This window comes from Roseateles depolymerans, assembly GCF_003387155.1.
GTDB classification, from domain to species: Bacteria; Pseudomonadota; Gammaproteobacteria; order Burkholderiales; family Burkholderiaceae_C; genus Roseateles; species Roseateles depolymerans.
Map to the genome: position 1 here is coordinate 995,510 of NZ_QUMT01000003.1, position 113,597 is coordinate 1,109,106.

General features: G+C 68.2%; 103 protein-coding genes and 1 tRNA gene. 55 read left to right on the forward strand and 49 right to left on the reverse strand.

Going from position 1 to position 113,597, the window contains the following annotated elements:
- Window positions 1-188: 188 nt before the first annotated feature.
- Window positions 189-809: an SRPBCC family protein gene (locus DES44_RS18225; protein WP_058933385.1), complete on the reverse strand. Its 621-nt coding sequence runs from the start codon at window positions 807-809 to the stop codon at window positions 189-191.
- Window positions 810-881: 72 nt separating this feature from the next.
- On the opposite strand from DES44_RS18225, the gene DES44_RS18230 reads away from it, so the two are divergent.
- On the forward strand, window positions 882-1,889 hold the full coding sequence (locus DES44_RS18230; RefSeq protein WP_058933384.1) for an XdhC family protein: 1,008 nt from the start codon (window positions 882-884) through the stop codon (window positions 1,887-1,889).
- 354 nt (window positions 1,890-2,243) lie between these two features.
- Here the strand turns inward: DES44_RS18230 and DES44_RS18235 are convergent, their stop codons facing one another.
- Window positions 2,244-2,930: a DUF6515 family protein gene (locus tag DES44_RS18235; RefSeq protein ID WP_147307135.1), complete on the reverse strand. Its 687-nt coding sequence runs from the start codon at window positions 2,928-2,930 to the stop codon at window positions 2,244-2,246.
- A gap of 175 nt (window positions 2,931-3,105) precedes the next feature.
- Here DES44_RS18235 and DES44_RS18240 point away from each other — a divergent pair, with 175 nt between their 5' ends.
- Window positions 3,106-3,753: a glutathione S-transferase family protein gene (locus DES44_RS18240; protein ID WP_058933382.1), complete on the forward strand. Its 648-nt coding sequence runs from the start codon at window positions 3,106-3,108 to the stop codon at window positions 3,751-3,753.
- A gap of 94 nt (window positions 3,754-3,847) precedes the next feature.
- On the opposite strand, the gene DES44_RS18245 is transcribed toward DES44_RS18240, so the two are convergent.
- From DES44_RS18245 to DES44_RS18275, 7 genes are all read right to left on the reverse strand, one after another.
- Window positions 3,848-6,262, reverse strand: coding sequence for a penicillin acylase family protein (locus tag DES44_RS18245; protein WP_083525226.1), 2,415 nt, complete (start codon window positions 6,260-6,262; stop codon window positions 3,848-3,850).
- Window positions 6,259-6,873, reverse strand: a complete 615-nt coding sequence (locus DES44_RS18250; protein ID WP_058933381.1) for a response regulator — start codon at window positions 6,871-6,873, stop codon at window positions 6,259-6,261. The genes DES44_RS18245 and DES44_RS18250 overlap by 4 nt, the downstream gene beginning before the upstream one ends.
- Window positions 6,874-7,066: 193 nt before the next feature.
- Window positions 7,067-8,593, reverse strand: coding sequence for an ABC transporter substrate-binding protein (locus tag DES44_RS18255; protein ID WP_058937119.1), 1,527 nt, complete (start codon window positions 8,591-8,593; stop codon window positions 7,067-7,069).
- 44 nt (window positions 8,594-8,637) lie between these two features.
- Entirely contained in the window at window positions 8,638-9,420 is a 783-nt protein-coding gene (locus tag DES44_RS18260; RefSeq protein WP_058933380.1) for an ABC transporter ATP-binding protein, read from the reverse strand.
- Complete coding sequence (locus tag DES44_RS18265) at window positions 9,417-10,382, reverse strand: ABC transporter ATP-binding protein (RefSeq protein ID WP_058933379.1); 966 nt, start codon at window positions 10,380-10,382, stop codon at window positions 9,417-9,419. The genes DES44_RS18260 and DES44_RS18265 overlap by 4 nt, the downstream gene beginning before the upstream one ends.
- Window positions 10,379-11,188: an ABC transporter permease gene (locus DES44_RS18270; protein ID WP_058933378.1), complete on the reverse strand. Its 810-nt coding sequence runs from the start codon at window positions 11,186-11,188 to the stop codon at window positions 10,379-10,381. Before DES44_RS18270 ends, DES44_RS18265 begins: the two co-directional genes overlap by 4 nt.
- Complete coding sequence (locus tag DES44_RS18275) at window positions 11,185-12,165, reverse strand: ABC transporter permease (protein WP_232309903.1); 981 nt, start codon at window positions 12,163-12,165, stop codon at window positions 11,185-11,187. Before DES44_RS18275 ends, DES44_RS18270 begins: the two co-directional genes overlap by 4 nt.
- A 146-nt stretch (window positions 12,166-12,311) precedes the next feature.
- On the opposite strand from DES44_RS18275, the gene yjjJ reads away from it, so the two are divergent.
- On the forward strand, window positions 12,312-13,703 hold the full coding sequence (yjjJ, locus tag DES44_RS18280; protein ID WP_058933376.1) for a type II toxin-antitoxin system HipA family toxin YjjJ: 1,392 nt from the start codon (window positions 12,312-12,314) through the stop codon (window positions 13,701-13,703).
- Here yjjJ and DES44_RS18285 read toward each other — a convergent pair.
- The 3 genes from DES44_RS18285 to DES44_RS18295 form a co-directional block, all read right to left on the reverse strand.
- Window positions 13,689-15,032: an MATE family efflux transporter gene (locus DES44_RS18285; protein ID WP_058933375.1), complete on the reverse strand. Its 1,344-nt coding sequence runs from the start codon at window positions 15,030-15,032 to the stop codon at window positions 13,689-13,691. The two genes, yjjJ and DES44_RS18285, sit on opposite strands and share 15 nt — an antisense overlap.
- A gap of 245 nt (window positions 15,033-15,277) precedes the next feature.
- Complete coding sequence (locus tag DES44_RS18290; RefSeq protein WP_058933374.1) at window positions 15,278-15,505, reverse strand: hypothetical protein; 228 nt, start codon at window positions 15,503-15,505, stop codon at window positions 15,278-15,280.
- 209 nt (window positions 15,506-15,714) lie between these two features.
- A complete protein-coding gene (locus DES44_RS18295; protein WP_058933373.1) occupies window positions 15,715-16,905 on the reverse strand; it encodes a phospholipase A in 1,191 nt (396 codons plus the stop codon).
- A gap of 140 nt (window positions 16,906-17,045) precedes the next feature.
- Between DES44_RS18295 and DES44_RS18300 the strand changes: the two genes are divergently transcribed.
- The 17 genes from DES44_RS18300 (at window position 17,046) to DES44_RS18380 (ending at window position 40,246) form a co-directional block, all read left to right on the forward strand.
- Window positions 17,046-17,993, forward strand: a complete 948-nt coding sequence (locus tag DES44_RS18300) for a phosphodiester glycosidase family protein (protein WP_083525223.1) — start codon at window positions 17,046-17,048, stop codon at window positions 17,991-17,993.
- A 269-nt stretch (window positions 17,994-18,262) separates the two neighbouring features.
- The gene (locus DES44_RS18305; RefSeq protein ID WP_058933371.1) at window positions 18,263-19,429 is read left to right on the forward strand and encodes a hypothetical protein; all 1,167 of its coding nucleotides are present in this window, start codon (window positions 18,263-18,265) and stop codon (window positions 19,427-19,429) included.
- Between the two features lie 104 nt (window positions 19,430-19,533).
- Complete coding sequence (locus tag DES44_RS18310) at window positions 19,534-20,418, forward strand: N-acetylmuramic acid 6-phosphate etherase (RefSeq protein ID WP_058937118.1); 885 nt, start codon at window positions 19,534-19,536, stop codon at window positions 20,416-20,418.
- A 71-nt stretch (window positions 20,419-20,489) separates the two neighbouring features.
- A complete protein-coding gene (locus DES44_RS18315; protein ID WP_083525222.1) occupies window positions 20,490-21,878 on the forward strand; it encodes an MFS transporter in 1,389 nt (462 codons plus the stop codon).
- A gap of 65 nt (window positions 21,879-21,943) precedes the next feature.
- Window positions 21,944-23,479 carry a glycoside hydrolase family 10-like protein gene (locus tag DES44_RS18320; RefSeq protein WP_058933370.1) on the forward strand — a complete coding sequence of 512 codons (1,536 nt, stop codon included), beginning with the start codon at window positions 21,944-21,946 and terminating at the stop codon, window positions 23,477-23,479.
- A 592-nt stretch (window positions 23,480-24,071) separates the two neighbouring features.
- Window positions 24,072-26,525: a TonB-dependent receptor gene (locus DES44_RS18325; protein WP_058933369.1), complete on the forward strand. Its 2,454-nt coding sequence runs from the start codon at window positions 24,072-24,074 to the stop codon at window positions 26,523-26,525.
- A gap of 182 nt (window positions 26,526-26,707) precedes the next feature.
- Window positions 26,708-27,754, forward strand: a complete 1,047-nt coding sequence (locus DES44_RS18330) for an N-acetylglucosamine kinase (RefSeq protein WP_083525221.1) — start codon at window positions 26,708-26,710, stop codon at window positions 27,752-27,754.
- 3 nt (window positions 27,755-27,757) lie between these two features.
- Entirely contained in the window at window positions 27,758-28,606 is an 849-nt protein-coding gene (locus DES44_RS18335; protein ID WP_058933368.1) for an N-acetylmuramoyl-L-alanine amidase, read from the forward strand.
- Between the two features lie 71 nt (window positions 28,607-28,677).
- Entirely contained in the window at window positions 28,678-29,688 is a 1,011-nt protein-coding gene (locus tag DES44_RS18340) for an ABC transporter permease (protein WP_058933367.1), read from the forward strand.
- On the forward strand, window positions 29,685-30,593 hold the full coding sequence (locus tag DES44_RS18345; protein WP_058933366.1) for an ABC transporter permease subunit: 909 nt from the start codon (window positions 29,685-29,687) through the stop codon (window positions 30,591-30,593). Before DES44_RS18340 ends, DES44_RS18345 begins: the two co-directional genes overlap by 4 nt.
- Complete coding sequence (locus tag DES44_RS18350) at window positions 30,593-31,558, forward strand: ABC transporter ATP-binding protein (protein ID WP_058933365.1); 966 nt, start codon at window positions 30,593-30,595, stop codon at window positions 31,556-31,558. The genes DES44_RS18345 and DES44_RS18350 overlap by 1 nt, the downstream gene beginning before the upstream one ends.
- Window positions 31,555-32,514: a dipeptide ABC transporter ATP-binding protein gene (locus tag DES44_RS18355; RefSeq protein ID WP_058933364.1), complete on the forward strand. Its 960-nt coding sequence runs from the start codon at window positions 31,555-31,557 to the stop codon at window positions 32,512-32,514. Before DES44_RS18350 ends, DES44_RS18355 begins: the two co-directional genes overlap by 4 nt.
- A gap of 423 nt (window positions 32,515-32,937) precedes the next feature.
- A complete protein-coding gene (locus tag DES44_RS18360; protein ID WP_058933363.1) occupies window positions 32,938-34,482 on the forward strand; it encodes an ABC transporter substrate-binding protein in 1,545 nt (514 codons plus the stop codon).
- 6 nt (window positions 34,483-34,488) lie between these two features.
- On the forward strand, window positions 34,489-35,388 hold the full coding sequence (locus DES44_RS18365) for a LysR family transcriptional regulator (protein ID WP_058933362.1): 900 nt from the start codon (window positions 34,489-34,491) through the stop codon (window positions 35,386-35,388).
- 12 nt (window positions 35,389-35,400) lie between these two features.
- A complete protein-coding gene (locus DES44_RS18370; protein ID WP_058933361.1) occupies window positions 35,401-36,021 on the forward strand; it encodes a M15 family metallopeptidase in 621 nt (206 codons plus the stop codon).
- 23 nt (window positions 36,022-36,044) lie between these two features.
- On the forward strand, window positions 36,045-37,196 hold the full coding sequence (locus tag DES44_RS18375) for a S66 peptidase family protein (protein ID WP_198164876.1): 1,152 nt from the start codon (window positions 36,045-36,047) through the stop codon (window positions 37,194-37,196).
- 125 nt (window positions 37,197-37,321) lie between these two features.
- The gene (locus DES44_RS18380) at window positions 37,322-40,246 is read left to right on the forward strand and encodes a DUF3857 domain-containing transglutaminase family protein (RefSeq protein ID WP_058933359.1); all 2,925 of its coding nucleotides are present in this window, start codon (window positions 37,322-37,324) and stop codon (window positions 40,244-40,246) included.
- A gap of 52 nt (window positions 40,247-40,298) precedes the next feature.
- Here DES44_RS18380 and dacB read toward each other — a convergent pair whose 3' ends face one another.
- The gene (gene dacB, locus DES44_RS18385) at window positions 40,299-42,005 is read right to left on the reverse strand and encodes a D-alanyl-D-alanine carboxypeptidase/D-alanyl-D-alanine endopeptidase (RefSeq protein WP_083525220.1); all 1,707 of its coding nucleotides are present in this window, start codon (window positions 42,003-42,005) and stop codon (window positions 40,299-40,301) included.
- A gap of 247 nt (window positions 42,006-42,252) precedes the next feature.
- On the opposite strand from dacB, the gene DES44_RS18390 reads away from it, so the two are divergent.
- Window positions 42,253-45,063, forward strand: a complete 2,811-nt coding sequence (locus DES44_RS18390) for a TonB-dependent receptor (RefSeq protein ID WP_232309902.1) — start codon at window positions 42,253-42,255, stop codon at window positions 45,061-45,063.
- 45 nt (window positions 45,064-45,108) lie between these two features.
- A complete protein-coding gene (locus DES44_RS18395; protein WP_058933355.1) occupies window positions 45,109-46,533 on the forward strand; it encodes an MFS transporter in 1,425 nt (474 codons plus the stop codon).
- A 9-nt stretch (window positions 46,534-46,542) separates the two neighbouring features.
- Here DES44_RS18395 and DES44_RS18400 read toward each other — a convergent pair whose 3' ends face one another.
- The 5 genes from DES44_RS18400 to DES44_RS18420 all read right to left on the reverse strand — a co-directional run bounded on the left by DES44_RS18400 (window position 46,543) and on the right by DES44_RS18420 (window position 52,013).
- On the reverse strand, window positions 46,543-46,773 hold the full coding sequence (locus DES44_RS18400; protein ID WP_083525977.1) for a hypothetical protein: 231 nt from the start codon (window positions 46,771-46,773) through the stop codon (window positions 46,543-46,545).
- A gap of 13 nt (window positions 46,774-46,786) precedes the next feature.
- Entirely contained in the window at window positions 46,787-47,878 is a 1,092-nt protein-coding gene (locus tag DES44_RS18405; protein WP_232309901.1) for a S1 family peptidase, read from the reverse strand.
- 186 nt (window positions 47,879-48,064) lie between these two features.
- Window positions 48,065-50,095: a diguanylate cyclase domain-containing protein gene (locus DES44_RS18410; protein WP_058933353.1), complete on the reverse strand. Its 2,031-nt coding sequence runs from the start codon at window positions 50,093-50,095 to the stop codon at window positions 48,065-48,067.
- 26 nt (window positions 50,096-50,121) lie between these two features.
- The gene (locus tag DES44_RS18415) at window positions 50,122-51,585 is read right to left on the reverse strand and encodes an ATPase domain-containing protein (RefSeq protein ID WP_058933352.1); all 1,464 of its coding nucleotides are present in this window, start codon (window positions 51,583-51,585) and stop codon (window positions 50,122-50,124) included.
- Window positions 51,582-52,013: a hypothetical protein gene (locus tag DES44_RS18420; protein WP_058933351.1), complete on the reverse strand. Its 432-nt coding sequence runs from the start codon at window positions 52,011-52,013 to the stop codon at window positions 51,582-51,584. Before DES44_RS18420 ends, DES44_RS18415 begins: the two co-directional genes overlap by 4 nt.
- Before the next feature lie 122 nt (window positions 52,014-52,135).
- Between DES44_RS18420 and DES44_RS18425 the strand changes: the two genes are divergently transcribed.
- Window positions 52,136-52,864, forward strand: a complete 729-nt coding sequence (locus tag DES44_RS18425) for an alpha-ketoglutarate-dependent dioxygenase AlkB family protein (RefSeq protein WP_233441657.1) — start codon at window positions 52,136-52,138, stop codon at window positions 52,862-52,864.
- Window positions 52,865-53,356: 492 nt separating this feature from the next.
- Here the strand turns inward: DES44_RS18425 and DES44_RS18430 are convergent, their stop codons facing one another.
- From DES44_RS18430 to DES44_RS18440, 3 genes are all read right to left on the reverse strand, one after another.
- On the reverse strand, window positions 53,357-54,259 hold the full coding sequence (locus DES44_RS18430) for a S66 peptidase family protein (RefSeq protein WP_170156696.1): 903 nt from the start codon (window positions 54,257-54,259) through the stop codon (window positions 53,357-53,359).
- An 18-nt stretch (window positions 54,260-54,277) separates the two neighbouring features.
- Entirely contained in the window at window positions 54,278-55,528 is a 1,251-nt protein-coding gene (locus DES44_RS18435) for a D-amino acid dehydrogenase (RefSeq protein ID WP_058933348.1), read from the reverse strand.
- A 106-nt stretch (window positions 55,529-55,634) separates the two neighbouring features.
- On the reverse strand, window positions 55,635-56,825 hold the full coding sequence (locus DES44_RS18440; RefSeq protein ID WP_058937114.1) for an amino acid aminotransferase: 1,191 nt from the start codon (window positions 56,823-56,825) through the stop codon (window positions 55,635-55,637).
- A 186-nt stretch (window positions 56,826-57,011) separates the two neighbouring features.
- On the opposite strand from DES44_RS18440, the gene DES44_RS18445 reads away from it, so the two are divergent.
- On the forward strand, window positions 57,012-57,419 hold the full coding sequence (locus DES44_RS18445) for a PaaI family thioesterase (protein ID WP_058933347.1): 408 nt from the start codon (window positions 57,012-57,014) through the stop codon (window positions 57,417-57,419).
- Between the two features lie 38 nt (window positions 57,420-57,457).
- Here DES44_RS18445 and DES44_RS18450 read toward each other — a convergent pair whose 3' ends face one another.
- Complete coding sequence (locus DES44_RS18450) at window positions 57,458-58,945, reverse strand: glutamate carboxypeptidase (protein ID WP_083525219.1); 1,488 nt, start codon at window positions 58,943-58,945, stop codon at window positions 57,458-57,460.
- A gap of 284 nt (window positions 58,946-59,229) precedes the next feature.
- Between DES44_RS18450 and DES44_RS18455 the strand changes: the two genes are divergently transcribed.
- Window positions 59,230-59,544, forward strand: coding sequence for a putative quinol monooxygenase (locus DES44_RS18455; RefSeq protein ID WP_058937113.1), 315 nt, complete (start codon window positions 59,230-59,232; stop codon window positions 59,542-59,544).
- 433 nt (window positions 59,545-59,977) lie between these two features.
- Here DES44_RS18455 and DES44_RS18460 read toward each other — a convergent pair whose 3' ends face one another.
- Together DES44_RS18460 and DES44_RS18465 are read right to left on the reverse strand one after the other, a co-directional pair.
- Window positions 59,978-60,466: a glutathione peroxidase gene (locus tag DES44_RS18460; protein WP_058933345.1), complete on the reverse strand. Its 489-nt coding sequence runs from the start codon at window positions 60,464-60,466 to the stop codon at window positions 59,978-59,980.
- A gap of 83 nt (window positions 60,467-60,549) precedes the next feature.
- Window positions 60,550-61,461: an EamA family transporter gene (locus DES44_RS18465; RefSeq protein WP_232309899.1), complete on the reverse strand. Its 912-nt coding sequence runs from the start codon at window positions 61,459-61,461 to the stop codon at window positions 60,550-60,552.
- 397 nt (window positions 61,462-61,858) lie between these two features.
- Here DES44_RS18465 and DES44_RS18470 point away from each other — a divergent pair, with 397 nt between their 5' ends.
- Complete coding sequence (locus DES44_RS18470) at window positions 61,859-62,800, forward strand: hypothetical protein (RefSeq protein WP_058933344.1); 942 nt, start codon at window positions 61,859-61,861, stop codon at window positions 62,798-62,800.
- A gap of 72 nt (window positions 62,801-62,872) precedes the next feature.
- Here the strand turns inward: DES44_RS18470 and lplT are convergent, their stop codons facing one another.
- Window positions 62,873-64,150, reverse strand: a complete 1,278-nt coding sequence (gene lplT / locus DES44_RS18475) for a lysophospholipid transporter LplT (protein ID WP_058933343.1) — start codon at window positions 64,148-64,150, stop codon at window positions 62,873-62,875.
- A 239-nt stretch (window positions 64,151-64,389) separates the two neighbouring features.
- On the opposite strand from lplT, the gene alr reads away from it, so the two are divergent.
- From alr to DES44_RS18490, 3 genes are read left to right on the forward strand one after another with little or no spacing between them, the layout of a single operon-like run.
- A complete protein-coding gene (alr, locus tag DES44_RS18480; protein WP_058933342.1) occupies window positions 64,390-65,493 on the forward strand; it encodes an alanine racemase in 1,104 nt (367 codons plus the stop codon).
- Window positions 65,494-65,509: 16 nt separating this feature from the next.
- A complete protein-coding gene (gene arfB / locus DES44_RS18485; RefSeq protein ID WP_058933341.1) occupies window positions 65,510-65,917 on the forward strand; it encodes an alternative ribosome rescue aminoacyl-tRNA hydrolase ArfB in 408 nt (135 codons plus the stop codon).
- Window position 65,918: 1 nt separating this feature from the next.
- Complete coding sequence (locus DES44_RS18490) at window positions 65,919-66,689, forward strand: hypothetical protein (RefSeq protein WP_058933340.1); 771 nt, start codon at window positions 65,919-65,921, stop codon at window positions 66,687-66,689.
- A gap of 94 nt (window positions 66,690-66,783) precedes the next feature.
- On the opposite strand, the gene DES44_RS18495 is transcribed toward DES44_RS18490, so the two are convergent.
- Window positions 66,784-67,665: a DMT family transporter gene (locus tag DES44_RS18495; RefSeq protein WP_058933339.1), complete on the reverse strand. Its 882-nt coding sequence runs from the start codon at window positions 67,663-67,665 to the stop codon at window positions 66,784-66,786.
- Window positions 67,666-67,865: 200 nt separating this feature from the next.
- A complete protein-coding gene (locus DES44_RS18500) occupies window positions 67,866-68,492 on the reverse strand; it encodes a LysE family transporter (protein ID WP_058933338.1) in 627 nt (208 codons plus the stop codon).
- A 160-nt stretch (window positions 68,493-68,652) separates the two neighbouring features.
- On the opposite strand from DES44_RS18500, the gene radA reads away from it, so the two are divergent.
- From radA to DES44_RS18535, 7 genes are all read left to right on the forward strand, one after another.
- Window positions 68,653-70,014 carry a DNA repair protein RadA gene (radA, locus tag DES44_RS18505; protein WP_058937111.1) on the forward strand — a complete coding sequence of 454 codons (1,362 nt, stop codon included), beginning with the start codon at window positions 68,653-68,655 and terminating at the stop codon, window positions 70,012-70,014.
- Window positions 70,015-70,165: 151 nt separating this feature from the next.
- On the forward strand, window positions 70,166-70,591 hold the full coding sequence (locus DES44_RS18510; protein WP_058933337.1) for a hypothetical protein: 426 nt from the start codon (window positions 70,166-70,168) through the stop codon (window positions 70,589-70,591).
- A 31-nt stretch (window positions 70,592-70,622) separates the two neighbouring features.
- On the forward strand, window positions 70,623-71,546 hold the full coding sequence (locus DES44_RS18515) for a branched-chain amino acid transaminase (RefSeq protein WP_058933336.1): 924 nt from the start codon (window positions 70,623-70,625) through the stop codon (window positions 71,544-71,546).
- Between the two features lie 14 nt (window positions 71,547-71,560).
- The gene (locus DES44_RS18520) at window positions 71,561-71,767 is read left to right on the forward strand and encodes a zinc-finger domain-containing protein (RefSeq protein ID WP_058933335.1); all 207 of its coding nucleotides are present in this window, start codon (window positions 71,561-71,563) and stop codon (window positions 71,765-71,767) included.
- A 13-nt stretch (window positions 71,768-71,780) separates the two neighbouring features.
- Window positions 71,781-72,242, forward strand: coding sequence for a YybH family protein (locus DES44_RS18525; protein WP_058933334.1), 462 nt, complete (start codon window positions 71,781-71,783; stop codon window positions 72,240-72,242).
- A gap of 8 nt (window positions 72,243-72,250) precedes the next feature.
- Window positions 72,251-73,324 (forward strand): YheT family hydrolase, encoded by a 1,074-nt coding sequence (locus tag DES44_RS18530; RefSeq protein ID WP_058933333.1) that lies wholly within the window; start codon window positions 72,251-72,253, stop codon window positions 73,322-73,324.
- 25 nt (window positions 73,325-73,349) lie between these two features.
- Entirely contained in the window at window positions 73,350-73,874 is a 525-nt protein-coding gene (locus DES44_RS18535) for a DUF2946 family protein (protein ID WP_058933332.1), read from the forward strand.
- A gap of 147 nt (window positions 73,875-74,021) precedes the next feature.
- Here the strand turns inward: DES44_RS18535 and DES44_RS18540 are convergent, their stop codons facing one another.
- The gene (locus DES44_RS18540; RefSeq protein ID WP_058937110.1) at window positions 74,022-74,582 is read right to left on the reverse strand and encodes a c-type cytochrome; all 561 of its coding nucleotides are present in this window, start codon (window positions 74,580-74,582) and stop codon (window positions 74,022-74,024) included.
- A gap of 351 nt (window positions 74,583-74,933) precedes the next feature.
- Between DES44_RS18540 and DES44_RS18545 the strand changes: the two genes are divergently transcribed.
- From DES44_RS18545 to DES44_RS18560, 4 genes are all read left to right on the forward strand, one after another.
- Window positions 74,934-75,008: transfer RNA gene (locus tag DES44_RS18545), tRNA-Arg, on the forward strand.
- A 510-nt stretch (window positions 75,009-75,518) separates the two neighbouring features.
- Window positions 75,519-76,631 (forward strand): hypothetical protein, encoded by a 1,113-nt coding sequence (locus tag DES44_RS18550; protein ID WP_058933331.1) that lies wholly within the window; start codon window positions 75,519-75,521, stop codon window positions 76,629-76,631.
- A gap of 279 nt (window positions 76,632-76,910) precedes the next feature.
- Window positions 76,911-78,038 carry a hypothetical protein gene (locus DES44_RS18555; protein ID WP_147307137.1) on the forward strand — a complete coding sequence of 376 codons (1,128 nt, stop codon included), beginning with the start codon at window positions 76,911-76,913 and terminating at the stop codon, window positions 78,036-78,038.
- Between the two features lie 83 nt (window positions 78,039-78,121).
- Entirely contained in the window at window positions 78,122-79,153 is a 1,032-nt protein-coding gene (locus DES44_RS18560; protein WP_058933329.1) for an aldo/keto reductase, read from the forward strand.
- Between the two features lie 19 nt (window positions 79,154-79,172).
- Here DES44_RS18560 and DES44_RS18565 read toward each other — a convergent pair whose 3' ends face one another.
- Window positions 79,173-80,141: an AraC family transcriptional regulator gene (locus tag DES44_RS18565; protein ID WP_058933328.1), complete on the reverse strand. Its 969-nt coding sequence runs from the start codon at window positions 80,139-80,141 to the stop codon at window positions 79,173-79,175.
- 99 nt (window positions 80,142-80,240) lie between these two features.
- Between DES44_RS18565 and DES44_RS18570 the strand changes: the two genes are divergently transcribed.
- Window positions 80,241-80,990 (forward strand): SDR family oxidoreductase, encoded by a 750-nt coding sequence (locus DES44_RS18570; RefSeq protein WP_058933327.1) that lies wholly within the window; start codon window positions 80,241-80,243, stop codon window positions 80,988-80,990.
- On the opposite strand, the gene DES44_RS18575 is transcribed toward DES44_RS18570, so the two are convergent.
- From DES44_RS18575 to DES44_RS18590, 4 genes are all read right to left on the reverse strand, one after another.
- The gene (locus DES44_RS18575; protein WP_116001756.1) at window positions 80,926-81,645 is read right to left on the reverse strand and encodes a sulfate/molybdate ABC transporter ATP-binding protein; all 720 of its coding nucleotides are present in this window, start codon (window positions 81,643-81,645) and stop codon (window positions 80,926-80,928) included. The genes DES44_RS18570 and DES44_RS18575 overlap by 65 nt on opposite strands.
- Before the next feature lie 11 nt (window positions 81,646-81,656).
- Window positions 81,657-82,325, reverse strand: a complete 669-nt coding sequence (gene modB, locus DES44_RS18580; protein WP_058933325.1) for a molybdate ABC transporter permease subunit — start codon at window positions 82,323-82,325, stop codon at window positions 81,657-81,659.
- Window positions 82,326-82,337: 12 nt separating this feature from the next.
- Window positions 82,338-83,081 (reverse strand): molybdate ABC transporter substrate-binding protein, encoded by a 744-nt coding sequence (modA, locus tag DES44_RS18585; protein WP_058937109.1) that lies wholly within the window; start codon window positions 83,079-83,081, stop codon window positions 82,338-82,340.
- A 278-nt stretch (window positions 83,082-83,359) separates the two neighbouring features.
- Window positions 83,360-84,277 (reverse strand): MBL fold metallo-hydrolase, encoded by a 918-nt coding sequence (locus DES44_RS18590; protein WP_058933324.1) that lies wholly within the window; start codon window positions 84,275-84,277, stop codon window positions 83,360-83,362.
- A 72-nt stretch (window positions 84,278-84,349) separates the two neighbouring features.
- Between DES44_RS18590 and DES44_RS18595 the strand changes: the two genes are divergently transcribed.
- Genes DES44_RS18595 through DES44_RS18605 form a run of 3 tightly spaced genes read left to right on the forward strand, consistent with a single transcriptional unit; the run spans window position 84,350 to window position 85,604 of the window.
- Entirely contained in the window at window positions 84,350-84,718 is a 369-nt protein-coding gene (locus DES44_RS18595; protein ID WP_083525218.1) for an ArsR/SmtB family transcription factor, read from the forward strand.
- A 3-nt stretch (window positions 84,719-84,721) separates the two neighbouring features.
- Entirely contained in the window at window positions 84,722-85,156 is a 435-nt protein-coding gene (locus DES44_RS18600; RefSeq protein WP_058933323.1) for a YeeE/YedE family protein, read from the forward strand.
- A gap of 22 nt (window positions 85,157-85,178) precedes the next feature.
- A complete protein-coding gene (locus DES44_RS18605) occupies window positions 85,179-85,604 on the forward strand; it encodes a DUF6691 family protein (protein ID WP_058933322.1) in 426 nt (141 codons plus the stop codon).
- Window position 85,605: 1 nt separating this feature from the next.
- Here DES44_RS18605 and DES44_RS18610 read toward each other — a convergent pair whose 3' ends face one another.
- Together DES44_RS18610 and DES44_RS18615 are read right to left on the reverse strand one after the other, a co-directional pair.
- Entirely contained in the window at window positions 85,606-85,962 is a 357-nt protein-coding gene (locus DES44_RS18610; protein WP_232309898.1) for a winged helix-turn-helix domain-containing protein, read from the reverse strand.
- Window positions 85,959-88,163: a sensor domain-containing diguanylate cyclase gene (locus DES44_RS18615; protein WP_083525217.1), complete on the reverse strand. Its 2,205-nt coding sequence runs from the start codon at window positions 88,161-88,163 to the stop codon at window positions 85,959-85,961. The genes DES44_RS18610 and DES44_RS18615 overlap by 4 nt, the downstream gene beginning before the upstream one ends.
- Before the next feature lie 238 nt (window positions 88,164-88,401).
- Here DES44_RS18615 and DES44_RS18620 point away from each other — a divergent pair, with 238 nt between their 5' ends.
- From DES44_RS18620 to DES44_RS18635, 4 genes are read left to right on the forward strand one after another with little or no spacing between them, the layout of a single operon-like run.
- On the forward strand, window positions 88,402-89,799 hold the full coding sequence (locus DES44_RS18620) for a circularly permuted type 2 ATP-grasp protein (protein ID WP_445677798.1): 1,398 nt from the start codon (window positions 88,402-88,404) through the stop codon (window positions 89,797-89,799).
- On the forward strand, window positions 89,793-90,761 hold the full coding sequence (locus DES44_RS18625) for an alpha-E domain-containing protein (protein WP_058933319.1): 969 nt from the start codon (window positions 89,793-89,795) through the stop codon (window positions 90,759-90,761). The genes DES44_RS18620 and DES44_RS18625 overlap by 7 nt, the downstream gene beginning before the upstream one ends.
- Window positions 90,762-90,768: 7 nt before the next feature.
- Window positions 90,769-91,605, forward strand: coding sequence for a transglutaminase family protein (locus DES44_RS18630; protein ID WP_058933318.1), 837 nt, complete (start codon window positions 90,769-90,771; stop codon window positions 91,603-91,605).
- Window positions 91,606-91,657: 52 nt separating this feature from the next.
- Complete coding sequence (locus DES44_RS18635; protein ID WP_058933317.1) at window positions 91,658-92,410, forward strand: proteasome-type protease; 753 nt, start codon at window positions 91,658-91,660, stop codon at window positions 92,408-92,410.
- Between the two features lie 37 nt (window positions 92,411-92,447).
- On the opposite strand, the gene DES44_RS18640 is transcribed toward DES44_RS18635, so the two are convergent.
- The 7 genes from DES44_RS18640 to DES44_RS18670 form a co-directional block, all read right to left on the reverse strand.
- Window positions 92,448-93,230 carry an amino acid ABC transporter ATP-binding protein gene (locus tag DES44_RS18640; protein ID WP_058933316.1) on the reverse strand — a complete coding sequence of 261 codons (783 nt, stop codon included), beginning with the start codon at window positions 93,228-93,230 and terminating at the stop codon, window positions 92,448-92,450.
- The gene (locus DES44_RS18645; protein WP_058933315.1) at window positions 93,214-93,867 is read right to left on the reverse strand and encodes an amino acid ABC transporter permease; all 654 of its coding nucleotides are present in this window, start codon (window positions 93,865-93,867) and stop codon (window positions 93,214-93,216) included. The genes DES44_RS18640 and DES44_RS18645 overlap by 17 nt, the downstream gene beginning before the upstream one ends.
- Window positions 93,860-94,576 carry an amino acid ABC transporter permease gene (locus tag DES44_RS18650; protein WP_083525216.1) on the reverse strand — a complete coding sequence of 239 codons (717 nt, stop codon included), beginning with the start codon at window positions 94,574-94,576 and terminating at the stop codon, window positions 93,860-93,862. The genes DES44_RS18645 and DES44_RS18650 overlap by 8 nt, the downstream gene beginning before the upstream one ends.
- A 15-nt stretch (window positions 94,577-94,591) precedes the next feature.
- Complete coding sequence (locus DES44_RS18655; protein ID WP_116001759.1) at window positions 94,592-95,344, reverse strand: transporter substrate-binding domain-containing protein; 753 nt, start codon at window positions 95,342-95,344, stop codon at window positions 94,592-94,594.
- Window positions 95,345-95,436: 92 nt separating this feature from the next.
- Window positions 95,437-96,300 (reverse strand): GntR family transcriptional regulator, encoded by an 864-nt coding sequence (locus tag DES44_RS18660; protein ID WP_058933313.1) that lies wholly within the window; start codon window positions 96,298-96,300, stop codon window positions 95,437-95,439.
- 144 nt (window positions 96,301-96,444) lie between these two features.
- Entirely contained in the window at window positions 96,445-97,305 is an 861-nt protein-coding gene (gene nadC, locus DES44_RS18665; RefSeq protein ID WP_058933312.1) for a carboxylating nicotinate-nucleotide diphosphorylase, read from the reverse strand.
- 39 nt (window positions 97,306-97,344) lie between these two features.
- The gene (locus DES44_RS18670) at window positions 97,345-98,043 is read right to left on the reverse strand and encodes a fumarylacetoacetate hydrolase family protein (RefSeq protein ID WP_058933311.1); all 699 of its coding nucleotides are present in this window, start codon (window positions 98,041-98,043) and stop codon (window positions 97,345-97,347) included.
- A gap of 101 nt (window positions 98,044-98,144) precedes the next feature.
- On the opposite strand from DES44_RS18670, the gene DES44_RS18675 reads away from it, so the two are divergent.
- The 3 genes from DES44_RS18675 to DES44_RS18685 are packed head-to-tail and all read left to right on the forward strand — an operon-like array spanning window position 98,145 to window position 101,836.
- Window positions 98,145-99,416, forward strand: coding sequence for a septal ring lytic transglycosylase RlpA family protein (locus DES44_RS18675; protein WP_083525215.1), 1,272 nt, complete (start codon window positions 98,145-98,147; stop codon window positions 99,414-99,416).
- Window positions 99,417-99,473: 57 nt separating this feature from the next.
- The gene (locus DES44_RS18680) at window positions 99,474-100,622 is read left to right on the forward strand and encodes a GGDEF domain-containing protein (protein ID WP_058933310.1); all 1,149 of its coding nucleotides are present in this window, start codon (window positions 99,474-99,476) and stop codon (window positions 100,620-100,622) included.
- Entirely contained in the window at window positions 100,619-101,836 is a 1,218-nt protein-coding gene (locus DES44_RS18685; protein ID WP_058933309.1) for a GGDEF domain-containing protein, read from the forward strand. The genes DES44_RS18680 and DES44_RS18685 overlap by 4 nt, the downstream gene beginning before the upstream one ends.
- Here DES44_RS18685 and DES44_RS18690 read toward each other — a convergent pair.
- Window positions 101,807-103,465 carry a tetratricopeptide repeat-containing diguanylate cyclase gene (locus DES44_RS18690; RefSeq protein WP_083525214.1) on the reverse strand — a complete coding sequence of 553 codons (1,659 nt, stop codon included), beginning with the start codon at window positions 103,463-103,465 and terminating at the stop codon, window positions 101,807-101,809. The genes DES44_RS18685 and DES44_RS18690 overlap by 30 nt on opposite strands.
- A 91-nt stretch (window positions 103,466-103,556) precedes the next feature.
- On the reverse strand, window positions 103,557-105,077 hold the full coding sequence (locus DES44_RS18695) for a CoA-acylating methylmalonate-semialdehyde dehydrogenase (RefSeq protein WP_058933308.1): 1,521 nt from the start codon (window positions 105,075-105,077) through the stop codon (window positions 103,557-103,559).
- Between the two features lie 130 nt (window positions 105,078-105,207).
- Here DES44_RS18695 and DES44_RS18700 point away from each other — a divergent pair, with 130 nt between their 5' ends.
- Together DES44_RS18700 and DES44_RS18705 are read left to right on the forward strand one after the other, a co-directional pair.
- On the forward strand, window positions 105,208-106,257 hold the full coding sequence (locus tag DES44_RS18700) for a LysR family transcriptional regulator (protein WP_083525213.1): 1,050 nt from the start codon (window positions 105,208-105,210) through the stop codon (window positions 106,255-106,257).
- 257 nt (window positions 106,258-106,514) lie between these two features.
- Window positions 106,515-107,429, forward strand: coding sequence for a YecA/YgfB family protein (locus DES44_RS18705; protein WP_198164874.1), 915 nt, complete (start codon window positions 106,515-106,517; stop codon window positions 107,427-107,429).
- Between the two features lie 90 nt (window positions 107,430-107,519).
- On the opposite strand, the gene DES44_RS18710 is transcribed toward DES44_RS18705, so the two are convergent.
- The 3 genes from DES44_RS18710 to DES44_RS18720 all read right to left on the reverse strand — a co-directional run bounded on the left by DES44_RS18710 (window position 107,520) and on the right by DES44_RS18720 (window position 110,897).
- Window positions 107,520-108,848, reverse strand: coding sequence for an Hsp70 family protein (locus DES44_RS18710; protein ID WP_058933307.1), 1,329 nt, complete (start codon window positions 108,846-108,848; stop codon window positions 107,520-107,522).
- Between the two features lie 94 nt (window positions 108,849-108,942).
- Window positions 108,943-110,268, reverse strand: coding sequence for a D-amino acid dehydrogenase (locus tag DES44_RS18715; RefSeq protein ID WP_058933306.1), 1,326 nt, complete (start codon window positions 110,266-110,268; stop codon window positions 108,943-108,945).
- Window positions 110,269-110,282: 14 nt separating this feature from the next.
- Window positions 110,283-110,897 carry a LysE/ArgO family amino acid transporter gene (locus tag DES44_RS18720; RefSeq protein WP_058933305.1) on the reverse strand — a complete coding sequence of 205 codons (615 nt, stop codon included), beginning with the start codon at window positions 110,895-110,897 and terminating at the stop codon, window positions 110,283-110,285.
- A 118-nt stretch (window positions 110,898-111,015) separates the two neighbouring features.
- Between DES44_RS18720 and DES44_RS18725 the strand changes: the two genes are divergently transcribed.
- On the forward strand, window positions 111,016-111,948 hold the full coding sequence (locus tag DES44_RS18725) for a LysR family transcriptional regulator ArgP (RefSeq protein WP_058933304.1): 933 nt from the start codon (window positions 111,016-111,018) through the stop codon (window positions 111,946-111,948).
- 190 nt (window positions 111,949-112,138) lie between these two features.
- Here DES44_RS18725 and DES44_RS18730 read toward each other — a convergent pair whose 3' ends face one another.
- Window positions 112,139-112,405, reverse strand: a complete 267-nt coding sequence (locus DES44_RS18730) for a hypothetical protein (RefSeq protein ID WP_147307138.1) — start codon at window positions 112,403-112,405, stop codon at window positions 112,139-112,141.
- Between the two features lie 272 nt (window positions 112,406-112,677).
- On the opposite strand from DES44_RS18730, the gene DES44_RS18735 reads away from it, so the two are divergent.
- Window positions 112,678-112,899, forward strand: a complete 222-nt coding sequence (locus DES44_RS18735; protein WP_058933302.1) for a hypothetical protein — start codon at window positions 112,678-112,680, stop codon at window positions 112,897-112,899.
- A gap of 100 nt (window positions 112,900-112,999) precedes the next feature.
- On the opposite strand, the gene DES44_RS18740 is transcribed toward DES44_RS18735, so the two are convergent.
- Window positions 113,000-113,422, reverse strand: a complete 423-nt coding sequence (locus tag DES44_RS18740) for a universal stress protein (protein ID WP_058933301.1) — start codon at window positions 113,420-113,422, stop codon at window positions 113,000-113,002.
- Between the last annotated feature and the right edge of the window lie 175 nt (window positions 113,423-113,597).

The following is a 113,597-nucleotide window of genomic DNA, read 5'->3' on the forward strand; positions in this document are numbered from 1 at the left end:
CGACGCAACAGCGGCAAAGCGCAGACCGGGACCGGGACCGGGAACGGGAACGGCAACGGGGTTGCGGCTGCGGCTGCGGCTGCGGCTAGGGCTAGGGCTAGGGCTGAGGATGGGAACGGGACGCCCAGGGTGACTGCCGAGCCGGGTTGATCACATTGCGAGCCTCACCGGCTGCGGTCCGGCGGCGGTCACCGGGCGGGAGGGTCTTGCCGCCGCTCACGCGTTGGCCGGGGCGTTGGCTGGGATTTCGGCCGGGGTTTGGGCACGGGATACAGCGTGCCGTTGAACATGCCCGCGAACCAGCCCAAATACCAGTCGAGCAGACGCTGTGGCCACGGCTTGCGCACTGGGGGCACGGGGACCGGAAGGTGGCTGGCATGACGCTGGCGCACCACGCGCTCCAGCACCTGCAGCTGGCGCTTGAGCGCCGTGATGCTGCGCAGCTTGAGCCCGCCCGGTTGCTGCTCGGTCTGGAGCACTACCGACCAGTGCAGGAGCGTGCGCTCAGCGCCCAGCAATTCCAGGCGGCACTGCACTTGCCCTTGTACCGCGCCGGTGGTGGCGCCACGTCCATCGAAGTTGAAGCGAAGGCGGCTGGGGCGTTCCGCATCGAGCAGTTGCACGTGGCCCTCGAAGCCGGGCAGCGTCAGGCGATAGCCGGCGGGATCGGGGTGGGCGGTCAATGACGCGCCGCTGCCGTGGGCCTCGGTCAGGGCCTGGGCCAGCAGCGGCAGATCGTGCAGCGACGCCCAGGCGGTGGCACGGGGCACCGGCACGGTCAGGTCGTCGTGGAGGGTCAGGGTGGGCATGGGTCCATTGTCCTCCGGGTCGGTCCTGAAGGGTTTCAAGCGGCCTGCCGCGTAATTGGATATGTTCCGGATATGGACAACATGGATTTGCAGGTGCTGCGCCAGGTGCAGCAATGGCTGGACGCGGATCAGCGAGTGGTGCTGGGCACCATCACGCGCACATGGGGCTCGGCCCCGCGGCCGGTCGGGGCGGTGGTGGCGGTGCGACAGGACGGGACGATTGCCGGCTCGGTGTCGGGCGGCTGCATTGAGGACGACCTGATCGCGCGCATCCGCGAGGGCGCGCTGCGTCTGGAGCGGCCGGAGCTGGTGCGGTATGGCGTCGGCGCTGAGGCTGCGCAGCGTTTTGGTCTGCCCTGCGGCGGCACCTTGGAGCTGATGCTGGAGCCGCTGGGGCCGCAATCGGCACTGCATGTGCTGCTGGAGCGGCTGGGCCGGGGCGAGCGGGTGGTGCGCCGGCTGGATCTGAAGACTGGGGCGGTCCAGCTGTCGGAGCCGGGCGAGCATGGCAGCGAGGCGGCGGACCGACTGGTTTTGACGGACGACGCCTTGATCACGCACCATGGACCGCAATGGCGGCTGCTGATCATTGGGGCTGGCCAGCTCAGCGACTATCTGGCGCGCATGGCCTTGGCGCTGGACTATCAGGTGAAGGTCTGTGACCCGCGGGATGACTATCCGTGGACGCTGGCGGGTGTGCCGCTGACGCGAGACATGCCGGACGACGTGGTGACGGCGCTCAAGCCGGATGGCCACACGGCGGTCGTGGCGCTGACCCATGACCCGAAGCTGGACGATCTGGCGCTGATGGAAGCCTTGCGCAGCCCGGCCTTTTACGTCGGCGCCATTGGCTCCCGGGTCAACCAGGCCAAGCGCCGCGCCCGCCTCAAAGAGCACTTCGACCTGGACGACGCAGCGCTGGCGCGCCTGCACGGCCCGGTGGGCCTGCACATTGGCGCCCGCACGCCTCCGGAAATCGCGCTCTCCATCCTGGCCCACATGACCGCCGAGCGCTACGGCGTGCAGGTCTCCGCCACGCCGAGCGCCCCCGCCGGCATCGATGCCGGCTGCGCCCTCTAAGGACCGCGCGCAGCTTCAGTCCAGCGGGGCTGCATGTTCGCTTCGCTCGACGACCACCTCCGCCACATTGAGCCCCCTCCACCGGAGCCGCCTCTTTGCACGAAGTCGCTGGACCGCGCGCAGCGTCAGTCCAGCGGGGCTGCAACTTCGCTTCACCCAACGACCGCCCCGCCCACGTTGAGCATCCTCCACCGGAGCCGCCTCTTCGCACGAAGTCGCTGGACCGCGCGCAGCGTCGGTCCAGCGGGGCTGCAAGTTCGCTGAAGGGGGCCGGCGCCGGGCCGCCCCAAGGCGGCCCCTCAGCCCCCTCGGGGGGCGGTCTGGTTCAGCCCTAAGCTGAACCAGCGGGGGCAGTCACTTCATACTGTAGCCCCGCCCATCCATGCAGGCTTCGACGGCACGATTGAAGATATTGGCGTCATTCATCGCCGCGGGCTGCGTCGTCGCCCATCGGTTGCATTCCTGCCGGTCTGCTTCCGTCTGCGCCGCGCTCTGCCCGTTACGCGGATAGATGATGGGGTCGGGCTTGGGCGGCGGCGTCATCGCCACCTGCGTCTGCGGCACCACTTCCGCCCCGGGCGGGGGCGCCACCACCACATACCCGGCCGGCGCCGCGCTGTAATAGATGCCATTGGCGTAGTAATACGGCAGGCCGCCAATGCGCAGCGTCACATACGCCGACGGCAGCACCGGCACCACCAGCCCCACCGGCGGCACGATCACCCGGTAACGCGGCCCCCAGGGCTCGTACCAGACGCCGCCCCCGTACCAGTAGCGGCCGCCCACGTAGGTCGACCCTGGCGGCAGCCCATGCGCCACGTACCCGGGTGCCGGGTAGTAGTGGTCATGGTGATAGCGGGAATCGAAATTCAGCCCGATGCTCACACTGGTGCGGGGTCCGCTCCAGTGACCGGGCCCGTGCCAGCGGTCCTGGGCAGCGGCCAGGCCGGAGACCAGGGCGAGGGTGACGGGAATCAACCAGCGATAACCCCGGTGAGAGCGCCACTGGGAGCGCCGATGAGAGTGACGGTGAGGGCTCATGATTGCAATGCCGTGAGCGGCCCAACAAGTTCAAGTGCTTATTCAACGCCAGGCCGGGGGGCCGCGTCTACGGGGGCCCGTATCCGCGCGGTAAAGATCCATTGCTCCGCAGGACGGCCCCTGTCCGATGCGATGATCCCCCCATCGCCGTTGTGGTGCTCCGCACCCCCGCCCCATGATCGAACTGCACTACTTTCCCAGCAATGCCAGCATGGCGCCCCACATCCTGCTGCAGGAACTGGGCGTGGATTTCCAGCTGCGACTGGTGGACCGCAACCGCAACGAACACAAGTCGCCGGACTTCCTGAAGCTCAATCCGAACGGCCTGCTGCCGGTGCTGTGCGACGACGACCTGGTGCTGCACGAAACCGCCGCCATCCTGCTGCATCTGGCGGACACGCATCCGGAGGCGGGTCTGGTGCCGGCGGTGGGCACGCGGGAGCGCGCGCTCACCTACAAGTGGCTGATGTGGCTGACCAACACCCTGCAGCCGTCCCTGATCGCCTATTACTACCCCGAGCGCTGGGTGGCGGAAGGCAATACGGCCGGCAGCGCCGAGGTGAAGGCGCAGGCCGAAGCCCGCATTGGCGGCCAACTGGATCTGCTGGTCGCGGAATTTGAACGCCACGGCGGCCCCTGGCTGCTGGGAGATCGCTACTCCCTGCTGGACCCGCTGGCCTTCATGCTGTGCCGGTGGACCCGGGGCTTTGCGCATCCGGCGCGCGCCCGTCCGGTTCTGGGCGCCTATCTGGACCGAGTGGCCGAGCGGCCGGCGGTGATCCGGGCACTGGAGACCGAGGCGCTGCCCAAGCCGTGGTACTGAGGTCAAGGCTGAGGCACTGACCGGCCTGGCCGAGCCGCCGGAACTTCACGGGCCGCATGGCCGCATGGCCGCATGGCCGCATGGCCTCAGGGCCTCAGGGCCTGAGCACCAGCCGCCCTTCGGTATGCGCGGCGACATCCTCCGGCGCCGTCCACTCCCGCCGGTACTGCCCGCGTGCGAGCAACTCGGCCTGGTCCGAGTAGTGCGAATCCGGCCACACGCCACTCTGGCCGACCGGATTCACCCCCAGCGTCTCCTGCGGCCGTGCGAAATCGATCAGCCGCCGCGTCGACGGCCCATACACCACCGACCACGGCGCATCCCCGCCCCGCTGCGCGAAGTTGTTGGGCACCTCATGGCCGCCGGGCACCTGCAAGGGTCCGACGTTGAAGAGCAGATCCAGCGGCTTCTGCCGACCCAGCGGATGCTCATGCGTCAGGGTGTGCACCGTGCCCCAGCGCCAGGATTCGGTCTCCGGGCCCATCGTCTGGCGCAGATGCGCCAGCGCCGCTTTCCAGGCCTGGCGCACGATGTCCGCCTGGGTTTCGCGCTGCGGCGTGGCCCGGTTGTCCCACCACGGTGACGAGGCGTCCTGCACCAGTCGCGGCAGCGCATGGTCCAGCGCCCGGGTGCGGCGCAGGTTCTCGAACTGCGCGTCGCCCAGCTCGTCCTTCATCGTCGCCTTGAGCAGCTCCTGGACCAGTTGCACGAACAGCACCGGCGCCAGACCGTCGGTCCGATAGGCGCCGTTCCAGCGGGCCAGCGCCTCCACCAGCGGCTGCTCCTCGCCGGACGCCGCCGCACGCAGCAGCGGGATCAGCGGTCGAAGCACCTTCTGGCCATAGTCCGTCTGGACGTCCAGCTGCAAGGCCTGGCTGTTGGCCAGGTCCCAGCGCTTGCCCTGGCTCAGCAGGCCGTCCAGTCGGCGGCCGCGCTCTTCCAGGTTGTAGTACCCCGGCACCGGCCGCACGGCATCCGGCTGGAAATTCGCCGACACGATGTAGCCCCGCGCCGGATTTTCCTCATGCGGGTTGTCCTCGAACGGATGGAAGCCGAGCTTGTCGGCCTCGGTCGTGCCACCGTCCAGGATGAAGGTCGGGTTCACGCCGTCCGGGCGGATCGGCAACTTCGCGGCCGCCCACCAGCCGATGTCCCCGGTCGCATTGGCCCACACGACGTTCAGGCCCGGGGCATGGATCAAGGACGCGGCTGAACGTGCCTTCTCCAGCGTGTCGGCCCGGTTGAGCCGGTAGAAGCCCTCCATCACCGGGTTCTCGGTCTCCAGGAAGGCCCACCACATGGCGATGGGACGGCTGCCCTTGTCGCCGGGAATCGCGTCGTTGACGATGGGGCCGTGCGGCGAGCGGCGCAGCGTGATCACCTGGTCGGGCTGGCCCTTGACCTTCAGCACCTCCTGCCGCGACGTCATCGCCACCCAGCGGCCGCCGGCCCAGACCTCGTTCGCATTGGCCGGGTTGACCTTCTCCGCCACGAAATCCACGTCGTCGTTCTGGAACATGGTGAGCGTCCAGCCGAAGCGCGCGTTGTGGCCCAGCAGCGCCATCGGCGTGAGCGCCAGATGGTGGCCGTACAGCTCGTACTGCGGGGTCTTGAGATGCGCCTCCCACCAGACCGCGGGCGCGGAATAGGCAATGTGCGGATCGCCGGCCAGCAGCGGCTTGCCGCTGGCAGTGCGGCTGCCCGACACCACCCAGGCATTGCTGCCTTCGAATTGCGGCACGCCGGCCAACTGGGCGGCCTGGTCGCTCAGGGCGGCCAGGCGGGTCATGGTGGCGGTCCAGTCCGGCGGCGGGGTTCGGCGGGCCACGGTCGGCTCGGCCGGCAAGGCCCCACCGGGTTTCCAGTCCAGCTCGAAGATGCGCAGGTAGTCCGGTCCGAGCTGGTCGCGGATGGTCGTCAGGGCCGGTTCCGTGCGGAAGGCTGCCGCGAAACTGTAGGCCAGGTAACCGGCCACGCTCAGCGTGTCGGCGATGGTGTAGGGGCGCTTGGGAATGCCCAGCACCTCGAATTCCAGCGGTGCGGGCCGGGTGGCCTGGTAGTGGTTGATGCCGTCCAGGTAGGCCTGCAGGGTCCGCATGGCGCCGGGCTGCGCCAGCGCGGCGGCGGTGACCTGGGCGGCCATGCGGTCGGCCCGCTCACGAATGCCGAGCGTGCGGAACAGCCGGTCGGTCTCGACCAGCTTGGGGCCCAGCACCTCGGCCAGCTCGCCGCGGGAGAGGCGGCGCAGCATCTCCATCTGGAACAGCCGGTCCTGCGCATGCAGGTAGCCCAGGGCCCGGTAGAGATCGTCCTCGTTGCCGGCCTCGATGTGGGGCACGCCCCAGTTGTCGTACTGGACCTGGACCGTCGCCTTGAGGCCGGGCAGTTGCAGTTCTCCGTCCCGGACCGGCTGCTTGCGCTGCAGGTGCCAGGTGGCACCGGCCGCCACCAGCGCGGACAGCACCGTCACCGACACCGCGCCGCGGCGCAGCCAGGTCCCAACGGTCATGCCTGGACCCGCCGCATGGTGGACAGCGTGTCCACGCGCTTGAGCAGTTCGCGGTCGTTCCAGGGTTTGTGGAACATGCCGTACAGGCCCTGGATCTGATGCAGACGCGCATGCAGCTCCTCATGGCCGGTGATGGCGATGATGGGCAGGTCTTCGGTCTCCATGGAGCCCTGGACCGACTTGATCAGTTCGAAGCCATCCATGTTGGGCATTTCCAGGTCGGTCAGCAGCACGCCGAAGCGGGTCTTGCTCATCAGCTCCAGCGCTTCGGTGCCGTCCTTGGCCGTCTGGGCTTCATAGCCGGCATCGGTGAACAGCTTGAGCAGCTTGGCGCGCACCACGGCGGAATCGTCCACCAGCAGCAGCGGCAGGCGGTCGGCCGGATCGGTCGAGACCGGCACGGCGGCGGGACGCACCGGCGCCGCCGCACGCGGGGCCGCGGCAGGCGTGCGCATGCCGTCCGGGTGCGGGCGCACCGGCGGCGGGGGCACCCCCAGGTCGCGATGGTCACCGCGGCGGACGGTGATGATCCAGATCAGCACGGCCAGCGGCACCGCAATCAGCAAGGGCAACAGGAACGGCTGCAAATATTCGGGCAATTCAAACGGCATGCGGCTCTCCACTCCGAACCCGGCAGGCTAGCATCCGCCAGGGACGCCACTGTAGGGGAAAAGCCCGCTTGGCCGATGGTCGGCATGTGACAGCCGATAAGCAGAGCACAGCACCCTCATTCAAGGGGCTTGCCCTGTGGTGAGGCCGCATCGGACTGCATCCATCTGCAACGCGCAGTTCGCAGTGTGAAAGTCACCAGCTCAACCGGGACAGGTCGTTGGCGAACAGCGGGGACCGTTTCCACACCCCCTTGAGCGGCGCCTTGGCCACGGTGATCCACTGCGGCTGGTAGAGGAACCCGGCCACCGCGTCCTGGGCCACCAGGCGCTGGGCGTCGGCAAACAGGCGCAGCCGCTCGGCGGGGTCGGCCGCGGATTGCATCCGCTGGTAGAGGGCATTGAACTCGGCGTTCTGGTAGCCCCAGTAGTAGCCCGGTCGGGCCAGGTTGCCGAAATCGTAGGGCTCGACGTGGGAGATTACCGTCAGGTCATAGGCCTTGTTGGTGTAGACGCCCGACAGCCACTGGGCCCATTCGACCTGCTCGATGCGCACCTTCAGCCCGACCTGGGCTAACTGCGCCACGATCAGCTCGCCTGCCTGACGGGCGTACGGCACCGGCGGCAGCTTCAGCGTCAGCGACAGGCCCACGGCCTTGGCTTCTTCCAGCAGCTTTCGCGCCGCGGCCGGGTTGTAGGCGTTGATGCCGGTGCAGTCCACATAACCGGGGGTGTCCGGGGTCACGTAGCTGCCGATGGGCACCCCGAAACCGTCCGCACTGGCCTGGATGATGGCCTGGCGGTCCAGCGCCATGACGATGGCGCGCCGCACCCGCACATCGCCCAGCGGCGCCCGCTGATGGTTGATGGCCAGGATGGTCTTGGCGCGCGACGACGAAGTGATGACCTGGAAACGCTGCGGCTGCGCCTTGAACTGGGACAAGGCCCGGGCGGCCGCCACGCGGGGGAAGCAGTCCACGTCCCCCGCCAGCAGGGCGGCCACCTGGGCGGCCGGCTCGCCGATGAAACGGAACACCACTCGCGGCACGCGGATGGCGGCGGCGTCCCGATAGTCCGGCCAGGCGGTCAGGCTGAGGCTGGCGCCGCGCTGCCAGCGTTCCAGCCGGTACGGGCCGGTGCCCACCGGGGTCTGTGCATTGGTGGCGGCGCTGCGCGGCTCCACGATCACCGCCGTGGACTGGGCCAGCAGCGCAGGCAGGTCCGGTTCCGGCTGGCGCAGGGTCAGCATCACCGTCAGCGGGTCCGGGGTCTGGATGCTGGCGATGTTGGCAAAGACGCGGCGGTCCTTGTTGAGGCTGTTGTCGGCGGCGGCACGTTCGAAGCTGAAGCGCACCGTGGCGGCGTTGAAGGGCTCGCCGTTGTGGAAACGGACATTGGGACGCAGCTGGAAGGTCCAGGTTTTCTGGTCCGGGCTGGACGTCCAGGCGGTGGCCAGGAGCGGCGTGGCGCTGCCGTCATCGGCCACCTTGGTCAGCGGCTCCAGGACGTTGTAGAGCACCACCTCGGCAATGGCGGAGGCGGCGCCGGTGGTGGGGTCCAGGCCGTTGGGTTCCAGGGTCATGCCCAGCACGACCGGGCGGCCTGCTGCACCGGTGGCGGCGGCCGTCCGGGCAGGCGACTGCGCGGCAGACTGGGCATGGGCGGAACTGGAAGCGGCAGCGGCAGCGGCCAGCAGTGCGGGGCTCAAGGCGCCACCGGCCATGCTGGCGGCGCCCAGGGTGAATCGACGTCGGTCCATGGGTCGCATCATGCCAAAGCGGCCAGCAGCGCCTGGGTGTAGGCATGCCGGGGATCGCCCAGCACTTCGCGCGTGAGGCCCTGCTCCACCGCTTCACCGTGACGCAGCACCAGGGCGTGCTCGCACAGCAGCTCCACCGCAGGCAGGTCGTGGCTGACCAGCACCAGGCTGATGCCCTCGCGGCGCTGCAGGTCCCGCAGCAGATCGAGGATCTGGGCCTGCACCGACACATCCAGCGCGGACAGCGGTTCGTCCGCCACGATCAGCGACGGCCGGGTGACCAGCGCACGGGCAATCGCCAGGCGCTGCCGCTGTCCGCCGGAGAACTGGTGGGGGAAGCGCTGGGCGGCATCGGGCTCCAGTTGGACGGCGGCGAGCACCTCCTTCAGACGCTGCTCGCGCTGGTCGGGTTCCAGGGGCAGCAGGTGCAGCGGTTCCGTGATGCTGCGGCCGACACGCCAGCGGGGATCCAGCGAGCTGTAGGGGTCCTGGAACACCATCTGCACGCGGGCACGGCGGGCGCGCAGCTCGGCGGCGGGCAATGCATTCACGTCGTCGCCGGACCAGAGGACCTGGCCCTGGCTAGGGCGCTCCAGCGCCATCAGCAGACGCGCCAGCGTGCTCTTGCCCGCGCCGGATTCGCCGATGATGCCCAGCGATTCGCCAGCGGCCAGTTGGAGATGGATGCCGCGCAGGACCTCCCTGCCGTCATACCGCTGGGCGAGATGGTGGGCCGCCAGCAGCGGGGGCGGCAGCGGTCCGGGCGGTGTCGATGGCGTCGGCTGCGTCATTCGGTGACCTCCCAGCAGGCCAGGCGGCCGGTCCACGGGGGCGCTTCGGCGGCGCATCGCGGCTGCGCCATCGGACAGCGCGGATGGAAGGGACACCCCGGCCCCACCTGAGCCAGTGAAGGCACACCGCCGGGCAGCACCTGCAAGGGCTGGTCACGTCCGCCGCCCAGCCGAGGCCGCGCGGCCCACAGCGCGCGGGTGTAGGGATGACGCGGGCGCGTCAGCATCTCGGCAGCCGGGCCCTGCTCCATCAACCGTCCGCCATACATCACCGCCAGCCGCTGCACCCGGCGTGCGGTCAATGCGAGATCGTGGGAGATGAGCAGCAGCCCCATGCCTCGTTCCTTCACCAGGGCGTCGAGCAGGTCGAGGATCTGGACGCGCAGCACCGCATCCAGCGCGGTGGTGGGCTCGTCGGCAATCAGCAGGTCCGGATCACCGGCCAGCGCCATCGCGATCAGCGCGCGTTGCCGCTGCCCGCCGGAGAGCTGATGGGGATAGGCCTGGGCCTGCGTGGGCGCCAGGCCCACCCGGGCGAGTTGCGCCAGAGCCCGGTCGCGGGCGCTGGCCCGGTCCGGCGCGAGCCGGTGCAGGACGATCGGCTCCATCACCTGGGCCAGGATCTTCTGCAGGGGATTCAGCGCGGTCAGCGGCTCCTGGAACACCATCGCCACGCGGCGTCCGCGCCAGTGGCCCCAGTCGTTTTCATCCAGGTCCAGCAGCGACTGCCCCTGCAGCGACACGTGTCCTTCCACCTGGGCACCGGGCGGCAGCAGCCCCATGAGCGTCAGCGCGGTCAGGGTCTTGCCGCTGCCGGATTCGCCGATCAGGGCGAGGCTTTCGCCGTGCGCCAGACTCAGGTCCAGATGGCGAAGGGCCTGGAGCCGGGAGCCCTTGGGACCGGGGAGTGACACGCTCAGGCCGCGTACGTCCAGGAGCGGTGGGGAAGGAGGCTGGCTCATCGCGGCTCCCCTTTGGGATCCAGCCAGTCGCGCAGGCCGTCGCCCAGCAGATTCAGGCCCAGCACCGCCAGCGTGATGGCCACGCCCGGCGCAATTGCCAACTGGGGCGCCTCGAACATCAAGGTCTGCGCCTCAGCCAGGAGCCGGCCCCAGCTCGCCAGCGGTGGCTGTGCGCCCAGGCCCAGATAAGAAAGCCCCGCTTCGGCCAGCACCGCCAGCGCAAACTGCGTCGTGCCCTGCACGATGAGCAGCGGCGTGAGCTGCGGCAGCACATGGGCCTGCGTGATGCGCCACGGCCCCAGGCCCGCCACGCGCGCCGCCTGCACGAAGTCGCGCGACCACCAGCTCTTGGCGCTGCCGTTGACCAGTCGCGCGAAGCTGGGCACGGCATGCAGGCCGATGGCCACCATGGCGATCACCAGCCCCGGCCCCAAAGCCGCCGCCAGCACGATGGCCAGCAGCAGCGCGGGGAACGCAAAACCCAGATCGCACGCCCGCAGGATGACCGTCTCCACCCAGCCCCGGCAGGCGGCGGCCACCAGACCCAGCACCGTCCCTCCCACCAGACCCAGCCCGACGGCCACCAGCCCCACCAGCCAGACGCTCTGCGCGCCGACCATCAGCCGGCTGAGCTGGTCCCGGCCCAGTTGGTCACAGCCCAGCCAATGGGTGGCGCTGGGACCGGCCAGACGCTGGCTCATGTCGATCGCATCGGGCGGGTGCGGCGTCCAGAACAGCGACAGCGCGGCCACCGCCAGCATCAGCAGGGTCAGGCCCAGACCCAGGGTCAGACGAAGGCGGCTCATGCGGCGGTCCGGGTGCGCAGGCGCGGGTCGATCCAGCCGTGCAGCAGATCCACCGCCAGGTTGAGGACCAGCACCAGGGTGGTCAGCAGCATGACGCCATTGCGCACCACCACCAGGTCGCGGTTGGCAATCGCCTTGGCGAGCAGCTGACCCAGGCCCGGCAGCGTGAAGACGTTTTCGATGACGATGGCACCGGCCAGGAGGTTGGTGAACTGAAGCCCCCCCAGCGTGACCAGCGGAATGGCTGCGTGACGCAGCCCATGCCGCCACAGCGCCGCGCGGCGACTCAGGCCTTTGGCCCGGGCGCTGCGCATGAAGTCTTCCTGGGCCACTTCCAGCAGGGCCGAACGGGCGATGCGAGCAAGGATGGCCGCCTGCACCAGCGCCAGCGACAGGGCCGGCAACAGCAGCGCCTGCAGACCAGGCCACAAGCCGCCGCCCAGTTCGGCGCTCCAGCCGGGAAACCCGCCAGCGGCCAGCAGTTGCCACTTCACCGCAAACAGCAGCACCAGCAGCATGCCCAGCCAGAAGCTGGGAACGGCCAACCCGAGCTGGGTGACCGCCATGACCAGTTGGTCGCCCCAGCGGCCGTGCTGGCTGGCAGCCCACCAGCCGGCGACCAGGGCCAGCACGACGGTCAAGGCCATGGCCAACGCCGACAGCGGCAGGGTGACGGCCAGACGTTCGAAGAGAAGGGATGCAACGGGTGTGCCGTCGTAGGCGGAGGACACGCCCATGTCGCCGCGTGCCAGGCCGCTGAGCCAATGCCCATATCGCACCCAGGCGGGCTGGTCCAGGCCCAGTTGGCGCTCCAGTTCGGCGACTGCCTCCGGCGCCGCGTCAGGGCCGAGGGCCAACTGGGCCGCGTTGCCGGGCAGCCAGTCCAGCGCCACAAAGATCAGCGCCGAGGCGGCCAGCAGTGTGGTCAGGAGCAGGGCCAAGCGCTTGGAGAGGTACACCATCGCGGGGCGGATCATAGGGGCGTGCGGGAAATTCCAAGATCTGAGCCGGCGACCGACAGCGCTCAAGTCAGGAGAATCGTTTCATGAATCGTTTCATTGCAGTCCACATTTTGCCGAAATCATGTTTAAATTCAATCTGTTAAAGCAGCGCGGATCGTTTCATGGACATCGTCACCACATTGCGGCGCGCCGGTCCTCTCAAGGCCGGGGATCTGGCGTTGTCGCTGGGCGTGAGCCGCGCGACGCTCAGTAGAGAAGTCAAGCGGGCAGGCCGTGCTGTGATCACGCTGGGTCAAGCCCGCCGAACCACTTACGCGGCGCGACGCTCACTCCGTGGCTTGAACGCAGATTTGCCGCTGTTCCGCATTGACTCGGAAGGTCTGCCTGAGGAGGTGGCACAGCTTTCCTTGGTCCATCCCGACGGAACGGCCGCCCAGTTCCTGCAACCCTTGCATTGGCCTCTCGACGACGCCATGTCGGACGGATGGTTTGAAGGTCTCCCCTACTTCCTCCAGGACATGCGACCGCAGGGCTTCCTGGGTCGGCACTTTGCGCGGCGGTATGCCGCCATTCTGCAGGTGACCGAGGATCCCAGCCTGTGGTCGGACGACGATGCACTGCATGCCATGTCGGTCCTCGGGGACGATCTGCCAGGCAATCTGCTGCTGGGAGAAGCCTCCTGCCGGCTTTGGCTGGATCGTGTGCAGGCGACAAAGGCTCACCCCGGCAGCCTCGGCATCCCCGAGGACCGCGTGCTGGACGACTACGCACAGTTGGCAACGAACGCGCTGTCGAGCGGGGTCGTCGGATCCTCGGCCGGCGGCGAGTTCCCCAAGTTCACCGCACTGCGCCAGCGCCCTGACGGCACGGAGCAGCACGTGCTGGTGAAGTTCTCCGGAGCCGATGCTTCTCCCGGCGCGCAGCGCTGGGCGGATCTGCTGATCTGTGAACATCTGGCGGCTGAGGTGGCCGGCGACACCCTGGGGCTGGTGGCGTCGCGCTCCCGCATTCTGCAAGGTGGTGGACGCACGTTCCTGGAAGTGGACCGTTTTGATCGGCAAGGCGCTTTGGGTCGATCACCCGTGGTGTCGTGGTTCGCGATCAATGCGGCGGTCGTGGGGAAACTGGGCAAGCCTTGGCCCGATGCGCTCGCCGCCCTGTTGCCCATGAAGTGGCTGACCCGCGACACGGTGGAGCAGGTGCGCAGGCTGTGGTGGTTCGGTCAGCTGATCGGCAATACCGACATGCATGACGGCAACCTGTCGTTCATCCCTGGACCCACCGACTCGTCGGCCCGGTTCCAGCTCGCCCCCGTCTACGACATGCTGCCGATGGCCTACGCGCCAGTGCGTGGGGTGGAGCTGCCGCCCTGGCAGTATCAGCCGCGCCTGCCGCTGCCCGCCGAGGCGGCGGCCTGGACGGTTGCCGCCCGGTCGGCGCAAACCTTCTGGGAACGCGCAGCCAGCGACTCGCGCATCAGCGCGGACTTCCGTGAGCGCTGCGCCGCCAACCTGAAGCTGCTGCGCACCGTGGCCTCATCAATGGGCGTGTGACCGCTGCAGCCGGCGGTGCACCGCACGGGCCTTGGGCACCCATCCCAGCCGCGCCCAGCGCCGCCACATCAGCAGACCCCGGATCCATTCGTCCGCCGCGTAGGCGATCCAGATGCCCACCAGGCCCAGCCCGAGCACCTCGCCCAGCAGCCAGCTGCCACCGGCCAGCACCACCAGCATCGACCCCGCGCCCACCATCACCGGATAACGCGCATCCCCCGCAGCCCGCAGCGCATTGATCACCACCAGGTTGAAGGTGCGTCCGGGCTCCAGAATGATGGTCAGCGCCATCAGCACCACGGCCGTGCGCACGATCTCGGCGTCCTGGGTGAACAGGTGCAGCAGCCACGGGGACGCCAGCGCCATGGCCGAGGCCACCGCCACGCTGATGGCAAGACCCCGGGCCAGCGCCCGACGCACCAGGCGGTGCGCATCATGCAACTGCCCCGCGCCGATCATGTGGCCCACGACGATCTCCGCCGCAAAGCCGGTCGCCAGCCCCGGCAGCAGCACGAAATACATCAGCTGCGAGGCATAGCTGTGCGCCGCCAGTGCCGACGCCCCCAGTTGTCCCGCCACCGCGATGCTCACCATGTAGGCCAGCCGATAAGCGATGTTCTCGGCCGCGCCCGGCAGCCCGATGTGCAGCACGGCAGCCAGCTCCTTGCGGGGCAGGCGCCACCAGTCCGACCAGGACGGGCGCAGGGACAGACGCTCGCGCCACAGCCACCGGTGCAACTGCAGCCCCAGGGCACGGCTCAGCAGCAGCGACAGCGCGAAACCGGACAGGCCGATCCGCGGCATCAGCACCACGGACAGGGCCAGTTGCACCACCTGCATCACGATCAGCACCACCAGCGTGTCGCGGCTGCGCAGGTGGGCCCGCATCACACTGGCCATGGAGGCATTCCAGGCATCGAACATCATGGCCGGGGCCAGGGCCATCAGCAGGGGCTGGGCCAGCGGCAGCACCGAGGGGGGTGCATTCATCAGCTGCAGCAGCGGCCCGGCGAACACCAGGGCCAGCAGCGCGGTGGAGCCGCCCAGCCAGGAACTGGCGCCCAGGGCGGCGCGGGCGGTCGCATCGGCCACCGGCCGGCTGCCGCTGCCCAGCGCCTGGGTGATGACCACGCTGATGCCGGCGCCAATGATGCGGAACAGGATGAACAGCGTGGCCGCCACCTGGTTGGCCAGCGCAAAAGCGGCGCCCGCTGAATCCGACACCCGAGCCGCCAGCATCGTGCCGACCAGCCCGACGGCGATGTTCAGGCACAACTCCAGGAACAGGGGCCAGGCCAGGGAAAACAGGCGCGGGGACGAAGACGACATGGGCAACAGCAGCTGGGCGGGAACAACGACGGCATCGGCCTTCAGCCGTTCGTCAACGCGCAGGCATTGTGGCGCCGGGAGGTGCTGGGCAGTGCATCCTGCGAGTGACCCATTGCCGCCAGATGTGGCGAGAGTGGCACTCCGGCCGGATTCGTTGCGAGGGCGCTGCACTCTGGCGCGAGATTTCGGCGGGGCGCCGCGTTCAGCAGAACCAGCGCGGGCGATTGCCGCGCTGGCGGTGCGCATCAGGGCCTGGGGGGAGGCTCACCCCGGATGAAGGCCACACGCTCTTCCTCCGTCGCCGCCCGCAGCTCCACCAGCTCGGCCCGGCTGCCGTAGAGCTCGTCCAGTTCCTCCTGGATCAACGCATGCGGCGGCGCCACGACCCGCAGGGCGCGTATCCAGCGGCAGGGTCTGCCGTCCAGGCGGTAGTCCACCACCCAGAGCACGCACCCATCCAGTACATGAGCCATCGGGCCAGCCTAGCCCGGCTGAGGCAGAAGCGCCATCGGGAGGAGCCTGGAAAGCCCCGCCGATTCATGCATTCCGGCACACGCAACAGCATGTAACCGGGATGAATCCGCGGAGGGGACGTTCCCGGCTGCTTCGTCATGCAGGCGTCACCGGGGCGTCACCCTCCCATGGCCGGAGGACGCTCAGGCGCCCGGCGCGTGTCTTCCCTTTATCGCCACTCGACCACCGAAATACCCAGGCCCAGCCGGGTTTCGCGGAAGTTGTAGTCGATCAGGCTTTCGCCATAACCGCTGAACAGCTGCGCGTACCCGTGCAGGCCGCCGGCAATCGGGAAGGCCCACTCGAACTGCGCCGACCCGCGCGACCGATCCCCGCCGCGCAGGGAGTGGCGCAGTTGCAGGGCAAACACATGGCGGTTCCATTTCTGCGTGATCAGCGCTTCGCCGCGGCCGATGTAGTCCTGGATGCCGGGGTTGTCGTCGCCGACCGATGACTCGTGGATGCGCATCCACGGGCGCAGGGCCACCGTGGTGTCGTTGCGCTCCAGGCTGAGCTCACCGATCACGCGGTTCCAACTGCGCGACAGGGGCTGCGCCCGTCCGTTGGACTGGTGGTTCAGGCTGATGCTGGCCATGCGGGCGGTCCAGCCGAACGGCAGGGCGACGCCCATGCCATGCGTCAGGATGATTTCCGGCTCGTAGTTGGTCTCGCGGAAGGGCCGCGAGATCTTGCTGTTGTAGACCTGCCAGCGGGAGGACTGGGTATAGCCCCCCCACACCGCCAGCGTGCCGTGGTCGTTCAGGCTCCAGAGCTTGGACTTGAGGCTGACCTGGAACTTGGCTTCGTTCTTGTCCAGGTTCAGGGCTTCGACCACGCTGTTGTCCGGCGAGGCGGAGCCGCGCGGCGTCTGGTTGGCGCGGGACGTCCAGGACACCGGCAGCAGGTAGACCGGCTTGTAGGGGCGCGGGATGAAGGCCGGCAACTGGTCGCTGCAGGACAGCTCCCAGCGCTCGGCCAGGGTCGAGCCCAGGTAGTCCCGGGCACTGCTGGGCGGACCGGACGGCTTGGTGCAGGGGTCGCGGGTGTCATTGGCCGCAGGCAGGTTGCTGGTGGCGGCCGGGACGATGGCGATGTCGTTGGTGGCCACGCCGCCGAGCGTGGGCGGCGCCGTGACCGGTTCCGGCAGCCGGCGGCCATGGGCGCGGTCATAACAGGCCAGGCGGTCGCGCGCATCCGGAATGCGGGTGCAGGCATCAGCCGACAGGGGCGGCTCGGCGGCAGCGGCCGGGTCGGAGGCCGCTGAAGCCGCCACTGATGCGGTCGCCTCGGTGGTGCCGGCCGGCGTTACGCCTTGCGCCAGGCATGACCCCATCCCGACCGTGCCGATCAGGCCTCCCATTGCAATCACGGCGCCAAGGCCAGGTGGACAGACATGTTTCACAAAAAACTCCCTTGAAGGCCGCGCGGTACGGCAAACGGAGTGCCCGGTAGCGGCGAAGTGGGTCGGTGGCAGGGGGCTCGCATCCATAGAATGCGGGCATGGCCCGTCGCCTTTTGCTGACCGACATCACCCACCGCTCGCCCTCCGGCCTGTTTGGAGATTGGGTTCATCGGCGAATGGCCGCTTGGGTGCTGGGTCTTGCCGCACTGGCGTCCGCGGCCCTGACCGGCTGTGCGACGCCGGGGGCCGTCACGACTGGCGCCGCGCCGACGGATGTCGTTGCAGCCGCCACGCGACTGTCCTGGACGCCCGTGGACGGCGCCGCCGGGCTGCTCTACGCCAAGGACGTCGCCACACCGGGGCAGGTCTTGCACTGGCTGAGACTGGATTTGCAGGACCCGACCCTGGTCCTGACCCTCACACCGCCCCGTGACAGAGGCCGCACGCTGGACCAGTTCGAAGGAGCCACGCAGGCGCTGGTGGCGGTGAATGCCTCGTTCTTCACCAGCCGGTTCGAGCCCCGCGGCTGGACCGTGTCGGGGGAGGACGTGTGGGCGCCGGTGCTGGCCGCTGAGGACAGTCCGCTGCTCCAGTGCAGCGTGATGAAGCAATGCGACATGCGACTGACGCCTCCGGTGCCCGCTCCCCCTCCTGGCGGACTGGCGGTGGCCGGCACACCGTGGTTGATCCGGGACGGTGTTACCCGTCAACCGTCTGACGATGCCTCGTGCGCGTTCTGCAAGGTGCGTCATCCCAGAACCGCTGTTGGCCTGGATGCCACTCGTCGTTTCCTCACCGTGGTGCTGGTCGAAGGCCGGCAGCCTGGGGCGCTGGGCATGACCTTGTCGGAACTCGCGCAGCAGATGCGGGCCCATGGCGTGACGCAGGCCTTGAACCTGGACGGCGGCGGCAGCACGGCCTTGCTGCTACAGGGTCAGCGAGTGACGGGACGTCCCTTCAATGAGCCCCTGCTGCGCCCGCTGGCCAATGCGTTGCTGATCCATCGTGCCCCTACTGACCCCGCTTCCTCCGAGCCCCATCCATGATCCGCTCCCTGTCCCCGCTTCCATTAACCTCCCCGCGCCGGTGCGCTTCGCCGTCCGAGGCATCGGCCTCCCGCCTGATGCGCTGGGCACCCCTCGTGGTGGCCGCCCTACTGGCCGCGTGCGCCACAAAGGCTCCCGCGCCGGGGCAACAGCCGCCAGGGGGACGGCCCGCGACGGCATCCAATGATTTCAGCCCAGCCGCACTCCAGGCGCTACGCCCCGGGCAGTTCCAATCCACCGTTGGCAGCGCCGCCCAGGCGCGTGACCGGATGGAGCTGGACCGGGCCCGCATCCGTGGCGCGGCCGGCGTCGCCCGAAGCGCACCGCAGGACACCGCCGCCCTGCGCGAGCTGGCGGAAGGCTTGCGCCTGGTGGCGCACTACAACATTGAACAGGACACCGCCCGGTCCGCCCTGCTGGCCGCTCTCCCCGGCCTGGACCGACAGCCGGTGGACGTGCAGCGCCCGCTGCTGACGGCGGCCTACACCCTCTATCCGCAGGACGCCGCCCCGCTGCTGCGCGACCTGCTCCCCCTGCTCAGCACGCCGCGCGAGTTCGCCATCGCCGCCTACACGCTGCTGCGCACCCGTCAGGCGGCCGATCTGGCACTGGTGCGGTCCCAGGTGATGCAGCGGGAGACGTCCGAGCCGCGGATGCAGGCCCTGGTCCAGGCCCTGTTCGTTGCCGAGGGACTGCCGCAAGCCGCCCGTCCGCCGCTGGCGGATCTGCTGGCCGTGCGGCCGGGGTTCCCGGTCGTGTTCAGCTTCCAGCGGCCCGGCCGCCAGCAAATGGGCCTGGCGCTGGTGCGGCAGGCCGATGGGCGGTTCGTGCGTCGCAGCGACGGGGGCCTGTTCAACATCGCCCAGCTGGCCCTGTCCAGCAGCGGCCTGCCGGGCACCATCACCCTGGGCAATACGCCGCAGGGTCTGTTTGCCATCCAGGGCGCCGGTCGGGCGGCGACCAATGTCTGGATCGGACCGACGCCGTATCTGCATTCGAAAGTGCCGATCGAAGCCAGCGTGGCGGATTTTGAGCAGCGCCCAGCAGGCTCGACCGAACCCGGCTGGTCCATCGACCGCTACCGCGCCCTGCTTCCGGCCAGCTGGCGCGACTATGCGCCGATGCAGGAAGCCTGGCTGGCGGGCCTGGCGGGTCGGGACGAGATGCTGATGCATGGCAGCACCATCGACCCCCGCTATTACCAGGGCGCGAGCTATTTCCCCGGCACGCCGTCGGACGGCTGCATGGTGGCGATGGAATACTGGGATGCCAGCGGCACGATGGTCCACAGCGACCAGCTAGCCCTGCTGCAAGCCTTCACCAAGGGCGGCCAGGACCGGGGTTATCTGGTGCTGGTGGAGCTGGATGCATCGCCCCGCCCGGTGAGTCTGGCGGAGGTGATCGATGCGGTGGTGCAGGCAGAGGGCCGGCTTTGACCACCAAGTGTTGACCACCAGATAGCCGCTGGTTATGAGCGCACCGGCGCCATGTATTGGCGGGTCACCCGGCCAGGGCATAGAGTGGGGCCGCCATGCTCAACATCCTCAACACCGAGACCCCCAGCCAGCGGCATCCGGACCTGGACCTCTATGACAGCGCGCGGCTGGTGTCCGCGCTGGTCGAGGACCAGCAGACCGCCCTGGAGGCCGTGCGAGCCGCCGCCCCTGCGATCGCCGCAGCGGTGGACGCCGCCCTGCCCCGCATGGTCGCCGGGGGGCGGCTGCTGTATGCCGGCGCCGGAACGTCCGGTCGTCTCGGGGTGCTGGACAGCGTGGAGCTCACGCCCACTTTCTCCTGGCCCGGGGAGCGGGCCGTCGCGCTGATCGCGGGCGGTGAGGCCGCCATGTTCGTCGCGGTGGAAGGCGCGGAGGATGACGAGGCCCAGGGGCGCCGGGACCTGGAAGCGGTCACGCCCGCAGCAGGCGACGTGTTGCTGGGCATTGCGGCGTCCGGTCAGACGCCCTACGTGCTGGGCGCCCTGGCGGCGGCCCGCGCGGCCGGATGCCTGTGCATTGGCCTGGCCAACAACCCCGGCACCGCCGTCCTGGCCGCCAGCGACCATCCCATCCTGCTGGATACCGGCGCCGAACTCATCTCCGGCAGCACCCGGCTCAAGGCGGGCACCGCCCAGAAGATGGCCCTGAACGCGTTTTCCAGTGCGTTGATGGTGCGGCTGAACAAGGTCTATGGGAACTTGATGGTCGACATGAAGGCCAGCAATGCCAAGCTGGTGCGGCGCGCGGTGGCCCTGACCATGCGGGCGGCCGGTGTGGACGAGGCCAGCGCACGGCAGGCGCTGGAGGCTTGTGACTTCAGCGTGAAGACGGCGGTGGTGATGCTGCTCAAGCAGGTGCCGGCGGATCAGGCGCTGCGCTTGCTGCAGGCGCATGCCGGCAGTGTTCGTCAGGCCCTGGCCCGGCATTGAGCGGGTGGGCTTGATGCGGGTCAGCTTTGGGCCCTGCGCGAGTCGGTCCCGTCGGATGAGACACTGCACCCATGCCGGCCCCGTCTGATCCCGTGACCCGATCCCAGCCCATCCCCCCTTCCGACAGCACCCGCGCTGAAGCTCCCAGCAAGGCCGGGGCGCAAGCCTCTCCCGAGGCCCATGCCGGCGCGTCGCCCTCCGTATCGCCCTGGGGCTGGGTGCCGTCGCTCTACTTCCTGCAGGGCATCCCCTACATGGTGGTGATGTCGCTCTCCACCGTGATCTACAAGAACATGTCGGTGTCCAACACCGATGTGGCGCTCTACACCAGCAGCCTGTATCTGCCGTGGGTGATCAAACCCCTGTGGTCGCCGCTGGTGGAGATGCTGGGCACCAAACGTCTGTGGACCACCCTGCTCCAGCTGGGCATGGGGGCCGCACTGGCCGCGGTCGCTTTGACGCTGCCGATGGACCATTTCTTCCAGCTGTCCCTGGCGATGTTCTGGTTGATGGCGTTTGCCTCCGCCTCCCACGACATCGCTGCCGATGGCTTCTACATGCTGGCCCTGCCGCAGCACCAGCAGGCCGCCTTCGTGGGTGTGCGCTCCACCTTCTACCGGCTGGCCAGCATCGCCTGCAACGGTGGCATGGTCTGGCTGGCCGGCGAGCTGCATGACGAAGGCCAGGACTGGGCCCATGCCTGGCAGGTCGTGCTGGCGCTGTGCGCCGCCGTGTTCATCGCCCTGGCCGGCTTCCATGCCTGGCGACTGCCCCGCCCCGCCGCCGATCTGCCGCCGCCACCCGCGCAGCGGCAGTGGCATCACTTCTTTGACATCTTCGGCGAGTTCTTCCGCAAGCCCGGACTGATGGTGATCATCGGCTTCCTGCTGCTCTATCGGTTTCCGGAAGCCCAGTTGCTGAAACTGGCGACGCCCTTCCTGCTGGACCCCGCTTCCAAAGGCGGACTGGGTCTGGACAACAAGGCCGTCGGCTTGGCCTACGGGACCGTGGGCCTGGTGGCACTGACGCTGGGGGGATTGCTGGGCGGCTGGATCATTTCCAAGGTGGGGCTGAAGCGGGCGCTCTGGCCCCTGGTGCTGGCGATGCACCTGCCCAATGTGGTGTTCGTGGCCATGGCCTGGAACCATCCCGGTTCCCTCTGGGCCATCTGCGCCGCGCTGGCCGTGGAGCAGTTCGGCTATGGGCTGGGCTTCACCGCCTACCTGATGTTCATGATCCTGGTGGCCGACGGGCCGCACAAGACGGCCCACTATGCGCTGTGCACCGGCTTCATGGCGCTGGGCATGATGGTGCCCGGCATGTGGAGCGGCTGGCTGCAGTCGCAGCTGGGCTATCTGCACTTCTTCCTGTGGGTGCTGGTGGCCGCGGTGCCGTCGCTGGTGATGACGGCGCTGATCCGGGTGCCGGACGGCTTTGGGAAGAAGCAGCCTGAGGCCTGATTCGGCAGGACCTGCGGCCGGGCGCGGTATCGTGTGCATTTCGCGGAACCTGGACTCCTGAACCGATGCAACGGCGACATCTGCTCCATGCGGCCCTGGGCTGGCCCGCCCTCACCGCGAGCGCCGCGGGCGTCGCGGCACTGGCTGGCTGCGCCTCCGCAGCGCGCCCGGTGCCGCCGACCACCGCGCCGGCCGACGGACCGCCGCCGCTGCCGCGCGAGTTCCGCGGCGTGTGGGTCGCCACCGTGGCCAACATCGACTGGCCCAGCCGGCGCGGGCTGCCGGCCGAGCAGCAGAAGGCCGAGATCCGCCAGTTGCTGGACACCGCCGTGGCGCTCCAGCTCAATGCGGTCGTGCTGCAGGTGCGCACGAGCGGGGACGCGCTGTATGCGTCCACGCTGGAGCCCTGGAGCGAGTACCTCACCGGCGTGCAGGGCCAGTCCCCCGGTTACGACCCGCTGGCCGTGTGGCTGGAGGAGTCGCATGCCCGCGGCCTGGAGCTGCACGCCTGGATCAATCCCTACCGGGCCCGGCAAAGCGGCGGTCGGTCGGCGCCGGCGGCCACTCACGTGAGCCGGGCTCATCCCGAGTGGGTCAGGACTTACGGCGATCAGCTCTGGATCGACCCGGGCGAGCCCGAGGCGGCGGCCCACACCCTGGCGGTCTGTCGTGACCTGCTGAGCCGGTATGCGGTCGATGGCCTGCACATCGACGACTACTTTTATCCCTACCCCGTCCAGGATGCCGCCAAGCAGGAGGTGGATTTCCCGGACGAGCCGAGCTGGTCACGCTATGTCGCCCAGGGTGGACGGCTGACCCGCGCCGACTGGCGACGGGACAACGTGGACCGACTGGTCGAGCAACTGCATGCGCTGGTGCGCGAGTGCCGGCCAACGGCGCGGCTGGGCATCAGCCCGTTCGGCCTGCCCCGGCCCGATCTGCGGCCGGCGGGGATCGAAGGCTTTTCCCAATACGACAAGCTCTATGCCGACGTGGAGCTGTGGCTGGCGCGCGGCTGGCTGGACTACCTGGCACCGCAGCTCTACTGGCCACGGGCGCAGAAACCGCAGGCCTTCGAGACACTGCTGCGGTCGTGGCAGGGGCTCAACGCCCAGCAGCGTCATATCTGGCCCGGCCTCTTTACCAGTCGCGCGGTGACCGATGCGGCGGGCTGGGCGCCGGAGGAAATCGCGGCGCAGATCGAGATCTGTCGCCTGCCGCCGGTCAGCGGGGGGCATCTGCACTTCAGCATGGTGCCGTTGGCGCAAAACCGGCGCGGACTGACCCAGCAATTGCGTCAGGGCGTCTACGCGCAGCCGGCGCTACCTCCGGCCACGCCCTGGCTCTCCGCACCTGCCTGCGGACCGGTGCAACTGCTGCGGCTGCGGGACGGCCAGCTCCAGCTGGTGACCCAGGATGGCGCACCCGCTCGAGTCTTCGCCCTCTGGCGACGCGCCGTGCACCGAGGCGAGGCTGGCTGGCGCCTGGTGGTCCTCCCGCCCGCTGGCCACGTGCCCTCCCCCGAACCGGGAGAAACCCTGGTCGCCTGCGCGCTGAACGCACTGAATGCGGAAGGACCAGCAGCGACCTTCGTGGTCTGAGCGTCTGTAACCGCGCTGAAATCTGTCGATTCCGCGCAACGTCAGATCGTCTCTAGGTGCGCTTCTCGACCCCCGAGAAAACCCTCTTGAATGCCGCTTTGTGTCGCCAGAGATGCCAATAGTCATGGGCATTGGCGCGGACTGTTGCGGCGGGTCCTCACCCCCGCGTTCCTGTCATTTCTTGTCACAAACCTTCAACATCCCGCCGTGAGACTCGCGTCCGTGAATCGCCGAGGCGGGTTCCGGCGCGCCGGAAAACCGCCACTGGCACAAAGTCATCAGGACGGGAGCAAACCCTAGTGGGCCGGTGTTGGTCGCATTGCTGGGGAGTGACGCGACTGGTAGGCTTTTTGCTTGAGATCAAGGCGAGGTCGTGGGACGACCTTGCACACAAGTAGAGGGTGGCTGGTTGATAGAGACCGGCGGTCGGGAGATTTTCGGACCGCTACAACAGATGCAAAACGTTTGCGGGCTTTCAAGCCGCAAAGGTTTGGCACGAATGGTCCGGAAGGGGCGAGGGATGCCTTCCATGACAGCCGCGGATTCGGTGGTTTCTTTTCAAAAAATCGGTTCGTCGCACAGGAGCGCAAGAATGAGTCAGAACAAGTGGTTGGGTTTCAGCAAGACGGCATTGGCCGCCGCAGCCGCCATGGCTGTGGTGATGCCGGCCATGGCGCAGGAAGCCAAGAAGAAGGCTGATCAGACGGAAGACGACGGCGCTCCCCGCGCCAAGGAAGACACCGTCCGTCTGGGCACCATCGTGATCACCGGCGAAGGCGGCAAGCTGGGCACCGGGCAGATGCTGAACGAAGATGCCGGCAAGGCCCGCAGCACCGTCACCCGCGCCGCCATCGACAAGGACCGCGCCACCGGCAACCCGTTCCAGGCCCTGGCCCTGCTGCCGGGCGTGAGCACCTTCAACCACGACGCCACCGGCCTGTTCGGCGGCGGTCTGACGGTCCGCGGCTTCGGCTCCGACCAGATGGGCTTCACCGTCAACGGCGTGCCCGTCAATGACTCCGGCAACTTTGCCGTGTATCCGCAGGAGTACGCGGACCAGGAAAACCTTTGCACCCAGTCGATCTCGCAGGGCAGCCCGGACGTGGACTCGCCGCACGCCGGCGCCACCGGCGGCAATGTGAGCATCACCAGCTGCGACCCCGAAGACAAGCGCCGCGTCCGCGTCAGCCAGACGCTGGGTGACCTGAACCTGACCCGCACCTTCGTGCGCTACGACACCGGCCGTTTCCTGAACAACAGCGCCAAGGTGTTCCTGAGCTACTCCCACACCCAGGCGGACAAGTGGAAGGGCGAAGGCGAAGCGAAGAAGGACCACATCGACGCGGCCTTCCGTTGGGACATCAACCCTGACAACACCATCCTGGGCTCGGTGCTCTACAACCGTGCTGTGAACAACTCGTTCTACACGCTCAGCGCCGCCCAGATCGCCTCGAACTACTACACGGACTACTCCAACACGTTCGCCGGCCACGCCGCCCCGTCGCCTGGCACCGGCGTGAAGGATCCGACGCAGAGCCCCAACTACTGGAAGCTGGCCAACAACCCGTTTGAAAACGCCGTGGTGTCGGTGTCCGGCTCCTTCAAGCTGGCGGAAGCGACCTACCTGAAGGTCCAACCCTACCTGTGGTGGGGCTTCGGCAACGGCGGCTGGTCGCAGCTGGCGATGAGCGAATCCGGTTTCCTGGATTCGACCAAGGGCACCAACACCGGCAAGAAGGACCTGAACGGCGACGGCGACACCCTGGACACCGTGACCGTGGCCCGCGCCAGCGTGACCCGCACCTCGCGTCCCGGCGTGACCACCGAAGTGAACACGACCCTGGGCAACCACAACCTGCGCGTCGGTGTGTGGTTCGAGCGTGCCGAGCACAAGCAGACCCAGCCGATCGTGTCGATCGACAACGCCGGCAACCCCAGCGACATCTGGCTGCAAAACGGCCGTATCGCCCGTCCGGACGGCTCGCTGTACCAAGGTCGTGACTGGGACACCATCAGCACCGCCTACCAGGCCTACGTGAACGACAACTGGTCCTTCGACAACGACAACGGTTCGCTGTCGCTCGGCCTGCGTGCGCCGCACGTCAAGCGTGATGTGACCAACTACGCCAACGAAACGCTGGGCGTCAACTACAACATCAACAAGAGCTACAGCGAGCTGCTGCCGCAAGTGGCCCTGCGCTACAACCTGGCGCCGGCTCACCAGGTGTTCTTCAGCATGGCGAAGAACTTCCGCGCTCCGGCCAACTTCGCCTTCACCGGCTCCAACATCGCCGTGACCAACGGTGTGGCCTCGCTGATCCGCGAAGCCAAGCCGGAAACCTCGGTGATGACCGACCTGGGCTACCGCTATCAGAGCAAGTCCCTGTCGCTGTCGGCCACGCTGTTCAACTCGGCTTTCAAGAACCGTCAGGCCAACGCCTACGATCCGATCGCCGACAAGAGCACCTACCAGAACGCGGGCGACGTGAACAACCGCGGCCTGGAACTGGAAGCGGGCACCGGCAAGTTCAAGGGTTTCAGCGCTTATGCATCGCTGACGATGCAGAAGAGCGAAATCAAGAACGACCTGCTGATCGCCAAGGCCACGCTGAAGAACGGTGGCAAGGAAGACGTCTACCTGCCGCTGTCGGGCAAGCAGTTCACGCTGACGCCGGAGCGCATCGTCGCCACGTCCGTGCAGTATGAATACGGCAACTTCTACGGCCGTCTGAAGGTCAAGCGTACCGGCCGCCAGGCTGCCACGATGATCAACGACGAATGGATCCCCACCTACTGGATGGCCGACTTCGACGCCGGCTACAACTTCGGTGAGGTGAGCTTCGCCAGCAACGTGCAGCTGCGCCTGAACGTGAGCAACATCGGCAACGCCAAGTACCGCAACCTGTCGTCGGGTTCGGTGACCAACGCCCAGAAGTACAACACCACCCTGAGCGACGGCAGCGCCTACTCCGTGGCTTCCAGCGGCGTGTTCTATTACGTCGGTGCCCCGCGCTTCGCCTCGATCAGCCTGAGCGCCGACTTCTAAAGCCTGCGGACCGGCACGGACAGCGGCTCGGGCCGCTGCCCTCCGGCATCCACGACCGCCCTGGTTCGCCAGGGCGGTTTTTTTTCGTCGGCGCACCCATGACCCAAGCTCATACCCTGGCCCCGCATTGACAGTGGTGCGCGCGCGGCCGCCGACCTACGCTGGCGTCCCATCGGACCGCCATGAGCCTGCCCTCCTCCGCCCCTCCTTCCCCTGACGCCCGTGCAGCCACTGCGCGGACCGAGGTCTCGCCCCTCGCGTCCCGGCCCTGGCTGGGGCTTGGCCTGGACGCCGGCGGCACCCAGACCCGCTGGTGCCTGGCCCAGGCCGACGGCACCTGTGTCGCCCGGGGCGCCGTGGGCGGCCTGACCGCCCTGCTGCTGGAGAGCACTGCTGGCCGCATCACCCTCGCCCAGACCTTGCAGACGTTGGCGGCGGACGTCCGGGCCGCCGCAGGCCACGGACGCATCCTCGGCCTGGACGCCGGCATCACTGGCCTCGGGGAACCCGACGGCCCCGCGGGCCGCCAGTTGCGCGACCTGCTGGCCCAGCATCTCGGCCTGCCCCCGGACACCCTGCGCTGCGACAGCGACATCGCCGCCGCCTGGCACGCCCTTTTCCAGCCGGGGGAAGGCCACCTGGTCTACGCCGGCACCGGCGCCATCGCCGCGCACATCGACACCCATGGCGCCCTGCACCGCGCAGGCGGACGCGGCCCGCTGATCGGCGACGAAGGCGGGGGGCTCTGGATCGCCCGCGAGGCATTGGCCCTGATCTGGCGGCGCGAAGACGAGGCACCTGGCGCCTGGCAGCAGTCCCTGCTCGCCCGGCGGATGTTCGAGCGCCTGGGGGGACCCGACTGGTCCCTCAGCCGCCACTTCCTCTACGGCGGCGATGCCGCGGCCCGTCGCGGCAGCCTGGGTCAACTGGCCCTGGCCGTTGGCCAAGCCGCCCACGAGGGCGACACCGACGCCCTGGCCCTGCTGCACCGCGCCGGTGTGGAACTCGCCCGGCTCGCCCTGGCCTTGTGCCGCCGGCTGGGCCCGCTGCCCATCAGTGCGGCCGGCCGGGTGCTGACGCTGCATCCCGCCATCGCCACCGGCCTGCGATCCGCCCTGCCCCTTCACCTGACGCTGACCCTTGCGCAACCGGACACCGCCCTGTCGGCCGCCCGGCGCGCCGCAGTCTCCGCTACATTGCGCAGCACACGGTCTGCTCCACTGCCCTAACCCATGAACGTTCGCACCCGCCTGCTCACCCTTGCCGCCGCTGTTGTCCTGGCGGCCTGCGCCACCCCCACGCCGCAGATCGACCGCACCCATGTGTCGGAGAACCAGGACAGCCGCGTGCAGTTCCTGATCCTGCACTACACCGCCATCGACTTCGACAAGTCGCTCAAGGTGCTGACCACCGGCGGCAAGGTGTCGGCGCACTATCTGGTCAACGACAACCCGGTGAAGACCTACCAACTGGTGGACGAGAACCGCCGCGCCTGGCATGCCGGCGCCAGCTACTGGGCCGGCGCGACCAATCTCAACTCGGCCTCCATCGGCATCGAGATCGTCAACCCCGGCTTCACCGACACACCCGCCGGCCGCGTCTATGCCGGCTATCCGCAGTCGCAGGTGGACGAGGTCATCCGCCTGGTCCGGCAGATCGTGCAGCGCCACCAGATCCGGCCCGACCGCATCCTCGGCCACAACGACATCGCACCGGGCCGCAAGCAGGACCCGGGCCCCGCCTTCCCCTGGCGGCAGCTGGCCGATGCCGGCCTGATCCCCTGGCCGGACCCGTCGCTGCTGGAGGTGCGCCGCGCGGTCTTCCAGATCGTGCCGGTGCCGGACGTCACCTGGTTCCAGCAGAAGCTGGCGCAGGTCGGCTACCAGACGCCGCAGACCGGTGTGATGGACACCGCCACCCGTGAGGTCATCGCCACCTTCCAGATGAAGTACCGGCCCACCAACGCTTCGGGTGACATGGACGCGGAAACCGCCGCCCTGCTGGACGTGGTGACCACGCCGGGCGGCATGGTGACTCGCCTGCCGGTGCCCGCAGCCCCCGACAATCGGTCTGCGTACTGACGCTGCCGCGGACGGGTGCCGGTGACGGCGCCCCAGCAGCCCGTGACCCCTGACCCCGGACCCCGACCGCCTTGTTCCAATTCCTGCTCAAGCGCCTGGCCACGCTGCTGCCGACCCTGATCGGCGTGACGCTGGTGGCCTTCGGACTCATCCGCCTGGTGCCCGGCGACCCGGTCGCCATCATGATGGGCGAGCGCTCGCTGGATGCGGACACCCACGCCCGGATGATGCACGAGCTGGGGCTGGACCAGCCGCTGTGGCGCCAGTACCTGGACTACGTCACCGGCCTGCTGCACGGCGACCTGGGCCAGTCGCTGGTCTCGCGTGAGCCGGTGTCGCGCGAGTTCCTGGCGCTCTTCCCGGCCACGGCGGAGCTGGCGCTGGTGGCGCTGCTGGTGGCCATCGTCATCGGGCTGAGCCTGGGCATGGCTGCCGCGCTGCGGCGCGGTTCCTGGCTGGACCAGGGCGTGATGGGCCTGGCGACGGTCGGCTACTCCATGCCGGTCTTCTGGTGGGGGCTGATCCTGATCATGACCTTCTCGGTCGGGCTGGGCTGGACGCCGGTGTCCGGCCGCGTGGCGGTGGAATACGACGTGCAGCGCGTGACCGGCTTCATGCTGATCGATGCGGCGCTGCATCCCGAGCCCGGCGCCTGGTGGTCCGCGCTGCGTCACCTGCTGCTGCCGGCCGCCGTGCTGGCCACCTCCAATGCGGCGGTGATTGCCCGCATGACCCGCTCCAGCCTGCTGGAAGTGCTGCGGGAGGACTACATGCGCAGCGCCCGCGCGCGCGGCCTGCCCCCGGCCCGGGTGGTGCTGGTGCACGGCCTTCGCAATGCGCTGATTCCGGTCATCACGGTGATCGGGCTGAAGGTGGGCAGCCTGCTGGCGGGCGCGGTGCTCACGGAAACCATCTTCTCCTGGCCGGGCATCGGCAAGTGGCTGATCGATGCCATCGCCCGCCGCGACTATCCGGTGGTGCAGGCCGGCATCCTGATTTCCGCGTGCTGCTTCATCCTCATCAATCTGGTGGTGGACCTGCTGTATGGCGTGGTGAATCCGCGCATCCGGGGGGGACGATGAGCCTTGCGCCCGTGCCGCTGGACGGCCCCGTGCCCTCGCCGCCCGGCCCCTGGCGGGAAGCGACCCTGGCCTTTGCCGCCAACCGCGGCGCGCTGGTGGCCTTGATCGTGTTCCTGCTGATGGCCATCGCCGCCTTGCTGGCGCCGTGGGTCGCGCCGCATGACCCGTTGCATCAGTACCGCATGCAGATGCTGCTCCCGCCCGTCTGGCTGGACGGCGGACAGTGGCAGTTTCCGCTGGGCACCGATGAAGTGGGCCGCGACCTGCTGAGCCGCCTGCTGCACGGCGGACGGGTCTCCCTGGGCATCGGCCTGGCGTCGGTGCTGATGTCGGTGATTCCCGGCGTGCTGCTGGGCCTGCTGGCGGCGTTTCATCCGCGCTTCTTGTCGCCGGCGGTCATGCGGGTCATGGACGTGATGCTGGCCCTGCCCGGGCTGCTGCTGGCCATCTGCGTCATCACCGTGCTGGGCCCGGGCCTGCTGAACACCGTCATTGCGATTGCCATCGGCAGCCTGCCGGAATATGTGCGGCTGACCCGCGCCGCCGCCCTGGCGGAACTGGGCAAGGACTACGTGACCGCCAGCCGCCTGGCCGGTGCCTCCACGCTGCGGCTGATGCTGTCGGCGGTGCTGCCCAATTGCCTGGCGCCGCTGATCGTGCAGGCCTCGCTGGGTTTTTCCAGCGCCATCCTGGAGGCGGCCGGCCTGGGCTTCCTCGGTCTGGGCGTGCAGGCGCCGACCCCGGAATGGGGCACCATGCTGTCGTCCGCGCGGGACTACATCGTGCGGGCGCCCTGGGTGGTGACCCTGCCGGGCCTGGCCATCCTGGCGTCGGTGCTGAGTGTCAACCTGATTGGCGACGGCCTGCGGGACGCGCTCGATCCTCGACTCAAGCGGGTGGGCTGATGCTGGAGATCTCGCAACTGCATGTGAGCTTTGGCGGCGTCACCGCGGTGGACGGCGTGGACCTCAGCGTCGGGGACGCGGAGGTGCTGGGCATCGTCGGTGAATCCGGCTCCGGCAAGTCGGTGGCGATGATGGCCCTGATGGGGCTGGTGGACGCACCGGGCCAGGTCCGCGCCGCCGCCTTGCGCTTTGACGGCCAGGACCTGATGACGATGTCGCCCGCGCAGCGTCGCCAGTGCATCGGCCGGGACATGGCGATGGTGTTCCAGGATGCGCTGGCCAGCCTGAACCCCAGCTACACCATCGGTTTCCAGATCGAAGAGGTGCTGCGCCATCACCTGGGCCTGCGCGGACGGGCGGCGCGGGAGCGGGCACTGGCGCTGCTGCGCCAGGTCGAGATCCCGGACCCGGAGCGCCGGCTGCAGGCCTATCCGCATGAGCTGTCCGGCGGCATGAACCAGCGGGTGATGATTGCCCTGGCGATTGCCTGCGGCCCGCGCCTGCTGATCGCCGATGAGCCCACCACCGCCCTGGACGTGACCATCCAGGCCCAGGTGATGGCGCTGCTGCTGCGACTGCAGCGCGAGCACGGCATGGCGCTGGTGATGATCACGCATGACCTGGCCGTGGTGGCGGAAATGGCGCATCGGGTGGCCGTGATGTATGCCGGCCAGGTGGTGGAGACCGGCCCGCTGCCGCAGGTCTTCGACCAGCCTCGACATCCCTACACCGCCGCGCTGCTGGCCGCCATTCCCGAGCACAGCCAGGGCGCGCGGCGCCTGCCGGCCTTGCCCGGCATGGTGCCGGCGGCGGGAGACCGTCCGGCCGGCTGCCTGTTCGCGCCGCGTTGTCCGCAGGTGCAGGCGCGCTGCCGCACCGAGCGTCCGGCGCTGGAAGCCGGGGTGCGCTGCTTCTTCCCATTGGGCCGCGCTGCGGTGGACACCCGGTCCGAGGAGGCCCCATGACGGCCCTCCTGCGCGCCGAAGGCCTGACGCGGCACTACACCGTCAGCCAGGGCTGGTTCCAACCCAAAGCCACCGTGCGGGCGCTGGAGGGCGTGAGCTTTGAACTGCAGGCTGGGCGCACGCTCGCTGTCGTCGGTGAATCGGGCTGCGGGAAGTCCACCCTCGCACGCGCGCTGACGCTGATCGAGACCCCCACCGCCGGCCGTCTGTTCATCCAGGGCCAGGATGTGGCCGGCCCCCGGTCCCGGGACCAGCGGCAGGCGCTGCGCCGCCAGGTGCAGATGGTCTTTCAGAATCCGTATGCCGCGCTGAATCCGCGCAAGACGATTGCGGCGACCCTGGCCGAACCGCTGGTGATCAACACCCGGCTCACCGCCGCCGAACGCCGCGAACGGGTGGAGGCGCTGGCGCAGCAGGTAGGCCTGCGGCCCGAGCATCTGCGCCGGTATCCCCACATGTTCAGCGGCGGCCAGCGCCAGCGCATCGCCATTGCGCGGGCCATGATGCTGCAGCCCGGCATCGTGGTGGCGGATGAGCCCACGTCGGCGCTGGACCTCTCCATCCAGGCGCAGATCCTCAACCTCTTCATGGACCTGCAGGAGCGCCACGGCACGGGGTATGTGTTCATCTCCCACAACCTGTCGGTGGTGGAGCATGTGGCCGACGAGGTGATGGTGATGTATTTGGGCCGCGTCGTGGAGCAAGGCCCGCGGGAGCGGCTGTTTGCGCAGCCGCTGCATCCCTACACCCAGGCGCTGATCAGCGCCACGCCGTCGCTGCGGGCGGCGGACCGCCGGGTGCGGATTCCCATCCACGGAGAACTGCCCTCGCCGCTGCGGCCGCCCAGCGGCTGTGCCTTCCATCAACGCTGCCCGCGGGCGGTGGCGCGCTGTGCGGAGGTCCGGCCCGAGTTGCGCACGGTGGAGGGCCGGCTCGTCGCATGCGACGTGCTTTGAGGCTGCCAGGGGCCAGACGGCGCTGACCAGCCGTGCACAGGCTCGTGCGCGCTCGTGCCCACTTGCTGCGCCCAGTTGCTGCGCCCACTCGTGCGCTCACCGCGCCGCGCGGCGTTCCCCGCCGCATAACCCGGTGTTATGGTTAAACCGTGCCATTTCAGTTGTGACGGGCACGCGCCCGTTCCAACAATGGCGCGCCGCCTGCCGCCTTCCATGCACCTGCTTCATCGCCGTCCGCGCCGTCCGCGTCTTGCTCAGCCCCGTGATCCTCATCCGGCTCCCACGCCGGAGGTGCGCCCGCCTGTGCTGCCGAGACTGAATCGGCCGGTCCAGCGTCAAGGGCTGCGGGATCGAGGCTGGATCGCAGCTGGACTAAATCGCTGCGCCGCACCGCTACTGGGGTGGACGCTGGCGTTTGCGGGGATGCCTGCGCAAGCGGCAGCGCCCACCGACAAACCGCTGATCTACTGCACCGACGCCAGCCCGGAAGGCTTTGATCCGGGGTTATGGGATTCGGCCAGCACCAACAACGTCAACAACCAGATCTTCCAGGGCCTGGTGCGTTTCGAGCGCGGCGGCACCGCGCTGCAACCGGCGCTGGCCACCCGCTGGGAGATCAGCCCGGACGCGCGCGTTTTCACCTTCCACCTGCGCCCCGGGGTGCACTTCCACCAGCGCCCCTGGTTCACGCCCAGCCGCGACCTCAATGCGGACGACGTGATGTTCACCTTCGGCCGCTTCCTGAACCCGGACCATCCGTTCAACAAGGCCTTCCCCGCCACCTTCATCTACCCGCAGAACCTGGGCCTGGCCAAGGCCGTGGCGTCGCTGGAAAAGCTGGACGCCATGACTGTGCGCTTCACACTGCACCAGCCCAACGTCACCTTCCTGAGCTACTTCGCGATGGCCTTTGCCGGCATCCAGTCGGCGGAATACGGCGCACAGTTGCTGCGCGACGGCCAGCCGGGCCAGATCAACCGGCTGCCGGTGGGCACTGGCCCCTATCGCTTCCGCAGCTATGCCAAGGACGATGTGGTCCGCCTGGAGGCCAATCCCGACTACTGGGGCACGCCGCAGAAAACCCAGCGACTGATCTTCACCATCAGCCGTGAAGCGGCGGTGCGGGTGCAAAAGCTGCTGGCGGGGGAATGCCAGATCACCTCCCCGCTGCGGGACATCGACGTGGCCGCCCTGGACCGGCATGCCGACCGCATCCGGCTGATGAAGATCCAGGCCCTGAACATCTCCTACCTGTCCTTCAACCTGCGCAAGCCACCGACAGACAACCGGCTGGTGCGGGAGGCGCTGGACATCGCCGTCGACCGGGACGCCATCTTCCGCGCCCTGTTCCCGCGCGGGGATGCGATGCAGGCGGTCAATCCGTTCCCACCGGCCATCCCCGGCTACAACACGCGACTGCGCAACGAATACAACCCCGCCCGGGCCCGCGAGCTGTTGCGGCAGGCGGGATATCCAGACGGGCTGGACATCGACCTGTGGGCCCTGCCGGTCACCCGCCCCACCAATCCCAACGGGCAGCTGATGGCCCAGCTGATTCAGCAGGACTGGGCCCGGATCGGCGTGCGGGCACAGATCCGGACCTACGAATGGGGCGAGTACCTCAAGCGCGCCAATGCCGGTGAGCATTCGGTCTACATGAGTGGCTGGGCCGGGGAAAGCGGGGATGCGGACGACTTCCTCTCCCCCAACCTCAGCTGCGCCACCAACAAGACCGGCGTGAAATTCTGCAATGCCGAGTTCGAGCGTCTGATCGACACGGCCCGTGCCACGCCCGACGCCGCGCGGCGGATCGCGCTGTACGAGCAGGCGCAGGAGATCTTCAAACGGGAGCGCCCCTGGATCACCATGGCGCATTCCACGGTCTACATCCCCACCAGCCTGGACCTGCGAGGCTTTCGCATGCAGCCCAACGGCGGGGTGATGTTCGAGAACGTCTACCGAGAGTAAGCCACCATGCGGCTGCGCCATATCGAGGTCTTCCACGCCATCATGCAGGCGGGCACCATCAGCGGGGCGGCCCAGTTGCTGCACATCTCCCAGCCGGCGGTGACCAAGGTGCTGCAGCACTGCGAACTGCAGCTGGGCATGCCGCTGTTCGACCGGGTGCGCGGCAAGCTCTATCCGACGCCGGAGGCGCAGCGCTTGTTCGTGGAGATCGACAAGCTCAACCGCGACCTGGTCTCCATCCGTCGCCTGGCCGCCAACCTGCGCGCCGGAGAGTCGGAATCGCTGCGGCTGATGGCCACGCCGGCGCTGGGCGTGACGGTCATCCCCGCCGCCATGACCCACTGGGCCCGTGCTTTCCCGCGCAGCCGCTGCCACCTCAGCACCCATCACACGCGGGAGATCGTCTCGGCGCTGCTGCTGGGCGAGGCGGACCTGGCCTTGAGCCTGCACGACCCGCGGCATCCCGGCATCAAGACCGAGGTGCTGGCGGCCGGTGAGCTGATGGCGCTGTGCCCGCTGAGCAGCCCCGAGGCGCAGGGCGACGGGCCGCTGCCGCTGGCGGACATCGAGTCCGAGCTCATCGCTATGGCGGAGGACGACCCGCTCGGGCAGATGCTGCACCACGCGGGCGAGGCGCTGGGCCAGCATCTGGACAGCCGCATCACCGTGCAGACCTATCAGCTGGCCCGGTCGCTGGTGGAAGCGGGCGTGGGCATGACGGTGGTGGACCCATTCACCGCCGCCGCCGCCGACCGCAGCCGGGTGCGCGTGCGGCCGCTGGCGCCGACCATGTCGGTACAGCTCTACCTGCTGACCTCGGCGAGCGCGCCGCTGGCGCAGGCGGCGCGGCGGCTGGTCGCCTATCTGCGCGATGCCGCCCGCAGCAACCTGGACAGCCTGTCGTGATCAAGGACGCCCATGAACGCCGCTGAACGCACCATCGCCTGTGAGGACATCGCCAGCCACCCGGCGTTTCAGCCGCTGCTGTCCGTGCCGGGTGTCGCGGTGGACCTGCGGTATGCAACGCCGGACAACTTCGTGGGCCGGGCGGTCTACGGCGGCCTGGATTGCGCCTATCTGCGCCGCGAGGCGGCCGAGGCCCTGGCCCGCGCCGCCGACTGGCTGGCCCGCCACCACAGCGGCGTGCAACTGGTGGTGCTGGATGCGCTGCGCCCACAGCGGGTGCAGGAGGCCTTGTGGGCGGAGCTCGAAGGCACGCCGCTGACCCAGTACCTGGCGCATCCGGCGCGCCGGTCCATTCACTCCTTCGGCATGGCGGTGGATGTGACGCTGCTGGATGCCCAGGGCCGGGAACTAGACATGGGCACCGGCTTTGACGAGATGACGCCGGCGTCCCATCCAGAATTCGAGGCCGAGCAACTGGCCCAGGGCGGCCTGACGGCGGCGCAGCTGACGCATCGCGGCTGGCTGCGTGCGGCCATGCGGTTTGCCGGCTTCCAGACGATTTCGACCGAGTGGTGGCATTTCGATTTCGGCGACCGGGAATGGGTGCGCCGCACCTTGCCGCTGGTGATCTGAACCCCGTCTTTCCAGGAGACTGCATGACATCCTCCCGCCGACAGATTCTGCGCACGGCCCTGGCGGCCAGCGGGGCCGGGCTTGGGGCCAGTGTTGGCGCGTTGACGGCCTCGAGCAGCGCCTTTGCTGCGGCCGGCACTGGCGCCCCTACGGCGTCCCCTATGGCGTCCCCTGCAGCGGCCTCAGCGGCGACCCCTTCCCGCCTCCCGGTGCCCACCGACATCCCGCCGACCTTGCGCGCCCGGCGGCTGCAACCCGGCGACACCATCGGCCTGGTCAGTCCCGCCAATGCGACCTATGAGCGCGAGCCGCTGACCATCGCGGTCGAGTCGCTGCAGGCGATGGGTTTCAAGGTCAAGCTGGGCCCGCATGTGCAGGCTCGCTACGGACAGTTTGGCGGCACCGATGCCCAGCGCGCGGGGGACATCAACGATTTCTTCGCGGACGACTCGGTGGCGGGCATCCTCGCCCTGAGCGGCGGCTCGGGCTGCAACCGCATCGTGGACAAGCTCAACTACGCGCTCATCCGCCGCAAGCCCAAGTTCTTCGGCGGCTTTTCCGACCTCACCAGCCTGGTCAACGCCATCCATCGGCAGACCGGCCTCATCACCTTCCACAGCCCGGTGGCGAGTTCGGAGTGGAACGAGTTCTCGCTGCAGCACTTCAAGGCGGTGGTGATGGACGCCGCGCCGGACGTGCTGCGCAACGTCAGCGACAAGGGCGACAACCTGGTGCAGACCGAGGACCGCATCACCACCGTGCGGCCCGGCGTAGCGCAGGGCCGGCTGATCGGCGGCAACCTGACGGTGCTGGCCTCGCTGGCGGGCTCGCCCTTCTTCCCGGACTGCCGGGGCGCGCTGCTGTTCCTGGAGGACACCAACGAGTACATCTATCGCCTCGACCGCTGCCTCTCGACGCTGCGGCTGGCGGGCGCGCTGGACCAGCTGGCGGGCGTGGTGCTGGGCAAGTTCACCCGCTGCGGCCCCGGCGAGGGTTACGGCACACTCACCCTGGACGAAGTCTTCGACGACTATTTCCTGCCACTGAATGTGCCGGTCTATCGCGGCGCCATGATCGGCCACATCCGGCGCAAGTTCACCGTGCCGGTGGGGCAGATGGCCGAGATCGATTCACAGGCCGGCACGGTCCGGTTGCTGTCCTCAGCGGTCCGTTGACCGCAGGAGCCGCTGCGCGCGGCTCCGATCCCGTGAGGTTTTGCCGCCAGCTCCCTCTTCCGGGTGGGCCTCCCGCCCAGGTCTCTGCCGAGCCGACCGCTAGCATGCGGCTTCGGGAGAGAGTCATGACACAACACAAGACGGGCTGGCGCCGCGCCCTGGCGTCATCCACCGTGGCCGCTTCGTTGGCGGTGAAGACGGCACTGGCGCTGATGGGCGGATCGATGCTGACCGGGATGGCCCTGGCCGCCCCACAGGACCCGCAGGCCGGCCGCGAGCCGTCGCGCCTGGGCGGCGCCCTCCAGGGCGATGCCAATGCCCGAAGCGCCCCCATGCCCGCCATGACGCCACTGCCCGCCTGGGTGACGCCCCTGGACCCGGCGCTGGACAAGTTGCTGCCCGAGGATTCACGAGGCGTGGACTACCTGCTGGTGGACCAGCAGACCCGCGTCACGGCCAGCGACCGCTTCAACTATCGTCACCGGGTCGATCGCATCCGGAACGAGCGCGGCCTGGACAGCAGCGGCCAGATCGAGGTGAGCTTCAACCCGGCCTACCAGAGCGTGCAGATCCACCAGTTGCGGATCCATCGCCAGGGACGGGTCCTGCCCTGGCAGCAGCATGCTCGGGCGCGCTGGCTGGACCGCGAGACCCAGTTGGAGAAGGGGGTCTATGACGGCACGCGGACGCTGCTGCTGACGCTCGATGACCTGCGCGTGGGCGACGTGCTGGAGTACGCCTACACGGTGCGAGGCAGTAACCCGGTGTTTGGACAGCGGCAGTTTGGGGGCACGGAGCTGCAATACGGGGTGCAGGTCGGCCAGCAATTCGGACGGCTGCTGATGCCCGGCGGGCGCGACCCCAAATTCCAGGCCTCGGCGGGTGTGACCGTCCAGCGTCGCCTGCTGCCGGGCGGCGAGCAGGAGTGGCAGTGGGACCTGAAGGACTTCCCGGCCCTGCAACAGGACAGCGGCACCCCCTCCTGGTTCAACCCCTACGCCCGTTTGACCTGGTCGGAATTCGAGGACTGGGGCGCCGTGGCGCGTTGGGCCTCGCCCCTGTATGAGCTGCCGTTAACGCCAGCCGCCTCGGTGCAGCAGGTGCTGAACGACCTCAAGCAGCAGTACCCCACGCCGGACGCCCAGATCGCCGGCGCCCTGCGCCTGGTGCAGGAGCAGGTGCGTTATCTGTCGGTCGCCATCGGCGCCGGGTCGCATGCGCCGCGTCGGCCGGAGCAGGTGCTGGCCCAACGGTTTGGCGACTGCAAGGACAAGTCGCTGCTGACCGTGGCACTGCTGCGCGGGCTTGGCGTCCGGGCCTGGGTGGCCTTCGTCAATACCGAACTGCGCGATCGCCTCGATGGTGTGCTGCCGTCCGCTGGCGCCTTTGACCATGCCATCGTGCTGGCCGAGTGGAACGGGCAGCGCTACTGGCTGGACCCGACCCGGCCGCCGCAGAGCGGCACCCTCCAGCAACTGGTGCAGGCCAATTTCGGTCAGGCGCTGGTGGTGGGCCGCGGCACGACCGGTCTGGTCCGGATCCCGACCGCACCGTCCGCCGTGGACCGCCGGGAGATCCATGCCCGCTTCGATCTGCGCCAGGGCTCCGGTGACACCCTCTACGAGGTGACGACGCGCTATTTCGGCGCCGCCGCCGAAGACATGCGCCAGCAGTTCGGATCCGGCGACAGCCGGCTGGAGCGGCTGCAAAAGCTCTATCTGGGCTACTACGCCCGATCGTTCCAGGGCATCCAGGTCGCCGCGCCGCTGGAGTGGCGGGATGATGCACAGGAGAACGTGCTCACCGTCGTCGAGCACTACCGGATGGCGTCCTTGTGGCGCCGCGGCAGGACCGGGGTCACGGAAGCGGCCCTGTCCACGCCCGAAATGGATGCCTTGCTGCAACGGCCGGACCTGTCGCAGCGGGAGCATCCGCTCGCCCGGAAACACCCCCTTCGCCTGGACATGACGGTGGAGGCCCAGCTTCCATCGGAATGGTCTCCGCTGGACCGGGACGCCGGCCAGATGCAGGTGGACGACGAGCAGTTCAGCTTCAAGCGCGGTTACCAGCGGCAGGGGCGCACGATCACATTGCGGCAGCAGTACGCCAGCCTGTCGGATCACGTGCCGGCCGAGCGCATGTCCGAATACCTCGACCACCTCAAGCGAGCCGACGAATGGTCTGGTTATCTGGTGAAGTGGGGCAAGAACGGCGGTCCCGTGGAAGAGAGCCCCGCGGCCACGCCTGGGACGTCCAGCGGCCGCGCCAACACCACGACGGCCCTGGCCTTGCTGGCGGTCGGTGTGCTGGTGGGCCTGCTGCGTCCGCTGCGTCCGCTGGCGGTCAGACTGAAACTGCGTCACGAACGGCATCCGCCGCCGAATGCCGGCCCGGAGCACGGGCGGCCGATGCGCGGCGCGGTAGGCACGGTGTCCTGCATCCCACCCCCGCGGGGGCAGGAGTTGGCCTTGCGCGCCACGGAGAAGGTGGACGGCCCCGGCCGCGATGGCTGGCGCACCTGGCTGCAGGTGTGGGTGGGCAGCGCGCTCTTGATGCTGGGGGCGTGCTTGCTGCTGATGTGGCAGGTGTGCCGGATCGAGGGCGACAAGGTGCTGCTGCAGCTGGCGCACTGGGTGTACGGGCTGGGGGCCATTGCGCTGGGCGCCTGGGTGGTGCGCAGCCTGGAGCCCTGGGCCGCGCAGCAGATCGGCCAGTGGCAATGGGGGCGGATGGGCGGTCGTGCTTATCGGGCCTGGTTGTGGCGCATCGGGGCGACCGACGAGTTCCCGGGAGACGCCGATCAGGACGAGCCAGGTTCCGCTGAAGCGGCGTCGAATGCCGACGTGGCGGGTGCCCGGGGTGAACGCAGTCGGACGGAAACTCCTGGGCAGACGCCTTCGCGGGACGCCTCCCAGACGCCTGGGCACGCGGCGATGAACGCGGCGATGAACGCGGAGACGCACGCGGCGATGAACGCGCCCTCGCGCGCGCCCTTGCACGCAGCGTCGCAAGCAAGCGACCAGGAAGCAAAACTGCCCGCAGACGCTTGAGCGGGGCGCACTGGCAGGGCGGCCTGGACCTAGGCGCGCCTACCGGTGACGATCATTGCGCCGCCACCCAGCTCACCAGCGCATCCAGCGTGGGTCGCGCGGCAGCCGCACGCTCATCATTGACCACGGCCACCACCACCCACAGCCGCCCGGAGGCATCCGGCACATAACCGGCCAGGGCGACCACATCCCGCAGCGTGCCGGTTTTCATCCGGGCGCGGCCTTCCGCGGGCGTGCCCTTGAAGCGACGGGCCAGCGTGCCATCCACCCCGGCCACCGGCAGCGTGGCCAGCAGCTCCGGGCCGTGTGGCCCCTGCTGCACCGCCGCCAGCATGCGGGCCATCTTTGCAGCGCTGATGCGCTCGATGCGGGAGAGTCCGGCGCCGTTTTCCAGCACCACGTCCGAGGGGTCCACGCCCACCGTGCGGAGCCAGTCCTTCACCGCTCGCTGGGCCGCGGGCAGGGTGTCCTCGCCCGGCTGCGCGACGGCGGCGCCCAGCCGCTGGAAGATCAGGCGCGTGGTCGCGTTGTCCGACGCCTTGAGCACCGGGCGCAGCAGCTCGGCCAATGGGCGGTCCTGGTGCCGCACCAGCACACGGGTCAGCGCGGGCGCCTGGCCTTCGCGGATGTCACCGGACAGCGTACCGCCGAGGGAAGTCCACAACTGGCGGATCGCTTGAGCGGTGAGCCATTGACGGTCCACCACGTTGAGGGATTGGCGCACCTGGCAGTCGCGCGGGAAGCTGCCGCGCAGCACCAGGCGAGCGCCGGTTGCAGGCGGCTGCGCACCGCGCTGCGGCTGGAACTCCGGAAGCTGCCAGTGATCGTCCCAGTCCTTGCAGGGGACGTCTACCAGGCCCAGTTGAGCGGCATCGATGTCCAGGCCGCCGAACATCGGGAATGGGCGCACTTGTACGCCTTGAACGCCTTGGATGCCCTGCCCATTTGGTGCGGGTGGTGCGGGTGGTGCGGGTGGTGCGGGTGGTGCGGGTGGCGCGGGTGGCGCGGCGGGCTGCAGGGGCCGACTCTGCCCATCGGTGGCCAGATCGAAGCTGAGCAGGCTGCCGTTGAGGTTGAGCGCGTCCGGGATCACGTTGTAGGGGAACTCGGGCTGCTCGTCGAACGCGGGGGCGCCCAGCTCCGGACGAGCGGGACGGAACATCGTGCGGTCCACCACCACGCCGCCGTCCAGGGCGAAGACGCCCTGTCGCTCACGCAGTTCGCGCAGCATCAGCCACAAGGCGGACCAGTCCAGGTCGGCATCGGCCCCGCCTTTGAGGTAGAGGGGTGTTCGCAGATGACCGTCCGGGGCTGGGGGCGTTGGGGCGGCGGATGGGTCGCCCTCGACCAGGAGTTCCGTGCGACCGCGGCTGTTGGGCCCCAGGCGATCCAGGGCGGCCGCGGCGGTCAGCAGCTTCATGGTGGACGCCCCCTGCATCGGCCGGTCGCCATTCAGGCGCAGGCCCCGCGCGGGCGGGGTTGGCACCAGACTCTGCACCGAGTTCAGCGACGGATTCAGCGCGCCATTCACCGCGGTATCCAGTGGATAAGCCACCACCGCCAGCGAACTCAGCGGCACCCCGGTGGCTGCATGCACGGCCGCCACCGAAGCGGGCAATTCGCCGGCCGGCACCGCCGCACATCCGGCCAGCACCATGGCGGCCAGGGTGGCCAGCGCGGACCGCGCCATGCGTGCGGATCCGCAGGCGTTCGGGGTGGGCGCGGACAGCGGCCGCACGGTCGGTCGAAGAGCTTGCATCCCCCGGACTGTATCGGCCCTCCGCCTTCACATTCCGTCCGGTTATACACAGACGACAAGCATTCATCGTGGCGTACACAACAAACTCGTGACGGTCCTATGTCAGTGGGGCGACGGTGTGCTTGATCATGCATTCAGCTCGCAAGCCAGAACGGCGGGTGGCCCGGGCCGGCCACACCGCCACGTCGTGGACGGCGACAGGGGTCTGAGGACCGCTGGCGCTGACATCGTTGACCAGGAGAAAGTCGTGAAACTCAAGCCGCTCGCTCGTTGCCTCATCGTCGTGGGTCTGGGGGCCCATGCCGCCACCTGGGCCCAGGAGGCCCAGAAAATCGAGCGTGTGGAGATCACCGGCTCCAGCATCAAGCGGCTCAAGGATGAAGGGGCCCTGCCGGTGCAGGTGATCACCGACAAGGAACTCGCCCGCAAGGGCATCACCAGCGCCGAGCAGATGCTGCGGCAGCTGGGCGTCAACGGCACCGGCGCCGACAACGCCACCTCCAACAACAACGTCTTCGGGGCGGACACCGACCGCCTCACCGGCGGCACCGCCAATGCCAACCTGCGTGGCCTGGGCCCGGGCAGCACGCTGGTGCTGCTCAATGGCCGCCGCGTCTCCACCTCCGGCATGAGCGGCGGTGCGGTGGACCTGAACGCCATTCCCATGGCCGCCATCCAGCGCGTGGAAATCCTCAAGGACGGCGCCTCGGCCATCTACGGCACCGATGCGGTGGGCGGCGTCATCAACTTCATCCTCAAGCGCGACTACCAGGGCGCCAGCATCAGCCTGGATGCGTCCACGCCGTTTGAATCCGGCGGCGGTCAGCAGCGCAAGGCGTCCATCACCGGAGGCTGGGGCTCGCTGGAGCGAGACGGCTACAACATGATGGTGAGCCTGAGCCTGACGGACAACTCCATCCTGCGCGGTGCGGACCGGGACTGGGCCACCGGTTTCAATCCGGCGCTGGGCCTGTCGCCCAACTCCTCCAGCAGCCCGTTTGCCAACATCATCAACGGCACCGGAACGGCACTGGGGAGCGGCTCGACCGTGACGGGCAGCGGTGATGCGGTGAAGTACACCCGCATCAACCTGCTGAGCCTGCAGGGCGCCTGCGACCAGGTCACGGACGGCGTGCAGTTCCAGCCCGGCCTGTGGACGCCCGCTTCCGCCAGCGCGGCGACCAAGGCGTCCAACTATGCCGGCGGCCGTTATCTGTGCAACACCGACTACGGCAGCCAGTTCATGCTGGCCGCCCCCCGCAAGGCTGAAAACCTGGTGGGCCGCACCACCTTCAAGATCAGCGACAGCACCGAAGCCTTCCTGGAGATCACCGCCTCCCGCAACCGGGTCAAGGCCGAACTGACACCCGCGCAGTTCAGCACCTCCGCCAGCACCGGCACGCTGTATCCGGTCAATGGCCCCTACTACCTCAACCTCAAGAACTACGGCGTCAACGACTTCGACCCGACCAAGCCCATCGCCTACCGCTGGCGGGCGCAGGACTTCGGCAACCGGGTGATCGAGAACGTGGACGAGAACTCGCGCCTGCTGGCCGGGCTGGAGGGCGACATCGGCGCCTACAGCTACAAGCTGGGAGCGTCCATCGCCGGGGCCAAGGGGTATTCCAACCTGATCGACGGTTATGTCTACACCGCCCCGCTGGTGAGCGCGCTGAATCAGGGCCTGATCAACCCGTTTGTGATGCCGGGGCAGACCCAGAGCAAGCAAGCCATGGACCTGATCGAATCGATGAAGGCCCGCGGCCGCCTGCAGGGTGGGGAGACCACGCTGCAGCAGCTGGACGGCTCCATCAGCGGTGACCTGTTCCGCCTGCCCGCGGGCATGATGCAGTTCGCCACCGGATTCGACCTGCGTCACGAAACCTATGAATTCGCGCCGGACGCCAATGGCTTCAACTGCACCTCGTCGCTGAGCACCGGTGCGCGGGACGTGCTGCTGTGCCCGGGCAACACGGCCGTGCCCAAGGTGTCTCGCAACATCGGTGCGGTCTATGGGGAACTGGCCGTGCCGGTGATCCAAGGCCTGGACCTGCAGCTGGCCCTGCGGCATGACCAGTACAGCAAGATCGGCGGCACCACCAATCCGAAGGTGGGCTTCCGCTGGCAGCCGGCGCAGATGGTGCTGTTCCGCGGCTCCTACAACACCGGGTTCAAGGCGCCGAGCTTCCAGCAGCTGAGCCCCAACGTCGCCCCGCGGGACTACACCGGCACCTGGAGCGACCCGGTGCGTTGCCCGACGGACCCGACGCAGTGCTCGATCATCGGCCTGGACTACACCGACAGCGGCAATCCCAACCTGAAGCCGGAGAAGTCCAAGCAGGGCACGCTGGGCGTGGTGGTGTCACCGTTCGCGAATTTCAATGCGTTTGCCGACTACTGGCGCGTGGATCTGGACCAGCGCATTCGCAAGCTGACGGTGGGGGATGTGCTCAACAACTATGCGCTGTTCTCCGACCGCATCCAGCGCGATGCCAATGGCAATGCCACCCTGGTGCAGGCAGGCTGGATCAACGCGGCGGACAGCACCACACGCGGCATCGACTGGGGACTGAGCTACCAGTTCAAGCATTCGACGGGCACCTGGCTGGCCAACGTCAATGGCACGCACATGCTGCAGGCCAAGGAGCGCACGATCTATGGTCAGCCGCTGGTGGACTACGTGGGCAAATTCACCACCCGCACCCTCTACCTGCGGGACAAGCTCAATGCCGACCTGACCTGGTCCCGGGACGCCTGGAGCGCGACGCTCAGCACCATCTACAAGTCCGGCTATCTGGACCAGGACATGAGCGCCAAGGGCGTGCTGCCGGCCACGGCCAACACGCGGGTGGCGAGCTACACGACATTTGATCTGTTCGGCACCTACAGCGGCTTCAAGAACACGACGCTGACGGTGGGCATCCGCAACCTGCTGGACCGCAACCCGCCGTTCACCCACCACGACGTGGACGATGTGGCCGGCGCCGGCTGGGATCCGCGCGTGGCCGACCCGTATGGACGGACCCTGGCGGTGTCGGTGAAGTACGACTTCAAGTGATCGTCAGCAGGCGCCATACGGCATGCGATTTGCCGTCGGCGTTGCATGACGCAAGCGACTCTCGATATTGCCAATCGGCTCGATCGTCTTCCCTGGTCACGCTGGCACTGGCGGGTGGTGCTCGCCCTCGGTGTGGCATGGGTGCTGGACGGGCTGGAAGTGACGCTGGTGGGCTCCGTCGGCGCCGCGCTGGAGCGCCCCGACACCTTGGGGCTCACCGGGGTGCAGGTCGGCTGGGCCGGGTCCCTGTACCTGGCAGGCGCCATCGTGGGCGCGCTGGCCTTCGGCCGCATGACCGATCGGCTGGGACGCAAGAAGCTCTTCATGGTGACCCTGGCCGTCTATGCCCTGGCCACCTTCGCCACGGCCTTCGCCACCGATTTCAGCTTCTTTGCGCTGTGCCGCTTCGTCACCGGCATCGGCATCGGCGGTGAGTACGCGGCCATCAATTCCGCCATCGACGAACTGGTGCCCGCTCGCGTTCGGGGACGCGTCAACCTGGCCATCAACGGCAGTTTCTGGCTGGGTGCGGCCCTGGGAGCCGGGTCCAGCCTGATCCTGCTCCACCCCGATGTCCTGGGCCCGGTGACCGGCTGGCGAGTCGGCTTTGGCATGGGCGCCGTCCTGGCAGTGGCCATGGTGCTGGTGCGTCGCCAAGTGCCGGAGAGCCCCCGTTGGCTGCTGCTCCACGGACGCCATGAGGAGGCGGAACGCATCCTGCAGGCGATCGAAGCAGACGTCGCGGCGCAGCACGGCAGCTTGCCGCCCATGCCGGCGGGCCGCAAGGAACACGCCCGCATGTCCATGCCGTCCCTGAAGGAGGTGATGCATGTGCTGCTGAAGCGCTACCGCACACGCAGCGGGGTCGCACTGGCCCTGATGCTGGCCCAGGCCTTCTTCTACAACGCCATCTTCTTCACCTATGCCCTGGTGCTCACCCGCTTTTATGGGGTGCAGGACACGCGGGTGGCGCTCTACATCTTCCCGTTCGCGCTCGGCAATGTGCTGGGCCCGCTGCTGCTGGGTCCGCTGTTTGACCGGGTGGGGCGTCGCCGCATGATCGCCCTCACCTACGGCTTGGCGGGGGTGGGCCTGGCAGCCACCGGCGTCGCCTTCGTGGCCGGCATGCTGGACGCGTTTTCGCAGGCGCTGTGCTGGTCCGCAGTGTTCTTCTTTGCGTCCGCGGCGGCAAGCTCGGCCTATCTCACCGTCAGCGAAGTGTTCCCGCTGGAGATGCGTGCGATGGTCATCGCGCTCTTCTACGCCGTGGGCACTGGCGCGGGAGGTTTCGCCGCGCCGCTGCTGTTCGGATGGCTGGTGGACAGCGGCTCACGTGAAGCCGTGGCCGGCGGGTATGCACTGGGCGCCGTTCTGGTCATTGCAGCGGGCTTACTGGCGCTGCGCTTTGGGGTGGATGCCGAAGGTCGGTCCCTGGAAGAGATCGCGCCCTCGTCCCCGGCGTCTGCTTGAGACAGGCGCTCAGGGCCCGCCCAGACTCGACCGCATCTGGTTGCAGACGTTCTCGCCGGTGGTCGTCAGCCGCAGGCCACCGCCGTTCCACTCCAGCCAGTGCAGGGCCACGTAGTCGTCGATGTCGTCGCTGGCGATCTTGCTGGCCAGTCGTCGGTTGAGCAGATCGACGGTTTCCAGAATTCGCTCGCGCAGTTCCGGGCGCCGGGAGGCGAGCGCGGTCGGTGTCATTGAAATCATGCAGTTCTCCAGTTCAGGCAAAACCTGGGTTCAGGTCCGACGGCCGCCCTTGTGGGGGCTCCTCCGTCAGCACCATCAGCACATCGGCATACCAGGCGCAGTTCAGGCCCAGTGACTCGTCGAGCTGGCTGTCCCGATTGGCCATGTCCATGCGACTGGCATGGATGCCGAGAAGTCGCCAGCGCTGCCCCGTCGCGCCCCAGTCCCTGGCGATCGCCAGGACGGGAGAGCCGCTGCAGCCGCGGTGCATGCGTGCATCGGTCAGGAAGTAGCCGGCCCCCTGGAAGCGCACGCCGTACGCGGACGCCACCGAGGCCTGGCGCACCACCGGCAGGTGGTGAAGCGTGTCGAAGAAGCCCAGTGGGAAACCGGGGATGACCAGTCGGTCCCCCACCTCCACACCAAACGAGGGCTCCGGGAGGTCCGCCGCGGTGAAGGCCCGCACGAGCGCACCATCGGGCATCGCCGACGGTTCCAGCGCAAGCGCGGCCACATCCACCGGCCCGCCACTGTCCTGCGCCTGGATCCATTCGGCCTTGCCCTGGCGATAAAGCAGCGCAGACAGGGTGCCGATGCGCGTTAGGTCCTGAGCATCCGTATGCACCTCGATCTCGATGCGGTCGGGCGCATGGCCGGTGGCGGCGTCGAAGAGCACGTGGCGACTGGTGATCAGATAAAGGCGCCCGTCGCGCTCGAAGAAGAAGCCGCTGGCCGCTGTCAGCGAGATCGAGCCATTGAAGGTCAACACGCGGGTGACGCCGAAGAGGGCTTGATCCTGTGCCGGCTCGCGGAAGGTGGAAGCGAATGCGGGTTCGACCAGCCGCGGAACATCCGTCTGCTGCGCGAGGTGACCTCGTGACCAGGCGTCGCGCCGATCCGACCAGGTTCTGGAACTCTCGCCGGTGGCATCGGGCTGATTGGCGGCCTCGAGCATCGGATTGGTCAGCGCATGCTCGCCGCGAGCGGCTGCCTTGGCGCCCTGCCGCTGGAGCTCGGCATGTTCACCGGCCATGGCAGGTCGGCCACGAGGCCTGCCGGGTGGCTCGGCCAGCGTCAACGGCGCTCGGGTTTCTTCATCGGGGGGCGGGGGGCGGTCGGACGTCAAGGAACACCTCATCAAGAGGACTTGTCCCGTCAGGGGCGACGCTTCCGCCGGTGGCGCTTCAAGCAAGGAAGACAAGGGGGCGGTCTTGGATCGAGCGTGCCCCGAGAGTCTTCTAATGTACCGGTGCCCACCGCTGCACAGGGTGCTTTGTGAAGGCTTTACATGGCTTCAATGGCTTCAATGGCTTCAGGGCGCTGCATGGACAGAGCTCAAGACGTGCTCCAGCGCGCTGATATCCACCGGCTTGACGAGATGGGCACTGAAACCGGCACGTTGGCTCTTGTCCTGGTCTGCCGCCCGGCCATAGCCGCTGAGCGCCACCAGCGCCAGGCGCAGGTCCGGATGGACCTGGCGGATCCGCGCCGCCAGCTCGTAGCCGTCCATGCCCGGCAGGCCAATATCGAGCAGCGCAAGGTCCGGCGCCACGGTGCCGATCATCTTCAATGCCGCGACCGGATGGGTGGCCACCCAGACCTGATGTCCATACAAGCGCAGCAGCTCAGCCAGGAGATCGGCGGCGTCGTAGTTGTCGTCCACGATAAGGATCCGGCGCGGGGGAGGCTGAACGGGCACGGAAGGCGGAGGGCCGCTCGCCGCAGGCGCCGTGCGATCCTCCTCGGCCAGAGCCGGCAGGCCAATGACAAATTCGCTCCCGAGCCCGATACCCGCGCTGGACACCGCCACGGTGCCACCGTGCAGCGCCACCAGACTGCGCACCAGCGCCAGCCCAACGCCCAGGCCGTCCGTCAGCGCCCCCGCATCCACCCGCTCCTGGAAGAACAGGTTGAACACATCGGGCAGCGCCGCTGCGGAAATGCCCCGCCCATCGTCCTTCACGGTGACCAGGGCCTGCGAACCTTCCCGACGCACTGTCAACGCCACGTGGCCGCCCGGCGGGGTGTATTTGCTGGCATTGATGAGCAGGTTGGAGACGCACTGCGTGAGTCGTACCGGGTCGCCCCAGCAGCTGATGCCCTCCGCAGGATGGTGGAGGACAAAGTGCTGCCGCCGCTGCTCCATCAAGGGGCGGGCCATGGCGACAGCCTGCAGCGCCACATGCTCGAGGGAGACCCGCTCCATCCGCAAGTCCACCTTGCCGGAGGCGATCCTGGCCACGTCCTGCAGGTCGTCCACCAGGCGGATCATGTGGCTGACATGCCGGCGCATGGTGGCATGTTCGACGGTCTCGTAGCCGCCGCCCCGCATGCGCAGCACATCCAGCGTCGTGAGCAGCGGCGCAAGCGGGTTGCGCAGCTCATGGCCGAGCACGCTCAGGAAATCGTCCTTGTTTTTTGCGGCGTCCCTGAGCTCTTTGAGCAATTGGTCCTGCTGGTCGGCCACCGCCGTGGCGGCCATGGCGGACAGCACCAGCCGCTCATTGGCGTCGCGCAGTGCCCTGCTGCGTTCATCCTGGCGGGCCGGCGCCACCCGGGCGGCCGGCGGCCGCTCCTGCGCCGAGTGCTGCAGCATCGAAAAGAACCGGTGGCAGCCGCCCCCTGCACGCTTGCTGGCATACATCGCCCGGTCCGCCGCGTCGATCAGGCCTTCGCCATTGCTGGCGTCGTCGGGGTACACGCTGATGCCGATGCTGGCCGAGACCGGTGACGGCACGCGCCCCGCGGGCGCCAGCGCAGCCAGGGTGGATTGAAGCTTCTCCGCCACGAGCCCCGCATCCGCCGCCTCCGCCACCTGCGTCAGCAGCAGCACGAATTCGTCGCCGCCGAGTCGGCACACGGTGTCTTCGCCACGCACGACATCCACCAGGCATTGGCCCACGGTGCAGAGCACCTCGTCCCCCACCAGATGGCCGCGGCTGTCGTTGATCTCCTTGAAACCGTCCAGGTCCAGGAACAGCAGCGCCAGCCGGCCATGGTTGCGCCGGGCATGCGTCATCCCCTGGGCCATGCGGTCCGCCAGCAGCAGCCGGTTGGGCAGGTGGGTAAGCGGGTCCAGTTCGCTGGTACGGGTGAGTTCGGCCACCAGCTCCGCCGTGGACTCGGCAGCACCGCGCGAGCGCATGGCGTCCAGCACCAGTTGCTCATTGGCGGCCAGCAGTTGATACATCTGGTGGCTGCCGACCTGCGCATGCGCCTCGGCCAGATCAGCCTGCACGCCCGCCAGTTCGGCGCGCGCTTGCGCCAGGTCCCTTGCAAGCACAGCCATCTCTTCTTCCAGCGCATGACGCTGGGACGGATCGGGCTGGGGCTGGGGGTGCATGGCGTCAGACCATTTCCGGGCGGCGCCTACACCGCTTCGACCGGCGGGCTGTGCCCCCGGGTCGAAGGACGTCCGCCCAGCAGGCCTTCCTGCCCAAACAGCGGCTGGCCGATGCGCAGGCCGCTGTCGTCGATGGCGTATTCGCGCAGCTCGTCGGAATGCGCGCTGTCCCGTACCTTGACCACCGCCATCAGGCGGCGCAGGCGGCTGTCCACCTCGATATAGCGCTGCACGATGATGGCATCCGTCATGAAGGCGGTGCCGTAGGGGCTGAAGCGCAGGTCGGTGTAGCGGTCTTCCAGCTCGGAGGTCATCAGCACCGTGACGCCCATGCCGGTCAGTGACGTGACCAGGCGCAGCAGCGATTCGCGGAAGTCCTCCCGGAACGACGGCCCCAGCGCGAGTTCAAAGCCGGACAGCGAATCGATGACCACGCGGCTGGCCTGGAGCCGGCGGACTTCCGCGCTCAGCATCTGCATGATCTCTTCGATGGAAATGTCCGGGGCGTGACTCTCCACCAGCCCGATGCGGCCCTGCGCGATCGCCTGCGCCAGCGCCGGATTGCGCAGCCGCGTGGGCCTGCGCTCGAAGGCGGCAATGACGCCGGTCTCGCCCGCCTCCACGCCTGCCTGCAGAAAGGCTGCCGCCAGGATGCTCTTGCCGGAGCCCGACGGCCCGGCCACCAGCAGCGAGTAGCCGCGAGGCAATCCGCCGCCCATCATCTCGTCCAGGCCGGGCACGCCCATGGTCACACGCGGGCTGGCGGTGTCGGCATCCGACGCCGGGGCCACCTTCGCCGGCACGAACACCTGCAGGCCGTCGCGGGTGATGCGGAAGGCATGCAGGCCTGGCATCGACGGCTGCCCCCGCATCTTCATGATCTCCATCTTGCGCACCATGGCGTTGCGCTGAACGCTCTGGCGCATCCAGATGAGGCCGTCGGCGACGGTGAACACCGGGTTGGCATCGGTGTCGGTGAAATATTCGCCGATCAGGAAGGTGGTGGCCTGCCAGCTGGTCATCAGCATGCCCAGCTGCTGCATGAAGCGTTGCAGCTGCGCGTGACCGTTGCCCTCTTCCTTGCTGGCCAGCACGACGGAGCGGAAGGAGTCGACAAAGACCAACGCGGGCTCGTGCGCCGCCACTTCTTCAGTGATGCGCGCGAGCACGCCGTCCAGGTCGCCGGCCATGGCTTCGTCGCAGAGATTGACGAAGCGCACGCTGCGGTTGATGGCCGTGGCGTCGAAGAAGGAGAACTGCTGCTGGTAGCGCAGCATCTTCAGCGGCGGCTCGCCCAGGACGGTGAAGTACAGCGCCGGCCGCTCCTGCGTGGCCAGCGAGAACATGATCTGGTGGGCCAGCGTGGTCTTGCCGCAGCCGGGCTGGCCGGCGATGAGGTTGAACGAAAACTCCGGCAGCCCCCCGCCCAGCAGGTCATCCAGGCCCGGCACTCCCGTCGCCAGGCTGTTGATCGTCACTTTGGTTGTCATGGCTTGGGATCCTGCGCTGCAGGAGCGCTTGAAGAGGGCGACCAGACGGCTTTCAGCAGCTGTTCGGTCAGCTGGGCACCGATGAGCGAGGTGAGCAGTTCGCGAAACGTCATGAAAAGCATGCTTCCCGCCTCAAGGGCCTGCGCGGGGGGCTGGGCGGCAAACAGGGCCTGGAGCTCGGCCAGGCTGCAGACACCGTCCTCGCCATCGACCTTGGCCGGCTCCAGCCAGACGTGGCGGGCGGCGGTGCGGTGAAGCGAACGCTTGAATAGCGCCGCGACGCCGCGGCGGCCGAACACGGGCTGGAGGGCAGCCTCGAGGTCGGTCCAGGTCGCGCCGATCGCGTCGGTGATCCGCCGGGAGTCGGCGCCCTCCGCCGCACGCAAGGCAAGAGGCGCCGTCAACCGGCTGCTCTCTCGGCTGTCCATGGGCGAAAGAAAGTAGAGGGATGAGAGTGTCAGTGTACGTCCGGGGGGGAAGCCGTTTCTCGCTAAATTGAAGCGATGGCTAGCCTTGCTGTACGGTTGGGGCGGTCGGGGCAGATGTTCCTGTGCCGGTCGCGATGGCAGCGATGCAGGCGGTGGCTCAGTATCCGAACGAGTACAACGCGCTCGCCATTGCTTACTTTTCCTGCGACGACAAGAATGGTGAAGCCGATGCATTGCACCAGCGCATCACCCGTGCTTGGATGGGTGCCGGACCTTTCGCAACCGGCCGCGCCGTTAGATCACTATTCATGCCAACCGTTCGCCCTCGTATGAACTCACCGACGATTCGCTTTGAAGAGCAGTTTCTGGATGGGTCTCAAGCGCTGTTCCAGAAGCTCAAGCAATCGGTCACCTGGGATGTCCGTATGAAGGCCCGCAAGACTGCAAGCTTTGGTGTTTCCTACGACTACTCGCAGATCACCTACCCTGAAAGTCCTATGCCGGCTGAGCTTCAGGCCGTGTGCCAGAAGCTGCAGGCGGCGCTTGGTTTCCTCCCCAACAACTGCCTGCTGAACTACTACGAAGATGGCCTTTCATCGATGGGCTTTCACTCTGATTCCAGCGAAGAGTTGGCCCCTGGCACCGGCGTGGCCATCCTCTCGCTGGGCGACACCCGCTCCATCATCTTCCGCAGCAAGGCCGACAGGTCGGTTGAATTCAGCTATCCGCTCCCCAGCGGATCGTTGCTCTACATGACCAAGCAGATTCAGGATCATTGGCTGCACGCCATTCCCAAGGCCCAGAACGCCGGTGAACGCATCAGCCTCACCTTTCGCTCCATCGTCAAATGAAGGTCTTGAGCGCAGGAGCGCTGGTGAATCGTCGTCTCTACGGTATTTGGCTGACCACAACGCCCAGGTCCATCTTTGATCGGCGCATCTGGAGAGAGAACGCTCAGTCTGATTCCTTGCCCACGCAATTTCAGCGGGCCATCGGCATTCGGTACTCGTTCCGCCATTCGCCGAGAGTCCCCGACTCGCAGGGTGTCTTTGGAGCGTTTGCCTACGGCGTACCGCCGAAGGACATTCGGCGGGTGGTGCGTGGATTCTTCTCGGCTGGATATCCACGGCCTGGTCAAATCAAGATCTTGCCGGGTTGCGCTGCCGTGCTGTCGAGATCGACGGGGTATGCCGTTCTTTGGAGCCCCCGCATCAGGTTGAGGTCAACCCGTGTGGGTGCCCGCCTGGTCGGGACGATCAGCGTGGCGTCTTCGTCCGATTAAGCACCGCTGTATTCAGGCGTCAGATTGTGCCCTTGCCAGCGGTTGCCCTCACCTCCAATGCCTATCCGCCGACCACCTTCAAGGTCCGCGCCTTTGCATCCATCGCCACACTGGCCCCCAACGGCAACGGCAGATTCGGCGTTGCATGCCCCGCCGGCCAGGCGGCCAGCACCGGGCAGCCGAGCGGCTGGAAATAGTCGGCGAGCACCTCATCCGGGGCGTCCGCATCGCTGAAGCTGCCCAGCACCACGCCAGCCAAATCGTTCAGATGACCGGCCAGCCGCAACTGGCATAGCAACCGGTCGATCTTGTAGGGATCCTCGCCCACGTCCTCCAGGAACAGCACGCTCCCGCGCAGGTCCGGCATGTAGGGCGTGCCCACCAGGGCGGCCAGCACCGCCAGGTTGCCACCGGTCAATCGGCCCCGCACTTCGAGGCCACAGCGGTTCAGGCGATGCGGCATCGGTGTCGGCCCCAGCACATCGCCGGCTTTCAGGCCTTGCTGCAGGCAGGTGGTCAGCGCCAGGGCGTCGGCCCAGCCTTCGTCGCCGCGATGCCAGTCGGAGGCCGGCATGGGCGCATGCCAGCCGATCCGGAGCACCGCATGCAGCGCGGTGAGGTCGCTGTATCCGATCAGTGGTTTGCTGCTGGCCCGCAGCAACGACATGTCCAGCCTGTCCAGCAAGCGCATGCAGCCGTAGCCCCCGCGCAGACCGATGACCGCATCCACCTCCGGGTCCGCGAAGGCGGCATGCAGGTCCGCGATGCGCTGGTCGTCGCTGGCCGCCAGATGCCCGAGCACCGCCGGCCCGGCGCACCCCGGAAACAACTTGGCGCGCCAGCCCAGCCGCTCCATCATGGGCACCACCTGGGACAAGGTACCCTCTCGCGGCGGGCCCGCCGGCGCAATCACCCCAAGGCATGCCCCCGGCGCCAGCGGTGGCAACAGCCAGTCGCCGCTCATGAAACGTCCGCGCGGCATTCAGGCCGCTCGCAGTGCAAGTCCGTCCAGGTCCAGCGGACTGGGCAGGCCGGAGACCAGGTCCGCCACGATCCGGGCGGAACCGAAAGAGAAGGTGAAGCCAAGTGCGCCATGGCCCACATTGAGCCACAAGCCGCGCACCGGCGTGGCCCCAAGCATCGGCGCGCCGCTGGGCGTGGCCGGACGCAGACCCGCCCACGGCTCAGCCCGTGAATAGTCCGCCGCCTTCGGAAAACTCGCCCGCACCGTGCGTTGCAGTGCCGCCAGCCGAGCGGGGTCCAGGCGGGTGTCCTCCCCCACCAGGTCCACCATGGCCGCCACCCGCAATTGCTGGCCGATGCGCGCATACAGCGTCTTGCGTTCGAAGTCGGTGACGCTCACCGTCGGCGGGCGGTGATGGCCCGTGATCGGCGCCGACAGGCTGTAGCCCTTGAGCGGATACAGCGGCAGCCGCACGCCCAGCGGTGCCGCCAGGGCGGCGCTTTGCAGGCCGGCGGCCAGCACCACATCATCCCCGGCAATCTCGCCCATCGACGTGCGCACCGCCACCACGCGGTCCGCCTGCAGGAGGAAACCCAGCGCCTGCGCGTGCACCACGCCCGCAAAACCGGGGTGCTGCCCCAGGCGCTGGGCCAGTTGCAGGCACAGCGCATGGCAATCGGCGACCGCCTCTCCCGCGGTGAAGATGCCACCGGCCAGCCATGGGGTGTCGCAGTCCCCCAGCGCCGGCTCCAGCGCCAGGCATTCGTCGCGGGACAAGGCCCGCTCCGGCCCCTGCCCATCAGCACTCCGGGCCGCGCGGTCAAAGCTCTCCGGCTTGCGGTAGACCACCAGCTTGCCGGGGGTGCGCAGCTCGATGGCATTGAGCGCTGCGTCGCGCTGCAGCGTCATGAAGCTCTGCTGGCTGAAGGCGCCCAGCGCCAGCAGCCGGGCGGTGGTGCGACGGTTCACGTCTCCCCGGCAGCGCGCCAGGAAGGCGCCGAGCCAGCGCCACTGGGCCCAAGTTCCATCCGGCCGGAACCGCAGCGGGCCATCACGGTCCAGCAGCCAGCCCAGCGCCTTGAGGGGCACCCCTGCATCCGCCAGCGGCGATACATACCGGTAGCTCAGCTGACCGCCATTGGCCCGGCTGGCGCCTTCGGCCAGCGCATCGCAGCGCTCCACCAGCGTCACACGGTGACCGGCCTGGACGAGCGCCCAGGCCGTGGTCAGCCCCACCACCCCTCCACCGATCACAACGACTTGTTTCATCCCTGCGGACATTCCTGAACTGTCGGGCAGGGTAAGGAGTTGCGGCGTGATCAGCCAATGAAAGCCAGGGCCTCACCCATAACTGCGGCCTATGAATGGCCTTGCGTCAGATCACCTGGCTGATGGCGTGCGCCGTGGCCTCGACGTTGCGGGTGTTCAGCCCCGCCACGCACATGCGGCCGGAACGCAGGATGTAGACGCCAAATTCCTCCCGCAGCCGGTCCACCTGGGCCGGGCTCAGGCCGGTGTAGCTGAACATGCCGCGCTGGGTCAGGAAATAATCGAAGTTGCGGCCCGGCACCTTGGCCGAGAGCACATCGAACAGCGCGTTGCGCATGGCCAGGATGCGTTCACGCATTTCCTCGACCTCGCCTTCCCACAGGCTGCGCAGTTGCGGGTCGGACAGCACCTTGGCCACCACCTGCCCGCCATGCTGCGGCGGGTTGGAATAGTTGCGACGGATGGTGAACTTGAGCTGGCCCAGCACATTGGCCGCCTGCGCCGCGTCCGGGCACACCACCGACAGGGCGCCGCAGCGCTCGCCGTACAGGCTCATGTTCTTGGAGAAGCTGTTGGCCACCAGGAAACTCAGCCCGGCATCGGCCAGCGCGCGGATGGCGAAGGTGTCGGCTTCCAGGCCGTCGCCGTAGCCCTGGTAGGCCAGGTCCAGGAAGGGAATCAGTTCCCGGGCCTTGAGCACCGGGATCAATGCGTCCCACTGCAGCGGCGTCAGGTCCACGCCCGTGGGGTTGTGGCAGCAGGCATGCAGCAGCACGATGCTGCGGGCCGGCGCCTCGGACAGCGCCTGCAGCATGTCGTCAAACCGCAGGCCGCCGGTCTGGGCGTCGTAGTACGGGTAGCTGCGGCATTCGACGCCGGAGCCTTCGAACACGGCGCGGTGGTTGTCCCAGGTGGGATCGGACAGGTAGATGCTGCTGTCCGGGAAATAGCGCTTGAGGAAGTCGGCGCCGACCTTCAGGCCGCCCGACGAGCCCACGCCCTGGATGATGGCCACCCGCTGCTCCCGCAGCGCGGCGCTGTCCGCGCCGAAGAGCAGCTTGCCGACTTCGGTGCGGAAGTTGGCGGCGCCTTCCATGGGCAGGTAAGGCCGGGCACCCGCCTGTTCCACCACGGCGAGTTCGGCGCGGCGAACGGAATCCAGCATGGGGATGCGGCCGTCGTCATCGAAATAGATGCCGATGGACAGGTTGATCTTGGCCGTGCGGGGATCCTTCTGGAAGGCCTCGTTGAGGCTGAGGATGGGATCGCCGGGGTAGGCGTCGACGTGCTGGAACATGCTGGTCTCCACGATGCGGACAAAGGGCTGGTCCGCATTATCCCCAGGTCCGGCAGGGGCACGGCCATCACCCCAACGGGTTCCCTCCGCGGGTCCTCCAGCGGAGGGATCCCGCCGCGCCGCTCCCAGCACTGACAATGCACCCCATGGCGCTCCGGCGCCCAGACTTGAGAGACCTATCCCTCCATGATTGATCAGAAGGCATTCAACGAACGTGGCGCGGCCTGCCTCCCCGGCCATATGGGCATCGAGATTCTCGAGGTCCGCTCCGGCGAGGTCACCGCGCGCATGCCGGTGCGCCAGGCCGTGATGGCCCCCAACGGCTATCTGCACGCCGGCAGCGTGGTGACGCTCGCCGACACCTGCTGCGGTTATGGCTGCATCGCCAGCCTGCCGGAAGGCGCGCAGAGCTTCACCACGGTGGAGCTCAAGTCCAACCACCTGGGCACCGCCCGCGAGGGGGTGATCGAGTGCCGCGCCACCGCAGTCCACATGGGCCGCACCACGCAGGTGTGGGACGCGGTGGTCACCCACAACGGCAAGACGATTGCGCTGTTCCGCTGCACGCAGATGCTGCTGTATCCGAAGGGCTGACCGAAGGGCTGACCAAATGCCTGACCGAAGGGCTGAGGTCAGGGCTTGGGCGCCGGCACCCCCTGCGCGCCCAGCAGCATGAGCGTGCGCGCCACCAGCACCATCTTCGGCGCGATGCTGTCCAGCTGCACAAACTCCGCCTGGGTGCTGTGGGCGCCAAACCCACGCACGCCAAAGCCCTCCACCACCGGCGCCTTCGTGGCGGCGGCGGCGAAAGCCGCATCGGTCCCACCGCCGGTGGGCACTTCCTTCACGGTCAGCGCCATCCCCTGATCGCTGGCCAGTGACTTGAGCGTCTCGGCCAGCCCCCGGGACGCAGGCGATGCATGCAGCGGCGGGCGACGGCGCTCAAAGCTCAGCGAGACCTCCGCTTCCGGCAACAGCTTGTTCTGGATGCGCTTGCGCAGCTCGGCTTCCACCCAGTCGAAGTCTTCCACCCGCTCCACCCGCACATCGGCCGAGGCGTCCGCGCTCGGCGGAATCATGTTGCGCACGATGCCGGACTTGGACACCGTCCAATGCACCTGGCGTCCCACCTTGGGATCGGACAGGTCCCGCGCCTGCAGCACCTGATGCGACAGCTCATACAGCGCATTCACCCCCCGCTCCGGGGCCGCGCCGGCATGGGAGGAGCGCCCTTTGACCGTCAGCGTGGCGGCGCCGATGCCGCTGGTGGCCAGCCGCAGCAGGTCCGGGCCTTCGGGCCCGCCGCCGCCTTCGAAGGACAGCACCGCGTCATGCTCGCCTCCCAGCTGCGTGATGCGATGGCGGGACGCGGGGGAGCTGATCTCCTCGTCCCCATTGATCAGCACGGTGATCTCGCCGCAGTCCTTCCAGCCCAGGGACTTCAGCAGCGCCAGCACATGCAGGATGGTGGCCACGCCCTGCTTGTCGTCCGCAATGCCCAGCCCGTAGGCGCGCTGGCCCTCGATGCGGAACGGCTGCTGCGCCAGCATGCCGCGCGGGTAGACGGTGTCCATGTGAGCAATCAGCAGCACCTTGCCGCGTCCCCCGCCGCCCTTGAAGCGGGCCTGCACCATCGGGCCGGGTTTGTCGGGGGTGTCGAACATCCGATAGGTGTCACTGCCTGGCTCAATCAGCGTGACCTCGCCGCCCAGGTCCTTGAGACGCTGCGCGATGACAGCGGCGATCCGCTCCAGGCCCTCGCGGTCGGCGCTGCCCGACTCGATCTCCACCAGCTGCTGCAAGGTCTTGAGCAGGGCCGGCTGCTCGCGGGCGGCCAGGGCCTGGAGTTCCGACAAGGGGACAGCCGCGGCGCCGCTGGTGGTGGCGGAAGCGGTGGCGGTTGTGCCGACCCGCGTTGGCGTGCCGGCCGTCTGCGCCTGGACCGCCACGGCGCCAACCGCCAGGCACAACGTGGTGAGCAGTTGCGGCAGGCGGAGCGCGCGCGGGCGAATGGAGGCGGTCGCCGACGCGGATGCGCCAGGCGCCGCGCCGACCTCCGGCCATTGCAACGGCACGGCGGACGGGGAGGCAGACGGAAGACGGAGCACGGGCTGCGACATGGACGGGCACCTTCTGTGGACGGGATGCACCGATGCTAGGTCAGCGGCCCGCAGCGGCGTGGGCGCAGCCGCAGCCCTGTGCGAAGACGAGGCAGCGGTTTCCCGGAGGTACTTCACTGGCAGCGCCGCCATGCGAAGGCCATGCGCAGGCCATGCGTCGGGGGTTTGCGTCGTTATCGGCCCGGCATCAACCCACTATTGAAACTGTCTCCCCAATGATGATCGATGGCGAAGCCGGTCGCCCGCTTAGCATGGCACCCACTGCTCACCCTCCCCTGCTCATCATGACCCAAGCCGCCACTGCCGCCAGCCCCATCAGCTTCATCGCCGTCCTCCAGGCGCGCCCGGACATGCGCGATGCGCTGTGTGAAGGGCTGCAGGCGCTGGTGATGCCCACCCGGCAGGAGCCCGGGTGCCTGGACTACCAGCTCTTTGAACTGACCGACGCACCGGGCACCTTCTACATGCGCGAATCGTTCAAGGACGAGCTGGCGCTGGAAGCCCATCGCGAATCGGCGCATTTCCAGGCGTTTGCCGCACGCGCCGAAGCGTGGCTGGTGAAGCCGCCGGAGCTGATCCGTCTGACCGCCATCCGCTGAGATCCCTGCTGGACGCTGTCCGCCTGCGCCAAAGCCCGCTGCTCATCAGGGTCAACGCCTTAGGGGTGGCAGATGCGGCGCGCATGCGGCACTCTGGGGCTGGGAGAAGTCGCTGCGCGTGGCCCACGCGGAGCCGACCTGCGGATCACCTCAGTTTGTCAGGGGGATACCATGCGCCTCACATTGGCTCCACCGTTCAAGGCCACTGCGGCCACAGCCCTTGTCATCACCTTGGCCGTCGCCGCGTTTGTGGTGCTGGCCGCCTGGCCATCACCGATCTAGGCCCGTCGCCACGCCACAGGCGCCGTCGCCAGCCGGCGTGCATGCAGTCGTGGGCCGCACAGTGCCGGATGGTGGGCACGCCAGCGAAGCCGCCGAGGCAGCGTGATGGTCATGGCCCGCTGGTCAACACGCGCAGCGCGATGCAGGCGTGTCACTGGCCCAGCGCCGCTTCGATGTCGGCGCGAAGGCTGGCGGGCGTGTCGTTCGGCGCATAGCGCTTGATGACCTGCCCGTCCCGGCCCACCAGGAACTTGGTGAAGTTCCACTTGATCACCTGCGTCCCCAGGATGCCGGGCTTTTCGCCCTTGAGCCAGCGCCACAGCGGGTGCGCCTCCGCGCCATTGACCTTGGTCTTGCCCATCATCGGGAAGCTCACCCCGTAATTGAGCTGGCAGAAGGAGGCGATGTCCTCGTTGCTGCCCGGGTCCTGCCCGCCAAACTCATTGCTCGGGAACCCGACGATTACCAGGCCACGCGCCTGGAATTCCCGCCACAGTTCCTCCAGGCCTTTGAATTGCGGCGTGAAGCCGCATTCGCTGGCCGTGTTGACCACCAGCATCACCCGCCCCCGGTATTGCGACAGGGCCACCGGTTCACCGGTGATGCTGACCGCGTCGAAGTCAAAAGCTGTCTGGCTCATAAGAATCCTCTCCCAACATGATTGACGCGATCGTAGCGCGGGGAGCTTGTCAGTGTCCGCTCAAGGTTGTGAGCAGCGGTCGGTCACGCAGGTCGGCGCTCCCACGCCGCCAGCATGGCTGCGGCGAGGATGGCCAGGCCGCCCAGGGCCGTGGGCAGGTTCAGGGAGCCCCCGCCCAGCCACAGGGCCGACAGCGCCGCCACCGGCACTTCCGTCAGCATCACCACCGCCGTGACATTGGCCGGCAGACGCGTCGCGCCGTACTGCAGGGACATGTTGGACGCAAAGAACAGCAGCGCCATGCCCAGCAGCGGCAGGCACCACAGCAGGGACGGCAGCGTCGGCCAGCCGACCAGTCCGCGACCGGCCATGAAGCAGGCCGAGACGCCCGCCACGATCACGCCGCCGCTGAACATGGCCAGGGCCCGGGCGCCAGGGCTGCTGGCCGCCTGGCGACGCAGCATCACGTTGTTGAAGGCAAAAGTCAGCCCGCCCAGCAGGCCCAGGCCGTCGGCCAGGGTACGGGGCACCGGCCAGCCGCCGCCCGAAGGCGCCAGCACCACCAGGGCGCCGCCCAGCGCCAGGGCGATCCGCACACCGGCCATCAGGGTCAGCGGCTCCTTGAGCACCACCCGGGCCAGCAACAAGGCCCACAGCGGCATCAGATAAAACAGCAGCACCACCCGCACCACGTCCCCGGTGGCCACGCCCCAGTTGAAGGCGGTGTTGGTCGTGCCGGCGGCCAGCAGGACCAGCCACAGGCCGGGCGACCGCAGCAGCTCCGCGGCCGCGCCCCGCTGGGAGACCAGCACCACGACCCAGGACAAGGCGTACATGATCACCGTCGTCCACAGCGGATGCAGGCCCGCGGCCTCGAATTGCCGGAATGGCCACCAGGAGAGTCCCCAGACGGTGGCGTTGAACATCAGGGCGAGGATGGGCAGCGACACGGGCAGGGTGCGGGCAGCGGAGGCGGAGGGGACTGCGGCGGACAAGATCGGGTGGGGTATCAGGAAAACAGGAGGAAGGCGCCGAAGCACCCCGTCCCCAAGGTGTCCGACATTTCGCTGCAATCTTCTCTCCCACCCTCTCAAAAAGCGGGTAGAAAGACCGAATGACGCGATGGACAGCGATGCGGCGTCGCGGAGGATGCCGCTGCCAGGGCGCAACGCCGCTGCGGACGTCGCCGATTGTCGGGATATGGCCCCTGGGGGCTTGGAAGCTGGCGGTTACCAGCGAACAATTCCCAGGGTTTATAGCATGGCGCAAGCCCTGACCCTGACCTACAACCGGGTCGCCCCGCGCCTGTCATTCGAGGGGCCTACCCTTGGCGGACAGGCGTGGATCGCGCCATGACGAGAATCACCACTCGAGCTATAGGGAGACTGCCTCTTGGACCACCTGGCCTGTTTTGCCCCGGAAGACCTCCACTCCGCGCAGGCACCCGACCTGCAAGGCTTTCACTGGCGTCTGCTGGCGCAAGGGGATTCCTGGTTCTCCACCGCCCAGGCCAAGCTGAGCGCCCATGCCAATTTGCTGCAGGAGCTGGTGCTGTCCAAGACCACCGCAGCGGTGAACTGCGCCGGCCAGCAGGAGAGTCTGGCCCATCTGGTGGAACTGGCCTCGGTCCCCGAATTCGTCGACCTGCTGACCGGCCCCAACGCGCCGGTGTGGGACGGCATCCTGCTGTCGGTGGGCGGCAATGACCTCATCAAAGCCGCGCAGACGCCCAGCCAGATCGACGGCCAGCCGGTACCGCTGGAGCTTCGCCTGCTGCGCCGCCAGACGGAATGGGGCCCTCCTTCGGCGGGGGTGGGCCGGTATTTCTCGGAACCGGGATGGGCGACCTTCGCCGCCTACCTCAAGGCGAATCTGCAGCATCTGCTGTCCCTGCGGGACCAGGGCGCCTCGGCCGGCAAGCCGGTGTTCATGCATTGTTATGCCGTGCCGGTGCCGCGTCCGGCGGGGGCCGAGGATGCCGGTCACGGACCCTGGCTGTACCCGGCCCTGAAGGCCTATGCCATTCCCTCGGCCGACTGGGCGGCCGTCAGCCGACTGATGCTGATGCACCTGGCCCAGTTCCTCAAGGGCTTGATGGCGGACAAGGCGGCCTTCCCGGGCCTGTTCGTCTTCGATTCCACCGCCGTTCCCCTGGCCCCGGCCGCGCCTGGCGCCAGCGGCATCAGCGGGGATTGGCACAACGAGATCCACCTGAACCACAGCGGATGCTTCAAGATCGGCCGGGCCTGGTCCGAGCACATCGAGCAGGTGCTCACCACCGGCGGCCTGGTGCAGGACTCGCCCGGCGGCAAGGGTCGGCAGAGCCGGCGCTGAATCACCCAAAACAAAAAACCCGCCACCAGGCGGGTTTTTTCTTGGTCTGCGCCAGAGACCGGCGGCCGGGCCTCAGTGCTTGTCGCAGCGGGCAATGGCCAGCAGCCGTTCCATTTCTTCGGGATAGCGGCGCAGATTGCTGCGGTGCCAGCGGCCCACCAGCACCATGATGCCGGCCACCGTCAGGCCGAAGACGGTGATCGAGCCGAAGGCCGACACGCCAAATCGGGTGAGGATGGTGTAGAGCGCACCCAGGCCCAGGATGCAGGCCTGTTCGTTGAAGTTCTGCACGGCGATCGATCGGCCGGCCCCCATCAGGTTGTGGCCCCGGTGCTGCAGCAGCGCATTCATCGGCACGACGAGGTAGCCGCCCACGCCCCCCAGCAGGATCAGGAAGGGCACGGCCAGCCAAAGCTGGTCGATGAAGTTCAGCACCAGCATCAAGAGGCCCATGGCCACGCCCAGCGGAATGACGTTGGTGGCCTTGTCCAGCCGCACCGCCATGGACGCCACCACCGCGCCCACTGCCGTGCCAATGGCCACCACCCCGGCCAGGGCCGATGCCTGCGTCGTGCCGTACCCCAGCGCCGCAGCGGCCCAGGCGAACACGATGTAGCGCATGTTGCCGGACACGCCCCAGAACAGGGTGGTCATGCCCAGGGAGATCTGACCCAGCTTGTCCTGCCACAGGCGGGAGTTGCAACTGGCAAATTCCCGCACCAGGCCGGTCGCCCCGCTGGCCAGCGGTTGCAGGGGGGCATCCGTGCGCGGAATGCGCAGGTTGAAGAGAGCGGCAATGCCGTAGAGGACCACCATGAAGGCGATGGCGGCTTCCGGTGCGGTGTCGATGCCGGTGTCGATGAACGGCATGTCGAAGCTCAGCAGCACCGAGGAGGCCCGCTCCCCCAGCAGCTGTCCGCCGAACACGGCGCCCAGAATGATGGAGGCGATCGTCAGGCCTTCGATCCAGCCGTTGGCCTTGACCAGTTGGGACGGCGGCAGCAATTCGGTCAGGATGCCGTACTTGGCCGGGGAATAAGCGGCCGCTCCCAGGCCCACGATGGCATAGGCGGCCAGTGGATGCACCCCCACCAGCATGCTCAGACATCCCACCACCTTGATGGTGTTGGAGATGAACATGACCTTGCCTTTGGGAACCGCGTCGGCAAATGCACCCACAAAAGGCGCCAGAACGACGTAGAAGAGGGCAAACATTGGCACCAGCGCGGCCCGCTGCCATTCGGCGGAGCCATTGGTGCGCAACATCTCGACGGCAGCCACGAACAACGCGTTATCAGCCAGCGAGCTGAAGAACTGCGCTGACATGATGGTGTAGAAACCTTTTTTCATGGACCCGGGCTACCTGGAACTGCGGCTGGCGTCGACTTGCGGCGGAAAACGCTGGTCCACAGAGGTCAGCAGCGCTGCGGCGGGTTTATAGCATGCGCTTCTTTTGGTAAAGGCGGTGGGCGGCACCCCTTCTGTGTGTTAAGCGTGACCATCCTCCCCGTTTGGCCCCCAGGTCCCACCCATGTCGGGGGGCCCGCAGGAGGCTGTCTGCGGCCAAAGCGGGAAGGCACAATCACGCCATGCCGCGTCCTATTGAAGCCCTCATCCATCAGCCCGCCCTGGCCCACAACCTGCACCGGGCCCGCGAATGCGCCCCCGACGCGCAGGTGTTTGCCATCGTCAAGGCCAATGCCTACGGGCACGGCATCGACCGCGTCTTCGACGCCTTCCGCGCCGCCGATGGCTTCGCCCTGCTGGACCTGGACGAAGCCCAGCGCATCCGTGACCTGGGCTGGCGCGGCCCCATCCTGCTGCTGGAAGGCTGTTTCGAGCCGCGGGACCTGGAACTGTGCTCGCGGCTGCGGCTGTGGCATGCGGTGCATTCCGAGCAGCAGATCGACTGGCTGGCCATGCACAAGACCCATGAGCCGCACCGTGTCTTCCTCAAGCTCAACAGCGGCATGAACCGGCTCGGATTCACGCCCAGCGGCTTCCGTGCGGCCTGGACGCGGCTCAATGCCCTGCCCCAGGTGGACGAGATTTCCCTGATGACCCACTTCTCGGACGCCGACGGCCCCAAGGGCATCGACCGGCAGTTGGCGGTCTTCCAGGAAGCGACGGCGGACCTGCCGGGTGAGCGCTCGCTCAGCAACAGCGCCGCGGTGCTGCGGCACAGCGAGCGGGCAGGCGTGCGGGCGGACTGGGTGCGCGCCGGCATCATGAGCTACGGCAGCGCCCCGGATTTCCCGGAACACGACATCCGCCACTGGAACCTGCAGCCCACCATGACGCTGCGCAGCAAGGTACTGGCGGTGCAGGCTCTGCAACCCGGCGACACGGTCGGGTACGGCAGCACCTTCGTCGCCGACCGGCCGATGCGCATCGGCACCGTCGCCTGCGGCTATGCCGACGGCTATCCGCGTCATGCCGGCACCGGCACCCCGGTGCTGGTGGGCGGACAGCGCACCCGCACCGTTGGCCGGGTGTCCATGGACATGCTCGCGGTGGACCTGACCGATCTGCCGCAGCTGGGCGCCGGCAGCGAGGTCACCCTCTGGGGCCAGGGCCCGAATGGCAGCATGTTGTCGATCGATGAAGTGGCGGCCGCTGCCGGCACCATCGGCTATGAGCTGATGTGCGCCCTGGCGCGCCGGGTGCCAGTGCACCTGGACCCGCTGACCTGATCCGGCGGCCTGCCCCATGCACCTGGCGTGGACGCCTGCCGACTGGGAGCTTGATGTCTCCGCCATCCGCGCCAGCGGCCCGGGCGGCCAGAACGTCAACAAGGTCTCCAGCGCGGTCCATCTGCGCTTTGACATCCGCCGCTCCACGCTGCCGGCGGTCATCAAGGAGCGGCTGCTGGCGCTCTCCGACCAGCGCATCACCGCCGAGGGCATCGTCGTGATCAAGGCCCAGGAGTCCCGCAGCCAGGAGCAGAACCGGGCGGATGCGGTCGCGCGGCTGATCGCCCTGGTGCAGAGCGTGGCCCACACCCCCAAGACGCGTCGTCCGACCCGTCCGACGTTCGGCTCCCAGCAGCGCAGGCTGGCGGGCAAGGCCCAGCGCGGAGAAGTGAAATCCGGGCGCGGCAAGATTCAGTGGGACTGACATGTTCAAGGTATTTCGCATCTTCGTGCTGCTGGTGATCCTGGCGGTGGTCGCGTCCACCGCCCTGATGCAGCGCTGGCAGGCCCAGTCCTGGCGACGGACGCAGGTCATCACCGTCTACCCGATCAATCTGCAGGGGGACGCGGCCACGCAGGCCTACATCGACCAGTTGGGGGACCAGGCCTTCGCCGACATCGCGCCCTTCTTCCAGGCGCAGGCCCGCGCCTTCGGGCTGCCCTTGAGCACGCCGGTCCAGGTGGTGCTGGGACGGTCCATGCGGGACCTGCCTCCGCCCGTGCCGACGCAGGCCAGCGTGCTGTCCGCCATGAGCTGGAGCCTGAAGATGCGCTGGTGGGCCTGGCGCAAGACGCCGCCCAGTTCCCCGGTGCCGGATGTGCGGCTGTATCTGCTCTATCACCCTGGCGATTTCAACGGCCCCCTGCCCCACTCCACCGGTCTGGAAAAGGGCCGCATGGGCCTGGTGCACCTGTTTGCCAGCCGCGCCCAGGAGGGTCCCAACCAGGTGGTGATCGCCCACGAGGCCCTGCACACCTTTGGCGCGACCGACAAATATGACCCGTCCACCTTGATGCCGTCCTTCCCGGACGGTTATGCGGCGCCTGACCAGCAGCCGACCCTGCCGCAGGATCAGGCCGAACTGATGGCCGGGCGCATCCCCGTGCGGCCTAACGAGGCCCGCATGCCGGCCAGCCTGGCCCAGACCGTGGTGGGGCGCCGTACGGCGGAAGAGATCAACTGGCTGCGGCGCTGACGGCGCACCGGGCGCTGGTGTCCAGCGGCCCGCACCTGGGCGGAGTGCCGACGCAGCGCATTCCAGTCAACGCGTCCGGCTTTACACCCCCAGGTCAGCGCGTCCGGGTCGCGACATAGATGCTGCCCAGACACAGCCCCATGCCCGCCACCGACAGCACGGTGGGCTGCCAGCCTTCCAGCAAGGCCGACAGCACCAGCGCAATGACCGGAATCACCACGCCGGTGAGTGCGGCACGGGCGGTGCCCTGCCGCTGCGCCAGCTTGAAATACAGCACAAAGGCCACCACCGAGCCGAACACCGCCAGGTAGAGCAGCGACGCCACGTAGGAGAACTTCCAGGAGAACTGCATCCCCTGCCCGGTCACGAACGACATCGTCGTCAGGAACAGCGCCCCGTAGCCCATGCTCCAGGCCAGCACCGGCACCAGCGCCAGTCCGCGGCGGGTCAGGGTGAGGGTCAGCACATTGCCGATGCAGGCGGCCAGTACCGCGGCCAGCCCCATCAGCAGGCCGTAGGCGGCCGTGGGGCGGGCGCCGGTGGAGGCGATTTCCGGCCAGAAGATCATCACCACGCCCAGCACCCCGCCCACCGAGGCGGTCAGGAAGCGCAGCGACACCCGCTGGCCGAAGAACACCCGGCCCGACAGCGCATTGCCGAACACCATCAGGCAGAACAGCACCGCCACCAGACCGGACGGGATGTGGCGCTCGGCCTCATACACCGAGTAGTAATTGCCGCTGTATTGCACGATGCCGGTGGCCAGCATCAGGCCATGGGCCGACAGCGGCAGGCGCAGGGACAAGCCCTGCCAGCGGCTCAGGCCCACCAGGATCAGGGCCGCGATGCCAAAGCGCCAGGCCACGGAGTTCAGCACCGGCACGCCGGAGGCCAACTGGTACAGGATGATGTGCCAGGTGCTGGCCCAGATGAGGGTGGGCCCCCAGAACAACCATCGATCGGACAACTTGGACATCACAAGGCCACCACAAGGAAACCACGAGGCAACGGCCCCGAGGTGCGAGGTCGTTGAGGCGCAATAGATCAGGAGGCGTCAAGCACGGGGCTGGCGCCGGGGGGCGGCGGCAGCGAAACCGGTTGACGAGGGTCGGACAGCGCGCGAGAGCCGGCGACGGGTCGCGCGCTGGTGCAGGTCAGGGGCAGGTCAGGGTCAGCTCAGGTGCGTTTGATGGTGGCCAGGAGCGTGCCGGCCGCAATGAACAGCGAACCGAAGACCCGGTTCAGCATCTTGAGATGGGACTCGGAGCGCAGCGCCGACAACACCCGTGCCGCCAGGGCGGTGTAGCCGGCCATCACCACCGCATCGGTGAAGGACAGGGTGGCGGCAATGACCGCGTATTGCGGGGCCAGGTGCTGGTTCACGTCCAGGAACTGCGGCACGATGGCCAGCAGGAACACGGTGCCCTTGGGATTGACCGCGTTGATGCCCCAGCCGCGCCGCACCAGCTGCCAGCGGGTGACGGGCTTGTTCTCGCCGGTCTGCGCCACCAGCGGCTTGCCGGGCGAGCGCCACTGCTGCACACCCAGGTAGATCAGATAGGCCACGCCCACCCACTTCACCAGCAGGAAGGCCTGCTCAGAGGCCTTGATCAGCGCACCCAGGCCCACGCCCACCAGCACGATCTGGGTCAGGATGCCCAGGATCAGGCCGAGGGTGGTGAAGTACCCGCGCCGGAAGCCGTAATTGAGTCCGGAGCTCATGGCCGCAATGGCTCCCGCGCCCGGGGACAGGCTGATGGCCCAGGAGGCTGCGAAAAACTGCAGCCAGACTGACAACTCCATGATGGACTCCTAAAGGAGCCGGCGTTTTAGCATGCCGACATCGGCTTGACGATGGTCACAGCATGTCAATTGTTGGGGTCTGTGCGCGTCCGGGCGGTCTGGCGTGCCGCAGTTGGCATCCGAGACGCGGCCGGCGGGGCACAGCGGCGACAATCGCGGGATGGCTTCCCCCAAGACCCACTACGTCTGCTCCGAATGCGGCGCCTCCAGCGCCAAATGGCTGGGCCGCTGCCCCTCCTGCAGTGCCTGGAATACTTTGGTCGAGACCGTCGCGGAGAGCGGCGGGGCGGCAAAGAACCGTTACCAGTCCCTGGCGCGGAGCCAGCCGGTGGCCACCCTGTCGGAGATCGAGGCCAAGGATTTCGACCGCACCCCCACCTCGCTGGAGGAACTGGACCGGGTGCTGGGCGGCGGCATCGTCACCGGCGGCGTGGTGCTGATCGGCGGGGACCCCGGCATCGGCAAGTCCACCCTGCTGCTGCAGGCGGTGGATGCGCTGTCCCGCCAGATGAAGGTGCTGTATGTGACCGGGGAAGAGTCCGGCGCGCAGGTGGCCATGCGTTCCCGCCGGCTCGGGCTGGATGGCAGCCAGGTGCGGGTGCTGGCCGAGATCGGGCTGGAGAAGATCCTGGCCACCATCGAGGTGGAAGCGCCGGACTTCTGCGTCATCGACTCCATCCAGACCCTGTATTCCGAACAGCTGTCCTCCGCCCCCGGCTCGGTGGCCCAGGTGCGGGAATGCGCCGCGCAACTCACCCGCACCGCCAAGGCCACCGGCTGCGCGATGGTGCTGGTCGGCCACGTGACCAAGGAAGGTGCGCTGGCCGGACCGCGTGTGCTGGAGCACATCGTGGACACGGTGCTGTATTTCGAAGGGGACACCCACAGCAGCTACCGGCTGGTGCGGGCCATCAAGAACCGGTTCGGCGCGGTCAACGAGATCGGCGTCTTCGCCATGACGGAAAAGGGCCTCAAGGGCGTGACCAACCCGAGCGCCATTTTTCTGTCCACCCACGGCGAGCCGGTGCCGGGCTCCTGCGTGCTGGTGACCCTGGAAGGCACCCGGCCGCTGCTGGTGGAGCTGCAGGCGCTGGTGGATGGCGGCGGGCCCAGTCCGCGGCGGCTGTCCGTCGGCCTGGACCGGGACCGGCTGGCCATGCTGCTGGCGGTGCTGCACCGGCATGCCGGCGTGGCGACCATGGACCAGGATGTCTTCGTGAATGCCGTGGGCGGTGTGCGGATCACTGAACCTGCCGCTGACCTGGCCGTGCTGCTGGCCATCCAGAGCTCACTGCGCGGCAAGGCGCTGCCCAAAGGCTTCATCGCCTTCGGGGAAGTGGGCCTGGCCGGCGAGGTCCGGCCCGCGCCACGCGGGCAGGAGCGGCTCAAGGAAGCCGCGAAACTGGGGTTCTCCGTGGCCGTGGTGCCTCAGGCCAACGCGCCCAAAAAGCCGATCAACGGCCTGACGGTGCATGCCGTGGCCCGCATCGAGGACGCCATCGAGATCCTGCGAGGCATGTGACACTTATGCGCCCCGAATTCCCCATTCAGCCCCCCTACTACGCCGTGATTTTCAGAAGTCAGCGCACCCCCTCCCGACCCGACGACGGACAGGGCACCGTCATCCGCCTCCTCACTGCGGCAGGGGATGAGCCCTCGCAAGGAGGCCAGGCATGAACCGCTGGTTCGGAGTCGCGCTGGCGGTGGCCGCCGTGGCGATCGGCATTGCCCTGTACGGCTGGAAGGGCGCAATCCTGGCGCTGTCGCTGATCGTGTTCTGGCTGCTGCTGCAGTTCAGCCAGTTGATGAAGGTGATGCGCACCGCCAATGAGTCGCCGCTGGGCCATGTCAGCAGCGCCCTGATGCTGCAGTCCCGCCTGCATCCCGGCATGACGCTGGTGCAGTTGATCCGCTTGTGCCGCTCGCTGGGGGTGAAGGTTGCCCCTGACACCTACCGCTGGGCCGATGCCGGCGGCGACGCCGTGGAAGTCGTGCTCAAGGCCGGCAAGGTGACCCACTGGACGCTGATCCGGGCGCAGGACGACAAGGTCGTGGACGCCGACGCGACGGAAACGCCATCCCCGGACGGGCTTGCATAAAATCCGGCACTTTGACGCACAAGGAATTCCCATGTCTTTGGACGACCGCGACGGCAAGATCTGGATGGACGGCGAGCTGGTGGACTGGCGCGATGCCAAGATTCATGTGCTGAGCCACACCCTGCACTACGGCTGCGGCGCCTTCGAAGGCGTGCGGGCCTACAAGACGGACAAGGGCACCGCCATCTTCCGTCTGCGCGAGCACACCGAGCGCCTGTTCAACAGCGCCAAGATCCTGCGCATGAAGCTGCCGTTCACCGTCGAACAGGTGGAAGAGGCGCAAAAGCAGGTCGTCCGTGAGAACCAGCTGGAGAGCTGCTACCTGCGCCCGCTGACCTGGATCGGCAGCGAGAAGCTGGGCGTCAGCCCCAAGGGCAACAAGATCCACCTGATGGTGGCCGCCTGGGCCTGGGGCGCCTACCTGGGCGAGGAAGGTCTCAAGCGCGGCATCCGCGTCAAGACCAGCAGCTACACCCGCCACCACGTCAACATCACCATGACGCAGGCCAAGGCGGTGAGCAACTACACCAACTCGATCCTGGCCAACATGGAGGCCACCGACGACGGCTACGACGAGGCCCTGCTGCTGGACGCCTCCGGCTTCGTGTCCGAAGGCGCGGGCGAGAACCTGTTCGTCATCAAGAACGGCGTGGTCTACACGCCGGACCTGTCGGCCGGTGCGCTCAACGGCATCACCCGCAACACCATCTTCCACATCTGCCAGGACCTGGGCCTGAAGCTGGTGGAAAAGCGCATCACCCGCGACGAGGTCTACATCGCCGACGAAGCCTTCTTCACCGGCACGGCGGCCGAAGTCACCCCCATCCGCGAGCTGGACCGCATCGAGATCGGCATCGGCAGCCGCGGTCCGATCACCGAAAAAATCCAGGCCGCCTTCTTTGACATCGTCAACGGCCGCAATCCCCGTTATGCACACTGGCTGACGCTGGTGTGAGAGAGACCTGCATCATGACCCAACCCAAATCTGTCGTCGAAGTCTCCGCCAAGGACCTGCAAGGCCCTGGCGTGGTGTTCTGCCCGAACCCGAAGATGCCGCTGTGGAGCAACCATCCGCGGGTGTTCATCGACCTGAGCCATGGCGGCGAAGGCCAGTGCGCCTACTGTGGCACCGCCTACCGGCTCAAGGCCGGCGAAGTGCTGCCCGCCGGTCACTGACCCCGGCCACCCCATGGTGCGCAAACCCCAGTCCGCCCTGCTGCTGGCCACCCCGGAAGATTCCGAGGCGCAGTTCTACGAGGCGCTGCAGACGGCCGACCTGGAGCGGCTGATGGCGATCTGGGGCGAGGAAGACGAAGTCGCCTGCGTGCATCCGGGCGGGCCCCGCGTGGTGGGCGCGCCCGCCATCCGTGCCAGCTTCGCGGCCATCTTCGCCCGCGGCGCCATCCCGGTGCATCCGGAGTGCCAACGGCGCCTGGTGGTGGGTGACACGGCCATCCATCACGTCCTGGAGCGGGTGGAGATCGCCACGGAAGCAGGCATGGAAAGTGCCTGGGTGGTGGCGACCAATGTCTACCTCAAAACCGCCCTCGGCTGGCGCATGGTCTCCCACCATGCCAGCCCGGGCACGACGCAGGACGTGAAGCAGGAACCGTCGATCGTCTCTTCGGCAACGCCCACGACGCTGCACTGAAAGGCGCCATGCAGTATCACGCACCGTCCTGGTTGCCGGGCGGTCACGCCCAGACCATCTGGCCCGTGCTGTTCTCCAAGCGTTTCACCGGGCCCGCCCCCCAGTTCAGGCGCGAGCGATGGACCACGCCGGACGGCGATTTCGTGGATGTCGAACGGCTGGTGGAAACCGGCCCGGCCACTGGCACGGCAGCGGACGGCTCCCCGGTGGCGATGCTGTCCGCCGCCGCCGGCGGACGGCTGGTGGCCGGTGCGCCCTCGGCGGCAGCGGCCGACATTGGGTCGGAACGCCCGCTGCTGGTGCTGTTCCATGGCCTGGAAGGCAGCGTCGACAGCCAATATGTGCAGGCCTTTGCCGCCGTGGCGGCCGAGCGGGGCTGGGCTTTTGCCATGCCGTATTTCCGCGGCTGCTCGGGCGAGCTGAATCTCGCGCCGCGGGCCTACCACTCCGGGGATTACGAAGAGATCGGCTGGATGCTGGGCCAGCTGCGCGCCGCCCATCGGGGACCGATGATCGCGGCGGGCGTCTCGCTGGGCGGCAATGCGCTGCTGCGCTGGGCCCAGGAGGCTGGCGACGATGCGCGTCGGACGGTGCAGGCGGTCTGCTCCATCTGCTCGCCGCTGGACCTGACGGCAGCCGGCCATGCCATTGGCAAGGGCTTCAACTACTGGGTCTACACCCGCATGTTCCTCAAGACCATGCGGCCCAAGGCGCTGAAGAAGTTGCGGCAGCATCCTGGGCTGTTTGATGAAGAGAAGCTGCGGCGGGCCCGCAATCTCTATGAATTCGACAACATCTTCACCGCGCCCCTGCATGGGTTCCGCGATGTGGATGATTACTGGCTGCGCGCCTCGGCCAAGCCGCATCTGTCCCGCATCCGCGTGCCTGCGCTGGTGTTGAATGCGCGCAATGATCCCTTTGTGCCGGCGCACAGCTTGCCGGAGCAGAGCCATGTGGGTCCGTGCGTCACCCTGTGGCAGCCGCAGGATGGCGGCCATGTCGGCTTCCCCTCGGGCAAGCCGCCGGGCCATGTGCGGACCATGCCCAACAAGGTCTGCGACTGGCTGGCCTGCGCGCTCTGACCCGTCCCCCGGAGGTTGAACGGCCATGGATCCCATCGTTGAAGCGGCCCTCAAGAAGTGGCCGAACGTCCCGCATTGCTATGGATGGCTGGCGCTGGATGCGCGCGGCGACTGGTACATGCGGGATGAACGCATCCAGGCGGCCGGGCCGTTTCCGGCGGTCAAGGGCAGCCGCATCACCCACGACAAGCTGATCGGCTTCATCCACCGCAACTATGCGGTGGATGAGCACGGCTGCTGGTTCTTCCAGAACGGACCGCAGCGGGTGTATGTGCAGCTGGAGGCGGCGCCGTGGATCTGGCGACTGCAGCCGGATGGCCGGGTGCTCAGCCACACCGGGCAGGCCGCGCAGGTGGCGTCGGGCTGGCTGGATGAGCAGGAGCGGCTGTTCCTGATTGCCGACATCGGGCTGGGGCTGGTGCATACCCAGGACATGGGGCCGGCGGCCGATGCGATCGAGGCGGGGGTGTGGTCGGTGGAGACGACCACGCACCAGGCGCTGCTGTCGCGTTGCGGGGTCGTGTTGGCGCCGGCGCCTGGTGGTGGCTGAAAGCGCTTGGTGCGTCCCAAAGCCAAAGCGCTTGGTGCGCACCAAAGCGGCTGAGAGCAGTAGCTGAGAGCGCCTGAAAAAACGCTTCATGCGTTCGACAACGCCCGAAAGCGCCTGGAGGAACCTCAAGGCGCCCGAGGCTGGCGCTTATTGCGAAGCAGCGGACGCCGCCACCGGCGCCTTGGGTTCTTCCAGCTTGCCGCCTGCGTTGTTGGCCATGTAGACCACCGCACGGGCGATTTCATAGTCGCTGGCTTCACCGCCGCCTTGAGGCGGCATGGCGCCCTTGCCCTTGAGGGCGGAGTGCAGCAGGGTGTCGAAGCCGGTCTTCAGGCGCGGGGCCCATGCGTCGGCGTCGCCGAACTTGGGCGCGCCCAAGGTGCCAGTGGCATGGCACGCCGCGCACTGGGCCTTGAAGATCTCTTCGCCGGTGCGGAAGACCGCAGGGCCGGACATGTCTTTCAGGTCGATGGTGCCGACGGGCTGGATGCGGGCGGCGACGGCTTCGGCATCGGTGATGTCGCTGCCGGCGGCGGGCTTGACGTCGCTGGAGACGTAGTTGGCGGCCAGCACCAGCACCGCGATGGGAATCACGAAAGCGAAGAACACAGCGGCGATCAGCTGCTTGGGCGTCTTGATCGGCCCTTCATGTGCGTCGTGCGCCTCAGCGGCGTGCGTGGCGGGAGACTGATCGTGGGTTCCGCTCATGGAGTCCTCGTTGCGATGGGCTGTGGCAATGGCCGTGTGCAATGGCCGTGTGCGATCGGCGCGTTGCAAAAGGCTGGCGAACTGGAGCTGCCCGGCGGACCTGGCCCACCGGCTGGCCCGGGCTCAAGAACCGGGCGAAAAACCGAGCAAAGTATAGCCAGCGCACCTCTTTGGCACCCTGGGGCTTTCGTCAAGAACGAGCGATGTTGGTGCGTGGCTTGGCGAACAATGGCGGGTCGTGGGGTCTGGTGTTGCGCTGGGGCGCGAGAGGGGGGCGGGCGGCCCGGGGAAGGCCTTGTTTGGGCGAATCCGCCAGAAGCCCTCAGAACATGGCTAGAATGCGTGTCTGCCGCGACCGTGGTGAAGTGGATATCATTGGGCCCTCCGAAGGCCTAGTCGCAAGTTCGATTCTTGCCGGTCGCACCAGCCAGCCTTGGCTGGATCTGCCCAAGCGCACGTCATCAGCGCTCGTCATCAGCGCTCGTCATCAGCGCTCGTCATCAGCGCAAGCCCACGCACAACCGTGGCGCTCGGCACTGGCCTCCCCCGCACGTCCAACCGCTCCCGGTTCATCTGCTCCCGGCTCTCGGTTCCCAGTTCATCTATTCCAAGGTCGTCCTCTGGATCGCTTCACGGCGAGCGCCCTACGGCTTGACTGGCCTCCTCCATCACCGCACGGCGCACGTCAGCCGCCATGGCACTCTCACGCGCTCACCACGTACCGTCGCTGCTACGCCCCTTCCCCCCCAACGCCCCTTCTCAGAGCGCGACTTTCGTCTCACCTTTGTGAACGATCTTGAAGTTGCGTGAATCCCCACTCCTATACTTCGCGCCGCCTCAAAGCCCAGCCGGTCATCCCATCGACCGAGCGATACAAGCCGCGCGCATCGCACTGCATATCAAACCATGGGCAGGCCATTACCCCGGGAGGAAATCATGATGTCATTCAATCGCCAATCGGCGTGTGTACTCGCGGCCGTCGCCGCCCTGCTGGCCGGCTGCGGCGGTGGCAGTTCCGACAACGCCAGCGACACCAACCCCAACACGGGCGTCAAGCCGACCAACCCGACGCCGCCCACCACGCCCACGCTGAGCGCCAATCAGGCCGCCTTCGAGGAATTCGTGCTGTCGCCGGGCGGCGGCAGTTACCTGATGCACTGGTCGGTGTCGTTTTCGTCGCCTTCGAAGGGGCGAATCCTCAACCTGTTCGCAGACTCCACCACCCTGAATGCCTCGCCGTTGACCAACGGCCCGCAGACCAGCGTGGAATCCGACCCGGTCAACCTGACCAAGACGCTGTCGCTGCCCACGCAGTCGCCCACCCGCGTGCTCAAGGACGGCGTCATTCTGGTGGTGCCGGCCAAGGGGCTGGTCAATCGCATCACTTACGTTGGCAACGACGTGCGCGTGGATGCTCTGGCAGAAGACAAGACGACGGTCGCCTATTCGGCCCTGCGCAGCAACTACGAGACGGTGGCCCTGACCGGCCCCCTGACCAGTGCGCCGCAGGACTTCCTGCGCTTCCACGATTCACTGCTGAAAAATCCGAACGTGACGGCGACGGGCGCCACCTTCCTGCCGGGCGCCAAGTACACGAAGTTCACCAAGACCAACCTCGGTGACCGTTACAACGCCTTCGATTGCAATGCCGCCACCACAACGGCCAGCATCTCTCCCTGCGCCTCCAAAACGTCGCTGACCGCCGCCCTGACCACAGGCCTGATTTCCAACAGTGACGGCAAGACCTATCGTCTGGCCGACGGCACCGTCAGCACCGTTGGCGGCGTGCAGGTGTGGGTGGCCACGGCGCCGCGTCCCAAGGCTGCCATCCTGGCCAGCTATGACGAATACCGCATCTACTTCGAGCTGGGTGGGAACGTCTACACCGGCAGCCTCATCAAGGACGGCGCCGTGATGGGAAGCAGCTTTTATGTGCCCAACCCGAACAGCACCGCCACGTCCGTGGTCGACTTCATCACCCCGCTGCCTTACGACCTGCGCATGAACAAGGCCGCGCTCGACAGCATCGCGGGTGCGCTGACGATCTGACGTGACGGCGGGGCCGCTGATGGCCCCTTTCGGTCCGCCCCTCAAAGGCCCCCTCCCGGGGGCCTTTTTCACATCCGCGCGGAACGTCCTGACCCGCGCCTGCTGGGCCGCGGTCGCGCCGCGCCAGGGCTGCCGACCCTGCCGACCCTGCCAAAGCGCCTATCCGGTTTTCGACGTTCATTCATTCGTCACTCCTATACTGCGCCAGCCTGAAAAAGCCGGCCGTCCTTCGACGGAACAACGGTCAGGCCGATAAGCATTCATTAATGGGAGGACTCCATGACTTCATTCAATCGCCAATCGGCGTGTGTACTCGCGGCCGTGGCCGCTTTGCTGACCGCCTGTGGCGGCGGCAGTGCTGATTCGTCACCGGACACCAAAGGCCTGTCCGCACGCGCGGCCGATGCGCAGACGCCTGCATCGTCACCCGCAGACACCCCCACCCCTACCCCGACCTTGAGCGCCAACCAGGCCGCCTTCGAGGAATTCCTGCTGTCCCCGGGCAGCGGCAGCTACCTGCTGCATTGGACCCTGTCATATACCGGCTTGCAGTCATCGCTGGTCACTGCCTATTCGGATTTCACGACGCTGCCGCTGTCGCCGCTGACCAATGGTCCGCAGACGAGCGCGCAGTCGGAACCGTTCAATATCTCCAAGACCCTGCGCAATCCGACCTTGCTGCCCACGCGCGTGCTCAAGGGCGGCAAGATCCTGGTGGTGCCGTCGAATGGCCTGATGAACCGCACCTCGTACGTCGGCAATGACGTCCAGATCGATGCATTGGCGGAAGACAAGACCACCGTCGCGTATTCCGCCATTCGCAGCAACTACGAGACGGTCTCGCTGACCGGGACGATGGCCACCACGCCGGCGGACTTCGCCCGCTTCCACGATCCGCTGTTTGGTAATTCGAAGGTGCTGGATGCCACGGCCCCTTACGCCGCTGGCGCGAAGTACATCAAGTTCACCAAGACCAATCTGGGGGACCGCTACAACGCCGGCGACTGCCAAGCCGCCACGACCACCGCCAATGTCTCGCCTTGCCGCATCGGCACGACGCTTCTCGCGACCATGACCTCGGGCCAGCGCTCGAACAGCGACGGGGTGACCTACTACCTGGCCGATGGCACCGTGCGTACCGTCGATGGGGTGCAGATCTGGGTGGCCAATGCGCCGCGGCCCAAGTCCGCGACCCTGAGCTATACCGAAGAGTTCCGCATCTACTTCGAGCTCGGTGGCAATGTCTACACCGGCTCGCTGATCAAGGACGGCACGGTGCTGGGCGGCAGCTATTACGTCTCCAACCCAAGCGCCACGACCCTGGTGGACCGCCTGACCTTCCTGCCGTATGACATCCGCCTGAACAAAGCGGCGCACGACAGCATCGTCAGTGCCATGAAGATCTGACGGTCAATTCCCTGCGCCTTCCGGGACTTCGCAGCTTCCATTAGGGTGCTGACTTCACAATCCCACACCACAGGAAGGCCATCATGGAATTTCGACAACTGGGCCGCTCCGGCCTGAAGGTGCCCGCACTCAGCCTGGGCACGGGCACCTTCGGCGGCAGCGGTGAATTCTTCGAGCGCTGGGGCACCACGCAGGTCGAAGAAGCCCGGCGGATGGTGGACATCTGCCTGGAGCATGGCCTGAACTTCTTCGACACGGCCGATGTGTATTCCGCCGGTCGCTCCGAAGAAGTGCTGGGCCAGGCCTTGAAGGGCCGACGCGATCAGGCCTTGATCTCCAGCAAGGGCACCTTCACCATGGGCGACGGCCCCAATGATGTGGGCTCGTCCCGTTACCACATCACCCGGGCCGTGGAGGCCAGCCTGCGGCGGCTGGGCACCGACCACATCGACCTGTATTTCATGCATGGGTTCGATGCCCTCACCCCGGTCGATGAAACCCTGCGCGCGCTGGACGACCTGATCACTGCCGGCAAGATCGGCTACATCGGCGCGTCCAACTTCTCCGGCTGGCATCTGATGAAGTCGCTGGCCACGTCGGAGAAATACGGCCTGGGCCGCTATGTGGCCTACCAGGGCTACTACTCGCTGATCGGACGCGACTATGAATGGGAGCTGATGCCCCTGGCGCTGGACCAGGGCGTGGGCACCATGGTGTGGAGCCCGCTGGGCTGGGGCCGGCTGACCGGCAAGATCCGGCGCGGCCAGGACACCAGCAGCGGACGCATCGCCTCGGGCGGCGCGGTCGGCGGACCGCCGGTGGACGACGAGCATCTGTTCCGCGTGGTGGACGTGCTGGATGAGATCGCCCGCCAGCGCGAGAAGACGGTGGCGCAGGTGGCGCTGAACTGGGTGCTGCGCCGTCCGTCGGTGGCCAATGTGGTGATTGGGGCGCGCAACGAGGAGCAGCTCCAGCAGAACCTCGGCGCGCTCGGCTGGGAGCTGTCCGCCGAGGACATCGCCCGTCTGGACGACGCCAGCCACAAGGAGCCGGCCTATCCCTACTGGCATCAGAAGGGGTTTGCGTCCCGCAATCCCAAGCCGACGCGCTGGTGAGCGTGAGCTGGCGCTCCGGTCAGGCCGCAGCGGAGCGCTGGTGGCGCACAAATCGCCCCGGCGGCTGACCCACATGGCGAGTGAAAGCCACGCCGAAGGCACTGACTGAGCGGTATCCCACCCGCTCGGCCACCTCGGCAACGGCCTGGCCGTCCCTCACCAGCATCTGCCGCGCCAAGGCCATGCGCCAGGACAGCAGGTAGGCCTGCGGCGCCATCCCCACGACGCGGCCGAAGCGCTCGAAGAAGGCGGATCGTGACAAGGCCGCACGACGAGCCAGCGCCTGCACCGTCCAGGGGGTCTCGGGATGCTCGTGGATGGCCCTCAGCGCCTGAGCCAGCCGCGCGTCGGCCAATCCGCGCACGAGGCCCGGCGTGGAAGCCGTCTGCGCCGTGGCGCGAAAGGCCTCCACCAGCAGCACCTCGAGCAAGCGCGCGGTGATCAGCTCGCGGCCCGGCCGCTGCGCGCGGGCTTCGTCGCCCAGCAGGTGCACCAGGCTGGCCAGCCGGGGGTCGCCGCGGACATGGATCCATCGCGGCAGCAGGGAGACGAGCAGCGAGGCATCGACGGCGCCGAACTCGCAGCTACCCACCAGCAGCCGGGTGTCGACCGGACCGTCCGGATTCCCCACGCGGGCGCCTCCCGCCATGGCTTCGATCGGCGTGAGGACCGTCTCATCAGGCCCCGGCGGCAGGCGGTCCAGGCTGGATGTCGCAAACCCCTGGGAGGCCGGCAGCAGGACAAAGTCGCCCACCTCCAGCGTCAGCGTCTCACCGGACGTAGGCGCAGTGTCCGGCGCCTGGGCCTCCCCGTGTCCAACCACGGGAGCATCGACTCGCAAATGACAGCCGCCCTCCAGCACCACCAGATAAAACGGCCGACCCAGCTCGGATCGGCGGACGGCCCACGGTGCAGACGCGACCACCTGCTTGGAGAACGGCGCCGTCGGCTGCAGCAGGGTCACCACCTCGGCCAAGGGATCGGTCATCTGGACGATCTCGACAAAATCACGGAGGGTGCAGTGTAGTCAGTCCGGTCTGTCGCTTCTATCGTTGGCGCCTTCTCCACGGTATCCAGCGAGTGCCTTATGACCTCCCCTTCCACCGTCCTCATCACCGGCTGCTCCTCCGGCTTCGGCCTCGAGACCGCGCGGCTGTTCCTCGACCGCGGCTGGCGGGTGATCGCCACCATGCGCCAGCCCCAGGCGGACCTGCTGCCCCGGTCCGACCGCTTGCGGATGCTGCCCCTGGATGTGATCCAGCCGGACAGCATCGCCGCCTGCCTCCAGGAGGCCGGGCCGCTCGATGCCCTGGTCAACAACGCCGGGGTCGGCATGCTGGCGCCGCTGGAAGGCACCTCGCTGACACTGGCGCAGGAGCTGTTCCAGACCAATACCCTGGGCACCCTCGCCATGACGCAGGCCGTACTGCCGCAGTTCCGGGAACGGCGTGCGGGGGTGGTGGTGAATGTCACCTCCAGTGTCACGCTCAAGCCGCTGCCGCTGTTGTCGGTCTACACCGCCAGCAAGGCGGCAGTGAATGCCTTCACCGAATCCCTCGCCCTGGAACTTGCGCCTTTCGATGTCCGGGTGCGGCTGGTGCTGCCGGGTCGCGCGCCCACTACCCGTTTCGGCGCGAATGCCATGACGCGCATGCCGGGCCAAGTTCCGCCAGCGTATGCCGACTTCACGCAGGCGGTGTTCACCTCGCTGCGAGACCTCGACGCGCCCACCACCCAGGCCATCGACGTGGCGGAAGCCGTCTGGCGAGCCGTCACCGACCCGACGGCGCCGATGCGACTGCCTGCGGGCTCGGATGCGGTGGCGCTGGCGGGGTGATGCACCCATCGGCCAGATGCAGCGTCTGTTCCCCGAATCGGTCCAGGTCCGCCGGATCATGGGTGATCATCAGCATGGGAATGCCGATGTCATCCAGCAGCGCCTGCAGCTCCGCACGGGTCTGTTCCCGCAGGGAGGGGTCCAGCGCGGAGAACGGTTCATCCAGCAGCAGCGCACGCGGCTCGTTGACAAGCGCGCGGGCCAATGCCGTACGCTGCCGCTGACCGCCGGAAAGCTGGTGCGGCCACTGGTCCGCCACCCGGTCCAGGGCCAGCGCCCGCAGCCAGCGGTCCACGGCCGGCCCACCGGCGGACGGGCGGGGACTGAGCCAGCCCCGCTGCAGACCAAAAGCGATGTTCTGTCGCACGCTCAGGTGGGGGAACAGTGCGTAGTCCTGGAAGAGATACCCGAGCCGGCGCGCACGGGCCGGCACGTCGATGCGCCGGGCGGCATCGAACAGGAGCTCGCCCTCGACGAGGATGCGGCCCTCATCGGGCCGGAGCAGACCGGCCACCGCCTGAAGCGTCAGGCTTTTGCCAGCACCGGACGGGCCGAAGATCACCGTGCGCCGCGCCTGGGTTTGAAAACGGATGTCCAGCTCGAACACGCGGCCGGGCGCGCCAACGCGCTTGCGCAGGGCCACGTCAAAACTGATGGGTGCGTCGCTCATGCCGCACTCCGGGGTCGCGCCAGCCGCCCTGCACTGAGCAGCACCACCACGCAGGTGATGGAGATGATGATCACCAGCAAATTGGCGGTGTCATCCTGCCCGGCCTGAACGGCTTCGTAGACGGCGATGGACAGCGTCTGCGTCTTGCCGGGGATGCTGCCCGCCACCATCAGGGTGGCGCCAAATTCTCCCAGCGCCCGGGCGAAAGCCAGCAGAAGGCCCGCCAGCACGCCGCGCCAGGCCATCGGCAGCGTGACGCGGAGAAACAGGGCCCACTCGCCCAGGCCCAGCACACGGCCGGCTTTTTCCAGCTGCGGGTCCACGCCTTCGAAAGCAGCGCGGGCCGACTTGGCCACCAGCGGAAACGACACGATGGCGGCGGCCAGCACCGCGCCCTGCCAGGTGAAGATCAGCTGCACGCCGAAGTGCTCGTACAGCCAGCCGCCCAGCCAGCCGCGCCGGCCGATCACCACCAACAGGTAGTAGCCCAGCACGGTCGGCGGCAGCACCATCGGCAGGGTGAGCACGGCATCGGCCAGCTCGCGCCCCGGAAAGCGCCAGCGCGCCAGCGCATAACCGGCCCCCAGACCGAGGACCAGGTTTAGCAGCGTCGCCCATCCGGCCACCTTCAAGGACAGGGCCAGCGCGATCCAGGCAGCCTCCATGCCGGGCCCGCGTCAGGGCTTGCCGAAGCCGTACTTCGCCAGCACGGCCTGGCCGTCGGCGGAGACGACGAAATCGATGAAGGCCTTGGCGCCCGCCGCATTGGCGCCCTGCTGCACCACGGCGATCGGGTAGCGGATCGGCAACTCGGTGGGGACGGTGAGCACGACGCGGACCTTGTCCTTCTGCACCCGCGCATCCGTGCCATAAACAAAGCCGGCTTCGGCTTCGCCCCGGGCCACGTAATCCAGCGCCTGACGGACGTTCTGCGCATACACCGCCCGCGGCTCGACCACCGGCCACAACTTCGCGGCTTCCAGCACCCCCTTGGCATACCGGCCGGCCGGCACCCCTTCAGGTTTTCCGAGGGCGATGCGCTTCACGCCGGGCTGCTGCAGGTCGGCCAGGGCACGCAGGGGCAGTCCCCCTTCCAGCGGGGTGATCATCACCAGCGAGTTGCTGACGAAATCGCGGCGGCTGCCGGGCGCCAGCAGTTGCTGCTGCTGGGCGCGGTCCATGGTGTCCTGATCGGCGGACGCCAGCACATCCACCGGCGCGCCCTTGGCGATCTGGGCCAGCAGGGCATCGGACGCTGCGAAGTTGAGCTGCACCTTGCTGCCCGGGTGACGGGCTTCAAAGGCCGGCGCCAGTTCCTTGAATGCGTTGGTCAGGCTGGCTGCGGCCGATACGGTGATATCGGCCGCGCGGGCGGCGCCGCAGGCTAGGCCCAGTCCCAGACTGACGCCGACCGCCAGCATCGACCCCCAGGCGCCCCGGCGCATAGCAGCACGTCGAGCCGCGGCGGGTGCGCCGCGCAGGCCCCCGGTGGGGCCTTCGTGATCCAAGGGGGACGGTCGCTGCGATCGAGTCATGGGCGCTCCTGAAAACACCGGCGGACAGGGGCGCGATGTCGGAGCGCAATATATCGCAGGATATGACGCTGGGTGCGTGCAGGGCTACCGGAGATCTTCACAGCGCCCTCCCAGCGTTTCTCATCAGCAGCAGGCGCGGCATGTCACGCCGCGTCTGCGCGTCTTCATGGACTGGCTGCTGGAGGTGTTCCCGCAGCCGCTGAGCCAGCCGGGCGGCCCAGCACGTTGAGCGGAATCTTGAGATAGCTCACCCCGTCGTCCTCCGGCGGCGGCAACTGCCCGGCGCGGATGTTCACCTGCAGGGAAGGCAGGATGAGGGTGGGCACCTCCAGCGTCGCATCCCGCGCGGTGCGCATGCGGACGAAGTCGTCTTCACTGACGCCGTCGTGCACATGGATGTTGCGGGCTCGCTGCTCGGCCACCGTCGTCTCCCAAGCCGGCGCGCGTCCACCGGGCGGATAGTCATGGCAAACGAAAAGGCGGGTGCGCTCCGGTAGCGCCAGCAGGCGGCGCACCGACCGGTACAGCTGCCGCGCATCGCCGCCCGGAAAGTCCGCCCGCGCCGTGCCGACATCCGGCATGAACAGCGTGTCGCCCACGAAGGCCGCGTCGTCCATCAGGTAGGCCATGTCCGCCGGCGTGTGTCCGGGCACCAGCACCGCCTGCGCCTCCATCTGGCCGATGGTGAAGATTTCGCCGTCGCGGAAGAGATGGTCGAACTGGGTGCCGTCCGGCAGGAAGTGACGGTCCAGGTGGTAGAGGCGCTTGAAGGTGCTCTGCACCTGCGTGATCTGCTCCCCGATGGCGATGCGTCCGCCCGCCTGCTCCTTGATGTAGCGCGCGCCGGAGAGATGGTCCGCATGCGCATGCGTCTCCAGGATCCACTGCACCGTCAGGTCGTTGTGGCGGATGTAGGCCAGCAGACGGTCCGCCTGCTCGGTGGAGGTGCGGCCGGATTTCATGTCGAAGTCCAGCACCGGGTCCACCACCGCCGCGCAGTGGGTCGCGTTGTCGCTGACCACGTAGGAGACGGTCCAGGTTTTGTCGTCGAAAAACGCATGAACAGTGGCACGTGCGGACATCACATCTCCTTCAATCTATTGATTGATAGTTTATTGATTGATATATTGAAGTCAAGTTCAAGGAGCGTCTCCATGCTGACCTCGTCCCCTCTCCCTCCCGCATCAGTCGGTGCCGCAGCGCCGGATGTTCCGCCCCATGCGCTGGACATCGAGGCCCTGCGCGCCGCCGCCGGCCAGGCCGTCAAGGCCCTGAAGGTGATGGCCAATGAAGACCGGCTGCTGTTGCTGTGCCAGTTGTCGCAAGGCGAGATGAGTGTCGGCGAACTCGAAGCCGCGCTGGACATCCATCAACCCACCTTGTCCCAGCAACTGGGGGTGCTGCGTAACGAAGGCGTGGTGAACACCCGGCGGGACGGCAAGCGCATCTGCTACAGCCTGGCCGACCCGCGCCTGCTGCAGATCATGCAGCTGATGCATGCGCTGTACTGCCCGAAGGACTGAGCCATGACGCTGGACCTGGCCTCTTTCACCCCGTGGACGTCGCTCGCCGGTGGCGTGCTCATCGGCGTCGCAGCGGCAATGCTGGTGCTGCTCAATGGCCGCATCGCCGGCATCAGCGGCATCGTCTCAGGGCTGCTGGCGCCGCGTCCGCAGGAAACATCCTGGCGGCTGGCCTTTGTAATCGGCCTCATGGCCTCGCCCGCGGTCTATGCCTGGGTGGCCACAGTGCCGGACCTGCACATCACCGCGAGCTGGCCCTGGCTGGTGCCCGCCGGGTTGCTGGTGGGCATTGGCACGCGGTATGGATCGGGCTGCACCAGCGGACACGGCGTGTGCGGACTCTCCCGTCGCTCGCCCCGGTCGCTGGCCGCCACCGCCGCCTTCATGGGCGCCGGGTTCCTGACCGTCTTCATCGTTCGCCACCTGCTGGCCGTTTGATGGCCCCCCGACTGGAATCCCCATGAGCCTTTTCACCGCCCTGCTGTCGGGCCTGATCTTCGGACTGGGCCTGCTGCTGTCCGGCATGGCGTCGCCGGCGAAGGTGCTTGGCTTTCTCGACCTTGCCGGCGCCTGGGACCCGTCCCTGGCGCTGGTGATGCTGGGCGCCGTCACCGTCGGCCTGGTCGCCTTTGCCGTGGCCGGGCAGCGGTCCCGGTCCCTGCTGGACCTGCCGATCCAGGACCCGCCCCGTCACCGCATCGACCGCCGGCTGATCGGCGGCAGCCTGCTGTTCGGCATCGGCTGGGGCCTGGCCGGCTTCTGTCCGGGCCCGGCGCTGGTGGCCCTGGGCATGGGCAGCGGGCAGGCGCTGGTGTTCTTTGCGGCCATGCTGGCCGGCATGAAGGCCTTCGACTGGATCGAGCGGCGCCGCGCGCCCCCGGCGTGACTCAATCCGCCAGCATCTTCGTCAGCGTGCGGATGTCATCGGCGCAGTGCGCCTGGGCCCGCGCCTCGATCTGCCGGTAGAGCGCCACCAGCGCGCGCCCGCTGTCCGTCAGCACACTGCCGCCGCCCTGTGCCCCTCCCGCAGCGGTGGTCACCGCCGGCTCGCGCAGTGCGTGATTCAGCTCGTCGATCAGCAGCCAGGCCCGCCGGTAGGACATGCCCAGCGCCTTGGCCGCCGCGGTGATGGAACCGGCCTGGTCCAGGGCCTCCAGCAGCGCGATCTTGCCGGGGCCGATGGCCACCTGCTCGCCCTGCGTGATGCGCATGCGCAGCTTGAATTCGGGGTGGACCGCGCTCATCCCCACGGGGTCTCCGTGGACGCGGCTGCCGCAGGGGGCGCCATGTGCCAGCAGCCCCGGCCGGACGCCTTGGCCGCATACAGCGCATCATCGGCACGGGCCAGGAAGGCCACATCGCTTTCAGAGTCCGCCGTCGTGCAGGCCACGCCGATGCTGGTGGACAGGTGCACGTCGGCGCCCATCACCTCCAGCGGCGCCTCCACCGCGCCCAGCAGCTTTTGCGCAAGGGCACCGGCCTCGGTGGGGGTCTTGAGGTTCTCGACAATCAGCACGAATTCGTCGCCCGCCAGGCGGCACAGCACATCGGTTTCCCGCACGGCGGCGCGCACGCGCGCGGCGAAGGTCTGCAGCACGACGTCACCGGCCGCATGGCCCAGGGTGTCGTTGACCTGCTTGAAGTGATCCAGGTCCATGAACATCAGCGCCAGCATGTTGCCGCTGCGCCGGGCGCGGGCCAGTGCTTCGGACAAACGCTGGTCAAACTGGCGCCGGTTGGGCAGGCCGGTCAGCGGATCGACGCGGCTGAGCTGGTCCAGCTCCCGCTCCACCTGCTTGAAAGCCGTCACGTCCGTGCTGAGGGTGTAGACCCCTGCCACGGTGCCGTCCGCCCGCAGGTCGGGCACGTATTCGGTGAGCAGGTCCCGCATCACGCCGTTGGACTCCGAGCGTGTCTCGAAGCGCTGCCGCACACCGGCCAGCGCGCCCTTGAGCGCCGGCAGGCGCTGCTCGTACAGCACCGGGCCGATGGTCTCCAGCAGCGTCTTGCCGATGGCGGCTTCCGGCTCGGTGCCCAGCCAGGTGCGGAAGGTGGCGTTGAGGAACCGCAGTCGCTGCTCGGCATCGATGTAGGAAATGAGCACCGGCAGGTTGTCCGCGATGGTGCGCAGCCGGCGTTCGCTGGCTTCCTGACGCTGCATGGCGTCTTCCAGCGCCAGCGTGCGCGAGCGCACCCGCTCTTCCAGCGACGCATGGAGCTGCGCCAGGGACGCTTCCTGCTGGGCCTGGCGGCGGGCCAGCTCGGTCAGCGCATGGGACAGCACGGCTGCTTCCCGGTAGCCCCCCACCTGCGGCAGGGCCTCGTCGGTGAGGTGCTGCCGACGCGCGATCGCCCGCGACAACTGCTTGAGCGGCTGCGCCAGCCGTCGCGCCTGCCACCAGCACAGCGGGACCGCCAGCGCCAGCAGGATGAGCGCGGTGTAGAAGATCTGCCGGCGCAGGCGGTAGTAGTCCTCCAGCGCGATGCTCACCGGCTGCCGCACCATCACCGTCCAGCCCAGGCCCGGGTAGGACCCATAGCCTTGGGTCGGCACGGTCACGGCAAAGTATTCGTTCCCCTCGACCATCTGACGACGCAGGGCGGACGAAGGGTCGTCGGGCAAGGCCATCTTCTTGCCTTCCATGTTGGCGGGACCCAGGATGACCGAACCGTCCCGGGCCAGAATCAGCGCATCCGCCTGATGACTCGCCATGGTGGAGTCGATCAGCTCCGACTTGATCTGCCGGGCCCAGCTCCAGCTCAGGTGCGCGCCGAACACCCCGCGCGGCTGGCCGTTGTTGTCCATCAGGGGAAGGGCGAAGTCCACGAAGCGCCACGGGTCGCTTTGGCGCGGCAGCAGCCGCTCCAGCAGCACGGCGGCATGCACGTCGCCCACAAACGGCCCGCGCTGGGCGCCCTGGAACCAGGGTCGCTGCGACACGTTCACCCCGTCCAGCAGGCCGCCGGCGGCGGCCAGCACCTTGCCTTGCGTGTCGGTCACACCCAGCCAGGCGAAATGGTCGAAGCCGATCTGGATCTGGTCCAGCGCCCGGCGCATGTCGGCCGGACTGCCGCCGCGGAAGGTGTCCAGCTGGGCCAGCACCCGCACTTCCTTGAACTGCTGGGCCATGCCGCGATCCAGGGCGTCGCGGAAATCCATGCCCACCTGCCGCAGCGACTGCACCGCCCGGCGCTCCGCATGGGCGCGGGCAAAGGTCTCGATCAGCACGGCAGACGCCAGGATGGCCACCGCCACCGCCGTCAGCACCACTGCCGTCAGCCAGCGGCCCATCGAGGCCCGCGAACCGCGTTCGGGAACGAAGCGGTCCTCCCCGGCCGCGGCGAGGTCCGGCGCGGGCCCGGGACCCGGGCGACCGCTGTGGGAGGAAGGTGCGGAGGCCGCGGAGGGGGAGGCTGCGGCCTCGGCCAGGGTCGGAGTCTGCATGCGGCATTGTGACGAGTTGCCAGGGCCCGACGCAACGCGGGATAGTGCCAGCGCACCACAGCGGCGCCTATGTGCACCTGCGCACTCTCACTGATCGCCAACCGCACCAAATTCGGTCATGCTGGGACGGTCCCGGGTGGGCACGCCCCTTGCAATCCCCCGGACCGGCCTCTCATGGCCCGTCTCTGGAGCCTTCATGCATGCGCTGACCCTGCCGCCTTCCGGCCATTACGATGAAATGTTGCTGCAAAGTGGTGCTATCCGGCCCAGCTACCAGGCCTTCGCCGAATGGCTGCACGCCCAGACCCCGGAGGCCCTGGCCAAGAAGCGGTCCGAAGCGGCCCTGCTGTTCCACAAGGTCGGCATCACCTTCGCGGTCTACGGGGACGAGGCTGGCGCGGAGCGGCTGATTCCCTTCGACACGGTCCCGCGCATCGTGCCGGCCGATGAATGGGCCATGCTGGAAAAGGGCCTGCGCCAGCGGGTCAATGCGCTCAACCGCTTCCTCTGGGACATCTACCACGACCACGAGATCGTCAAGGCCGGTCTGATTCCGGCCGAGCAGATCTTTGCCAATGCCCAGTACCAGCCCGCCATGCAGGGGCTGGACCTGCCGCTGGGCGTCTACGCCCACATCACCGGCGTGGACCTGATCCGGCATGCCGACGGCGGTTATTACGTGCTGGAGGACAACCTGCGGGTGCCCTCCGGCGTGAGCTACATGCTGGAAAACCGCAAGATGATGATGCGGCTGTTCCCCGAGCTCTTCGCCCGTTATTCGATCGCCCCGGTGGCCCACTACCCGGCCCTGCTGCTGACGACGCTGCGCCAGGCCAGCCCTGCGGAGAATCCAACGGTGGTGGTGTTGACGCCTGGCCCCTTCAATTCGGCCTACTTCGAGCATGCCTTCCTGGCCCAGCAGATGGGCGTGGAGCTGGTGGAAGGCCAGGACTTGTTCGTCAAGGACGGGTTCGTGTTCATGCGGACCACCGTCGGCCCCAAGCGGGTGGACGTGATCTACCGCCGCATCGACGATGCCTTCCTGGACCCCTTGGCCTTCCGCGCCGATTCCATGCTGGGCGTGCCGGGCCTGCTGTCGGTCTACAAGCAGGGGCATGTGGTGCTGGCCAACGCCATCGGCACCGGCGTGGCGGACGACAAGTCCATCTACCCCTATGTGCCGGACATGATCCGCTTCTATCTGGGCGAAGAACCCATCCTGCACAACGTGCCCACCTGGCAGTGCCGCAAGCCGCAGGACCTGGACCATGTGCTCCACCACATGGCGGACCTGGTGGTGAAGGAGGTGCACGGCGCCGGGGGCTACGGGATGCTGGTGGGCCCGGCCGCCACCGCCGCCGAAGTGGCCGACTTCAAGGAGCGGGTGAAGGCCAATCCGGCCAACTACATCGCGCAGCCCACGCTGTGCCTGTCCAGTTGCCCGACCTTCGTGGAGCGCGGCATCGCGCCGCGCCACATCGACCTGAGACCTTTCGTGCTGTCCGGGCGGGACGTGAACATGGTGGCGGGCGGCTTGACCCGCGTGGCCCTGAAGGCCGGCTCGCTGGTGGTGAATTCGTCGCAAGGCGGTGGCACCAAGGACACCTGGATCCTGGAGAGGAGCGCCGCATGCTGAGCCGTACCGCCGCGCAGCTCTACTGGATGAGCCGCTACCTGGAGCGCGCCGAGAACCTGGTGCGCATGCTGGACGTGACGCACTCGCTCTCCCTGCTGCCGCAAAGCCGGGGCGCCGTGACCGAGCTGGCCGCGCCGCTGGCGGTCACCGGCACGCTGGAAGCCTTCCAGGCCCGGTTGCCCCGGCTCAGTGCCGAGGAGCTGTTCCGCTTCATGGGCATCGATCTGGAGAACCCCGCCTCGGTCCTGTCCTGCATCCGTCAGGCGCGTGAGAACGCGCATGCGGTGCGGGGACAGATCACCGCCGAGATGTGGGAAGCCATCAACACCAGCTGGCTGGAAGCCCGGGAACTGGCCCGCCGCGGCGTGGTCGATCCGTCCTCCTTCTTCGACTGGGTGAAAGAGCGGTCCCACCTCTTCCGCGGCGCCACCTACGGCACGCTGCAGCGCAACGACGCCTACTGCTTCATCCGGCTGGGCACCTTCATCGAGCGGGCCGACAACACCGCGCGGCTGCTGGATGTGAAGTCGCAGCTGATTGCCCCGGCGGTGGACTCGCTGGCGCCGGTGGACGTGCCGAGCGAAAGCGCGCCGGACTTCTACGCCTGGAATGCGCTGCTGCGATCGCTCTCGGCCTTCGAGGCCTACCACGCGGCCTATCGCGACAGCCTCAACGGACGGCGCGTCACCGAGCTGCTGATCCTGCGTCCCGACGTGCCCCGCTCGCTGCGGGCTTGCTGCGACGAGATCCGGTCCATCCTGCCCCAGATCGAATCCCGCGAAGGCGCGCTGGATGCCGGCCGCATCGTCAAGCAGCTGGCGGGCGAACTGGCGCTGCGGCTGGAATACGGCTCGGTGGACGAGATCCTGGACGCCGGCCTGCATCCGTGGCTGACGGGATTCCTCGACGACTCGGCCCACTTGGGCGTGGCGATCCAGCGAGCCTACTTCGAGGCGCAGTGAGGCGGTCATGCACCTGCACATCTCGCATGAGACGGTCTACACCTATGCAGCGCCGCTGAGCCGCAGCACCCAGTACCTGCGGCTGACGCCCCGGCGCAGCCCGGGGATGCGGGTGCTGCATTGGGGCCTGCGACTGCCGGCCGAGGCCAGCGTCTGCAAGGATGCGTTCGGCAACACCATGCATGTGCTGAGCCTGGACGGCCCGCGCGGGGAGATCCATCTCCAGGCGGTGGGCGAAGTCGACACCGAGGACGGCCCGCCCCGCCCCGATCCCCACGATGAATTCCCGCCAGAGGTCTTCCTGCGCGACACCGCCCTCACCCGCGCCGATCCGGCCCTGCGGGCCTTCGCCGAAGGCTTCGCCGACGCCGCCCGCCAGGACGCCCATGCGGCCCTGCTGGCGATGATGGCGGCGGTGGTCGAGCACATGCCCTATGTGAAGGGCTTCACCGATGCCGCGACCCCGGCCGCCGAGGCCTTCGCCTCCGGACGCGGCGTCTGCCAGGACCATGCGCAGGTGTTTGCCTGCTGCGCCCGGCTGCTGGGCCTGCCGGCCCGTTACGTCTCGGGTTATCTGGCCACGGACGCCGAACACGTGGCCAGCCATGCCTGGACGGAAGTGCGTTTGCCGGACGGTGGCACGCAGTTTCCGGACGCGCCGGGCGGTGGCTGGCTGGGGTATGACATCAGCAACCAGTGCCTGGCGGACGGCCACCATGTGAAGCTGGCCATCGGCGCCGACTATCTGGACGCCTGCCCGGTCCGCGGCGTCCGGCTGGGCGGCGGCACCGAGACGATGAGAGCCCAGGTCCTCGTGAAACCCGGCACGCCGGACCAGCAATGAGGGCCCAGGGCCCCCTGCCAGGCCCGTCCGCGATGCGCTAATCTTTCGCGCCATGACTTACTGTGTTGCCATGCGGCTGCGCGCCGGCCTGCTGTTCGCCTCGGACTCGCGTACCAACGCGGGCGTGGACCACATCGCCACCTTCCGCAAGATGAATATCTTCGAGGTGCCGGGCGAGCGGCTGGTCACCCTGCTGAATGCGGGCAACCTGGCCACGACCCAGAGCGTGGTCAGCCTGCTGCGCCAACGCGCCAGCGGCGGCGGCCGTCACCTGCTGAACCTCCCCTCGATGTATGACGTGGCCGAGCTGGTCGGCCGTACCGTCAAGGAGGTGGTGGCCCGGGACAGCGACGGCGGCGGGCAGCTCAACCAGGGCGTGGACTTCGGTGCCAACTTCATCGTCGGCGGTCAGATCCGCGGCGAGGCGCCGCGCCTGTTCCATGTCTACCCGCAGGGCAACTTCATCGAAGCAACCGAGGACACGCCCTATCTGCAGATCGGTGAATCCAAATACGGCAAGCCCATCATCGACCGCGTCATCGACTTCGACAGCAGCCTGACCGAAGCCACCAAGTGCGCGCTGATCTCGTTTGATTCGACCATCCGCAGCAACCTGTCGGTCGGTCTGCCGCTGGACATGCTGCTCTATCGCACCGACAGCTTCGCGCCGGCGCGTCCGCACCGCGTGACCGCAGAAGATCCCTACTTCAACCGGCTGCGCCAGGGCTGGGGCGGCGGCCTCAAGCGGGTCTTCGAGCAGTTGCCCGACGACGACTGGTTCCTGCCCGATCAGATCGGCGGCTGAAGCGCATCAAGCCTTCCGGCGCCAGGCCCCGCGTCCATCAGTCATGCAGCGAGGCCAGGAACTGCTGCAGCTCCGGCGTGCGGGGCGCGCCAAAGATCTCCGACGGCGGTCCGATCTCGTGGACGCGGCCCTGATGCATGAAGATGACCCGGTCCGCCACCTTGCGGGCGAAGTTCATCTCATGCGTGACCATCAGCAGCGTCATGCCCTCCCGGGCCAGTGACTCCACCACCCGCAGCACTTCCCCCACCAGCTCCGGGTCCAGCGCCGAGGTGATCTCGTCGCACAGCAGCACCTGCGGCTCCATCGCCAGCGCACGGGCGATGGCCACCCGCTGCTGCTGCCCGCCGGAGAGCTGCTCCGGCATCGCATCGAACTTCTCCGACAGGCCCACCCGTGCCAGCAGGGCCCGCGCCTGCTCTGCCGCTTCGGTCCTGCTGCGCTGCTTGACCAGCGTCGGCGCCAGCATCACATTGCGGCCCACGGTCAGATGCGGAAAGAGATTGAAGCTCTGGAAGATCATGCCCACCTGCTGCCGCAGCGCCCGCATCGCCATGGCGCTCTCATGCAGCAGCGGCTTGCCGGCCACCGTCAGCGATCCGTCCTGGAAGCGCTCCAGCCCGTTGATGCAGCGCAGCAGCGTGCTCTTGCCCGAGCCGCTCTTGCCGATCAGCGCGATGACCTCGCCGCGCATCACATCCAGGTCGATGCCCTTGAGCACCTCGTTGTCCCCATAGGACTTGCGCAGCGCGGTGATGCGCACGATGGGCACACGCGGCGCCTGCGTCGGCGTGAGCACGGCTTCAGGCTGGGCGGCCATGGCGATTCCTTTCGAGGTGGCGGGCCAGCAGGCTGACCGGGAAACACAGGACGAAATACATCAGGGCCACGCAGCCGAACACGAGGAAGGGCTTGAAGCTGGCGTTGGCCATCATGCTGCCGGTCTTGGTGAGTTCCACAAAGCCGATCACCGACGCCAGGGCAGTGCCCTTGATGACCTGCACCAGGAACCCGACCGTCGGTGCAATCGCCAGGCGCAGGGCCTGGGGCAGGATCACATGGCGCATCTGCTCGCCGAAATTCATGGCCAGGCTCCTGGCGGCTTCCCACTGCCCCTTGGGAACGGCTTCCACACAGCCGCGCCAGATCTCGACCAGATAGGCACTGGTGTAGAGCGTGAGGGCGCAGCTGGCCGCCGTCCAGGCCGACACCTCCACGCCCAGCAGCGACAGGCCGAAGTAGGCCAGGAACAGCTGCATGAGCAGCGGCGTGCCCTGGAACACCTGCACATACAGCCCGACGAGGCGACCGGTGAAACGGCCCAGCCCCAGCCGCAGGCACAGCAGCAGCGCCCCGACCAGCCCCCCGCCGACAAAGGCGATCATCGACAGCACCACCGTCCAGCGCAGCGCCAGCAGCAGGTTGCGCAGGATGTCCCAGAGGGTGAACTCAACCATGACGGGCTCCCAGCCAGCGGCGCTTCAGCGGGACGCGGGCGGTGGCCACGGGCGCGCTGCCGAAGAGGAAGCGCGTCCCCACCCACAGCAGCAGATGCCGCACGGCGATGCTCAGCATCAGGTACAGCGCGACCGCAATGAAGGTGGCCTCGAAAGCCCGGAAGTTGCGGCTGTGGATGAGGTTGGTGGCGTAGCTCAGCTCCTCGGTGGAGATCTGGCCGCAGACCGCCGTGCCCAGCATCACGATGATGATCTGGCTGGTCATGGCCGGCCACACCCGCTTGAAGGCAGGCGGCAAGACGACCCGCACAAAGGTCTGCACGGGACCCATGGCCAGGCTGTAGGCCGCTTCCCATTGGCCCTTGGGCGTGGCCTGGATGCCGGCGCGCAGGATCTCGGTGCCATAGGCACCCAGGTTCAGCGTCATGGCGATGACCGAGGCGGTCGCGGGCGACAGCTTCACCCCCAGCGACGGCAGGCCGAAGAAGATGAAGAACAGCTGGACGATGAAGGGCGTGTTGCGCAGCAGCTCCACATAGACCGCGACGGCGTTGCCCAGCCCGCGAGGCCCGCAGGCACGGGCCCAGGCGCCCAGCGTGGCCGCCAGCAGCCCCAGCGGGACCGCCACCGCCGTCAGGCCGACGGTCCAGCCCAGGCCGCGCAGCAGCAGCGGCCATTCCATCAGCACGGCGCCGAAGTCGAACTCCATCGCAGTGTCCCTGGCTCAGAGCGGCAGCTCGCCGGTGCCGCGTCCCAGCCACTTCTTCGACAGGGCCTCCAGCTCACCGGCCTGCTTGGCCGCGGCGATGATGCTGTTGACCTTGGCCAGCAGCGCATCCTCCCCCTTGGCCACGCCGACGTAGCAGGGGCTGTCCTTGAGCAGCAGCTTGTATTCGATGTTCAGGCCCGGGTTGCGCTGCATCAGGTTGGCCGCCACGGCGGCGCTGGTGGCCAGCACCTGCGTCTGTCCGGCCGCGAACGCGGCGATGGTGGCGTTGTTGTCCTCGAAGCGCTTGAACTCCAGCGACGACGGGGCCACCTTGCCCAGTTCCTGGTCTTCCATCGCGCCGCGGGTCACGGCCACCGTCTTCCCGGCCAGGTCTGCAAAGGACTTGATGCTCAGGCTCTTGGGCGCAAACACCGCCTGGTAGAACGGCGCGTAGGCGGCGCTGAAGCTGATGACCTTCTCGCGCTCCGGGTTCTTGCCCAGGGAGGAAATGACGAGATCGGCCTTCTTCGTCTGCAGATACGGAATGCGGTTGGCGCTGGTCACCGGCAGCAGTTCCACCTTCACGCCCAGCTTGGCGGCAATCAGCTCGGCCATGGCGATGTCCAGGCCCTGCGGCTTCATGTCGGGGCCGACAAAGCCGTAGGGCGGATAGTCGGTCGGCACGGCGATGCGGATGGTCTTGGTCTTGGTGATGGTGTCCAGCGCTGTCTGGGCATGCGCCCCGGTCATGGCCAGACCCAGGCCCATGCCGGCGGCGGCGAGCAGCAGGCGACGGGTCACGGACGCAGGGCGTCGGGTCAGGGACAGGGAGGACGGACGGGCGCGGCGGGCGGCAAGGCTCATAACAAGGCTCCTAGGTAGGCGGCGGGGGGATCGTCTGCGTCGTTGGACGTCCGCGGGGAAAGAGGCGATGCGGACGAAGCGGAACGGGGAGCGCGCGAGGAGCGCGAAGAGCGGGAAGCACGCGAAGAGCGGCCCTGTGGACTGGCGTCATCGGCCTCACCGGACGGCTGCGCCCCCGCACCCGGCACCGGGGCCAGGGCCTGGCGCAGCAGGTGCAGCGGATCGCTGTTGGCCGGCAGCTGCAGGCCTGCCTGGACGTGGGTCAGGTGGTCCGCCATCAGCGCCTCGGCCGCGGCGAGATCCCCGCGCTCCAGCGCATCCACGATGGCGACGTGCTCCTGGCAGGACTGCGCCGCATCATGCGAGGACTGATAGAGCATGGCGATCAGCGTCGTGCGGGCGGTGAAGTCGCGCAGGGTGTCGGCCAGCAGGCTGTTGCCCAGGCACTCGGCCAGGCAGACATGGAAGTCGCCCAGCAGGAAGCTGCGCGTGCCGACGTCGTCGCCACGCACCGCGGCATGCTCCTGCTGCAGATGGCCTCGCAAGCGAGCCAGCCCCATTGGATCCAGGCCGCCCTGCCCCTGTTGCCCACGGATGAGGCCCAGCTCGATGACCCGCCGGGCCTCGAAGGCTTCCCGGGCTTCCTCCTGGCTGGGCGCGATGAGGTACCACCCGCGACGTGCACTGACGGTGACGATGCCGCGTGCCGCCAGTCGCGTCAGCGCCTCGCGGACGATGGTGCGGCTGCAGTCGAACAGCAGCGCCAGCTGTTGCTCACCCAGCCGGGTGGCTGGCGGCAGCTTCTGGGCCAGCACGGCTTCGATGATGCGCTGGCTGATGTCGGTGGCGGAGGTGCCCATGCCACAGGCTTTGCAGCTTCCGTGCCAGGGCGTTCATCTGTCTTGTATGCAAGCGATGCGCACAGGCTTGGTGTGCGGGGCCTGCGATTCGGGGGGTTCCGGCCCAACGCGGGGCGCGGGGATGCACTGGGGCGGTGCCGGCGATCAGCCGTCCACCCGCATCGAATAGTCGATGGCCTTCACATCCTTGGTCAGGCGGCCCACCGAGATGCGGTCCACGCCGGTAGCGGCAATCCAGCGCAATTGATCCAGCGCAACGCCGCCGGAGACCTCCAGCAGCGCACGGCCTGCCGTCAGGGCCACGGCCTCGCGCATCATCGGCTCGCTGAAGTTGTCCAGCAGCACGCTGACCGCGCCGGCCGCCAGCGCCTCGCGCAGCTGGTCCAGGGTTTCCACCTCGACCTGGATGGTCACGCCGGCCTGCAGGGCCTGGGCCTGCTGCAGGGCCTGGGTGACCCCGCCCGCCGCGGCGATGTGGTTTTCCTTGATGAGGATGCCGTCATACAGCGCCAGTCGCTGGTTGGCGCCGCCGCCCACCCGCACCGCATATTTCTGCGCCAGGCGCAGGCCGGGCAGGGTCTTGCGCGTGTCCAGCACCACGCAGCCCCGGGGATTGGGGCTGGCGCCCTCGATCGCCCGCGCATGGGTGCGGGTGACGGTGGCGGTGGCGGAGAGCAGCTGCAGGAAGTTCAGCGCCGGACGCTCGGCGGACAGCAGGGATCGGCCGTCCGCCTCGATCCGGCAGACCACCGTGTCCGCCGCCATGTCCGCCCCTTCGTCATACAGCCATTCAATCCGGCTGCCGGCGTCGAGCTGGCGGAAGACGCCTTCGAACCAGTCGCGGCCACACAGCACCGCCGCTTCACGCACCCGCACATGGGCGCGGACCGGCCGGTCGGCCGGCACCAGGCGGGCCGTCCAGTCGGCAAGGCCGATGTCCTCGAACAGGGCGTCGCGGATGTTGCGCGCGCGGGCTTCTTCCAGGCTCTCGTTATGGTCAAACATGGCGGGCTTCAGCGGTTCTGGTCTTGCGGTCGGCGCGCCTTATTCGGCCTCGCCGATGGTGATCTGCAGCGTGCCGAAGCCTTCGATCACGCCTTCGATCACATCCCCCGGCTTCACCGGGCCGACCCCTTCGGGCGTGCCGGTGTAGATCAGGTCGCCCGGTTCCAGGTGATAGAACTGCGACAGGTTGGCCACCAGCTCGGGAATGCTCCAGATCATGTCGGACAGGTCGCCGCGCTGCTTCTCCGTGCCGTTCACGCTCAGGGTGATGGCGCCGGACTTGAGCTCGCCCAGCTCGCTGCGCGGCACCAGCGGGGTGATGACGGCGGAGTGCTCGAAACCCTTGCCCAGGTCCCAGGGGCGGCCGATGGCCTTGGCCTCGTTCTGCAGGTCGCGGCGGGTCATGTCCAGGCCCGCGGCATAACCCCAGACGGCGTCGCCCGCCTGCTCCGGCGTGGCGCGGAACACGGGTTTGCCGATGGCCACCACGAGTTCCATCTCATAGTGCAGGTTCTTGGTGCCGGGCGCGTAGGGAATGGAGCCGCCCGACGGCGCCAGCGCGCTGGCCGGCTTGGTGAAGTAGAACGGCGGTTCACGGTCCGGGTCGCTCCCCATCTCCCGGGCGTGTGCGGCGTAGTTGCGGCCCACGCAGAAGATGCGGCTGACGGCGTAACGGGCATCGGTGCCGCGCACGGCCACGGCGGCCTGCGGGGCGGGGGGGAAGATGTAGGAGCTCATGGCTGGACGGTGGTGTGGAGGGTGGAAACCAAACGTTCGAAAGCACGAACCCGTGCAGCATAACCTTGGCAAAAGCGGGCCACGTTGCTAGGGTTGCGGCCATGTTTGAAGCCCGCCCCGCCGGCCAGCGCCTGGCCGTCCTGACGAGTGCCCTGTTGCTGGCCGCCTGTGCCAGCCGTGCTCCTGCCCCTGCCGACCGCTCCGCCACGTCGGCGCTCGGCACTCCCAAAGTGACCCAGTGGCCGTCCAAGGATGGTCCCGAAGCGGTGGTGCCGGCCGACCTGGACAAGCTGCCGGACGCCCTGCCCCGCCTCGAAAGCATCCGCAAAGGCGGCCCCAACAAACCCTATGCCGTCGCCGGCCAACGCTACCAGCCGCTGACCGATGACGACCCGCTGGTGCAGCGCGGGCTGGCGTCCTGGTATGGACGCAAGTTCCATGGCCGGCCCACCGCCAGCGGCGAGCTCTACAACATGTATGCGATGACGGCCGCGCATCCGACCATGCCGATTCCGAGCTATGCCCGGGTGCGCAACCCCAAAAACGGCAAGGAAGTCATTGTGCGGATCAATGACCGGGGGCCGTTTCACAGCAGCCGCATCATCGACCTGAGCTACACCGCCGCCCTGAAGCTGGACCTGCTGCGCGGGGTGGCGGAGGTGGAGGTCGAGCGCATCACCTATGAGGACATCCGCACCGGCGCCTGGCTGCGCGGCAAGGAAGCGCCGGCACAGCCCGGGGACCGGACCCTTCCGCAGGCACCGCTGTATGCGGCGGCGACGCCCAACGGGGCGCCTGAAGTCACCACGGGTGCCCAGATGCGGGACACGGACCCGGCCGCCGGGACAACGGCTGGAACACGCGGCGGTGCGTTGCGGCCATCCCCGACCCTTCCTGCGGCCGGAACCTCCAGGTCGGTCGCCACCAGCGCTGCGACCACCCCGGTGAGCGCCAGCGCCGGCATGGTGCCGATCCCCGTGGTGGCCCTGCCGCCCGGCACGGACCTGGACAGCCGCCGCGACCTGCCCGCGTCCGCCGCATCGGCCCCATCAACGCCGCCCACCGCCGTCGCGCAGAGCGATGTCTCGGCCTCCCCCAGTCCAGACGCCGCCGTCCCGGCCATGAAACTGGCCGCCGCCCCCGGCTTCTGGCTGCAGCTGGGCGCCTTTTCCCGCCTGGAAGGCGCGGAAACCCTGCGCGAGCAGTTCACCCGGAACCTGGACTGGATGGCCCCGATGCTGACCATCTTCAAGGACAAGCAGTTGCACCGCCTCCAGGCCGGTCCCTTCAACAGCCGGGAAGATGCCCGGGCCGCCGCCGACAAGGTGCGCACGGCCATGGCGCTGACGCCGGTGCTGGTCGAGCGGCGCTAACCCCCCGGACGGGGGACGCGATTGTGCGCAGGGGTGCGCTTTGCGATGATGCCGCCAATGCCTGCCCTGGACGCCGCCACCCTCCTGATGGTGCTCACCATGGTCGACGGCTTCGCCTGCGTGGTGTGGCTGCTGCTGGGTGAGGTTCTGCGCATCGCACCCGGGGCTGCGCGGCGCGTGGCCCTGCACCACGGCCTGCTGGTGCTGGCCTGGTGGCCCACGCTGCCGGACTGGACCGAGCCGGTGCTCAGCCTGCCGCTCTCGCTGGTCTGTGCCGGCTTGCTGACCGCCGGGGTGCGGGGCCTGATGCGACTGCAGCACGGTCTGAACGACGTCATCGCCGTCGTGGTGCTGGGGCTGGTCGTCCAGGCGCTGGTCTATCCGGACCTCAACACCGCCCGGGCGGTGCTCAACCTGGGCTCCTGCACGCTGGCGCTGATGGCGGTGGCGGACATCCTGCGCGGCACCGGCTTTCGCTTCGGCGTCACTGGCCTGCTGGTGCTCCCCTATCTCGTGCTGGCCGGCGCAGGCCTCTGGCGCGCTGGCGGCCTGCTGGGCTGGATGCCGGCCGGCATGGGCCTGCAGGGCCTGTCCTACAACGCGCCGCTGGCGCTGCTGCGGCTGGTGGTGAACCTGGGCGTGACCACCGGGCTGGTGGCCCTGGTGCTGCAGCGGCTGATCGCCCGGGTGCGGCACCTCACCCGCCGGGACCCGCTGACCGGGCTGCTCAACCGCCGCGCCCTGGAGGAACAGCTCCAGCGCCTGCAGGCGCAGGTGGACCGCGGCCGCACGCATGCCCTGCTGATCCTGGACGTGGACCACTTCAAGCGCATCAACGACGAACTGGGTCATGCGGGCGGTGATGCGGCCCTGCGTCACCTGGCCCAGGTGCTGGGCGAAGCGCTGCGCACCACCGACAACTTCGGCCGGCTCGGCGGCGAGGAATTCGCGGTGCTGATGCCCGACACCGACGAGCCCGGCGCCGTGCTGGTGGCCGAGCGGCTGCGCCGGCTGCTGCAGGAGCGGCCGCTGACCTGGGAAGACAAGATCTGGCCGATGAGCGCCAGCATCGGCGTGGCCGCCATGCGGCAGCAGGACCCGCACGGACGCGATGCACTGGCGCGGGCCGACGCCGCCATGTACGCCGCCAAGGCCGCTGGGCGCAACCGGGTGCAGCGCGCGACCGTCGCGAGGGTGGCGGCATGACGTCCAGCGATCCGGTCACCCTGGTCGCCGCCCTGCTGGCGGTGATGAGCGTGGCCACGGTCATCTGGCTGCTGATTGCGGCGGGGATGCGGGAATGCTCCTCCGCCTGCCTGTGCCTGGCCGGGGCCAATGCGCTGCAGGCCCTGGCCCTGGTGCTGCGGTGGATGCCCGAATCGCAGCTGCACACGCCGGCCCTGGTATCGCATGGGCTGCTGCTGGGGGCCTTTGCCCTGCTGCATCTGTCGGTGCCGCTGATGGACGAGCAGCCGACCCGCTGGCCGCTGCTGCTGGCCGCACTGGCGATCGTGGTGGCGCTGCTGACGCAGCTGCCGACCGGCCCCAGCCATGTCACGCACCATCTGGTGGTCAACGGCACCGGCGGCCTGCTGTGCTTCCTGGCTGCACGCAACACGGCCCGCCTGCTGCGGGCGCGCGAGCTGCGGCCGGCCATCTGCCTGATTTTCGGCCTGCCCTTCATCGTGATCGGCGGGCTGCTGCTGGCCCGGCCGCTGGCCACCTTGTGGATGCCGGACGTGCCGGCCTCGCTGGACACCCGCGGCGCCTTCAACGGGGTGTGGCTGTGGACCGCCCTGGTCATGACACTCACGGTCAACGGCACGCTGGCCTTCCTGCTGATGCTCAAGCTGGTGCTGCAGATCCGCCGGCTCACCCTGCGCGACCCGCTGACCGATGCGCTGAACCGTCGCGCGATGGCCGAGGCCATGGCCGCCGAACATCAGCGGGTGCGGCGCGGCCACACCTATGCCCTGGTGCTGCTGGACATGGACCGCTTCAAGCAGCTGAACGACACTCTGGGCCATGCGGCCGGCGATGCCGCGCTCAAGACCCTGGTGGACCTGCTCAAGCCCTGCCTGCGGGAAGTGGACCTGCTCGGGCGCCTGGGCGGCGAGGAGTTCTGTGCCCTGCTGCCCTACACCGGTGTGGCCGGCGCGGCGCTGGTGGCCGAGCGTATGCGCCATCTGCTGGAGCGCAGCGAATTCCAATGGAACGGACAGTCCTGGCCGCTGAGCGCGAGCTTTGGCATCACCGAGTCGGTGCCGGGCGACAGTGATCCGACCGAAGTGCTGCGCCGCGCCGATGAAGCGCTGTACCGGGCGAAAGCCCAGGGGCGCAACCTGGTCCAGGCCGTGGAAGCGGCCGACCAGCGGCCGCGCCCGGTTGCCTCAGGCCAGGGCGACCCGATTGCGTCCTAGGTGCTTGGCCCGCTGCACCGCCTGGGTGGCGCGGGCCACCAGCAGGTCGGTGGCGTAAGGCGGCGCGCTGGCCAGGCCCATGCTCAGCGTCACGTCCAGGCCCGCCGACAAGCGCTGCCACGGATGCACCGACACGCTGGCGCGGATGCGCTCGCAGACCTCGAAGCCGCGGTCGGCGATGGTGTCGGGGAAGACGATCAGGAATTCCTCGCCGCTCCAGCGCAGAGTCAGGTCGCTGGTGCGGGTGTTCTCCCGCAGCAGCTGGGCCAGTTCCTGCAGCACCCGGTCGCCGATGTCGCGGCCGTGCCGCTCGTTGATCTGCTCCAGGCCGTCGGCATCGATCAGCGCGACGGTCAGCGGACGGTCTTCCTGCTCGGCCGCGCGCAGCATCGGCGGCAGCCGGGTCTCCAGGCAGCGGCGGTTGCCCAGGCCTGTGAGCGGGTCGCGGAAGGTGGCGGGGTCGCGGTCGGCGCAGGCGCCGCCGTCCACCTGGATTTCGGCTTCCAGGCGGGAGACGAAGTATTGGGACTGGGCCATCAGCTGGCGCACACCGCGGCGGCGCTCCACCGACCGGGCTGCCTCCAGGTGGGTCAGCGCCGGGGCGAGCAGGTCCAGGGCCTTGGCCGCCTGGTAGGCGACCTGGTGCAGGCGCAGATGGAGGTGGGGCGGCAGGTGGTCCAGCGAGGGGGGCACCAGGGGCTGCGGCGCGTGGGGCGCGTTGTCCTTGGGGCTGGACAGCTCGGTGATCAGGTCCTGCATCCGTTGCCAGGCCTCAGCAGCCTCGCCCCGCGCCAGCAGCCACTCGGCCAGGGTGCAGCGCACCCGCCAGCCCAGCAGATGGAAACCGCAGCGGCTGGCGTGCTCAAGCGCCTCCTGCAGCAGCGGCTCGGCTTCGTCCAGGCGCCCCATCCGCAGCAGGACTTCGCCGAAGTTGCTGGCGGTCAGGGCGATGCCGTAGAGGTCGCCCAGCTCCAGCGAGAAGGGCCGGGCCTGGCGAGCCAGCTCCAGCGCCCGCTCCAGGGTACGGGCCGCCGCCTCGGGCGTTTCCGCGTCCCGCTGCAGGTGATAGGCCCCGAGCGCGACGGTACACAGATTGGTGAGGGTGACCACCCGCTCAAAGGGCGTGGCCGAGTCCCGGACCAGGCCAGCGGCCTCGCCCATCAGGCGTTCCGCCTGCCAGGGGTCGCCCATGCGTTCAAAACAGGCGCCCAGTCCGTTCAGGGCGACGGCGCGCAGTCGGGCATCGCCCAGCTCCACCGCCTGTCGCAGGCATTCATGGGCGCAGGCCAGGCCCTGGTCATAGTCGCCCAGCTCGCAAGCCGCCAGACTCATCCAGCGCAGCAGCTCGCACAAGGACACTGACGGGCCCAGCGGACGCAGCAGATGCAGCGCCCGCTGCCCGGCCTCCAGCATGCCCGCCAAATCCCCCTGGCGCAGCAGGAAGAAGCTGCGCAGCTTGCCGGCCTCGGCCTGCTCGATGATGTAGCCCTCGGCCTCGGCCCGGCGCCAAATGCGGTCGGCCAGGCGCAGGCCTTCGTCCAGGCGCGCCTCGCGCTGGGCCAAACGGGCCAGGTCCAGCCAGTCACTCAAAGGCGCGTCGTCGGACAAGTCGTTCAGGAGATCCCGCATGGCGGGGAGGATACACCCCCAAACGGGGCTACTGGCCGGGCTCCTTGACGGGGCCCGCGGCGGGCGGTCCCACCGGCCGGGGCGCCTCGGCTCAGCGGCTCACCGGCATCGCGAATTCCGGGCCCTTGGCGATGGTGGCCGGCCAGCGCTGCATGACGCTCTTCTGCCGGGTGTAGAAGCGCACGCCCTCCTCGCCGTAGGCATGCATGTCGCCAAACAGGCTCTTCTTCCAGCCGCCGAAGCCCTGCCAGGCCATCGGCACCGGGATGGGCACGTTGATGCCCACCATGCCCACCTGCACACGCCGGGAGAATTCGCGGGCCACGTTGCCATCGCTGGTGAAGCAGGCCACGCCATTGCCAAACTCGTGGGCATTGACCAGCGCCAGGGCCTCGCTGAAGCCGTCCACCCGCACGCAGGCCAACACCGGGCCGAAGATCTCTTCCCGGTAGATGCGCATGTGGGGCTGCACATGGTCGAACAGCGTGGCGCCGGTGAAGAAACCGTTCTCCTGCCCAGGCACCCGCAGGCCGCGGCCGTCCACCACCAGCGACGCGCCCTCTTCCACGCCCAGGCCGATGTAGCCCTCGATGCGGTCCCGCGCTTCGCGGGTGACGATGGGGCCCATCTCGGCGTCGAGGTGGATGCCGTCCTTGATCTTCAAGGTGCGTGCCCGCTCGGCCAGGCGCGGCACGATCCGGTCGGCCACATCCCCCACCAGCACCGCCACCGAAATCGCCATGCAGCGCTCGCCCGCCGAGCCGTAGGCGGCGCCGATCAGCGCATCGACCGCCTGGTCCACATCCGCATCGGGCATCACCACCATGTGGTTCTTCGCGCCCCCCAGCGCCTGCACCCGCTTGCCGTGATGGGCGCCGGTCTCGTAGATGTACTGCGCAATCGGGGTGGAGCCGACAAAGCTCAGGGCCTTCACATCGGGGTGGGTGAGCAGCGCGTCCACCACCTGCTTGTCGCCCTGCACCACGTTGAAGATGCCGTCGGGCAGGCCGGCCTGCTTGAACAGCTCGGCCATCAGAAGGCTGGGGGACGGGTCGCGTTCGCTGGGCTTGAGGATGAAGGCGTTGCCGGTGGCAATGGCCATCGGCGCCATCCACATCGGCACCATGAAGGGGAAGTTGAACGGGGTGATGCCGGCCACCACGCCCAGCGGCTGGCGCATCGTCCAGTTGTCGATGCCGGTGGAGACCTGCTCGGTGTAGTCGCCCTTGAGCAGTTGGGGGACACCGCAGGCGAATTCCACGATGTCGATGCCGCGGGTGACTTCGCCCTGGGCGTCGGTGAAGACCTTGCCGTGCTCGGCGGTGATCATGGCGGCCAGCTGGTCCCGATGCTGGTTCAGCAGTTCCAGGAACTTGAACATCACCCGCGCGCGACGCAGCGGCGGCGCGTCCGCCCAGGCCGGGAAGGCGGCGAGTCCGGAGGCGACCGCGGCCTGCACATCCTCCACGCTGCCCAGTTGCACCTGTCGCGCCACGGTCCCGCTGGCGGGGTGATAGACCGCCTGGCTGCGCCCGGAGGTGGCCGGGCGGCGGGCACCGCCGATGTAGTGGGTGAGGTCGGCCGGGTCGGTGTAAGGGATGGGTGAGGACATGGCGGTCTCCGCAAGGCGTTGGGGCCGGGTGGGGGATTGGAGGATTGGGGGGATGGGGCCAGTCTAGGCAGCGCGGATGGGCTTGCCTAGCCGGGTACGACGGCCAGACTGTTCAGTACACTGAACAATCATGGCAAAGTCAAAAGGCGAAAGCCGCTCCGTCAGCCCCTCCGTCAGCTCTTCCGTCCGCCGCTCCGACGGTCACAGCGCCAGGGCCGATGCACCCGCGCAGCCGGTGACGTCGCCTCTGCGCGCCGAGGCGCGCGACGAGTGGCTCTGGCCGCAGCTTCAGGCCCTGGTGGCCATCGGCCGTCTGGGCAGCTTCACCAAGGCGGCGCAGCGCCTGGGACTGTCCAAGGCCGCCATCAGCCAGCGCGTGGCGGACCTGGAGCATCACCTGGACCAGCAACTGGTGCAGCGCACCACCCGCTCGGTGCGGCTGACCGACGCCGGCCAGCGCCTGATGGAGCAGGCCGAGCCGGGCATGGCGCTGCTCAACCGGAGCCTGAGCGAAGCCCGCGAAGCCGCCGGCCAGCCGCGGGGCGTGCTGCGGGTGACGGCCCCGGTGGCCCTGGGCCGCCAGCATGTGGCCCCGTCCCTGGTGGACTTCTTCGAACGCCATCCGGCCCTGCGCATCGAACTGGACCTGACCGACCGGCTGGTGCCGCTGGCCCAGGAAGGCTTCGATCTGGCCATCCGCCACACCAGCCAACCGCCCGACACGCATGTCGCGACCCGGCTTTGCGCCTCCCGCGCCCTGCTGCTGGCCAGCCCCGCCTATCTCGGACGTTTCGGCACGCCGCAGCATCCGGCCGAGCTGGCCCAGCACCGCTGCCTGCCCTACCTGCGACCCGGCCCGGCCCAGTGGTTTTTCGAGCGCCAGACACCGGCGCTCGAACGCTTGCGGGTGCCGGTGCAGGGCCTGCTGCGGGCGGGCAACAGCGAGGTGCTGCGGGACGCGGCGCTGTCCGGACTGGGCCTGGCGCTGCTGCCGGATTTCAGTGCGCGGGACGCGCTGCGCCGTGGTGACCTGGTGGAGGTGCTGCCGCAGTGGCGCGTGGTCGGCTTCTTCGGGGATTCGATCTATGCCATTCACCCATGGAGCGGTCACACCCCGCAGGGCGTGCGACTGCTGGTGGAGCATCTGCGGTCGGTGATGAGCGCAGGGTTTGCGGCTTGAGTTTTGCGGCTTGAAAGCCGGACCGCACAAAAAAGGACGCCCGACCAGCGAGCTGATCGGGCGTTGCAAGTCCTAGAAAGGACGTCGTTGGGATCGGTGCGCCCCCTAAAGAGCGCCTGGAAGTGACTCTAGGGCGAACCCTGAGCGGCGGACATCCCCAGGAGGTAGGAGACCTGTGAGAAAAAGTCAGCAGGTGTAAGCGCGACTTCATCATGCGGAAAATCGTCGGACGGGAGGGCCTCCCGGATAATGCCGGCATGAGTGCCTCCAAGCCTTCGTCGAAAAAGCCTGCCCCGCGCGGAACCGGCACCGCCGCCAAGCCGTCGGGTCCGCGGTCCGCGTCTGCATCCGGCCCGGGGGCGAGGTCGTCGGCCTCCCGTCCTGCCGGTGCGCCCTCCACAGGGCCGTCCAGCCGTCGGCAGGCCGCGCCCACCTCGTCCGCCCCTGCCGCCTACGTCCCCCGCACCCCGGCACCGCCCGAGCCCTGGAGCGACGAGGACCTGGAGCGCCTGCAATCGCTGCTGGACGAGGTCGCGCAGCGGTCGGAGCCGCTGGACGTGTCCATGCTGGACGGGTTTCTGGTCGGCGTGATCCTGCAGCCGCGCCCGGTGGCCTTGTCGGCCTGGTGGCCCTGGGTGCTGGACAGTGAGGAAGGTCAGGCCCCGGCCGGCGTGGACGCGCAGGCACTGCTCCAGTTGGTGCAGCGCCGTTTCACCGAGCTGCGTCAGGCCATCGCCGACCGTCAGTGGTTCGACCCCTGGGTCTTCGAGCTGGACGAGGAAGCCTCGCCGTCCGACACCGTGCTGCCCTGGGTGGCCGGATTCGCGCTGGCCACGGATGTGTTCCCGGGCTTGATGGGCTTGGACGAAAGCCAGCTCACCGAACCGCTGGCGCAGCTCTACATGCATCTGGATCCGGACGATCTGGAAGATGCGGACGCGCTGCTGGAGGAGATCGAAAGCCTGGAGCCCCCGGAGGAGCTCGACGAAGCCGTCGAGAGCCTGGTGCGTGCCAGCCTGCTGCTGGCCGATGTGTCGCTGCCCCAGGCGGCGCCGCGTCCGGCGGGTCGCGGCGGACCGCGCTCTGGCGGGCCCCGCTCGGGTGGACCCCGGTCCGGCGGACCTCATTCGGGCGGACCTGGCCGAGGCCCTTCGCCACGAGGACGGCGCTGATCCGAGGTGAATCCAGGGCGGATCCGACGCGGATCCCACCCGCCTGGCCTGGGGACTGAGCCCCCGGCGCGTCAATGCAAGCGGCGCCGCTCAGCCGGCAAACAACCGGGCAGCATGCAGCCCCAAGCCTGTTGCCACCGAAGCGAAGCGGTCCCCGCGCACCTGCTGCGCCTGCGGATAGTCCGCGGCAATGCGCTCGGCCAGCAGCCGCAGCCCGGTGGAGCCCCCGGTGAAATACAGCGCGTCCACATCGGCGGGCGTCAGCCCGGCCATGGCCACTGTCTCGCGGCCGGCGGCGGCAATGCGCTCGATGTCCGATTGCAAGGCGCCCACCGCCGTTTCTTCCCGCAGCTCGACGCTCAAGCCGGATTCGATCAAGCCCAGGTCGATCTGGCAGCCGCCGCCCCCGGACACGGCAATCTTGGCCTCTTCCGCGCGATGGGCCAGCTCATGGCCCAGCCGCTCCTCCAGCACCGTCATCAAGCGCTGGTGGTGGCGCGGCTCCCCGTAGAAGGGCTTCATGTTGCGCAGTTCCATCACCCGCTGCGGGCTGTAGCAGGTGTTGATCAGGTGCCAGGTGGCCAGGTCGAAATAGATGCCGCTGGGCACCTCCCGCGGCGGCTGACCGGCCCGCGCCGGCCCCAGGGCCCGGTAGCCGAATTCACGCAGGATGCCGGCCAGCTCAATGTGGCGGTCGAAGTCGGTGCCGGCGATGTGCACCCCGTGGTTGGCCAGGATGTCTTCCCGGCGCTCGAGCCGCTGCATCCGGTCCGGGCCCACCCGCACCAGCGAGAAGTCGGACGTACCGCCGCCGATGTCGGCCACCAGCACCCGCTGTTCGCGGGTGGCCTGCTGTTCATAGTCGAAAGCCGCGGCAATCGGCTCGAACTGGAACTGCACCTCCTCGAAGCCCACCGCCCGGGCAGCGGCCGTCAGCGACGCCTGCGCCGCCGCATCCCGCGCTGGTTCCCCGTCCACGAAATAGACCGGACGGCCGAGCACCACCCGTCGCGGTTCGATCCCGTCCTGGATCGCCTGCCGGCGCAAATGCTTGAGGTAGCCGGCCAGCATGTCGGCGTATTTCACGCCGCGGCCGCCACCCACGTCGGTGACCTGGTCGATCAGGCTGGAGCCGAGGATGCTTTTCATGGACCGCATCAGTCGGCCGTCCACGCCCTCCTCGTAGGCCGCCATCGCCGCACGACCGAAGGCGCGCGGCGGACCGTCCGCATCGTGACGGCCTTCCGCGAAATAGAAGACCGCCGTCGGCATGGTGGTGTGGCGGCCCTCCAGCGGCACCAGGCGCATGCCGCCGGTGAGCTGGCCCCCCTCCTGGGCAGGCACGGCCACCGCCGAGTTGGAGGTGCCAAAGTCGATTGCGCAGATGTCGCGCGGCAGCGCGCTGGAGGTGGAAGCCATGATGCGGGCCGCGGGGGCGCCGTCAGCGGCGCTGCGGCGGCCCCACGCAGATCTGAAGGGGGGCGCGGATTCTAGACCGGCTTGGCGCCCGCGCTCAGGCCGGCACCTTGCTGCGCGGCTGAGCCGCCGGGAGCGCATCCCCGTAGAAGCCGAAATTCAGCGCGGGACGCTGCCCGCTCATCAGCTCCGCCAGCGCGCGGCCGGAGCCGGCACCGTGGGTCCAGCCCAGGGTCCCGTGGCCGGCATTGATCCACAGGTTGGAGGCCTTCAGGCTGCGGCCGATGTAGGGCACGTTGGTCGGGGTGCTGGGGCGCAGACCGGTCCAGAAATTCGGCTCGCTCGTGTCGGCCACGCCGGGGAAGAGCTCTTCGTAGCGGCGCACCAGCGACTCGCAGCGCACCTTGGAGGTGGGGCTGTCGAGGCTGGTGTCCAGGCCCACCAATTCGGCGGTGCCGGCAATCCTGACATGGTCGCCCAGGCGGGAGATGGCGATCTTGCGCGCGTCGTCCAGCAGCGAGATGGTGCTGGCCTGCTCCGGCTTGAGCAGACGCATGGTCGCGGAGTAGCCCTTGGCGGGGTAGATGTTCAGGGTCTCGCCCAGCGGCTTCATCAGGCCAGGCGCGTAGGACGCGAGTGCCACCACGTAGGCATCACCCTTGAGCCATTGCGACTGGCCGGTCTCGCGGGAGGTGATCTTCACACCGGCCACTTCCTGGCCCCGGGCACCGCCCTGCGGCTGCAAGAGGTTGATGTCGTGGTTCCACAGGAACTGCACGCCACGCCGCGCGGCCAACTGGGCCAGGGCCTGGGTGAACACCCGGGCATCGCCGGATTCATCGCTGGGAGTGTAGGTGCCGCCATGCACATATTGCGAGGCATTGCGCAGCGCCGGCTCGATGGCCAGCACCTCTTCCCGCGACAGCACCCGGCGGTCCACGCCGTGGCGGCGCATGATCTCGGCCCCTTGCGCACCGGCTTCGAAATCGGCCTGGCTGCCGAAGAAGTGCAGGATGCCGCGCTCCAGCCGGTTGTATTCGATGCCGGTCTCGGCCACCAGCGCCTTCAGCGACTCATGGCTGTAGCGGCCCAGATGCACCAGCTGCTCGACATTGCGCTCGAAGGCGGAGGTCGTGCACTGGCCCAGGAAGGACAGCCCCCAGCGCCACTGGGCCGGGTCCAGGCGGGGACGGAACAGCAGCGGAGCGTCGTCCTTGAGCAGCCATTTAGCGACCTTGAACGGCGCCCCGGCATTGGCCCAGGGCTCGCAGAAGCACACCGAGATCTGGGCCCCGTTGGCGAAGCTGGTCTCCAGCGCCGCATCGGGCTGGCGGTCCACCACCACCACATCGTGGCCCTGCTCCATCAGGTACCACGCGGTATGCACGCCGATGATGCCGGCGCCCAGGACGATGACTTTCATGTGGAACTCCTTGTTCAGCCCAGCGGGCGCACCAGCAATTGCAGGCCCAGCCAGGCCATCACGAGGGCGATCACGGCGTCGATGCTGCGCCAGACCACCGCGCGGCGCAACGGCGCCGCCACCGCTGCCGCGCCGAAGCCCAGCAGCGAAAACCACATCACCGAGGCCAGGCTGGCCCCGGCTGCAAACGCCATCCGGGCGTCGGCCGGCTGCTGAGCGCCCACCGTGCCGAGCAGCACCACCGTGTCCAGGTAGACATGGGGATTGAGATAGGTCATGGCCAGGGTGCTGCCCAGCACCGTGCCCAGGCTGGCGGTGCCGACCTGGGCCTGCAATCCGGCCTTGGGCGACAAGGCGCGCCGTGCGGCGGCGAAGGCATACACCAGCAGAAAAGCCGCCCCGCCATAACGGAAGGCAGTCAGCAGCAGCGGGCTGGCGGCAATGAGGCTGCCCAGGCCAAACACCCCAACGCAGATGAGGAAGACATCCGACAACGCACACACCGCCACCACCGGCGCCACATGCTGGCGCATCAGGCCCTGGCGCAGCACCAGCGCGTTCTGGGCGCCGATGGCCACGATCAGCCCGGCACCGGTCAGCCAGCCTTGAAGGAGCGCGGTGGAAGCCATGGAAGGAAGGGGCGAGTGGGGCCAGCGGCCGCGGGTGGGGTCGAAGGGCGAATTGTGGTGGGGCGCTCTCCGATCATGAAGCGGCATTAATATCTCAGCGTCATCATTAGGACAGCTTATGAAAGACCTGGATGCTGCCGGGCTGGACTGCCTGGCTGCGCTGGCCGACGAGCGCAGCTTCGAGCGGGCGGCAGAGACCCTGGCCATCACCCAGAGCGCGGTGTCGCAGCGGCTGCGCAGCCTGGAAGCCCAGGTCGGGCAGTTGCTGGTGGTGCGGTCCCGCCCCCTGCGGCTGACCGAGCCCGGCAAGCGCCTGCTGCGCTATGCGCGGCAGCTGCATGCGCTGCGCTCGGACGTGGTGCGGGAGCTGGGGGTGCGGGCGTCGACGCCGGAGCGGCTCCCGATCGCGGTGAATGCCGACAGCCTGGCCACCTGGGTGCTGCCCGCCCTGGATCCGCTGGTACAGCGCGGCCTGCGCGAGGGCTTCGGGCTGGAGCTGGTGGTGGACGACCAGGACTTCACCCACGACTGGCTGCGCCAGGGGGAAGTGCTGGGCTGCGTGACCACGGTGCGTCAGGCGCTGCGCGGCTGCGTGGCGCTGCCACTGGGGGTGATGCGCTATGTGGCGGTCGCCAGTCCGGCCTTCGTCCAGCGGGAACTGCCCGGCGGACTGGTGGCGTCGGCCATCGCACAGGTGCCGTTCCTGGTGTTCAACCGCAAGGATGACACGCAGCAGCAGTGGGTGCGGCAGGCGCTGGGTCTGCGTGCGGCGCGGCTCAATGCGCGGTATGTGCCGTCCAGCGAGGCCTACGTGCAGGCCGTGACCCGGGGGTGGGGGGTGGGCGTGGCGCCGGAGCTTCAGATCCGACCGCTGCTGATGCGCGGGGACCTGGTGGCGCTGCGGCCGGACATCCATGTGGATGTGGCGCTGTATTGGCACCAATGGAAACTGGGCGCGGACGGTGATGCTGCCCAGGGAAGTCCGCCGTCCTTGCTGGATCAGATCGGGGAAGCGCTGGCGCTGGGGGCCAGGGAAGCCCTGCAGGTCTGAGGGCAGGGGGCAGTGATGCGGGCTGATGCCGGTGTGAGGCAGGGTCCCTACGCCGTGTCCTTATACGACTTGCCACTACGCCGTGTCACTACGCCGTGTCACTACGCAGGGAGGTGATGCCGCGTTGGTGATGCCCGTTTGTAACAGCGGGGGACCTAGCAGCCAGCGGTTCGCGGCCGGGGCCGCGGGTTCAGCGGCTCGACGCCAGATGGACCGAGGTCTGCGTTTCCGGGTTTCCGGCATGCACCGACTGGACGGTGGCGACCCGGGGGGCGACCGGCGCAGAATGGGTCACAGGCATCGCCGGACGCAAGGACGCGTGATGCGAAGGCGCCGCGCCCATGCGCAGTCCCTGACGCTCATGGGCTTGCTGCACGTTGCCGGCCAACCAGGCGGACATCGAGACCACGGTGCCGACGATGGTCCAGGTGAGTGATCGATGAATCAACGGAGACATGAAGAGGTGCACAGGCGCGCGAAGGACACAAGAGCGGAAGCATAGTGATCCCCGTGGTCGGGGGGGGTCCTACCAAAGTGGGGTACGTGGTTATTTGGCTGCACTCTGTCGCAGGTTGGCACCACTTTGTGTGGATTTGTGAACGTGTTTTTCTTGAGCCCCCAATTTGGGGATTTGCCTGAGGACAACTTCCCCCACACTGTGGCATAGCAACGGCGCCTCGAGGTTCCTGGCGTCGGGCGTTCACCCCGTGCTTTTCGACGAGGTCCATCATGCGAATCGCCTCCGCCCTGCGCCTGTTCCGTCGCAACAGTCCCGGCACCCAAGAGCCCGAGCCGGCTGACATGGGGACCGCCTTCGGCATGGAGGCGAGCTTCGGCGATGCCAGCGAATACGAGGACTTCCGACGGAGCGACTACGGGCTGGAATCGCAGACCACGCCTGCGGCCGCCATCGAGTCCCCCTTGTCCTGGATGACGGCTCGGCGCAGCTGAGCCGGTTGCGTGCCCGGGACCTGACCGGGGCCGGGCGGTTCAAGGAGGCATCTCAGGTGCGCATCTCAGGCGCGGGTCTCAGGTGCGCGCTTGCGTGCGGTCAGCGGATCAGCAGCACCGGCACCTCGCAGGTCGCCATCACCTTGGTCGCGACCGACCCCAGCACCAGATTGCCCAGCGTGGTGTGACCATGCGAGCCCATCATGAGCAGGTCGAACTTGTTCTTGGCGGCGATGGTGGCAATGACTTCCGCCGCATGACCGGCCTTGGTCACGTACTTGGCGTTGATGCCGCGTTTGTCCATGAATGCGCGGATCGGTTTGAGCACCTTGGCCGCTTCGTCGTCGTAGTACTCACTGAGGACGGCCTTGTCCAGGACGGCGGCGGCCCGAGGCGGGACCGGGGGCACCACATGCACGACGGTGAAGTCATGCTGGTCGCCCAGCCACTCGTCGTGCGCCGCGAGATAAGCCAGCATACGCTTGCTGTAGACACTGCCGTCGACGGCTACCAGGATCTTCATGTCGCAACCCTCCTTGCACCCCGGTCGGGGCTCTGGGTGAGTGTGGCACTGAAACTGCTCGCAAAAACCTGCAGCAGTTCAGCAAAAAGGGCGGTCGCTGACATGTCGCAAAGTCGGCGGATCATTCGCGCTCTTGAGCCGACAATGGCCGCAGGTCCCGGCCCTTTTCCAGGGC

Coding starts and splice junctions, on each gene's coding strand:
- DES44_RS18225 (WP_058933385.1), bottom strand. CDS start 809: ATGCCCACCCTGACCCTCCACGACGACCTGACCGTGCCGGTGCCCCGT.
- DES44_RS18230 (WP_058933384.1), top strand. CDS start 882: ATGGACAACATGGATTTGCAGGTGCTGCGCCAGGTGCAGCAATGGCTG.
- DES44_RS18235 (WP_147307135.1), bottom strand. CDS start 2,930: ATGAGCCCTCACCGTCACTCTCATCGGCGCTCCCAGTGGCGCTCTCAC.
- DES44_RS18240 (WP_058933382.1), top strand. CDS start 3,106: ATGATCGAACTGCACTACTTTCCCAGCAATGCCAGCATGGCGCCCCAC.
- DES44_RS18245 (WP_083525226.1), bottom strand. CDS start 6,262: ATGACCGTTGGGACCTGGCTGCGCCGCGGCGCGGTGTCGGTGACGGTG.
- DES44_RS18250 (WP_058933381.1), bottom strand. CDS start 6,873: ATGCCGTTTGAATTGCCCGAATATTTGCAGCCGTTCCTGTTGCCCTTG.
- DES44_RS18255 (WP_058937119.1), bottom strand. CDS start 8,593: ATGGCCGGTGGCGCCTTGAGCCCCGCACTGCTGGCCGCTGCCGCTGCC.
- DES44_RS18260 (WP_058933380.1), bottom strand. CDS start 9,420: ATGACGCAGCCGACGCCATCGACACCGCCCGGACCGCTGCCGCCCCCG.
- DES44_RS18265 (WP_058933379.1), bottom strand. CDS start 10,382: ATGAGCCAGCCTCCTTCCCCACCGCTCCTGGACGTACGCGGCCTGAGC.
- DES44_RS18270 (WP_058933378.1), bottom strand. CDS start 11,188: ATGAGCCGCCTTCGTCTGACCCTGGGTCTGGGCCTGACCCTGCTGATG.
- DES44_RS18275 (WP_232309903.1), bottom strand. CDS start 12,165: ATGATCCGCCCCGCGATGGTGTACCTCTCCAAGCGCTTGGCCCTGCTC.
- yjjJ (WP_058933376.1), top strand. CDS start 12,312: ATGGACATCGTCACCACATTGCGGCGCGCCGGTCCTCTCAAGGCCGGG.
- DES44_RS18285 (WP_058933375.1), bottom strand. CDS start 15,032: ATGTCGTCTTCGTCCCCGCGCCTGTTTTCCCTGGCCTGGCCCCTGTTC.
- DES44_RS18290 (WP_058933374.1), bottom strand. CDS start 15,505: ATGGCTCATGTACTGGATGGGTGCGTGCTCTGGGTGGTGGACTACCGC.
- DES44_RS18295 (WP_058933373.1), bottom strand. CDS start 16,905: ATGGGAGGCCTGATCGGCACGGTCGGGATGGGGTCATGCCTGGCGCAA.
- DES44_RS18300 (WP_083525223.1), top strand. CDS start 17,046: ATGGCCCGTCGCCTTTTGCTGACCGACATCACCCACCGCTCGCCCTCC.
- DES44_RS18305 (WP_058933371.1), top strand. CDS start 18,263: ATGGAGCTGGACCGGGCCCGCATCCGTGGCGCGGCCGGCGTCGCCCGA.
- DES44_RS18315 (WP_083525222.1), top strand. CDS start 20,490: ATGCCGGCCCCGTCTGATCCCGTGACCCGATCCCAGCCCATCCCCCCT.
- DES44_RS18320 (WP_058933370.1), top strand. CDS start 21,944: ATGCAACGGCGACATCTGCTCCATGCGGCCCTGGGCTGGCCCGCCCTC.
- DES44_RS18325 (WP_058933369.1), top strand. CDS start 24,072: ATGAGTCAGAACAAGTGGTTGGGTTTCAGCAAGACGGCATTGGCCGCC.
- DES44_RS18330 (WP_083525221.1), top strand. CDS start 26,708: ATGAGCCTGCCCTCCTCCGCCCCTCCTTCCCCTGACGCCCGTGCAGCC.
- DES44_RS18335 (WP_058933368.1), top strand. CDS start 27,758: ATGAACGTTCGCACCCGCCTGCTCACCCTTGCCGCCGCTGTTGTCCTG.
- DES44_RS18345 (WP_058933366.1), top strand. CDS start 29,685: ATGAGCCTTGCGCCCGTGCCGCTGGACGGCCCCGTGCCCTCGCCGCCC.
- DES44_RS18350 (WP_058933365.1), top strand. CDS start 30,593: ATGCTGGAGATCTCGCAACTGCATGTGAGCTTTGGCGGCGTCACCGCG.
- DES44_RS18355 (WP_058933364.1), top strand. CDS start 31,555: ATGACGGCCCTCCTGCGCGCCGAAGGCCTGACGCGGCACTACACCGTC.
- DES44_RS18360 (WP_058933363.1), top strand. CDS start 32,938: ATGCCTGCGCAAGCGGCAGCGCCCACCGACAAACCGCTGATCTACTGC.
- DES44_RS18365 (WP_058933362.1), top strand. CDS start 34,489: ATGCGGCTGCGCCATATCGAGGTCTTCCACGCCATCATGCAGGCGGGC.
- DES44_RS18370 (WP_058933361.1), top strand. CDS start 35,401: ATGAACGCCGCTGAACGCACCATCGCCTGTGAGGACATCGCCAGCCAC.
- DES44_RS18375 (WP_198164876.1), top strand. CDS start 36,045: ATGACATCCTCCCGCCGACAGATTCTGCGCACGGCCCTGGCGGCCAGC.
- DES44_RS18380 (WP_058933359.1), top strand. CDS start 37,322: ATGACACAACACAAGACGGGCTGGCGCCGCGCCCTGGCGTCATCCACC.
- dacB (WP_083525220.1), bottom strand. CDS start 42,005: ATGCAAGCTCTTCGACCGACCGTGCGGCCGCTGTCCGCGCCCACCCCG.
- DES44_RS18395 (WP_058933355.1), top strand. CDS start 45,109: ATGACGCAAGCGACTCTCGATATTGCCAATCGGCTCGATCGTCTTCCC.
- DES44_RS18400 (WP_083525977.1), bottom strand. CDS start 46,773: ATGATTTCAATGACACCGACCGCGCTCGCCTCCCGGCGCCCGGAACTG.
- DES44_RS18410 (WP_058933353.1), bottom strand. CDS start 50,095: ATGCACCCCCAGCCCCAGCCCGATCCGTCCCAGCGTCATGCGCTGGAA.
- DES44_RS18415 (WP_058933352.1), bottom strand. CDS start 51,585: ATGACAACCAAAGTGACGATCAACAGCCTGGCGACGGGAGTGCCGGGC.
- DES44_RS18420 (WP_058933351.1), bottom strand. CDS start 52,013: ATGGACAGCCGAGAGAGCAGCCGGTTGACGGCGCCTCTTGCCTTGCGT.
- DES44_RS18430 (WP_170156696.1), bottom strand. CDS start 54,259: ATGAGCGGCGACTGGCTGTTGCCACCGCTGGCGCCGGGGGCATGCCTT.
- DES44_RS18435 (WP_058933348.1), bottom strand. CDS start 55,528: ATGAAACAAGTCGTTGTGATCGGTGGAGGGGTGGTGGGGCTGACCACG.
- DES44_RS18440 (WP_058937114.1), bottom strand. CDS start 56,825: ATGTTCCAGCACGTCGACGCCTACCCCGGCGATCCCATCCTCAGCCTC.
- DES44_RS18445 (WP_058933347.1), top strand. CDS start 57,012: ATGATTGATCAGAAGGCATTCAACGAACGTGGCGCGGCCTGCCTCCCC.
- DES44_RS18450 (WP_083525219.1), bottom strand. CDS start 58,945: ATGTCGCAGCCCGTGCTCCGTCTTCCGTCTGCCTCCCCGTCCGCCGTG.
- DES44_RS18455 (WP_058937113.1), top strand. CDS start 59,230: ATGACCCAAGCCGCCACTGCCGCCAGCCCCATCAGCTTCATCGCCGTC.
- DES44_RS18460 (WP_058933345.1), bottom strand. CDS start 60,466: ATGAGCCAGACAGCTTTTGACTTCGACGCGGTCAGCATCACCGGTGAA.
- lplT (WP_058933343.1), bottom strand. CDS start 64,150: ATGAAAAAAGGTTTCTACACCATCATGTCAGCGCAGTTCTTCAGCTCG.
- alr (WP_058933342.1), top strand. CDS start 64,390: ATGCCGCGTCCTATTGAAGCCCTCATCCATCAGCCCGCCCTGGCCCAC.
- arfB (WP_058933341.1), top strand. CDS start 65,510: ATGCACCTGGCGTGGACGCCTGCCGACTGGGAGCTTGATGTCTCCGCC.
- DES44_RS18490 (WP_058933340.1), top strand. CDS start 65,919: ATGTTCAAGGTATTTCGCATCTTCGTGCTGCTGGTGATCCTGGCGGTG.
- DES44_RS18495 (WP_058933339.1), bottom strand. CDS start 67,665: ATGTCCAAGTTGTCCGATCGATGGTTGTTCTGGGGGCCCACCCTCATC.
- DES44_RS18500 (WP_058933338.1), bottom strand. CDS start 68,492: ATGGAGTTGTCAGTCTGGCTGCAGTTTTTCGCAGCCTCCTGGGCCATC.
- radA (WP_058937111.1), top strand. CDS start 68,653: ATGGCTTCCCCCAAGACCCACTACGTCTGCTCCGAATGCGGCGCCTCC.
- DES44_RS18510 (WP_058933337.1), top strand. CDS start 70,166: ATGAACCGCTGGTTCGGAGTCGCGCTGGCGGTGGCCGCCGTGGCGATC.
- DES44_RS18515 (WP_058933336.1), top strand. CDS start 70,623: ATGTCTTTGGACGACCGCGACGGCAAGATCTGGATGGACGGCGAGCTG.
- DES44_RS18520 (WP_058933335.1), top strand. CDS start 71,561: ATGACCCAACCCAAATCTGTCGTCGAAGTCTCCGCCAAGGACCTGCAA.
- DES44_RS18525 (WP_058933334.1), top strand. CDS start 71,781: ATGGTGCGCAAACCCCAGTCCGCCCTGCTGCTGGCCACCCCGGAAGAT.
- DES44_RS18530 (WP_058933333.1), top strand. CDS start 72,251: ATGCAGTATCACGCACCGTCCTGGTTGCCGGGCGGTCACGCCCAGACC.
- DES44_RS18535 (WP_058933332.1), top strand. CDS start 73,350: ATGGATCCCATCGTTGAAGCGGCCCTCAAGAAGTGGCCGAACGTCCCG.
- DES44_RS18540 (WP_058937110.1), bottom strand. CDS start 74,582: ATGAGCGGAACCCACGATCAGTCTCCCGCCACGCACGCCGCTGAGGCG.
- DES44_RS18550 (WP_058933331.1), top strand. CDS start 75,519: ATGATGTCATTCAATCGCCAATCGGCGTGTGTACTCGCGGCCGTCGCC.
- DES44_RS18555 (WP_147307137.1), top strand. CDS start 76,911: ATGACTTCATTCAATCGCCAATCGGCGTGTGTACTCGCGGCCGTGGCC.
- DES44_RS18560 (WP_058933329.1), top strand. CDS start 78,122: ATGGAATTTCGACAACTGGGCCGCTCCGGCCTGAAGGTGCCCGCACTC.
- DES44_RS18565 (WP_058933328.1), bottom strand. CDS start 80,141: ATGACCGATCCCTTGGCCGAGGTGGTGACCCTGCTGCAGCCGACGGCG.
- DES44_RS18570 (WP_058933327.1), top strand. CDS start 80,241: ATGACCTCCCCTTCCACCGTCCTCATCACCGGCTGCTCCTCCGGCTTC.
- modB (WP_058933325.1), bottom strand. CDS start 82,325: ATGGAGGCTGCCTGGATCGCGCTGGCCCTGTCCTTGAAGGTGGCCGGA.
- modA (WP_058937109.1), bottom strand. CDS start 83,081: ATGCTGGCGGTCGGCGTCAGTCTGGGACTGGGCCTAGCCTGCGGCGCC.
- DES44_RS18590 (WP_058933324.1), bottom strand. CDS start 84,277: ATGTCCGCACGTGCCACTGTTCATGCGTTTTTCGACGACAAAACCTGG.
- DES44_RS18595 (WP_083525218.1), top strand. CDS start 84,350: ATGCTGACCTCGTCCCCTCTCCCTCCCGCATCAGTCGGTGCCGCAGCG.
- DES44_RS18600 (WP_058933323.1), top strand. CDS start 84,722: ATGACGCTGGACCTGGCCTCTTTCACCCCGTGGACGTCGCTCGCCGGT.
- DES44_RS18605 (WP_058933322.1), top strand. CDS start 85,179: ATGAGCCTTTTCACCGCCCTGCTGTCGGGCCTGATCTTCGGACTGGGC.
- DES44_RS18610 (WP_232309898.1), bottom strand. CDS start 85,962: ATGAGCGCGGTCCACCCCGAATTCAAGCTGCGCATGCGCATCACGCAG.
- DES44_RS18615 (WP_083525217.1), bottom strand. CDS start 88,163: ATGCAGACTCCGACCCTGGCCGAGGCCGCAGCCTCCCCCTCCGCGGCC.
- DES44_RS18620 (WP_445677798.1), top strand. CDS start 88,402: ATGTTGCTGCAAAGTGGTGCTATCCGGCCCAGCTACCAGGCCTTCGCC.
- DES44_RS18625 (WP_058933319.1), top strand. CDS start 89,793: ATGCTGAGCCGTACCGCCGCGCAGCTCTACTGGATGAGCCGCTACCTG.
- DES44_RS18630 (WP_058933318.1), top strand. CDS start 90,769: ATGCACCTGCACATCTCGCATGAGACGGTCTACACCTATGCAGCGCCG.
- DES44_RS18635 (WP_058933317.1), top strand. CDS start 91,658: ATGACTTACTGTGTTGCCATGCGGCTGCGCGCCGGCCTGCTGTTCGCC.
- DES44_RS18640 (WP_058933316.1), bottom strand. CDS start 93,230: ATGGCCGCCCAGCCTGAAGCCGTGCTCACGCCGACGCAGGCGCCGCGT.
- DES44_RS18645 (WP_058933315.1), bottom strand. CDS start 93,867: ATGGTTGAGTTCACCCTCTGGGACATCCTGCGCAACCTGCTGCTGGCG.
- DES44_RS18650 (WP_083525216.1), bottom strand. CDS start 94,576: ATGGAGTTCGACTTCGGCGCCGTGCTGATGGAATGGCCGCTGCTGCTG.
- DES44_RS18655 (WP_116001759.1), bottom strand. CDS start 95,344: ATGGGCCTGGGTCTGGCCATGACCGGGGCGCATGCCCAGACAGCGCTG.
- DES44_RS18660 (WP_058933313.1), bottom strand. CDS start 96,300: ATGGGCACCTCCGCCACCGACATCAGCCAGCGCATCATCGAAGCCGTG.
- nadC (WP_058933312.1), bottom strand. CDS start 97,305: ATGTTTGACCATAACGAGAGCCTGGAAGAAGCCCGCGCGCGCAACATC.
- DES44_RS18670 (WP_058933311.1), bottom strand. CDS start 98,043: ATGAGCTCCTACATCTTCCCCCCCGCCCCGCAGGCCGCCGTGGCCGTG.
- DES44_RS18675 (WP_083525215.1), top strand. CDS start 98,145: ATGTTTGAAGCCCGCCCCGCCGGCCAGCGCCTGGCCGTCCTGACGAGT.
- DES44_RS18680 (WP_058933310.1), top strand. CDS start 99,474: ATGCCTGCCCTGGACGCCGCCACCCTCCTGATGGTGCTCACCATGGTC.
- DES44_RS18685 (WP_058933309.1), top strand. CDS start 100,619: ATGACGTCCAGCGATCCGGTCACCCTGGTCGCCGCCCTGCTGGCGGTG.
- DES44_RS18690 (WP_083525214.1), bottom strand. CDS start 103,465: ATGCGGGATCTCCTGAACGACTTGTCCGACGACGCGCCTTTGAGTGAC.
- DES44_RS18695 (WP_058933308.1), bottom strand. CDS start 105,077: ATGTCCTCACCCATCCCTTACACCGACCCGGCCGACCTCACCCACTAC.
- DES44_RS18700 (WP_083525213.1), top strand. CDS start 105,208: ATGGCAAAGTCAAAAGGCGAAAGCCGCTCCGTCAGCCCCTCCGTCAGC.
- DES44_RS18705 (WP_198164874.1), top strand. CDS start 106,515: ATGAGTGCCTCCAAGCCTTCGTCGAAAAAGCCTGCCCCGCGCGGAACC.
- DES44_RS18710 (WP_058933307.1), bottom strand. CDS start 108,848: ATGGCTTCCACCTCCAGCGCGCTGCCGCGCGACATCTGCGCAATCGAC.
- DES44_RS18715 (WP_058933306.1), bottom strand. CDS start 110,268: ATGAAAGTCATCGTCCTGGGCGCCGGCATCATCGGCGTGCATACCGCG.
- DES44_RS18720 (WP_058933305.1), bottom strand. CDS start 110,897: ATGGCTTCCACCGCGCTCCTTCAAGGCTGGCTGACCGGTGCCGGGCTG.
- DES44_RS18725 (WP_058933304.1), top strand. CDS start 111,016: ATGAAAGACCTGGATGCTGCCGGGCTGGACTGCCTGGCTGCGCTGGCC.
- DES44_RS18730 (WP_147307138.1), bottom strand. CDS start 112,405: ATGTCTCCGTTGATTCATCGATCACTCACCTGGACCATCGTCGGCACC.
- DES44_RS18735 (WP_058933302.1), top strand. CDS start 112,678: ATGCGAATCGCCTCCGCCCTGCGCCTGTTCCGTCGCAACAGTCCCGGC.
- DES44_RS18740 (WP_058933301.1), bottom strand. CDS start 113,422: ATGAAGATCCTGGTAGCCGTCGACGGCAGTGTCTACAGCAAGCGTATG.